General features: G+C 58.0%; 101 protein-coding genes, 1 tRNA gene, 2 rRNA genes and 1 riboswitch (2 of these 105 cut by a window edge). Of the genes, 21 read left to right on the top strand and 83 right to left on the bottom strand.

Annotation, left to right across the window (positions count from 1 at the left end; genetic code table 11):
* On the top strand, positions 1–2,421 hold the 3' portion of the coding sequence (locus QU667_RS02130; protein ID WP_304987701.1) for a cell division FtsA domain-containing protein. The gene continues 78 nt to the left of window position 1, outside the view; 2,421 of the gene's 2,499 nt are visible here — the last part of the coding sequence; its start codon lies off the left edge, out of view; it ends in the stop codon at positions 2,419–2,421.
* A gap of 80 nt (positions 2,422–2,501) precedes the next feature.
* Here QU667_RS02130 and QU667_RS02125 read toward each other — a convergent pair whose 3' ends face one another.
* From QU667_RS02125 to QU667_RS02050, 16 genes are all read right to left on the bottom strand, one after another.
* The gene (locus QU667_RS02125) at positions 2,502–3,374 is read right to left on the bottom strand and encodes a lysophospholipid acyltransferase family protein (protein ID WP_304987700.1); all 873 of its coding nucleotides are present in this window, start codon (positions 3,372–3,374) and stop codon (positions 2,502–2,504) included.
* Between the two features lies 1 nt (position 3,375).
* A complete protein-coding gene (lpxD, locus tag QU667_RS02120; protein WP_304987699.1) occupies positions 3,376–4,401 on the bottom strand; it encodes a UDP-3-O-(3-hydroxymyristoyl)glucosamine N-acyltransferase in 1,026 nt (341 codons plus the stop codon).
* 13 nt (positions 4,402–4,414) lie between these two features.
* Positions 4,415–4,849, bottom strand: a complete 435-nt coding sequence (locus QU667_RS02115) for an OmpH/Skp family outer membrane protein (RefSeq protein ID WP_304987698.1) — start codon at positions 4,847–4,849, stop codon at positions 4,415–4,417.
* Between the two features lie 41 nt (positions 4,850–4,890).
* On the bottom strand, positions 4,891–5,946 hold the full coding sequence (locus QU667_RS02110) for a hypothetical protein (RefSeq protein ID WP_304987697.1): 1,056 nt from the start codon (positions 5,944–5,946) through the stop codon (positions 4,891–4,893).
* Between the two features lie 79 nt (positions 5,947–6,025).
* Positions 6,026–6,490 carry an OmpH/Skp family outer membrane protein gene (locus tag QU667_RS02105; protein WP_304987696.1) on the bottom strand — a complete coding sequence of 155 codons (465 nt, stop codon included), beginning with the start codon at positions 6,488–6,490 and terminating at the stop codon, positions 6,026–6,028.
* Positions 6,491–6,575: 85 nt separating this feature from the next.
* On the bottom strand, positions 6,576–6,977 hold the full coding sequence (locus tag QU667_RS02100; RefSeq protein WP_304987695.1) for a hypothetical protein: 402 nt from the start codon (positions 6,975–6,977) through the stop codon (positions 6,576–6,578).
* 88 nt (positions 6,978–7,065) lie between these two features.
* On the bottom strand, positions 7,066–8,523 hold the full coding sequence (locus QU667_RS02095) for an ArnT family glycosyltransferase (RefSeq protein ID WP_304987694.1): 1,458 nt from the start codon (positions 8,521–8,523) through the stop codon (positions 7,066–7,068).
* Positions 8,520–9,473, bottom strand: coding sequence for a glycosyltransferase family 2 protein (locus QU667_RS02090; protein WP_304987693.1), 954 nt, complete (start codon positions 9,471–9,473; stop codon positions 8,520–8,522). Before QU667_RS02090 ends, QU667_RS02095 begins: the two co-directional genes overlap by 4 nt.
* Before the next feature lie 23 nt (positions 9,474–9,496).
* Entirely contained in the window at positions 9,497–10,801 is a 1,305-nt protein-coding gene (locus tag QU667_RS02085) for an acylphosphatase (protein WP_304988378.1), read from the bottom strand.
* A gap of 5 nt (positions 10,802–10,806) precedes the next feature.
* Positions 10,807–12,708 (bottom strand): BamA/OMP85 family outer membrane protein, encoded by a 1,902-nt coding sequence (locus QU667_RS02080; protein WP_304987692.1) that lies wholly within the window; start codon positions 12,706–12,708, stop codon positions 10,807–10,809.
* A gap of 63 nt (positions 12,709–12,771) precedes the next feature.
* On the bottom strand, positions 12,772–13,308 hold the full coding sequence (locus QU667_RS02075) for a preprotein translocase subunit SecG (protein WP_304987691.1): 537 nt from the start codon (positions 13,306–13,308) through the stop codon (positions 12,772–12,774).
* Between the two features lie 89 nt (positions 13,309–13,397).
* Positions 13,398–14,036 (bottom strand): sigma-70 family RNA polymerase sigma factor, encoded by a 639-nt coding sequence (locus QU667_RS02070; protein ID WP_304987690.1) that lies wholly within the window; start codon positions 14,034–14,036, stop codon positions 13,398–13,400.
* Between the two features lie 44 nt (positions 14,037–14,080).
* A complete protein-coding gene (locus tag QU667_RS02065; RefSeq protein WP_304987689.1) occupies positions 14,081–18,409 on the bottom strand; it encodes a translocation/assembly module TamB domain-containing protein in 4,329 nt (1,442 codons plus the stop codon).
* A 9-nt stretch (positions 18,410–18,418) separates the two neighbouring features.
* Positions 18,419–19,939 (bottom strand): TolC family protein, encoded by a 1,521-nt coding sequence (locus tag QU667_RS02060; protein WP_304988377.1) that lies wholly within the window; start codon positions 19,937–19,939, stop codon positions 18,419–18,421.
* 197 nt (positions 19,940–20,136) lie between these two features.
* Positions 20,137–22,221, bottom strand: coding sequence for a flagellar hook-basal body complex protein (locus QU667_RS02055; RefSeq protein ID WP_304987688.1), 2,085 nt, complete (start codon positions 22,219–22,221; stop codon positions 20,137–20,139).
* Positions 22,222–22,246: 25 nt separating this feature from the next.
* Positions 22,247–22,621: a TIGR02530 family flagellar biosynthesis protein gene (locus tag QU667_RS02050; protein ID WP_304987687.1), complete on the bottom strand. Its 375-nt coding sequence runs from the start codon at positions 22,619–22,621 to the stop codon at positions 22,247–22,249.
* Between the two features lie 167 nt (positions 22,622–22,788).
* Here QU667_RS02050 and QU667_RS02045 point away from each other — a divergent pair, with 167 nt between their 5' ends.
* Positions 22,789–22,983, top strand: a complete 195-nt coding sequence (locus QU667_RS02045; protein WP_304987686.1) for a ribbon-helix-helix protein, CopG family — start codon at positions 22,789–22,791, stop codon at positions 22,981–22,983.
* Between the two features lie 104 nt (positions 22,984–23,087).
* On the top strand, positions 23,088–23,858 hold the full coding sequence (locus QU667_RS02040; RefSeq protein ID WP_304987685.1) for an enoyl-CoA hydratase/isomerase family protein: 771 nt from the start codon (positions 23,088–23,090) through the stop codon (positions 23,856–23,858).
* 81 nt (positions 23,859–23,939) lie between these two features.
* On the opposite strand, the gene QU667_RS02035 is transcribed toward QU667_RS02040, so the two are convergent.
* The 10 genes from QU667_RS02035 to QU667_RS01990 all read right to left on the bottom strand — a co-directional run bounded on the left by QU667_RS02035 (position 23,940) and on the right by QU667_RS01990 (position 31,554).
* A complete protein-coding gene (locus tag QU667_RS02035; protein ID WP_304987684.1) occupies positions 23,940–24,149 on the bottom strand; it encodes a BrnA antitoxin family protein in 210 nt (69 codons plus the stop codon).
* A gap of 10 nt (positions 24,150–24,159) precedes the next feature.
* Positions 24,160–24,444, bottom strand: a complete 285-nt coding sequence (locus QU667_RS02030) for a BrnT family toxin (protein WP_304987683.1) — start codon at positions 24,442–24,444, stop codon at positions 24,160–24,162.
* A 51-nt stretch (positions 24,445–24,495) separates the two neighbouring features.
* The gene (locus QU667_RS02025) at positions 24,496–25,776 is read right to left on the bottom strand and encodes an MlaD family protein (RefSeq protein WP_304987682.1); all 1,281 of its coding nucleotides are present in this window, start codon (positions 25,774–25,776) and stop codon (positions 24,496–24,498) included.
* Positions 25,773–26,519, bottom strand: coding sequence for an ABC transporter ATP-binding protein (locus QU667_RS02020; RefSeq protein ID WP_304987681.1), 747 nt, complete (start codon positions 26,517–26,519; stop codon positions 25,773–25,775). The genes QU667_RS02025 and QU667_RS02020 overlap by 4 nt, the downstream gene beginning before the upstream one ends.
* A 9-nt stretch (positions 26,520–26,528) precedes the next feature.
* Positions 26,529–27,296 (bottom strand): MlaE family ABC transporter permease, encoded by a 768-nt coding sequence (locus QU667_RS02015; protein ID WP_304987680.1) that lies wholly within the window; start codon positions 27,294–27,296, stop codon positions 26,529–26,531.
* Positions 27,297–27,570: 274 nt separating this feature from the next.
* Positions 27,571–28,254: a ribonuclease HI gene (gene rnhA, locus QU667_RS02010; RefSeq protein WP_304987679.1), complete on the bottom strand. Its 684-nt coding sequence runs from the start codon at positions 28,252–28,254 to the stop codon at positions 27,571–27,573.
* 247 nt (positions 28,255–28,501) lie between these two features.
* The gene (locus tag QU667_RS02005; RefSeq protein ID WP_425541858.1) at positions 28,502–29,131 is read right to left on the bottom strand and encodes an acyloxyacyl hydrolase; all 630 of its coding nucleotides are present in this window, start codon (positions 29,129–29,131) and stop codon (positions 28,502–28,504) included.
* A gap of 5 nt (positions 29,132–29,136) precedes the next feature.
* A complete protein-coding gene (locus tag QU667_RS02000) occupies positions 29,137–29,691 on the bottom strand; it encodes a UbiX family flavin prenyltransferase (RefSeq protein ID WP_304987678.1) in 555 nt (184 codons plus the stop codon).
* Positions 29,688–30,959 (bottom strand): serine--tRNA ligase, encoded by a 1,272-nt coding sequence (serS, locus tag QU667_RS01995; RefSeq protein WP_304987677.1) that lies wholly within the window; start codon positions 30,957–30,959, stop codon positions 29,688–29,690. The genes QU667_RS02000 and serS overlap by 4 nt, the downstream gene beginning before the upstream one ends.
* A gap of 217 nt (positions 30,960–31,176) precedes the next feature.
* Complete coding sequence (locus QU667_RS01990; RefSeq protein ID WP_304987676.1) at positions 31,177–31,554, bottom strand: PBECR2 nuclease fold domain-containing protein; 378 nt, start codon at positions 31,552–31,554, stop codon at positions 31,177–31,179.
* A gap of 161 nt (positions 31,555–31,715) precedes the next feature.
* Between QU667_RS01990 and QU667_RS01985 the strand changes: the two genes are divergently transcribed.
* Positions 31,716–32,822 (top strand): A/G-specific adenine glycosylase, encoded by a 1,107-nt coding sequence (locus tag QU667_RS01985; RefSeq protein WP_304987675.1) that lies wholly within the window; start codon positions 31,716–31,718, stop codon positions 32,820–32,822.
* A gap of 62 nt (positions 32,823–32,884) precedes the next feature.
* On the opposite strand, the gene hutW is transcribed toward QU667_RS01985, so the two are convergent.
* The 3 genes from hutW to QU667_RS01970 all read right to left on the bottom strand — a co-directional run bounded on the left by hutW (position 32,885) and on the right by QU667_RS01970 (position 36,209).
* On the bottom strand, positions 32,885–34,543 hold the full coding sequence (gene hutW / locus QU667_RS01980) for a heme anaerobic degradation radical SAM methyltransferase ChuW/HutW (protein WP_304987674.1): 1,659 nt from the start codon (positions 34,541–34,543) through the stop codon (positions 32,885–32,887).
* Positions 34,540–35,040 carry a flavodoxin family protein gene (locus QU667_RS01975; protein WP_304987673.1) on the bottom strand — a complete coding sequence of 167 codons (501 nt, stop codon included), beginning with the start codon at positions 35,038–35,040 and terminating at the stop codon, positions 34,540–34,542. Before QU667_RS01975 ends, hutW begins: the two co-directional genes overlap by 4 nt.
* A 356-nt stretch (positions 35,041–35,396) precedes the next feature.
* On the bottom strand, positions 35,397–36,209 hold the full coding sequence (locus QU667_RS01970) for a DUF134 domain-containing protein (protein WP_304987672.1): 813 nt from the start codon (positions 36,207–36,209) through the stop codon (positions 35,397–35,399).
* Between the two features lie 136 nt (positions 36,210–36,345).
* Here QU667_RS01970 and QU667_RS01965 point away from each other — a divergent pair, with 136 nt between their 5' ends.
* The 4 genes from QU667_RS01965 to QU667_RS01950 all read left to right on the top strand — a co-directional run bounded on the left by QU667_RS01965 (position 36,346) and on the right by QU667_RS01950 (position 39,713).
* Positions 36,346–36,573 carry a hypothetical protein gene (locus QU667_RS01965; RefSeq protein WP_304987671.1) on the top strand — a complete coding sequence of 76 codons (228 nt, stop codon included), beginning with the start codon at positions 36,346–36,348 and terminating at the stop codon, positions 36,571–36,573.
* Between the two features lie 129 nt (positions 36,574–36,702).
* Positions 36,703–37,281, top strand: coding sequence for a hypothetical protein (locus QU667_RS01960; protein ID WP_304987670.1), 579 nt, complete (start codon positions 36,703–36,705; stop codon positions 37,279–37,281).
* Positions 37,282–37,529: 248 nt separating this feature from the next.
* Complete coding sequence (locus tag QU667_RS01955; RefSeq protein WP_304987669.1) at positions 37,530–38,267, top strand: hypothetical protein; 738 nt, start codon at positions 37,530–37,532, stop codon at positions 38,265–38,267.
* A 273-nt stretch (positions 38,268–38,540) separates the two neighbouring features.
* A complete protein-coding gene (locus QU667_RS01950; protein ID WP_304987668.1) occupies positions 38,541–39,713 on the top strand; it encodes a MalY/PatB family protein in 1,173 nt (390 codons plus the stop codon).
* 63 nt (positions 39,714–39,776) lie between these two features.
* On the opposite strand, the gene QU667_RS01945 is transcribed toward QU667_RS01950, so the two are convergent.
* The 20 genes from QU667_RS01945 to QU667_RS01850 form a co-directional block, all read right to left on the bottom strand.
* Positions 39,777–40,787 (bottom strand): endo alpha-1,4 polygalactosaminidase, encoded by a 1,011-nt coding sequence (locus QU667_RS01945; protein ID WP_304987667.1) that lies wholly within the window; start codon positions 40,785–40,787, stop codon positions 39,777–39,779.
* Positions 40,788–40,808: 21 nt separating this feature from the next.
* Positions 40,809–43,181, bottom strand: coding sequence for a coiled-coil domain-containing protein (locus QU667_RS01940; RefSeq protein WP_304987666.1), 2,373 nt, complete (start codon positions 43,179–43,181; stop codon positions 40,809–40,811).
* Positions 43,178–44,650 carry an exopolysaccharide Pel transporter PelG gene (gene pelG, locus QU667_RS01935; RefSeq protein WP_304987665.1) on the bottom strand — a complete coding sequence of 491 codons (1,473 nt, stop codon included), beginning with the start codon at positions 44,648–44,650 and terminating at the stop codon, positions 43,178–43,180. Before pelG ends, QU667_RS01940 begins: the two co-directional genes overlap by 4 nt.
* Positions 44,631–46,073, bottom strand: coding sequence for a GT4 family glycosyltransferase PelF (gene pelF / locus QU667_RS01930; protein ID WP_304987664.1), 1,443 nt, complete (start codon positions 46,071–46,073; stop codon positions 44,631–44,633). Before pelF ends, pelG begins: the two co-directional genes overlap by 20 nt.
* The gene (locus QU667_RS01925) at positions 46,070–47,899 is read right to left on the bottom strand and encodes a DUF2194 domain-containing protein (protein WP_304987663.1); all 1,830 of its coding nucleotides are present in this window, start codon (positions 47,897–47,899) and stop codon (positions 46,070–46,072) included. Before QU667_RS01925 ends, pelF begins: the two co-directional genes overlap by 4 nt.
* Positions 47,892–48,836 carry a tetratricopeptide repeat protein gene (locus QU667_RS01920; protein WP_304987662.1) on the bottom strand — a complete coding sequence of 315 codons (945 nt, stop codon included), beginning with the start codon at positions 48,834–48,836 and terminating at the stop codon, positions 47,892–47,894. Before QU667_RS01920 ends, QU667_RS01925 begins: the two co-directional genes overlap by 8 nt.
* Positions 48,833–50,965: an NAD-dependent epimerase/dehydratase family protein gene (locus tag QU667_RS01915; RefSeq protein ID WP_304987661.1), complete on the bottom strand. Its 2,133-nt coding sequence runs from the start codon at positions 50,963–50,965 to the stop codon at positions 48,833–48,835. The genes QU667_RS01920 and QU667_RS01915 overlap by 4 nt, the downstream gene beginning before the upstream one ends.
* 298 nt (positions 50,966–51,263) lie before the next feature.
* Positions 51,264–52,199, bottom strand: a complete 936-nt coding sequence (gene cysK, locus QU667_RS01910) for a cysteine synthase A (RefSeq protein WP_304987660.1) — start codon at positions 52,197–52,199, stop codon at positions 51,264–51,266.
* A 176-nt stretch (positions 52,200–52,375) separates the two neighbouring features.
* Positions 52,376–52,819, bottom strand: coding sequence for a PTS sugar transporter subunit IIA (locus QU667_RS01905; RefSeq protein WP_304987659.1), 444 nt, complete (start codon positions 52,817–52,819; stop codon positions 52,376–52,378).
* A 235-nt stretch (positions 52,820–53,054) separates the two neighbouring features.
* On the bottom strand, positions 53,055–55,058 hold the full coding sequence (locus tag QU667_RS01900; protein ID WP_304987658.1) for a PASTA domain-containing penicillin-binding protein: 2,004 nt from the start codon (positions 55,056–55,058) through the stop codon (positions 53,055–53,057).
* Between the two features lie 112 nt (positions 55,059–55,170).
* Positions 55,171–55,866 (bottom strand): formate dehydrogenase subunit gamma, encoded by a 696-nt coding sequence (locus QU667_RS01895; protein WP_304988375.1) that lies wholly within the window; start codon positions 55,864–55,866, stop codon positions 55,171–55,173.
* A gap of 5 nt (positions 55,867–55,871) precedes the next feature.
* Positions 55,872–56,696, bottom strand: coding sequence for a 4Fe-4S dicluster domain-containing protein (locus tag QU667_RS01890; protein ID WP_304987657.1), 825 nt, complete (start codon positions 56,694–56,696; stop codon positions 55,872–55,874).
* A 30-nt stretch (positions 56,697–56,726) separates the two neighbouring features.
* Complete coding sequence (locus QU667_RS01885; RefSeq protein WP_304987656.1) at positions 56,727–57,599, bottom strand: formate dehydrogenase accessory protein FdhE; 873 nt, start codon at positions 57,597–57,599, stop codon at positions 56,727–56,729.
* Positions 57,600–57,689: 90 nt separating this feature from the next.
* A complete protein-coding gene (gene fdnG / locus QU667_RS01880) occupies positions 57,690–60,710 on the bottom strand; it encodes a formate dehydrogenase-N subunit alpha (RefSeq protein ID WP_304987655.1) in 3,021 nt (1,006 codons plus the stop codon).
* 103 nt (positions 60,711–60,813) lie between these two features.
* Positions 60,814–61,611 carry a formate dehydrogenase accessory sulfurtransferase FdhD gene (fdhD, locus tag QU667_RS01875; protein WP_304988374.1) on the bottom strand — a complete coding sequence of 266 codons (798 nt, stop codon included), beginning with the start codon at positions 61,609–61,611 and terminating at the stop codon, positions 60,814–60,816.
* A gap of 17 nt (positions 61,612–61,628) precedes the next feature.
* Positions 61,629–62,762, bottom strand: a complete 1,134-nt coding sequence (gene mobB / locus QU667_RS01870; RefSeq protein ID WP_304988373.1) for a molybdopterin-guanine dinucleotide biosynthesis protein B — start codon at positions 62,760–62,762, stop codon at positions 61,629–61,631.
* Positions 62,759–63,682, bottom strand: coding sequence for an MOSC domain-containing protein (locus tag QU667_RS01865; protein WP_304987654.1), 924 nt, complete (start codon positions 63,680–63,682; stop codon positions 62,759–62,761). The genes mobB and QU667_RS01865 overlap by 4 nt, the downstream gene beginning before the upstream one ends.
* A gap of 1 nt (position 63,683) precedes the next feature.
* Entirely contained in the window at positions 63,684–64,679 is a 996-nt protein-coding gene (gene moaA, locus QU667_RS01860; protein ID WP_304987653.1) for a GTP 3',8-cyclase MoaA, read from the bottom strand.
* Positions 64,680–64,692: 13 nt separating this feature from the next.
* Positions 64,693–65,898: a molybdopterin molybdotransferase MoeA gene (locus QU667_RS01855; RefSeq protein WP_304987652.1), complete on the bottom strand. Its 1,206-nt coding sequence runs from the start codon at positions 65,896–65,898 to the stop codon at positions 64,693–64,695.
* A 143-nt stretch (positions 65,899–66,041) separates the two neighbouring features.
* Positions 66,042–67,070, bottom strand: coding sequence for a molybdopterin-binding protein (locus QU667_RS01850; RefSeq protein ID WP_304987651.1), 1,029 nt, complete (start codon positions 67,068–67,070; stop codon positions 66,042–66,044).
* Between the two features lie 339 nt (positions 67,071–67,409).
* Here QU667_RS01850 and moaC point away from each other — a divergent pair, with 339 nt between their 5' ends.
* From moaC to QU667_RS01830, 4 genes are all read left to right on the top strand, one after another.
* Positions 67,410–67,892, top strand: a complete 483-nt coding sequence (gene moaC, locus QU667_RS01845; RefSeq protein WP_304987650.1) for a cyclic pyranopterin monophosphate synthase MoaC — start codon at positions 67,410–67,412, stop codon at positions 67,890–67,892.
* A 6-nt stretch (positions 67,893–67,898) separates the two neighbouring features.
* Positions 67,899–68,031, top strand: a riboswitch (molybdenum cofactor riboswitch).
* Positions 68,025–68,828: a molybdate ABC transporter substrate-binding protein gene (modA, locus tag QU667_RS01840; RefSeq protein WP_304987649.1), complete on the top strand. Its 804-nt coding sequence runs from the start codon at positions 68,025–68,027 to the stop codon at positions 68,826–68,828. It overlaps the preceding riboswitch by 7 nt.
* Positions 68,828–69,496, top strand: coding sequence for a molybdate ABC transporter permease subunit (gene modB / locus QU667_RS01835; RefSeq protein ID WP_304987648.1), 669 nt, complete (start codon positions 68,828–68,830; stop codon positions 69,494–69,496). The genes modA and modB overlap by 1 nt, the downstream gene beginning before the upstream one ends.
* The gene (locus tag QU667_RS01830) at positions 69,496–70,542 is read left to right on the top strand and encodes a sulfate/molybdate ABC transporter ATP-binding protein (protein ID WP_304987647.1); all 1,047 of its coding nucleotides are present in this window, start codon (positions 69,496–69,498) and stop codon (positions 70,540–70,542) included. The genes modB and QU667_RS01830 overlap by 1 nt, the downstream gene beginning before the upstream one ends.
* 61 nt (positions 70,543–70,603) lie before the next feature.
* Here QU667_RS01830 and QU667_RS01825 read toward each other — a convergent pair whose 3' ends face one another.
* From QU667_RS01825 to QU667_RS01760, 14 genes are all read right to left on the bottom strand, one after another.
* Positions 70,604–71,524: an Rpn family recombination-promoting nuclease/putative transposase gene (locus QU667_RS01825; protein WP_304987646.1), complete on the bottom strand. Its 921-nt coding sequence runs from the start codon at positions 71,522–71,524 to the stop codon at positions 70,604–70,606.
* Between the two features lie 53 nt (positions 71,525–71,577).
* A complete protein-coding gene (locus QU667_RS01820) occupies positions 71,578–72,261 on the bottom strand; it encodes an ABC transporter ATP-binding protein (RefSeq protein WP_304987645.1) in 684 nt (227 codons plus the stop codon).
* Positions 72,258–73,463 (bottom strand): ABC transporter permease, encoded by a 1,206-nt coding sequence (locus QU667_RS01815; protein WP_304987644.1) that lies wholly within the window; start codon positions 73,461–73,463, stop codon positions 72,258–72,260. The genes QU667_RS01820 and QU667_RS01815 overlap by 4 nt, the downstream gene beginning before the upstream one ends.
* On the bottom strand, positions 73,460–73,876 hold the full coding sequence (locus QU667_RS01810; RefSeq protein WP_304987643.1) for a DUF4418 family protein: 417 nt from the start codon (positions 73,874–73,876) through the stop codon (positions 73,460–73,462). The genes QU667_RS01815 and QU667_RS01810 overlap by 4 nt, the downstream gene beginning before the upstream one ends.
* A 126-nt stretch (positions 73,877–74,002) precedes the next feature.
* Positions 74,003–74,078: transfer RNA gene (locus QU667_RS01805), tRNA-Gln, on the bottom strand.
* Positions 74,079–74,140: 62 nt separating this feature from the next.
* Entirely contained in the window at positions 74,141–74,572 is a 432-nt protein-coding gene (locus tag QU667_RS01800; protein WP_304987642.1) for a PTS sugar transporter subunit IIA, read from the bottom strand.
* A gap of 13 nt (positions 74,573–74,585) precedes the next feature.
* Positions 74,586–75,392, bottom strand: a complete 807-nt coding sequence (locus tag QU667_RS01795) for a Cof-type HAD-IIB family hydrolase (protein WP_304987641.1) — start codon at positions 75,390–75,392, stop codon at positions 74,586–74,588.
* A 16-nt stretch (positions 75,393–75,408) separates the two neighbouring features.
* Positions 75,409–76,710, bottom strand: a complete 1,302-nt coding sequence (locus QU667_RS01790) for an ABC transporter substrate-binding protein (protein ID WP_304987640.1) — start codon at positions 76,708–76,710, stop codon at positions 75,409–75,411.
* A complete protein-coding gene (locus tag QU667_RS01785) occupies positions 76,707–77,387 on the bottom strand; it encodes a response regulator transcription factor (protein ID WP_304987639.1) in 681 nt (226 codons plus the stop codon). Before QU667_RS01785 ends, QU667_RS01790 begins: the two co-directional genes overlap by 4 nt.
* Positions 77,380–78,702, bottom strand: coding sequence for a sensor histidine kinase (locus QU667_RS01780; RefSeq protein WP_304987638.1), 1,323 nt, complete (start codon positions 78,700–78,702; stop codon positions 77,380–77,382). Before QU667_RS01780 ends, QU667_RS01785 begins: the two co-directional genes overlap by 8 nt.
* Entirely contained in the window at positions 78,703–79,665 is a 963-nt protein-coding gene (locus QU667_RS01775) for a sugar ABC transporter substrate-binding protein (protein WP_304987637.1), read from the bottom strand.
* Positions 79,666–79,756: 91 nt separating this feature from the next.
* Positions 79,757–80,575 (bottom strand): PTS system mannose/fructose/sorbose family transporter subunit IID, encoded by an 819-nt coding sequence (locus tag QU667_RS01770; RefSeq protein ID WP_304987636.1) that lies wholly within the window; start codon positions 80,573–80,575, stop codon positions 79,757–79,759.
* Between the two features lie 12 nt (positions 80,576–80,587).
* Entirely contained in the window at positions 80,588–81,394 is an 807-nt protein-coding gene (locus QU667_RS01765) for a PTS mannose/fructose/sorbose transporter subunit IIC (RefSeq protein ID WP_304987635.1), read from the bottom strand.
* 55 nt (positions 81,395–81,449) lie between these two features.
* On the bottom strand, positions 81,450–81,941 hold the full coding sequence (locus QU667_RS01760) for a PTS sugar transporter subunit IIB (protein WP_304987634.1): 492 nt from the start codon (positions 81,939–81,941) through the stop codon (positions 81,450–81,452).
* Positions 81,942–82,142: 201 nt separating this feature from the next.
* On the opposite strand from QU667_RS01760, the gene QU667_RS01755 reads away from it, so the two are divergent.
* From QU667_RS01755 to QU667_RS01730, 6 genes are all read left to right on the top strand, one after another.
* A complete protein-coding gene (locus QU667_RS01755; RefSeq protein ID WP_304987633.1) occupies positions 82,143–82,910 on the top strand; it encodes a MurR/RpiR family transcriptional regulator in 768 nt (255 codons plus the stop codon).
* 46 nt (positions 82,911–82,956) lie between these two features.
* Entirely contained in the window at positions 82,957–84,423 is a 1,467-nt protein-coding gene (locus QU667_RS01750) for an ATP-binding protein (protein ID WP_304987632.1), read from the top strand.
* Positions 84,424–84,827: 404 nt separating this feature from the next.
* Complete coding sequence (locus tag QU667_RS01745; protein ID WP_304987631.1) at positions 84,828–86,939, top strand: alpha-glucoside-specific PTS transporter subunit IIBC; 2,112 nt, start codon at positions 84,828–84,830, stop codon at positions 86,937–86,939.
* 251 nt (positions 86,940–87,190) lie between these two features.
* Positions 87,191–88,855: a glycoside hydrolase family 13 protein gene (locus QU667_RS01740; RefSeq protein WP_304987630.1), complete on the top strand. Its 1,665-nt coding sequence runs from the start codon at positions 87,191–87,193 to the stop codon at positions 88,853–88,855.
* Entirely contained in the window at positions 88,852–89,625 is a 774-nt protein-coding gene (locus tag QU667_RS01735) for an HAD-IIB family hydrolase (RefSeq protein WP_304987629.1), read from the top strand. The genes QU667_RS01740 and QU667_RS01735 overlap by 4 nt, the downstream gene beginning before the upstream one ends.
* A 225-nt stretch (positions 89,626–89,850) precedes the next feature.
* Positions 89,851–91,140 carry a hexokinase family protein gene (locus QU667_RS01730; protein WP_304987628.1) on the top strand — a complete coding sequence of 430 codons (1,290 nt, stop codon included), beginning with the start codon at positions 89,851–89,853 and terminating at the stop codon, positions 91,138–91,140.
* A 137-nt stretch (positions 91,141–91,277) separates the two neighbouring features.
* On the opposite strand, the gene QU667_RS01725 is transcribed toward QU667_RS01730, so the two are convergent.
* The 8 genes from QU667_RS01725 to QU667_RS01690 all read right to left on the bottom strand — a co-directional run bounded on the left by QU667_RS01725 (position 91,278) and on the right by QU667_RS01690 (position 97,449).
* On the bottom strand, positions 91,278–91,469 hold the full coding sequence (locus tag QU667_RS01725; RefSeq protein ID WP_425541855.1) for a type II toxin-antitoxin system YafQ family toxin: 192 nt from the start codon (positions 91,467–91,469) through the stop codon (positions 91,278–91,280).
* Positions 91,470–91,474: 5 nt separating this feature from the next.
* On the bottom strand, positions 91,475–91,750 hold the full coding sequence (locus tag QU667_RS01720; protein ID WP_304987627.1) for a type II toxin-antitoxin system RelB/DinJ family antitoxin: 276 nt from the start codon (positions 91,748–91,750) through the stop codon (positions 91,475–91,477).
* A 40-nt stretch (positions 91,751–91,790) separates the two neighbouring features.
* The gene (locus tag QU667_RS01715; protein WP_304987626.1) at positions 91,791–92,030 is read right to left on the bottom strand and encodes an AtpZ/AtpI family protein; all 240 of its coding nucleotides are present in this window, start codon (positions 92,028–92,030) and stop codon (positions 91,791–91,793) included.
* A 55-nt stretch (positions 92,031–92,085) separates the two neighbouring features.
* On the bottom strand, positions 92,086–93,240 hold the full coding sequence (gene wecB, locus QU667_RS01710) for a non-hydrolyzing UDP-N-acetylglucosamine 2-epimerase (protein WP_304987625.1): 1,155 nt from the start codon (positions 93,238–93,240) through the stop codon (positions 92,086–92,088).
* A gap of 103 nt (positions 93,241–93,343) precedes the next feature.
* The gene (locus QU667_RS01705) at positions 93,344–94,393 is read right to left on the bottom strand and encodes a glycosyltransferase family 4 protein (RefSeq protein WP_304987624.1); all 1,050 of its coding nucleotides are present in this window, start codon (positions 94,391–94,393) and stop codon (positions 93,344–93,346) included.
* Between the two features lie 347 nt (positions 94,394–94,740).
* Complete coding sequence (locus tag QU667_RS01700) at positions 94,741–95,133, bottom strand: RuvC family protein (protein WP_304987623.1); 393 nt, start codon at positions 95,131–95,133, stop codon at positions 94,741–94,743.
* The gene (locus tag QU667_RS01695) at positions 95,130–96,305 is read right to left on the bottom strand and encodes a DUF3084 domain-containing protein (protein WP_304987622.1); all 1,176 of its coding nucleotides are present in this window, start codon (positions 96,303–96,305) and stop codon (positions 95,130–95,132) included. The genes QU667_RS01700 and QU667_RS01695 overlap by 4 nt, the downstream gene beginning before the upstream one ends.
* Before the next feature lie 43 nt (positions 96,306–96,348).
* The gene (locus QU667_RS01690; protein ID WP_304987621.1) at positions 96,349–97,449 is read right to left on the bottom strand and encodes an LptF/LptG family permease; all 1,101 of its coding nucleotides are present in this window, start codon (positions 97,447–97,449) and stop codon (positions 96,349–96,351) included.
* Between the two features lie 307 nt (positions 97,450–97,756).
* Between QU667_RS01690 and QU667_RS01685 the strand changes: the two genes are divergently transcribed.
* On the top strand, positions 97,757–99,727 hold the full coding sequence (locus QU667_RS01685; RefSeq protein ID WP_304987620.1) for a methyl-accepting chemotaxis protein: 1,971 nt from the start codon (positions 97,757–97,759) through the stop codon (positions 99,725–99,727).
* A gap of 55 nt (positions 99,728–99,782) precedes the next feature.
* Here QU667_RS01685 and scfB read toward each other — a convergent pair whose 3' ends face one another.
* The 9 genes from scfB to QU667_RS01640 form a co-directional block, all read right to left on the bottom strand.
* Positions 99,783–101,153 carry a thioether cross-link-forming SCIFF peptide maturase gene (gene scfB / locus QU667_RS01680; RefSeq protein WP_304987619.1) on the bottom strand — a complete coding sequence of 457 codons (1,371 nt, stop codon included), beginning with the start codon at positions 101,151–101,153 and terminating at the stop codon, positions 99,783–99,785.
* Positions 101,154–101,465: 312 nt separating this feature from the next.
* The gene (scfA, locus tag QU667_RS01675) at positions 101,466–101,603 is read right to left on the bottom strand and encodes a six-cysteine ranthipeptide SCIFF (protein WP_006691237.1); all 138 of its coding nucleotides are present in this window, start codon (positions 101,601–101,603) and stop codon (positions 101,466–101,468) included.
* Positions 101,604–101,652: 49 nt separating this feature from the next.
* A complete protein-coding gene (gene murA / locus QU667_RS01670) occupies positions 101,653–102,948 on the bottom strand; it encodes a UDP-N-acetylglucosamine 1-carboxyvinyltransferase (protein WP_304987618.1) in 1,296 nt (431 codons plus the stop codon).
* A 21-nt stretch (positions 102,949–102,969) separates the two neighbouring features.
* A complete protein-coding gene (locus QU667_RS01665) occupies positions 102,970–104,988 on the bottom strand; it encodes a SpoIVB peptidase S55 domain-containing protein (RefSeq protein ID WP_304987617.1) in 2,019 nt (672 codons plus the stop codon).
* A 133-nt stretch (positions 104,989–105,121) separates the two neighbouring features.
* Positions 105,122–105,364, bottom strand: a complete 243-nt coding sequence (locus QU667_RS01660) for a phospho-N-acetylmuramoyl-pentapeptide-transferase (protein ID WP_304987616.1) — start codon at positions 105,362–105,364, stop codon at positions 105,122–105,124.
* A 33-nt stretch (positions 105,365–105,397) separates the two neighbouring features.
* Entirely contained in the window at positions 105,398–105,802 is a 405-nt protein-coding gene (locus tag QU667_RS01655; RefSeq protein ID WP_304987615.1) for a DUF4870 domain-containing protein, read from the bottom strand.
* 15 nt (positions 105,803–105,817) lie between these two features.
* Positions 105,818–107,806 carry a clostripain-related cysteine peptidase gene (locus tag QU667_RS01650; RefSeq protein WP_304987614.1) on the bottom strand — a complete coding sequence of 663 codons (1,989 nt, stop codon included), beginning with the start codon at positions 107,804–107,806 and terminating at the stop codon, positions 105,818–105,820.
* 34 nt (positions 107,807–107,840) lie between these two features.
* Positions 107,841–108,503: a DUF5105 domain-containing protein gene (locus tag QU667_RS01645; protein ID WP_304987613.1), complete on the bottom strand. Its 663-nt coding sequence runs from the start codon at positions 108,501–108,503 to the stop codon at positions 107,841–107,843.
* Positions 108,504–108,759: 256 nt separating this feature from the next.
* On the bottom strand, positions 108,760–109,491 hold the full coding sequence (locus QU667_RS01640; RefSeq protein WP_304987612.1) for a LytR/AlgR family response regulator transcription factor: 732 nt from the start codon (positions 109,489–109,491) through the stop codon (positions 108,760–108,762).
* 271 nt (positions 109,492–109,762) lie between these two features.
* Here QU667_RS01640 and QU667_RS01635 point away from each other — a divergent pair, with 271 nt between their 5' ends.
* Together QU667_RS01635 and QU667_RS01630 are read left to right on the top strand one after the other, a co-directional pair.
* Positions 109,763–111,124, top strand: coding sequence for a sensor histidine kinase (locus tag QU667_RS01635; RefSeq protein ID WP_304987611.1), 1,362 nt, complete (start codon positions 109,763–109,765; stop codon positions 111,122–111,124).
* Positions 111,125–111,242: 118 nt separating this feature from the next.
* Positions 111,243–111,479, top strand: coding sequence for a hypothetical protein (locus tag QU667_RS01630; RefSeq protein ID WP_304987610.1), 237 nt, complete (start codon positions 111,243–111,245; stop codon positions 111,477–111,479).
* A 72-nt stretch (positions 111,480–111,551) separates the two neighbouring features.
* On the opposite strand, the gene QU667_RS01625 is transcribed toward QU667_RS01630, so the two are convergent.
* The 3 genes from QU667_RS01625 to QU667_RS01615 all read right to left on the bottom strand — a co-directional run.
* Complete coding sequence (locus QU667_RS01625; RefSeq protein ID WP_304987609.1) at positions 111,552–112,898, bottom strand: MFS transporter; 1,347 nt, start codon at positions 112,896–112,898, stop codon at positions 111,552–111,554.
* A 167-nt stretch (positions 112,899–113,065) separates the two neighbouring features.
* A 5S ribosomal RNA gene (gene rrf / locus QU667_RS01620) occupies positions 113,066–113,182 on the bottom strand.
* A gap of 217 nt (positions 113,183–113,399) precedes the next feature.
* Positions 113,400–115,343 (bottom strand): 23S ribosomal RNA (locus QU667_RS01615); it runs 1,125 nt beyond the window's last position.

The following is a 115,343-nucleotide window of genomic DNA, read 5'->3' as shown; positions in this document are numbered from 1 at the left end:
ATACAGGAAGATACGGAGGACACCGTCGCCAAGAAGCGCGGCCGACCGAAGAAGGGGGAAACCGCCGCCGCGCAGGTCACACCGCGCCGCCAGCGGCCTACTGAGTTGGTCTTTGCGCTCGACATCGGCACGCGCAGCGTCATCGGCATCGTCGCCGAGCAGCGGGACGGGCTGCTCCACATCCTCGCCACGGAACGCATGGAGCACAAGACACGCGCGATGCTTGACGGACAGATTCACGATGTGCCGCAGGTCGCTGCGATCATCCGCGAGGTCAAACGCCGCCTCACCGAGCGTACGGGCACACTCAGCAGTGCCGCCGTGGCTGCGGCAGGACGCGCGCTCTACACAATGACGGCGGAGGCAGAGCAGGAGATCACGGGCACGATCTCGCCCGCACAGCAGCGCGATCTCGACTTTGCCGGTGTACAGGCGGCACAGCGGAAGCTCGCGCACTCGCATACGGTCGATGATCCGACGCGCTACTACTGCGTCGGCTACAGCACGATCCGCTACGAGCTCGACGGCAACGAGCTCAAGACCCTCACGGGGCAGCGCGGCAGACACGCAAAGGCGACGGTCATCGCGACCTTCCTCCCCCGTCAGGTCGTCGACTCCATGCAGTCGGCACTGCGGGAGACGCATCTTGAGATGCGCGCGCTCACCCTCGAACCGATTGCGGGCATCAATGTCCTCATCCCGCCGACGATGCGCCATCTGAATCTCGTCCTCGTGGACATCGGCGCGGGCACGTCCGACGTCGCCATCACGCGCGGCGGCTCTGTCATCGCCTACGGCATGGTGCCGATGGCGGGCGATGAGATCACGGAGGCGATCTCGCGCGAGTACCTGCTCGACTTCAACATCGCCGAGGACATCAAGCGCAAGGCGGCGGACGGACAAGATGTCTCGTTCACGGACATCCTCGGCATGAAGCTCGCACTCACCGCCGATCAGGTTCTCACCGCAATCAAGCCGGGGGTCGAGCACCTTGCAACGGCGATTGCAAAGCAGATTTTGGATCTGAACGGCGAGCCGCCGCAGGCGGTTATGCTGGTCGGCGGCGGCGCACTCACGCCCATGATGCCGGAGCTGGTGGCGGGTGCACTTGGCATTCCCGAGGCGCGTGTCGCCGTGCGGCATCCGGACGAGGTGGACGGGGTCGCAGAGCTGCCCGAAGAACTCCACGCCCCCGATGCGGTCACACCGCTCGGCATCCTGAAGATCGCCTCCATCAACACGCTGCACTTCCTCGCCGTCTGGATCAACGACATCGAGTACAGCCTCTTTAACTTCCGCGAGCTCAATGTCTCCGACGCCCTGCTCGCGGCCGGCATCAGCCTCAGGAAATACAACGGTCGCCCCGGCATGGGGCTCATGATTACCGTGAACGGTGAACGGCGCAGCTTCCCCGGCACGATGGGAACACTCGCACAGATCACAATCGACGGTAAGAGTGCGGGGCTTGACTCCCCCATTCACGACGACTGCCGCATCAAGCTCGTTGCGGGCGAGAACGGCACGCAGCCGAAACTCCATCTCAGCGAAGTCATCGGCACAGCGGACAGCTACACCGTCACACTCAACGGAGAGGAAAAGACGGTCGCGGCAAGCATCCTCGTCAACGACAATATTCCAAACGGCGACCCTGTCCTGCGCGACGGCGACATTATCATCTCGCGGCGCGAGCGCACCCTCGGCGAGGTGCTGCGCGCAGAGCATCTGCCGCCCACGGGACGCCGCATCTCCTACACACTCAACGGCGAGGCGCGCCGTTTCTCCACCCAGCCGAAGATCACGCTGAACGACGGTCCTGCGCCGCTCTCCACCATGCTGCACGAGGGCGACGTGATCGAGTACGAGGAGACTGCGATCCCGACGGTCGCATCCGTGCTGAATTTCTCCGCTGCCGCCTCCTATGCGACCATTACATACGAAGGAGCGGAGCACCACATCCCCGCCGCCGGTTTTGCCCTCACGATCAACGGACATGAGGTATCGCCCGATACCATCGTCGAGGACGGTGCTGTCATCGTCTACCAGAAGGGTACCGGCACGGCGAACGTCAGCGAGGCACTGCTTGCCGTCGGCTTCACACCACCGCCCGCAACAAGCCGCGTCACCTTTACGATCCTCGTCAATGGAGTCAAGGCGGACTTTACCAGTCCCATCCGCACGGGAGATACCTTGGAAGTGCAGTTCACACCGCTCGAAAGTGCGTCTCCCGCTGCCGCCGCTCCCGTCGGAGACACCCCCGCAGCAAGCGCCATTCTCTCCGGCATTGCCGCACGCGCAGGACTCATGCAGGATGCGCCAAGCTGCGCGGAACCGATTCCGGAGGAAACAGACGAGCCGCCGACACCAAAGCCACCGCAGACCGGCGGTACAGTTACGATTGACTCCCTCATGCGCTACGATTGATCTCCCCCAACAAAAAAGAGCTTCCACCGCAGCAGAAGCTCTTTTTTTGTTGGATGCGCAAAGAAAAACCCGCGTTTTCCCTACTGTTCCTCCCGCAGGGATTTCCAACGGTCATGCAGCCAGAACCACTCCTCGGGATAGCGACGAACCCACGCCTCGATGCGGTCGCTGACACACTGCGTCACGCGCCGCACATCCGCCGCACGGTCGTCGGTCTTATCGACGGTAAGGGGTGGCTCGACGGTAATTACGTGATGCCCATTTTCCTCCCGATGGATGAACACAGGAAAGATCGGCACCTCGCAGCGGCGCGCAATCGCCGCCGCCCCCGTAAATGTATTCGTCGGCTGCCCGAAAAAGTCAACAATAACGCCATCGCGCAGCGCAGGATCCTGATCGCTGATGAGCCCAATGATCCAGCCCTCGTCAATCATGCGGAACATCTCGCGCACGCCCGAACGATAGGTGACGTGTATCCCGACGAGCGAACGATACTCATTGATGAAGCGATCCATCCCCGCCGAGCTCTGCCGCTTCGCCACGCCCACCAAAGGAAAGCCCGCCGAGGCGAATGCACCGCCCATGAGTTCCCAGTTGCCGCTGTGCGAGGTAGCAAAAACTGCCCCGCTCCCTTCCTCGACAACTGCACGCAGTTCTTCCACTGCGCCCGTGAGCGTGACGTAGTCCTCGATGTACTCCTTCATGACGGGATAGCGCAGCACCTCCATCAGCATCGGACCGAAGCGCAGACTACTCGCACGAGCAATGCGCTCCGCCTCTGCATCCGAAACGCCAAGGCAGCGCATGACCTGCTCCCGTGCGAGTGCCTTGCGCCGTGCAGGGATAAAGATCCACGCGAGCCGTGCGAGCCCCGTGCCGAGCGCCATCGCAGCACCGTGCGGCAGGAGACAGATCAGACGGCTGAGGAACTTCATCGCAGCATAGGAAAACATCTCAGTCCTTCCCACGCAGTCCCTCAAGCTCTTTTTCGAGGGATTTTATTTTTTTCACCATCTCGGGCAGACGGCGGATCGCCGCCTGCACGCGCAGCCACTCCGTATGCGGCTGCACGGGGAAGCCCGCACAGAACACGCCCTCCGGCATATCCCCGATGATGCCGGAACGTGCGGCATAGACCGAGTTCGCACCGATGCTGATATGACCGACCGTACCGACCTGCCCGCCGAATGTGACGTTGTGCCCGACCTTCGTCGAGCCGGAGATGCCCGTCTGTGCAACAATGAGACAATTCGCGCCGATGTTGCAGTTGTGACCGATATGCACGAGGTTGTCGATCTTTGTCCCCTTGCCGATCACCGTCGCACCGAGCGTCGCGCGGTCGATGCCGACGTGTGCGCCGACCTCCACATCATCCTCGATGACGACACCGCCAACCTGCGGTACTTTCGTATGCACACCCGCCTCCGTCGTAAAACCGAAGCCATCCGCCCCGATGACCGCGCCGCTGTGGATGGTGCAGCGCGCACCAATGCGGCAGTGCTCGCGCACCGTCGCGCTCGAATAGAGCACGGTATCCGCACCGATCACGCTGTACTGTCCGACGTAGGTATGGGGATAGATCGTTGCACCCGCACCGATGACCGCATAATCATCAATATAGGCAAAGGGCAGAATGGTCACGCCCTCCCCGATCTTCACGTCCGTTCCAACGTATGCCCGGTCACTCACTCCGACGCTGTGCTCAATCGGCGGAGTAAAGATCGTCAGCAGCTTCGCGAACGCCGCTTTCGGGTCGGCAACGTAGATCACGGGACAGACAAAGCCCTCCGTCCCCGTCGGCAGGAGGAGCGCCCCCGCCGTTGCACCTGCACGCGCCGCCTCGATGTGCGGCGGCACGGCAAAGGCAAGCGCGTCCGCTCCCGCCTCATCCAGTGCCGCAAGTCTCCGAATCACATACGTGCCGTCGCCGCTGACTGTGCCGCCGACGAGGACTGCGATCTCATTGACTGTCTTTTCCATGCGCATATGCCTCCTATTGGAGTTTGCCGATCACTTCGTCCGTGATGTCCACACCGCCCGCAAACACAGTTGGTGTTTGCGCAGTGCCGGCATCCAGCACGATGTCCAGCTCCTTCGCCTTGACAATGTCCTGTACGGCGACGTTCAGTTTCTGCTCATACTGGATCATATACATCTGATTCAGTCCCGCCATCTTGCGCTGCGTCTCCATCTGGAGCTGCTGCGCCTCCTCGGTGGTCATATTCGGATTCGCCTCGAACTTCGCCTGTGCTTCCTTCTGCGCCTCCATGAGCTTTTCATTTGCCTCTGCAACCACCGCCTTGATCTGAGGGGCTTCCTGCTGTACGCGCTCACGATCCATTGTACCGATGTGTACCTGACCGCAGCCGGCAGCACACGTGCTCACGATAAGAAGGCATGCCGCAGCTGCCTTACTGATAACATTCATCTGTATAAAATCCTTTCCATTCGTGCAGACCCCAAACTATATCATTGGTGCGCCGCAGGTGTGATCTGCTGCATCTCGCGCACCATCTGTGCCGTCACATCGCGCACACCGTCACCGAGGATCGGCACATACCGGGACGTGACAAAGAGCTCGCTGCGCTGCAGGAGGCGGCTTCCCTCTGCCTCGGGGGAGGCGAGTACAAGGGAGAGATGATATTGAATCGCCAGTTTTGCCGCACGGCTGCGCACATCGCGCAGGATCTCATCGGCAAGGGCATCCGCCTCCGCGCGCACGGAGGCAAGCCGCACAGCGCGCTGCATTTGAACCGTCCTGCCTTCCTGCGCCGCCAGAGCACGTTCCGTTTCTTTGACGCTGCGCTCCTCCGCCTCGTGCTGCAAACGCAGCGCCTCGCCCTTCTGTGCTTCCAGTGTCTCCTGCATCTGCCGCGTCCACTCCGCCTCGCGCGGGTTGATCTGCGCGGCGACACGCGCCCGAATCTCCTCCTGCCACTGGCGGTAGAGCTCCATCTGACGCGCAGCACGCTCGTGTTTGAGCATATCGCGCTCCGCTTCCCAGTTCGCACGTTCACGCGCCAGTTCTTCCTCACTGACCTTCGGTCCATGCATCGCACGCTGATTGTCAATCTTGAGGTTGATGTTCAAAATGGCGTTCAGATAGTCGTCGTCAATCGCCTTCCTGCGTGCCTCATAGTCCGCCTCCGTCGCCGCGCGAACCGACTCCGTCAGGCTCTTCTGCTCACGTTCCAGCGCCACACGTGCCGAGATTACCGTCTGTGCATTTTTCTGCCAGACCGAGTCCTCGAACGGCTGCGGATCTGTCGCGGGCGGCGTGATCTCCGGCAGTTCCGGCAGATCGCGCAGAAGCAGCGTGAGCGTACGCTCCTCGGCACGCAGTGCCGCAAGACGCGCATAGGATGGGTGCGCCGAAAGAACCTCTGCCATCCGCAGCGTCCCAATCTCAGGTTCGGGCATTGGTGTCCTGCGTTCCGGAACGGCGTAAAACAAGATGAGAAGGAGCAGCAGGATTGCCGCGCCCGCAAGGATTTCCCTGCGTTTCGTCTGCCATAGTTTTTTCACAGCCGTCCCCCGCATTTCCCCGTCTATAAAAATGTACCGAGCAGAGCTCTGCCCGGTACATATGCATATTCCCTGCGGATTACTTGCCCAGCTGCTTCACAACATCCTGCGTGATGTCCTGACCGCCATAGACGACAGATCCCTTTTCGATGACGACGGAAAGCCCCTTCTTCTCGGCAACGCTCTTGACTGCATCCTGGATGCTCTTGTCGATCGGCTCCATCAGCTCTTCATTCTTCTGCTGAAGGCGCTGCATCGTCTGCTGGTAGTAGTCTGCCTTCTCCTGGTCGTTCATGCTCGCCGACTTCGCCTCAAAGTCCGCCTGTGCCTCCTGCGAAGCCTTCTGCATCTCCGCATTCGCCGCTGCAAGCTGCGGATGCTGACTGCCGACCTGACGGTAGTCCACAACGCCCACGGAGGACGTCGCCGCCGAGGCAATGCCCGAACCGCTCTGCGTGAGTGCGAGCGCAACCACCGAGCCGACGAAGACGACGGCGATGAGAATGCTGATAATCTTAACCTGCTTCTGCTGCAATTTGATCATAGATATAATCTCCTTTTCTACCAGACCCGTCGGTACACTGACCGAACGCCATCCATTATAACAAAGAGTACCGCAGAGTTCAATATTATTTTGTTGCGCGATGAGCGACAAGCGGCATCTCCGCGAACTCCATGCCGGTGAGTGTGGGGCGGCTGAGCGGATTGTTCAGCCAATTCTCATGTGCAAAGGTCGCATCCACAATCTTGGAACCGTCCTGAAAGCGGTAGGTGGAGCTGTAGACCCCGTCCACAATGCTCTGATGAACGAGGGTCGCCTTGCCGTACAGGGTCTCCATATCACTGAGGCTCAAGCCCGCTCCGAGACCGTCAAAGTTCTCCTTCGTAATGACATTCTGTGCATCGCGGACGCCCTGCCACGAGCCCGCCGACGGCGCACGATCCGCCGTCTTTGCACCGCAGCCCGCAATAAGCATGGAGGATGCAGCAAATGCCGCCGCCACAAGACCGAGTTTGTTGATTTTCATCATGACAATCCCTCTTTCCGATAGAACTCTCCAAAATACTTTTTTATCATACACTATTCCGGACGTTCATTCAAGAAGAAAAACGAACTCCTCACGGCTGCACCGTCCGCCGATAGAGGCGCAGCTTTGTCCGCCCCTCGACGGGCAGTGCGCCCAGTTCCTCCCAGCCCTGCCCTGCGAAATTTTCCTCGAACGCGTCAAACGCATGGCGCTCCAGAACAAGATAGACCGTGCGGTCGGCGGGCAGCTCGTCGATGGGCAGAAACGGCATGACATTCTTGCTGTTCCAGCTCATCTCCCTCGGCGCACGTGCCGCGATCTCCTCACGCGTTGCGAGTTCATACATCGTATGCCCCGTGTAGTAGGGTACGGTTGCCGTATAGTCGCCGTAACAGACGAGGAGATCGTCCGTCTGCATGGTCCGGGAGAGAATCGCCGCCGCCCCCTTGCCGCTGAAATGACCGTCGCGCCCCGCGTAGTTCGTCGCTGCAAAGACCACGGCGAGATAGAACCCCATCCCAACGATCGCCCCCGCCTTGAGCACGCGCGTATTCTGCGCGAGAAGGCGCGCCGTGAGGATCGCCGTCGGCAGAAAGGCGGGAAAACTGTACGTCGGGTACTTCGTCGCCATCATCTGAAAGAATACGGGCACAACAATCGCCCAGACGAGCAGAAAGAGCGTCCGCGTCTCCACAACAGGACGCACGCGCCATGCGCGGAAGAGCGCAAGCGGCAGGGCAAAGCTCCACGGGAACATCCCGAGAACGTAGATGCCAAGATAGAAATACCAGACATCCCATTGCGCGTGCTCGGACACTGTTGCACGCAGCACGTTGTGAATCCCGAGGAAGGTATTGACAAAGTCCGCGCCATGCACGAGATACATATAGACGTACCACGGCGCACAGACCGCCGCAAAGACGAGCAGCCCCGTCGGGAGACAGACGCGTCCGAGCGCGGAAAGGTCACGCGCTGCGAGGAGAAAGACGAGGATGATAAGCCCCGGCAGGAGGAAACCGATCGGACCTTTCGTGAGGACGGCAAGCCCCGCACAGGCGTAAGCGATATAAAAAAAAGATCTGCGCCGCTCCCGATAACCGATATAGAACGCTGCAAGCGTTCCGCCGAAAAAGACAAAAAGACTCAGATCCGTGAGGATGAGCTTTGCGAGGAAGGAATAGAGGACGCTCGTTCCAAGGATGAGTGCCGACCAGAACGCCGTGCGCTCATCGTAGAGCCGCCGCGCAAAGGCATAGGTCAGACCGAGCCCCGCCGCCGCAAACAGCGCAGGGAAAAATCGCGCGGCAAAATCGGTTACGCCAAACACAGAAAACGCCGCAAGCAGTTCCCAGTAGAAGAAAATCGGCTTGTCGTACCAATAGTTTCCGTAGATCTGCGGCGAGAGAAAATCCCCCGCCGCAAGCATCTCCTTTGCTGTCTGCGTGTAGTTCACCTCAACGGGCGCGGTCACAGGAAGCGCACCGTTGCCCCAGAAGTACAGCGCCACAAGACACAGTAACGCCACCGCGCTTGTAAGCCGCTCGTTCATACGCTTTCCTCCCCCTGTCGCCCGCTCCGACGACGGTTGTCGCTCGCGACCAGATAGAGCGGACGATTCTTTACCTCCTGTAGGATACGTGCGATGTACTCGCCGCAGATCCCGAGCATCATCATCTGCATCCCGCCGAAGAACAGGCTGCAGACGACAATCGTCGACCACCCCGCCACCGTCTCCCCGCGCAGCGTTTCAAAAAGAACGTGGAGAAAGAGCACCACTGCCAGCAGTGCCGAGAGTATCCCCACATAGAATGCCACACGCAGGGGCTGCACCGAGTACGCGAGAATCCCGTCGAGCGCGAACGCAATCATCTTGTGCAGGGAGAACTTCGACTGCCCCGCAAAACGCTCGGGTGCAACGAACTCCACCGTCGTCTTGCGAAACCCCATCGAGCCGACAATCCCGCGGATGAAGCGTGCGTGCTCATGATAGCGGCGGAGCGCAAGCACCGCGCGGCGATCCATCAGGCGAAAATCCGACCCGCCCTCCTGAATATGCACATCCGTCACCGCATTGAGGAGGCGATAGTAGTACTTCGAGGTTAGGCGCTTAAACGCGGAAACCCCCTCCGTCGAGATCCGCACCGTCTGAACGATATCACAGCCCGCCTCCCACTTTTTGAGCAGAACGGGCAGGAGTTCCGGCGGATGCTGCATATCGCCGTCCATCGTGATGACCGCATCCCCCTCCGCATGATCCGTGCCGCAGGTCAGCGCAATCTGATGCCCGGAGTTCCGCGCGAGAAAGATCGACTGAACACGTGGATCACGTGCGCCGAGTTCCAGCAAAATTGTGCGGCTGCGGTCGCATGAACCGTCGTCGATAAAGAGAATCTCATACGCGTAGGGCAGCGCATCCATGACCCGCTCCACACACTCCGTGAAATGGGCGATATTGTCCTCCTCGTTGTAGACCGGTACCACAATCGAAATCCGTTTCACCGTTACAGCCCTCCCCTCATCCATCAGAAATTCCCAATCAGACGCACCCACGCATCGTCTTGGTCAATCAGTCCTGCGATGCTCATGAAGTCATGCAGTTTGTACCGCAGCTCCCATTCCCATGCGCCCTGCTCCGGCCACTGCTCGTAGCGCACACACCAGCGCGGATGGAGTTCATAGCTGCCCGCGAGCGAGAGGCGATCATCACGCAGATCATAGCGCAGCTCCCCCGTCAAATGGGGCAGAAGCGCACGCGCATATCCCAAGCGCCAGTCAAGATGCAGATCCTCCGGCGAGGCATCCGTCTCCGCATAGAGTTCATCCCGTGCACTCACCATCCGCCCTGCGTGCAGACGTACCTGCAGATCACGCCGCACATCGCCGCCTGCCGCAGACGTGCGCCCGATGTCCAGCCACCCCGTAAGGCGCAGCCGATACCGCGTCGTATCCGTACGGCTCATGACCGCCATGCGCTCGCCCGGCGCAATTGTCACCTGTGAGGTAAGACGGAGGCGGCGAACGTCGCTCCGTGCATCCAGCATCTGTGCGAGCTGATGCTCCAATGCGGTACGGTGACGCGCGACGAAGGCGACGGGAACACCGACAAGACGGTTCACCGCCATCTCCATCGCACTGCGCTGCGAGAGCAGCGCCACGTTCGGAATCGTATCCGAACGCATGGAGAGATCGACGGTCCGCACGACGGGCAGACGCGGATAGACCGTCAGACGCACCCGTGCCGCTGCATCGACCTCCAGATCGTAGTCCGCACGGAACTCCGGCAGACGTTCTTCCATATACGCGTTCAGACTGCGCTTCAGCGCACCCGCCGCCCAGTCCGTCGCCGCCACGGGCAGACCCACAAGGGCATCCGAAAAAACGTCCTCTACATCCGCGAGATCGGCACGCACCATCTCCTCGACGGCGGGCGGCATTCCCTCCACTGTCGTATCGACCGTAACAGTTTGAATCGTATCCGCCCACGGTACGAGATGAATCTCCACCTCCGCCTGCGGCGCGGGGCGCACAGTGACCCCCGTCACCGTATAACCGACGAGCAGACGATCAAAGACCGCGCCGATGATCTCCGCCTCCTCCGCCGCAGAGATCTCCGTCACGCGCCGCCCCTCCATACGCTCCGCCGCGATTGCCGCAACCGTGCGCTCCATACGCGCGCGCACCACGGGAGGAATCCGTTGATCGCCCACGACAATAGCCGCAGTCTCCTCCACGCGGGAGGACGCTGCGGCATAGACGGGGGCATACAGCCCCAAAACTGCGAAAAAGAGAAGCGCGAACGCACGGGCGCACACAAAGCGATGCGCCATATACATCAGAACGTGCCGCCGACGCGGAAATGTACGCGACCGCCCTGCGAGCCGCGCCCGTAGTCAAGGCGCAGCGGACCGATCGGCGTGTTGAGCCCAAGTCCGACACCGACGCTCCCGTGCATCTTTTCCGGCATAAAACCATCCGTCCACGCACCGCCGTAGTCCGTAAAGAGAGCCCCCGTCACCTTCGACACGATGGGGAAACGGTACTCAGCGGAGAGGAGTGCCATACGCGTCCCACGGAACTGATCTTCGCGGTAGCCGCGAATGGTATCCTGTCCGCCCATGCGGAACTGACTGAACTCCGAAAGCGACCCGTGACTTGCGCCGTACTGCCCGCGCAGGACGAATACCTGCGCACGTCCCGCCTTCAGATAGTGCGCATCGCCCACGATGCACTTCTGATAGGTAAAGTCTCCGCCAAATCCTGCGAACTCCGCCGAGAGCGAGGCACGCGCGCCCATCGTCGGCTCATAGACATTGTCGCGCGTATCCGTCACATGCTCCAGCGTCACACTGCGCGTCGTGCCGAAATTGTTGTTCAGCCATGCCGTATTGCCGCTGCGGTTGCCCGCATTTCCGTACTCCGTGTGACGGACGTATTTGTCCTTTCGGTTGCGCAGCGTAACGAAATTCGTCGAATACTCGCTCATCGGTCGGCTGAGGGTAAACTCCCCGCCAGAGTACTTGCGCATAAAGGACTCCTTGTGGTTTCCGTTTTCATCGTAGTCGTCGTACTCATAGGTGCGGTTGTAGACGCGGAGCGTTCCCGCCGTTTCCTTCTGATCGAGCCACGGGCGGCGGTACATGAACGTATAGCCACGCGCATCCGAGTCGTCGCCGCTCATCTCATAGCTGAGGCTGATGGTATCGCCCATCCCGCGGAAATTCGTATCGCTGATGCTCACCATGCCGACCATGCCGTCGGAGCTGGAGTAGCCCGCACCGATGCCGAACGCACCCGTACGCTTCTCCTTGACATCGAGCTCCATGACGACCGCATTCGGCTCCACGCCCGGGTTCATCTTCACGTTGACATCCTCGAAGAAGCCGAGGTTGTAGACACGCTGCATACTGCGGCGCGCCATGTTCGCATTGAACGGCTCACCGACCTTCTGCCGCATCTCGCGCAGGATGACGTGTTCCTTCGTCTTTTGATTTCCCTTGACCTTGTAGCCCTCAAGAACGCCCTCGCTGATCTTGATCGTGAGCGTACCGTCCTGTGCAATGTTCAGATCCGTGATCTTTGCGAGGATATAGCCATCCGCGCGATATTTCTCCTGGATCGCCTGCACATTCTCCTGCAGGGTACGCGCGTTGAGGAGCGCCCCCTTTTCAACCGTGACGAGTTCCATCAGGCTCTCTGTGGACTCGACTGTATTCCCCTCGATCTTCACTTCCTTGAGCTGCGGGTTCTCAAGCACGTTGTACGTCAGTACAACCCCCTCCGGCACCGCCTCAAAGGACGGATAGAGATCGTAGAAATACCCCGTCGCGTAGATCGCATCGCGATCCTTCACCAAGCTCTCCTCGGTCACAGGATCCCCGACGTGCATCCGAAGCGCGGCACGCGCCGCCCCTTCCGTCGCCTCCGTTGCGCCGCTGAGTTTGATCTCCACCACGGTCTTGCCCGCATATGCGGCGAGGTACCGCGAAACCGCATCCTCTGCGGGACGCTGTGCCGCCCATGCGGCGGCACGGTCATCCGAGGAGGTTGTCGCTGGTGCGGCGGTCAGTGCCGGCCCCTGCGCGGCAATCGACGACAGGGCAGCATCGGCGGCAGCCTCGCTCTGCACAGGCACAGCCTTCTGCTCGGCGGCAAACCCGTGCGGCAAAGCAACAACGGACACGCCTGCGCCGAGAAGGACGGCGCGAATGAGTTTCTGATATTTCTTGCTGTTCAAATGCGAAACCTCCTACAATAATCAGTGATTCCCTGCATACCGCCCCAAGGGACGGGCATCGGATTACTCCCGTAAAATTTTGCCTCCGACCTGCATCAGACGCTGCATATCCGCATCCGGCACACGTGCCGGCATATGCTGCACCGCTTCCGCAGGGGGCGGCACAGAAGCATCGGCTGCGGGAGGCTGCTCCTGCACGCGTTCCACCGGCTGCTGCACAGGACGCTCGGCAGGAGACGGAGGCTCATACTCGGCGGGCGAAGACTCCTGCCGCGCCGCCTTCTCCGTCACAGGGGCAGGCGCTTCCACGCGCTGCTCTGCGCTCTGCGCCCGAGCGGGGGCGGACATCTCCTCCGCCGGCGGCTGCCACAGTATGTATGCAAGAACTGCCGCCGCAGCAAGCGGCGGCAGCAACCGCAGCCCCCATCGACGCAGACACGCCCGCCGATCCGCCGCCATACGCGCAAGCTCCGCACGCGCGAGCATGACCTTCAGGTCGCCCGCAAGATCATCCTCACCCGCGATGGCATTCTCCGCCCCCGTGAGCCAATCCCGCGCCGCACGAATGGATTTCGCGCGTTCTCTGCGCTCCATATCCATCGCCGCGCCTCCTTTCCCAAGGAAGCACTGACAAATTCAGCACTGCCATTATACTACAGTCCATAGGACAGATTCAAGAAACAAAAATTTTAATTATCACACGACCAATGCTGCATGAAGCGCGAGAGCATTCCACGTATGCGGCGAATGCCGTTCTTTTGCAGCCGATAGATCTGCGCAGGGGTCACGCCGAGCGTGTCCGCCATGGTTCGCGCAGGCGCACCGCCGATTGTCACGCCCTCAAGCACAAGTCTCTCCCGCGTCGGCAGTCGCTCCATCGCCGCGCCGAGCACGCCGACAAGCGCATGGTGTTCCACCACCTCCGCCACGGAGGGGCGCACATCGACCAGCAGTTCCTTTGCCGTCTCCGCCGCCCCCGTCTGTGCCTCAAGGCAGGGCAGATCGGCCTGCCCCTCACGGCGAAGGAAGTTCCGAATACGTCCGCGCACACGATGCACGGCATAGAGGCTGAACGCCACGCCGCGTATCGGCTCATAGTGCTCCACCGCCTCAATGAGACCGATCGTCCCCTCCTGCACCGCATCCATCACGGCGGGCAGGGTACGATACGGCATGACCTCGCGAAAGACGAGCGGCTGATAGGACTCGATGAGCCGCCGCCGCGCCGCCTCATCGCCGCGCTCCTTGTAGGCGCACCACAGCTCCCGCTCCTCCTCCGTCGTGAGTTTCTGCACATCGGAGAGTTTTTTTACATAATCCGAAAACATGGGCACACCTCCTTCTTTGTGCTGCACCATCCTCAAACGATTTCCTAAAACCGGAACCGCGCCTCCACGCTGATCAGCTGTTCCGATCCCTCGCGGTCATATGATATACCGAACTTGTCACTGAAATCGTACTGGATGCCGTACCGATACTTGTTCGATGCCGCGCCAAGCCCCTGCACATAGTGCATGAGCACATGATCGCCGAAATACTTGCCCACCTCGATATTATACTCATCGCCGCTCTTTTTCACCGCTTCCTCGTCCCTCGTCTCGAACAGCGTGCCGCTCCCGCTCGAAAGGCGCAGCACATCCAGATGGAGGAAATTCTTCACCGAATCCTCCACCTCCGAGAGGACGCTCATCTGAAGGCCGATCGAAAGTATATCCGCCGCCGTCAGGCTGCCCTCACCGCTATGATAGGCACTGCGCAGCGTCAGCATACGGATGATCTCCTCCTCCGACATCTCAGGACTGGATCCAAGACGGAAGTCCATATGGTCGAGCGGACCATGCGCCGAGAGGAATACGCGCGTATGCGTGAGGCGCGCCTCAGCGAAAAATGCGATCTCCGGGAGGAACGACTCCGGCTGGTTGAACGTCGCCGTCCCCTCGCGGATCTTGAACACCGTTCGGAGGTAGCTGACCGTATCTCCGCGCCGCACACCAATCATGCCCGTCGTGTGCGGGTGCTGCGTCGTACCGCCGAAGTGAACAAAGCCGGACGGGTGTATGTCATAGAGGTTCGGACTGAAGAAATGCACATGTCGGTCAACCATCAGCCCCACATCGAGGATGATGTGCGGCAATGCGTCGTCCGTCTCCGGAATCGACGGAATCGTGACAAGTGCGCGATCCATGTTGATCGTCCCCGAAACCTGCGGCAGTTTCTCCCCCCAGTATTCCCCCTCCGTGAGATGCAGCGTACCGCTCAGAGGGCCGTCGAAAAACGATGTCTTGACCGCGAGCGCATCCATCACAAACGTAAAATCATACGCCGTCGGCCGCCCGCCCGCAAGCCCCATGCGCCCCGTCAGCTGGTACGTTCCCGTACCCATGTGTCCCGTACACGTACGCACGGAAACGGATTCGCCAAGCGCATCCACCGCAATCTCCATATCCGTCAGGGGGTGCTCGAAAAAGCGCAGCTTCACCGCACCGCCCCGCACATTCAGCGTCCCTGTCAGACGAGGCGCGACACGTGTTCCGGACAGTTTCAACCTGCCCTCCGTACGCCCAAGCGCCCATTCCACCTGCTCCGAGAATACAGGCAGGAGCGAGAGATCCGCATGGTCGAGCGAGAGCGTCAGATCGAACTCCTCCCGAACATCCGACGCTTGATCGTCCTCCGCCGTGAGCGCACGCAGGGGCAGCTTCCCGTGGGCGCTCGCTACATAGGCAATGCCGTCCATATACTTCGTCACCGTCAGCTCATTCAGATGAATGACCTCATTGCGCAGCTGCATCCTGCTCGTCAGCTCATCAAACGATGCGCCGCGTGCACCGCCGTTCTTCGCCGTGAGCTTGACATCTGCCGTGGGGTTCTGCGTCCTGCCGCCGATGTGCGCCGTCAGCGACACCGTCCCCGTCACAGCATCCTCAACCCCCGCAAAGCGTGCAAAGAGCCCAAGCGCAAGATCGGATGCCGTCACATCCATATCGGCGGTGCCGTCAAACGCCGCCGTACCGACAGCGGAAAACGATCCCTGCTCCTGTTTCCCCGAAAGCCGCCGCAGCGTCAACACGCGGTCGGCAAGCGAGGCATCAATCTCCACATTGCTGATCGGATAGGAGGCGAGCGTTCCCTCGGCGATTTCGCCGGACAGGGTGATCGACGGGTTGTCCAGCGACCCGCCCAGCTGCACCTTGCTCGTGATCGCCCCCGTCAGCCTGTTTTCCTTCTGATTGGCGAGCGCAAGCAGCGCCTCCACATCCATCTGCACGATGTCCAGTGTGCCGCGCATGGAACGCGTCTCCGTATCGTAACGCAGATGCGCGGACACAGAGGCATCCGCCCCCTGTCGGAAGCCCGTGCGCTCCATGTCGATCATCCCGTTTTCATAGTGGACGAATCCATGAACCTCACGCAGCTCCACGCCATTCATCGTAATCGCATCGGCATTCAGCTCTCCGCGGAAAATGGGGCGTGAGATCGTCCCGCCGACCTTGCCCTTGAACAAGCCATGCCCCGCGACCTCATAGGGCAGCTTGTGCTCGAAACGCTTCATGTCGAGATCGCGTACCTCTGCGTCGAAATCAAGCAACCCCTGCGTATTGATCGTGCCGTTCAGCACCATATCCACCATCGGCGAATAGATGTGGAACACCTGCACACGGATGATCCCATCCTCCAGGAAGTAGTCGCCGTCCATTCCGGAGAGCACCGCACCCGCATAGCTCCCACGATAGAAATGGACATAGCCGACTGCGTGCGGTTGGTCAAGCGTCCCCGTAAACTTGATGATATTGTCGATATTGCCTGTAATCGGCTGATCGGGGGCGACGAGTGCCGCCACATCCTCCATGCGTGCGCCGATCGTATCAATCTGGAGATCAATGCGCCGCTCGCCCGCAAGGCCGATCGTGCCGTTCACAAGCCAGACCTCACGCCCGCCGCGCTCCATCGAGAAATCATAGATGCCGATGCCGGAGAGCGAACCGTCCGCACGGAACAGCAGACTGTCAAACGGCTGGTACAGGAGATCGCCGTGCGTCGCGGAGAACTTCATATCGACGTGGGGATCACGGATGTCACCATGCACCTCTCCCGAGAAATCCGCAAGCCCCGAGAAGCTGAGACGCTCGTCCAGACCGTTCAGCAGCGCGAGATCCGCATGTGCGCCATAGAAGCGCAGATCCAGCAGCGTCCCGCCCGCCACGCGTCCCTCCACGCCAAGCTCCGTGCCATGCGGGAGCTTCATGCTGAGAAAGTCGATGGTCAGATCGCTTCCATCAAACGCAAACGAAGCATTTGCACGCTCCACAGGAATATTGCGGTACGCGCCATCGAGAACCTCGGCACTGCCATAGATGCGCGGGGCAGCGTCATCCATCCCGCCGCTGATGCCGAGATCGACGTGCAGCGCACCGTCCAAGCCCTCCGGCAGAGATACATCCGCACGGCGCAGCTGCGCGAGCGACACGCCGTCCGCCGCAAGATGCGCCGTATAGGATCTGTGCGCAGTATCGAAAACACCCGTCCCCGAGACACGTCCGCCAAACAGTTCCGCCGTCAGATTTTGGAACGATACGAGCCCGTCCGCATAGGAGACATCCACCGCCGCCGTATGGAAGGACACGCCGTCGACCGCACCGTCCGCCGCCGACAGTTTCCCCTCCGCCATCGGAGCGGCGAGTGTTCCCGTAACGTGCACATCCGCGGTCACTGCTCCTGTATAGGGACTGTCCGCGCGGATCTGATCGACGGCAAAATCCTGTGCGCGTACCATAAGATCGAGATAGGGCGCATCCGCATCGAGGCGGATCGTCCCGTCGACGCGTGCCGTCTGCCCCGCAGCCTCGGCAGTCGCCGCGAGGAAAACGGATCGCTCATTGAACGTGAGCGCGGAGCTTTTCAGCGCCATCGCCACGCCATAGACATCCGCCGTCCCACGCATACCGTCCACGCGCCCGTCGAGCGTCAGCACACCGTCCGTGCGGCGCAGATTCACCCGCAGATGATCAGCATTCAGCGCATGGATCTGCACCTCTGCCGGCAGCGTTTCCGAGGGCAGCTCGTCCAAAAGTGGCAGAAGTCCCGCCTGATCCGCAGCGAATTCGACAACCTGCGTACCGCCGGCATTCTGTCCGCGTGCACGCAGGGCAATCCCTGCAAACACGCCCGCAGCATCATAGGAGAGATCCGCTCCGTCAATCTCCACCGTGCCCGCGATCTGATCCAGCTCATACGTACGTCCATCCGCCGTAATCGCCGCCGAGGCACCCTCCACGCGGACGCGCCCTTCGAACGTCGACGGCTGCGCATCATCCGCACCGATGTCGGCATAGTTCCACGTACCGTCCGCACGGCGGACAATCTGTGCGCGCGCCCCCGTCAGAAAGATCTCATCAACTGCTGTTTCCGGCGCAGAAAGCAACGAAAGCAGACGAAGCGTCACCCGCGCCTCATCGGCGCGGAGAACCGGCTCCGCCTGCTTGTCATAGATCACAATATCGTCAATTGTCAGTTCATGCAGAGAACGGACCTCCACCGCACCGATGTGCACAGCCGTCCCCAGCTTCTCTGCCGCAAGACGCTCTGCCATCCGCCCCGCCTGTTCCATGAAGGACTGGGCGCGTACCATGTGGAGGAGGACTGCTGCGCAGACAAGGACTGCCGCAAGAACCAGAGCCCCGATATACGCCTTCCGTCTCATAGAAACCTCTTACCTGTTCATCTCTGCCTCATACGCAGCATTCGCCTTCTGTACGCGTGCCGCCGCAGCCGTCGCCGGCTCCTTTGGGGTATGCACCGGAACGGGGCGAACGCCTTCCGCCTTTGGTGTTTCAAAGCGTGCACCCTCATGGATCTGTGCCGCCGCACGCGCCCCCTGCACACGCTGCCCGTCCTCCTCTGCCGCGCGGTAGCGCACCGCATCGAGATCGACAGGAACGCCCATCGCATTGTCGAGGGCTGCCTTGCCCATATTGTAATTGTAGAGCGCGGTCGAATAGTTCATCCGTGCCGTCGTCAGATTGTCGGAGGCGCGCATCACCTCAAGATTCGTACCAACCCCCGCATTGTAGCGGACGCGCGCAATGTTATAGTCCTCCTCCGCACGGGAGACCGCCTTCTCCGTCGTTTCGATATTCTGCTCTGCTGCACGCAGGTTCAGATACGCCGTACGCACATCGAGGCGGATCTGCTCATCCGTCGCCGCAAGAGCTTCCTCGGCTTTTCGAAGCGTCGCCTTTGCCGCATCGACCTGCGCCGCCGTCACACCGTTGTCGAAGATATTCCACGATGCACTCAGCCCCGCCGCCCATGTATCGCTCGATTTATGATCGTCCTTGAAGGGGCGTTCGCCCGCGATCGAGCGCGTCGCCGCCGCATTCACCGTCGGTTGATAGCCCGCCTTTGCCGCACGAACCCCCTCCTCTGCACGCCTAAGTGCATAGAGTGCCGCCGCACCGTCCGCGCGGTAGAGCAGCCCATAGTCCGTACAGTCATCGAGGGAGAGATCATAGTTCGTATAACGCAGCTCATCGTTGATGTCGAGCGTCGTATCCGTCGGCACACCGATCACATTGTTCAGCGTCGCCACCGCAACCTCATAGTTGTTCCGCGCCGTCGTCAGGTTCTGCTGTGCGTTCGCCAGTTCCACCTCCGAGGCGAGCACATCCGCACGCGCCACCGTACCCGCACGCAGCTGCGCATTCACATCCGCGAGATGGGTCTGCAGCGTCGCCACCGTATCCTCGCGTACCTTCACCAAATTGCGTGCTTGAAGAATATTAAAATAGTCTGTCGTCGCCGTCAGGCGAATTGATTGCTTCGTCTGCTCCAGTGCAAAGTCCGCCGCATTCAGCCCGTAACGCGCCGCCTTCCGCTGTGCGTTCAGCGCCGCATTATAGACCGGCAGCGAAACCGTACCCGTGTTTCCGTAGTTGTATTTGACCCCGGAGCCCCGATACGCCTCGCCCCCGACGCGGTTCGCCGAGGTCTGCCACGTCAGCGTCGGCCCCATCGTACGGTTCACCTGCGAAAGCGAAGCGTGCGCCGCATCCACATCCGTCAGAGCCTGCTTGATCGTGCGGTTGCTCTCAAGCGCCATCTGCACGCTGCGCGAAAGATCCACCTGCACCGTTTCCGCCGATGCCGTCCCCGCAAAAAGCCCGACCGCAGCCGAGAGAGCCAGTGCGCGTACCAACCGTTTCGCAAAAAGACCCTGTGTATTCAAAACCATTTCCTCCTCGTCCGTAACGGATGCACCCGAACGGCGGGCTGCTCCAAAGCTGTCCGTATCAACTGTATGAACTGTATTGACAGGTTCTATCATTGTATCAGCTGTGACCGTCTTTTTCAAATAAATTTATCCTTAGGTGCAGAAAAGAGCCGCCCCTAAGGACAGCCCTTTCCAAAATCGTATGCGATTCTGCTTCCTTACCGCTTCATGTTGATGAGGGTTTCGAGCATCTCGTCGCCGACGGTGATGGTCTTGGAGTTCGCTTGGAAACCGCGCTGTGTGACGATCATGTCGGAGAACTGGTCGGCAATGTCAACGTTGGACATCTCCAGAGCCGACGGGGTAATCGTGCAGCCGAGATCGGCCGCGGTCTTGACATTTGCCGCGCCGGAGTTGTTCGAGATCTCGAAGAAGTTCCCGCCGGCGCGCGTCAGTCCCGCCGGGTTGTTGAACTGAGCGACGGCGAGCTGCGCCTCTGCCTTGATCTTGCCGTTCGAGTACACGCCTGTAATCGTCCCCGTCTTGTCAATCGAGACACTTTTCAGAACGCCCTCGGCATTGCCGTCCGACTCCGCCTTGATCGTACTGCTGCCGCTGTACTGCGTGAGCGCACCGAGACTGACCGTGACCTTGTGCGGTTTCGGCTCCTCCTCGCCCTCGCGCTTATAGGTCATGGAAACGGTCGCATCACCGCTGACATAGCGCCCTGTCTGGTCAAATTTGAGCTTCGTCTTTGTGAGGGTCGCCGTGACCTCCATCCCGTTCTTTTCCTTGTAGGTATAGGTATCACTGCCGCCGAGGCTCATATCCCACTCATTCGCACCCGTCTTGCGGAAGGTCAGCGGAACGCTGTGCGCGCCGCCGAGGCTGTCGTAGACGGTGAAGGTCGTCACCGAGGGCGGATAGTACATTCCGCCGACCTTGTACTCACCGTTGACCGCGCCCGTAAAAACCTGCCCGTCCTTCATGGTGAGAGTAACTTCTGTTGGTTGTTTTGATTTTCGCGTGACTGATTTAATCGTCCCCTCACTTCCATCAACGCGCCCCTTATAGATATAACGCTGATTCTTCTGCGTAACAGTGAAGGGTGCCCCCGCCGTTGCTTCATTGGCATCCAGCACCGTACCATCGCTATATGTATTGGGCGTATGGATTTTTGCGCCTGCGTCAGCTTCTATTTTTTTCTTCACTAGTGAAAAGTTCACCGTCTGTCCATCTGCATATGTAAAATTCTTAGGGTTTGGAACAGTGATTTTCACGTTCGTAAACGTTTGTCCGCCTATTGTTGCCGTAGCAAGCGTCAATTCTGTTTCTCCCGGGTTTGAGCCTGAGGTTTTTACCCCTCCCGCTGCTATCTTTCCAGAAATTGTAGATATATCACCAATCGCATGCGTTCCAGTTGTATGTGTGACGGAGATGGGATTCCCTGAGCTGTCAACAATTCCGTAAACAGAGGATTTATCCCCCTCATAGGTCACTTTGACATTCGCTCCATTAGTCTCAACAGAGGTAACTGTCGTCGAAAACAACGCTTTTCCCTTCACGGGTATGCCCGTGAGTGTAACCTTATCTGTTGTTTTAAATGGATAATCTGCAACACCATCCTCCAACGGAATCGGTTTCGTCGTGCCTGTCACACCAAGAGACATCTCGCCAACAGAACTCTCCGTATATGTCCCGAGAGCCTTCTGTGTTCCATCGGCAAACTTCGCGACGATGCTCGCAATCTCATAGCCCTTCGTATCGGCGTTGAGATTGTTCAGATAGGTGGCAGAGGTTGTCATCTGCGGCTGCATACTCTTGCCCGCCTTGATGGTGATATTGCCGGGCTGCTCCGTCGTCACCAGCTCGCCGTTCTCGCGTGCCATCCAGCCCTGCACAAAGGAGCCGTTGCCGGACATGACATAGTTGCCGTTCGCATCGAACTCGAATGCACCGCTGCGCGTATAGTAGGTACCACTGTTATTCTTCACCATGAAGAGCCCGTTGCCCGCAAGCGCGACATCGGTATTCTTGCCCGTTCCCTGCACGCTCGCATCCCCAAAGACCGTATCAATGGAGGCGACATTCGCGCCAAGCCCGATCTGTTTCGGATTGATGCCGCCCAGATTTCCCTGCGGCGCAGAGGAGCCGGATGTGGTCTGATAGAGCGTATCGGCAAAGGTCACGCGGCTCGCCTTAAAGCCTGTGGTATTGACATTCGAAATATTGTGTCCGACGACATCCATGCGGGTCTGGTGGCCTTTGAGCCCCGAAATCCCCGAGAACAGCGAACGCATCATAGTTGCATCTCTCCCTTATTCATTCCTATAAAATTGCAGCACTGTCAATATTCGTAAAGATGTTTTCCTTCGCACTCGCCTCGTCGAGCGCGGTGATGACGGTGCGGTTCTTCACGCTGACGACCATCGCAAGCCCGCGGCTCAGATAGACGAGCGCATCGCGCACGCCCTTTTCCGCCATGCGGTCAACCGCTGCGTCAAGACGCGTGATGTCGTCCGCCGTGAGATCGACACCGCGCTGTTCGATGCGCGTTTTTGCGTGGGAGGAAAATTTTGTGCGACTGCCCGCCGCATCAAGTACCTCTTGGAAAACATTCTTGGGTAGAGACGTTCCCTGTCCCCTGCCGACGCGTGCGCTTCCCTGCTCGGCGCCCCCTTGTACAGCAGGATGTATCTCCATTGTTTCACCCTTTACTTTTATAACATATTTTATAACATATTTTTACACACAATATATCGTTCATTTTATATCACAACTTAAATGAAATATTGACAGGTTTTACAGCAATGTATCAATCATATATTTTGTATTGCCCCATCTATAAACTAATGATGAGGTGATATAGTATGAATGCGAAACTCATCATTACAAAAAGAAAACGCGGAGAGGATGGGCATAAGACCCTATCCATCCGCGTGCGGGAAGATATTATCAATCGACTGGATGCTCTTGCCGACGAGACGGGACGCTCACGCAACGAACTCATCGGTCTCCTGCTCGACTTCGCCATCGACAACAGCGAGGTGGTGGCTGAGAAATAAATTGTGCTTGCATGACAATATGAAATGAGATACCATAACAACAAGCATAATTTTTTGAATAGTCGTCAGTTAATTTCAAATAGACTATTTTAAGGAGGTCTCCCATGGACGAACATATTAAACTGCATATCGAGGATGGCATTGCGACGATCACGATCGACCGCCCCGCCTCGAACAATGCGCTGAATGCGCCGATGTTCCGCGATCTGATCGCTGCGGTGGAGCACTGTGACGCAGACGATGCGGTGAAGGTTCTCATCATTACGGGCACGGGCAAGAATTTCTCCGCCGGCGGCGACATCAAGGAGATGGCATCGTTCGACTTCATCAGCTATGATCTCTCCATCCTGACGGGACAGGCATCGCTTTCTCTTCGCAAGTGCTCGAAGCCCGTGATTGCAATGGTGAACGGTGCGGCGGCAGGTGCGGGCTGCGGCATCGCACTCGGTGCGGACTTCCGCATCATGACGGAGAAAAGTTGTCTGCTCACGGCATTCTCAAATGTCGCGCTCCCCGGTGATACAGGCTGTATCTATCATCTGAAACAGATCGTCGGGCTTGCGCGGACGATTGAGCTCATGGCGCTGAGTGCGCCCGTCTACGGTGAGGAGGCGCTGCGTCTGGGGCTTGCGACGCGGCTCGCCCCCGATGGAAAGCTCGCGGAGGAGACGCACGCCTTTGCTGCGAAGCTCCTGCGCCGCCCGCTCGGCGCACTCGCGATGCAAAAGCAGCTCTACTATGAGGTGTTCTACCGCGACTATATGGCGTACAGCCGTCTGGAGGCGGAAAACCTCGCACGAGCGGGCGCGTCTGCCGACCACCGCGAGGCGGTGACGGCATTCCTTGAGGGACGAAAACCCCAGTTTAATCAATAAAAAAGCAGCGATACCGCTGCCTATATATCTATAGAGATACGAAAGCCTCATGAAACAAGATGATGTTTCATGAGGCTGTTTTTACTGCCATGACAGATTCAGTTTTCTGCCGTGCGCCGCACAGTCGGACAGATACAAGTTAATAAGTGTCTGATAAGGAATGCCGACCTCTGCGGACTGCGCCTTGAAGTACGCAACGGTTTCATCATTGATGTTGATTGTGATTTGTTTTTTGAGACGTTTGGAATATGGATTTTTTATCGCATCCGAAAAATCGTATTCTTCTTTCATAGTATCCCTCCTAAAGACGCTCCCAATACTGACTTTCCTCTCTTCGGGTTGCCTTTCGTGCAGATATGATACGCAGCACACCTCCCATACGGCAGCAGTGACAAACAACCAACATACGATTCGCTTTGCTCATTCCAAGCATAACGAACCGCTCTTCATCCAGAGAGTGTGCTTCGTCGTATTTGAGAAGAGCATCATCATCATAGAACACGGTCGCCGCTTCCTCAAAGGAAATGCCATGCTTCTTCTGATTGGAACGGTTCTTTTCTTCATCCCATGCAAAATGTATATCCATAATTATATTATACATATATTCTACTGCTCGTCAATCAAAACTGATCGGGTCTCAAAACTCCTGTCGCACGCCCGTATAGAACGCACGGCGAGTGCTGTCGTTCACATCGTTCCACTCGCCAAAGAGATATGTGCCGTCCTTCACTTGGTACTGCGCACGCAGACGTACGCTGACATCGTTCGGATCGTAGGCATCGGCAGAGAATTTGAATTTCTCACCTGCGTAGGCATCCACGCCGACCCCCGCCGCGCCCGCGACGACGCCTGCGCGTGCGCCGAAGGACGTGCCGCGTGTACCAACCTGCGCATTAAATTTATCACCGCCGCCAATGTCGTCCACGCCGAATGTCGCATACATGCCCTGTTTCTCGCCGACATCGAGGTTCACGTTCGTGCGCCAGTCGTCCGCCTTGCCGCTGTACATCGCGTCCACCTTCGGCGTGACCTTGACGTTCTGCAGCCGCCCCATAAGTCCGCCCGCCTTGTCCGTCATCATGCGTGCGTTGTGAATGAGGGCGCGTGCGTCCTCCTGCGTCTCTCGGTCGCCCGCGACTGCCTCGATGCCCTCGGCGATGCGCAGGATGCGCTCGGAGGAGGCAGTGATGTTTTCAAGTGTCTTTCTGAGATTTTCTGCTGTCTGCGGGTCTGCGCCGACGGTTTCAAGATTCGTCATGATGCGCTCGACGCTTGCCGTGGTCTGCACGAGGCTGCCCGTCATATTGTTCATGTTCGCGAGCATGGCGTGCAGGTCGCTGCGGTTCTCGTTCGCCATCTGCTCCAACGTCGCGGTCAGGCCGTCGAGGTGTGCCGTCATCTGCTCCATATTGACGACAAGCTGCACCATCGAGGTCTGGAAGCCGGGAGCGCCGACAATGTTGTTGATGGATGTGAGCATCGCCTCGACCTGAATAATCATCTTGTTCAGCTCGGTGAACATGGTATCCATGCCCATCTCGTTCTCGCCGTAAAGGTAGTCGCCGCCCGTATAAAAGTCCGAACTTGCCGCCGGGGTGATGATGATGAATTTATCCCCCATAATGCCGGGCTGCCCAATCGTGATGGACGAACCGCGTGGGATCTTCACGCCGTCCCGAATGCGCATGGAGACCGTGACCCCCAGTCCATCGCTCACGATCTCCTCGACCTGTCCGACGGGAACGCCCGAGAGGAGAACCTGTGCCTCGGGGTTCAGCCCGACGGCGCGACCAAATCCCGCGTAGAGCATATAGTCCGAACTCCCGCCAAAGCGCAGCCCGCCGAAGAACATGACAACGGCGATGAGGAGTGCCACGCCCCCGAGTGTAAACGCTCCAACCTTTGCCTCTGCGCTCATGCCCCAACCTCCCTGCGATGGTGCAGCGTACGGAAGAATGCCTGTACGCGCTCATCCTCAATATCCTGAAATCGCTCCGCCGTATCGACGGCGATAAGCTGCCCCTCGTAAATCATGGCAATGCGGTCGGCGATGCGGCTCGCACTCACCATGTCATGTGTAACGACAATCGAGGTCACATCGAGTTTCCGCTGCATATCAATAATCAGTTCGTCGATCTTTGCCGTCATGATGGGGTCGAGCCCCGAGCTTGGTTCATCGTAGAAGATGATCTCGGGATCGGTGGCAATCGCACGCGCAAGCCCCACGCGTTTTTTCATCCCGCCCGAGAGTTCCTGCGGCATCATCGCCGCTGCATCGGGCAGTCCGACAAGCGCAAGTTTTTCCGCCACGATGCGGCGAATCTCATCCTCACCCTTATTGGTATGCTCGCGCAGCCCGAACGCGACGTTCTCCCCGACACTCATAGAGTCAAAGAGCGCAGAGTACTGGAATACCATCCCCATGCGCAGGCGCACGCGGTCGAGTGCGTCCTCGCTCATCGCCGTGATATTGTCGTCGCCGAGGTAGATCTCGCCAGAGGTGGGGCGATCCAGTCCGATCATCAGGCGCAGGAGGGTGGACTTGCCCGAGCCCGAACCGCCGATGATGGCGATGGTCTCCCCTTTTTCGATGGTGAGGCTGATCCCCTTGAGTGCTTCCTTGTCCCCGAAACACTTTCTGACGTTGTTCAGTCGTATCATAGCGTGTCCTCAGAACAAGAAGAATGTCAAGACGGCGTTCAGAATAAAAATAACGATGATGGATGTAACGACGGTCTGCATGGTCGCCTTGCCGACCCCCTCCGCGCCGCTCGGCGCGTTCAGCCCGTAGTGACAGCCAAGGACGGCGATGACATTGCCGAAGAAAATCGCCTTGACGAGGCCGCCCGTCATGTCGTAGATCGCTGCGTACTGCGTGATGGAGTGTGTGAAGGTATAGGGCGATATGCCCGAGTAGTGCACCGCCGTGAGGTAGCCGCCGAGAACGCCGATCACGTCGCCAAATACGGTGAGGACGGGAACGACGATCATGCACGCGAGCATACGCGGCACGATGAGATAGTTCACGGGGCTGACCGCCATAACGCGCAGCGCGTCGATCTGCTCCGTGACCTTCATCGTGGAGACCTCCGCCGTAATCGCTGCGCCCACGCGCCCCGCGCAGACGACACCGACGAGGACGGGGCCGAGCTCGCGCCCGATGCCGATGGCGATGACTGCGCCGATGGTGCTCTGCGCTCCGTAGCGGATGAACTCGTGTGCGATTTGGAGGGTCAACACAATGCCTGTGAAAAGGAGGGTCAGCCCGACAATGAGGAGGGAATCCGCACCGAGATGCGCCATCTGGTAGATGATGCTCCGCACGCGCAGACGCCGCGTGACCTGCCGCGCCGTCTCGGCGTAGAGAAGTGTGATGCGCCCGATGTTCGCAAGATGCGTGAGGACAAAGCGTCCCACCGCCTCGAAGATGCGCTGCATGAATTCCCTCCTTTCGTAGATTTTGTATGCCTCCACCACCACAAGCGGTCTCCCTCCTCCGTCATAGAGGGAGGCTTAGGTTGCGACGTATCGATGCGATGTCCCTAAGCGAACCCTAGTGGAGCAAGTGAGGAAAGTGTGCGGTACGCCCCGGCGGATTTCTTTCGTCCAAGCGAAGCGCGTTTAAGAAGTCCGCCGGTATTTGAGCGTACAAGTACACGATCACTTGCGCAACGAGGCGTTCGCATGGGACATTGCACGAGACAAACAAAAATCACCTATTGAATCTCTCCGCCTCGCTCCGCGCGAGCTCGTCACAGCGTTCGTTGCGCGGGTTGCCCGCGTGCCCCTTGACCCAGTGGAACTGCACGCGCCGTGCAGCAAATGCTGCGTCGAGCTGTATCCAGAGATCCTGATTGAGCACGGGTTCGCCGTCCGCCTTCTTCCATCCGCGCTTCTTCCATGCGGGCAGCCAGAACTTTGTGAATGCGTTCTTCAGATACTGACTGTCCGTATAGAGGGCGACGCGTGCCCCCTCCGGCACAGCGTTCATCGCCTCAAGTGCCGCCGTCAGTTCCATGCGGTTGTTCGTCGTTTCAGGATCGCCGCCGCTGTGCTCTCTGACCTCGCCCGTTGCGACTGTCTCAATAACGGCAGCCCAGCCGCCTGCGCCGCCGGGATTGCGGAGACACGAGCCGTCCGTGTGGATGATATAGTCCGCGTCAACGGGAGCATCGACGGTCGGCGCGGACGATTTTTTCGCTGCTGTGCCACACTTTGCAGTGTTCACCACAGCCGAGTTCCCCGCACCGCCAAGCCAGTCACGCGCCTCCGCCTCGGTCATAAAACCCTTATACACCGCGCCCTGAAAGCCCTGCACCTGCGCGGAGCACTCCGCCCAGACGGTAAAGATGCCCGTTTTGCGCCCGCGCTTCACGGCATAAAATTTCTTTGCCAAAAATAAGCCCCTTTAGTCTTTACGAGGAATGTTCCAGAGTCACGTTCCTTACGCGCTCCACGCGAACGCTTAGTTACGCAAGTGATCGCGTGCTCGTTCGCCTAAATACCGGCGCACTTCTTAAACGCGCTTCGCTTGAACGAAAGAAGTACGCCGGGGGCGAGTCGCACGCTTTACTCACTTGCTCCACTAGGGTTCGCTTAGGAGCAACGTAAGGAACAAAATCCCTTCGCCCGTAACTTCACCTTTAGTACGCGTACCGATAGCCGATCGAGAGTCCGATGCCGTTGTAGCCGGGATTCTTCGTCCGCTGTCCATTCGACACATGATGCCCCAGATAGGCAACACTCAGAGCGTTGTGCTCATTAAACTTGTACGTCATACGCGGCCCGATGCGCCACATAAATCCGTAGTTACGCGTGTATGCGGGGTGCACGTCGTTGTAGACGAGAACCGCCCCCGTCGCGTCAAACGACGCCTCCCATTTCGAGCCGAGCGGCTTCGTCCAGCGCACCATGTACGCAGGCCCCGCACCAACGGCGGACGAGTTGAGACGCACATCGGGCGTGTCCTTCTCCGCCCACGAACCGACGGCACGCGAAACGGTCAGCCCCCAGTGGAGCGACATCCCGTGCATCTCCTTGTACTGGCGGAAAACGTGCAGATTGTAAAGGTCGATATAACGACGCTCGCCGCGATGCTCCAAATAGTCCATCTGGATCTCGGCTTTCTTGTCCTGCGCCGAGGAATTTCCCATGTGCATCTGCATCTGCATCGTATGCCCGTCCGCCTCTGCGGGCGCAGCAGCCGCCGTCCCCGCCGCGCTCAGCGCGAGCACAGCCGCGAGTGCCGTCATTTTTACTTTGAAAAACGTCATTTCTGTCACCTCCAACGGGGAAAGAGCTCCGCCTCGATGCCGAGACGGTCGAGGATCTTGCCCACCATCATATTGACGAGATCGTCCAGTGTCTCAGGTCTGTGGTAAAAGCCGGGCGCGGCGGGCATCACGACCGCCCCCGCGCGTGCGATCCGCAGCAGATTCTCAAGGTGAATCTCGTGCATGGGGGTCTCGCGCGGCACGAGGAGCAGCCGCCGCCCCTCCTTGAGCGTCACGTCTGCCGCACGCGTGAGGAGATCATCCGTCACACCGTGGGCGATAGCCCCCGCCGTCTTCATCGAGCATGGCAGGACGACCATCGCATCCATGCGGAACGAGCCGCTTGCGATTGCCGCGCCCACGTCCGCATTCGGATAGAGCACATCGACGCGCCGTGAAAGTTCCTCCATCGTCACACCGCACTCGTAGTCCAGCACGCGCTGTCCGCTGTCCGTCACAACGGCGTGCACCTCGATGCCCTGCTCCCTCAGAACATCAATGAGGCGAACGGCGTATACACTGCCGCTTGCCCCCGTGATGCCGACAACAATCTTTTTCATCGAATGACCGTAACGCCGCCCATGTACGGCACGAGTGCCTTCGGCACAACGACAGAGCCGTCCGCCTGCTGACAGTTCTCAAGGATCGCCGCCACCGTACGCCCGACTGCAACGCCCGAACCGTTCAGCGTGTGGAGAAAGGCGGGCTTTGCTCCGCGCGCGGGACGATACTTGATGTTCGCGCGGCGCGCCTGATAGTCCGTGCAGTTCGAACAGGACGAGATCTCGCGGTATTTGTCCTGTGCGGGCATCCAGACCTCGATGTCATACGTCTTCGCCGAGGTAAAGCTCATGTCGCCCGTGCAGAGCTGCACGACGCGGTACGGCAGTTCGAGCGTCTTCAGCACGTCCTCCGCCGCCTCCACCATCGTTTCCAGCTCGTTCCAACTCGTCTCGGGTGTAACGAATTTAATCAGCTCCACCTTGTTGAACTGGTGCTGACGGATCAGACCGCGCGTATCGCGCCCTGCGCTGCCCGCCTCCGCACGGAAGCACGCCGTATAGGAGGTATAGTACTCCGGCAGCTGCTCCGCATCCAGGATCTCGTCGCGGTGGTAGTTCGTCGTCGGTACTTCCGCCGTCGGCACGAGGTAGTAGTCGAGCCCGTCGAGCTTGAACATATCCTCCGCGAACTTCGGCAGCTGCCCCGTCCCGACCATGCTTGCCTCGTTCACGATGTAGGGCGCAAGCATCTCCGTGTAGCCGTGCTTCTGTGCATGGAGATCCATCATGAAGTTGATACACGCGCGTTCGAGGCGTGCGCCAAGCCCCTTGTAGAACGTGAAGCGTGCCCCTGTGACCTTCGCCGCACGCTCCGCATCGAGCACGCCGAGTTTCTCCCCGATGTCCCAATGCGCCTGCGGTTCGAAATCAAATGTACGAGGCGTACCCCAACGGCGCACCTCGGGATTCTCTGTATCGTCCTTTCCGACGGGCACGTCTGCCTTCGGCATATTCGGAATCTGGAGCAGCAGCTCGCGCAAACTCTGCTCCACGCCGCGCAGTTCATCGTCGAGTGCCGTGATCTCATCGCCGAGCGCACGCATCTCAGCGACCACATCGTCCGCGTTCTCGCCCGCCTTCTTGCGTACACCGATCTCCTTCGATACGGCGTTGCGGCGTGCCTTCTTCTCCTCCACATCCTGCAAAATCACACGCCGACGCTCATCCAGTGCCGCAAACGGCGTGAGATCGAGCGCGTTGCAGCGGTTCTTCAGCATCTCCTGCACCGCCGACAGATTCTCGCGCACAAATTTCATATCCAACATTATAATCACTCCATTATGCAGATTTTCTGTTATTCTATCACACACAGAAACTAAAAGCAAAAGCCGTCCATGTCGGACGGCTTTCCTGTAACAGCAATTTGGCAGGCGTCCAATTCTCCTGCATCTACTCGGGTTCTCCCTGTCGTGCCATCGGCGTGTGGGCTGGACGAAATCTCCCACCTCAAATCGCTGTTATGCTATCTTTATTCTATACATTTTATTCTCTTTTGTAAAGAACTTTCTTGCTGCGGAGAAGCCGCCGCCACTCACTGTCACGTATGTGCAGGAAAGTGATAACAGCATTTTTGAACCCCTTCGGATCGCTACCGGTCTGCAAGCGCAAGATCAGCTTGCACTTCTTTCCGTTGTGCAATATTTCTTTCAAAACTTCTGCTGTATTACGTCTGTTCTCCAGAATATAATCCGGTGATTGTAAAATCTCTGCAAAGTAAGCCCCGTATTCCTCAAAGGCGCCTCTGTGCCGACTTCGTATGTGCTCAATTCGCTCACTCGTAATAATAACCTCATCCGTAACGATATTGGAGGCAACAACGCTATAAAGTGCAAGATCGATTTTGCAGATGTTATAAATCACAGCAGAGCCTCCATCCACATACGATAGGAAGCACTGATAAATTCAGCGATTCCTATCAATTTATCATAGTACAAAGGGCGCACTTTGTAAAGAAAAGACCGTTCCTTCATTCCCGTTTCACGTAAGGCTAGTAAAATCTCGGAGAAAAGGAGAGCTTTTTCATGAAAATTTTACCGTGGGAGGGAAGTTCTGTTTTCCCTGCCCTGTGCGCGGCTCTGCTCACATGGCGCACGTCCGCCCCCGACACGCGCGACCTGCCGTGGCGCGACGAACCGACGCCGTATCACGTCTGGATCTCGGAGATCATGCTCCAACAGACGCGTGCCGCCGTTGTACGCGGCTACTATCTGCGCTTCCTCGATGCGCTGCCGAGCGTCCGCGCGCTTGCCGCCGTGGATGACGATGCGCTCATGAAACTCTGGCAGGGGCTCGGATACTACAGCCGCGCCCGCAACCTCAAACGTGCGGCAGAGGTCATCGTTCGCGAACATGAAGGACAGCTGCCAAAGGACTTTGACGCACTGCTCGCCCTCCCCGGCATCGGACGCTATACCGCAAGTGCGATTTCCTCCTTTGCCTACGGAGAGCCGCGCCCCGCCGTCGATGGCAACTTCCTGCGCGTCGCCGCACGCATCACGGCGAATGCGATCGACATTGCAAAGGACACATCGAAGCGTGCGCTTGAGTCGGCGCTTGCCACTTCCTATCCGAGCGGACGCGAGGCGGGATTGCTCAACGAGGCGTTTATGGATCTCGGTGCGACCATCTGTCTGCCGAACGGTGCGCCGCTCTGCCACACCTGCCCCGTCGCGCAGCTCTGTCTCGCACATGATCGCGGCACGGAGCAGAACTATCCCGTAAAAACTGCACTCAAAGCACGTCGCAAGGAGAAACGAACCGTTCTCCTTCTCTCCTGCGGCGAAAAAATCGCCATACGAAAAAGACCTGCGCGGGGACTCCTCGCAGGTCTTTGGGAATATCCGAACATCGACAAAAAGCTAAACAAACGTGCCGTACGCGAACATCTCGAAGAAAAGGGATTTCACATTCTCGACATCGCGCCGCTCCCGTCCGCACGTCATATCTTCTCGCACATCGAATGGGATCTGACGGGTTGGGCGGTCACAGTCGCCGACACGAACGAGCCGCCGCTGATGGCAGCGGAGGACAATGATGCTGCCCCCTCCGCCCTTCTCTGGGTGCGCCGCGCAGAGCTTGCCGATACCTACAGTATCCCCACGGCGTTTGGGTACTTTACGCCGCGATAGCACACACGAATACAGCCCGCTTGGACATCAGCACATCCAAGCGGGCTGTATTTCTATTTATATTACACAGCTTTTCCAAGTTCACGCGACTGCGTGCGCATCACGGTATTGAGGTCGGGCGCAGCATTTTCCGCCGCCGAGGCGCGTTCCTTCTCCCGCTCTTTCTCAATCAGATTCCGCAGCATTTGCATATGCGGATGGTTCTCCATCTCCGGTGTCGGCTTGCCGCGCAGTGCCGCCGCCATCTGTTCCGGCATTCCGTCGGGGAACATCGCCTCAAGCATGGAGCGCACGGATTTCGGAATCATGTCCTGCAGCGCGACGTTCTCCTTGCGGAGCCTCACCTCGTCCTCCTGCGTGAGTGCGTACGCTTCGAGGAAGCCCTGGATGAGGTTGTCGTGCCAGAACTCGCCCGCACGCGTCAAAAGGAAACCCGTACGCGTGCGCGTGATGAGCCCGTTCTCCGCCCATGCGGCAAGGAGCGGCTCAAGTTCCGTGAGGAGATCAACGCCGTATTTCTTCTCGAAGAACGGTGCGTAGAGGCAGCCATGCTCGATCTGGTCGCCGATCTCGCTGTGCATACGGTGCTCGTCCGCCTGCTCGCCCATGAACTGAAACGGCTTGGCGCCCTCCTCCACCATCTTCTCATACGGTGCAAGCGCACCGTGGTTGCGCCACATCATCTGACCGATGAAACCGCCCGCCCCCGAGCCGAACGCGAGAACGTCGTTGCCGCGCTTGGCGAGCGTATTATATAGGCTGCGCTCGCGGTGATCCGTCGTCCAATGCGTCGTATCAATGCGGCGAGCCATCGGATTCTCCGCGACGATCTCAATACCTCGTTTGAAATACTCTGCTTGCTCCTCCGTCGTCGGAAGCATGGGCAGATCGCCCGAGTCGATACGCCGCGCCAGTTCGCTCGCGGGGAACACATTGAGCTGATAGAGGTCGCCGCCCGCAATCCCGATCTCGAACTGCGTGCGCACATCGTTCTCCCAGATCTCCATCGACTGATAGGGCAGACCGTAGATGAGGTCTGCGATGACGACAGCCCCCTGCTTTTCGACCATGCGGCGCAGCGTTGCGATCACTGTTTCGCGGTCGTCAATGCGCCCGATTGCCTGACGGACGCGCGTATCAAAGGACTGCACGCCGAGGGAGAAACGGTTGATGCCCGCATTCATCGCCGCCTCGACCTTGCTCTCTGAGAGATCGTGGATACGCCCCTCAAGCGTGATCTCGCAGTCGCTCGTGAGCGGCAGACGCTCGCGTACCGTACGTACGAGCCGTGAAAGATCTGCATCACTGAGCGCCGTCGGTGTACCGCCGCCGAAGAATACCGCTTGAAACGGCGCCCCCGTCACATAAGGGGTATCTGCCGCCGCCTCGATCTCGTCGATGAGGACATCGACATAGTGATGCGCCGCTTCCTCACGCGTGAAGTTTTGAAAGAATCCGCAGTAGCTGCACTTCTTGTCACAGAACGGGATGTGGATGTAGACCGCACGCTCGTCAGCAGGATCGGGGGTCTGCGCCATCAGCTCCGCCCAGATCTGCGCCTGCTCCGCCTTGTCCATAATCATCCGCTTGCCGCCCGCACCCGGATGCACCACACGCTTTTTCGCAAAGGCACAGCCGAGCGGGTTCTCCGACTTCGTACCGAGCAGCCAGCCGCGCGCTTCCTCCGAGAGTGCCGCGAGTTTCGTTTCAAACGTATTCATGCAAGTGCCTCCTTTGCCGCCGCAATCACCTTTGCAAAATCCTCCGCATCGGGATGACTTGCCGCCGCCTCGTAGCGTGCCGCGTTCTCGGCGGTGAACGCGTGCACATTGTCCTTCGGCATACTCTTGAACATCTCGATGAGCATCGGGTCGATCGCCCCCTGCACTAGGATCGCGCCCAAAATTTCATTGGACGGATCAAAGAGTGCGCGGATGTTCGCGATGCACTTCGCGCAGTGCTCCGAGTTAGGCTCCGCGCCGAGCGTGCCGTAGAGGAAAACGCGCCGTCCGCGCAGACTCTCGATGTACTTCTTCGCCGCCGCATCCGCCGTCCCACGGTCGATCCATGTGCCGATGCAGAGCGTCGCCCCATCGGGCACTGCCGACGTATCCTTGACGCTGTGGCAGGACGCACCGAGCGCCTCCGCCAGATGCTCCGCGACCTTTTTCGTATTCCCCGTACGCGAGGAGTAAATGACAGCAATATCATTCTTCATAACAATAGGCTCCTATATATCAACATGAATATTCTATACGGTTAGTTCATTTGTATAATATACCAACCATCTATAAAAATCAAGAGGTTTTCTTAAAAATCATAAATAATAATTATGAAGCAAATTCATAATTGATTCTTTTTACACCGACTTTATAAAAATACATATTCATTCTCAACTATATTCTCATTTATATCAACGAATCGATAAATACACGTCCATATTTTCTTCAGCTTGATGTGAACTTTTATTTTTATATCACAACTATATATAATTCATTATTTTATATCTATGATAGTTTATATTTATCTTTTCCCATCAAAAAACACCGCCGAAGCGGTGTTCTTCTTACAGAATCAGTGTGCGTGATGTCCGCAGTGTCCACCATGCGCATGGTGTCCGCCATGTCCCTCATGTCCCTCATGTCCACAGCCGTGACCATGCTCCTCATGACCGCAGCCATGCCCGTGCGCATGATCCTTGCCGTGCTGATGTTGATGGCGATGCGTACACTTGCCCTCATCCGCGCTGCGCTCAAGTGTCCCTGCGAGATGCTGTGTGACACATTCATCCGCATTCCCCTTCACGCCGGATACGAGTTCAATGCCCGCCTCCGCGAGAGCCGTCTGTGCGCCCGCGCCGATGCCGCCGCAGATCACAACATCCGCTTTCGCACTGTGGAGGAAGCTCGCGAGTGCGCCATGCCCCTCGCCGACCGTGTCCACAACCTCCGAGGACTGTACCGTGCCGTTCTCGACATCATAGAACTTAAACTGTTTTGCCCTGCCGAAGTGCTGCTCAATCGTCTCATTTTCATAGGGTACTGCGATTCTCATCATATACTCTCCTTTGTCCTGAATCTCCGGCGCAATCGGGTTCTCGATCCGATACGCGCCGCCTGCAATGCGGATACGCTTCCCGCAGATGATTGCCTCCGCGAGCTTGTAGCGTGCCGCCTCATAGATACTCGTCACCGTCGCGCGGGACACACCCATCGCGGCGGCACATTCCTCCTGCGTCTGCCGCCCGTAGTCGATCTGTCGGATCGTCTCAAGCTCATCCAGTTGGAGGACAACGGACTCCGCCGTCTCCTCCTCCGCATCCTCCGGCGCAAAACTCCAAAAATCGGGATAAACGCCGATGCGCCGGCATCTCTTTGGTCGCGGCATAACTCCTCCATTTCTGTCATATGACAGTTATAATCTTATCAAAGTTTTCGGCATATGTCAATTATAATTTGCTTTGCATTGACAAATATGATAGAATGAATGTGAACATGATATTGTATTTTGGGAGGAAATGGTCATGAAAAAGATCATTGCGGGACTGTTCGCAGGACTGATCCTCAGTGCGGGAGCGCAGACGCTTGCGTACACCTGCGAGGACGGCGCGTGCGAGCTGCCGCAGCAGCAGAACACGGCATACTGCTACGGCGATGGTTCAGGTTACTGCGGGGACGGCGACCGTGCCCCGGCTCGCGGCGAACGCGGATATGCGGGACGTGGCGGCTGCGGCTGCGCGCGCGGACGTTAGACAAGCGAAAGAGCGGGTCTGCTTGGAGAAATCTTTCAAGCAGACCCGTTTGTTATTGCAGCAGGACATCTACATTGTATGCTATAATACATGGACAGCGTTTTTTGTACAAACAGGGAAGGGGCATCTATGGAAAGCAATCATCTGACCTGCCCGCACTGCGGCAGTGACAACACGGCATCTGTGCCGCTCGTCTACAAGCGGGGACACGCGACGGGGACAGCAACCCATCGGGAGATCGTCGGCTACGATGTGGAAACGACGACCACCACCTATTCGGACGGATCGACCAAGACGGAGGAAACGGGGCGAACTGCCGTATACGGCAATGTCACGCGCCCGACCTACACCGTGACGGATCTCGCACGTGAGATCGCACCGCCGCAGGAGCCGACGCTGTCGCAGCGCGAACACAATACAATGACCCATGGATGTCTTGCCTTCGGCTGCCTGATGCCGATTGTGGCGTTCATCTTGGAGTTCGTCGCCTACCGCATTTCAGGGCTTGCCGGCATGGGCAATCTGCTCGCATGGCTGGTCGCCGCCCTCATCATCTGGAAACTCTGGAACGACCGCAGAAATACGAACGATGCCAATCGCGCAAGCAAAGAGGAATATGCGCGTGAGATAGAGGCATACCACAAAAAAGTCGCGGCGTGGGAAAAGCGCTTTATCTGTATGCGCTGCGGTCATATCTTTACGCCGTAATGCCATAGAGTCATAACAAGGGGGCGACGATACGCCCTTTTGTTATGTTTCTTTATGCCGACTGCTCGATTACTGATACGGGGGCATCTCTCATAGCACAATGCACGATGGAGAATCAAGAGCACAGTTCATGCAAAAAACACGCCAAGAGATGCAAACTGAATTTATCAGTGCTTCTTTAAGATGAAACCTCCCCCACCGATAATACTATTAGAAGGAATTGCATCCCACGGATTGGAGATGGTGCTATGCGTATCGCACAGGACACAGACAAACTTCTGTTCCCGCACAGAGACGGCTCTGCTGCGTCAGGAAAGGATTCCGCGCAGAAGAAAAGCACGGTGGCGGATGTCCTAAGCCGTGCAGTCGAGGTCTATATCAGTGCAAAGGGAAAATCCCTGAACGAGAGCACGGATATGGAGGAGGATCTGACCCCCGCAGAGCTGGCACTTGCCGCCGACGAGAAGGAACGCGCCGACAAGAAGGCAAAGAAAGCACAAGCAGCTGAAATCGAAAAACGTATCCAAACGGATGCCACACTCACAGACGAGGACAAGGCAAAGCTGCAAAAGGAAGCGGATGAGCTGAAACGTGCCGGAATGACGGACGAGGACAAGCTGAGTGAGCTGCACGGCAAGGTGGATGCGCTCGAAAAGCTCGTGGCAGAGGGGCTTGTGAGCGATGATGAAATCGACGGATCGCGCCGCCTCTATAAAAACCGGATCAGTCAACTGAAATCCGAGATGAAGGACAAGGATCATCATACGATGAAGCTACGCGGTCAGGCATTGCAGGAGCGTGCCGACCGCGATGCAGAACTTACAAAGGCGCAGGAAAAGGAACGCGCAGCACTTGCGGCAGCGCAGCCGGATGATCGGACCGCACGCACCGCACTCAGAGCGTATCAAAAGACCGCCGCTGCAAAGAAACACACAGACCTCAGTGCAATCGTCGTTCCGACCAATAAGAATACAAGCGATACATAGGAAGCACTGCACGCAAACGGCGGCAGCCCACGAGGAAAACCTCACGGACTGCCGCCGTTTTATTTTGCATAGCGCCGCACTGCACAAAAAGAAAAAGCTGCGAAGGCTCCCCCAATGTATGCTATAATATGAAGAAGAGGTGATACCGATTGGCATACATCCCCAAGTGTTTATATGAGATGCGTCAAGAAACGCGAGTGGAATTTATCAGAGCTTCCCTAAGTATTCACGTGGGACTTGCACAGTGCAAACCAACAAAACAAGGAGAACCTTATGTCCATCAATTTTGACGAAATCATCAACCGCCGCAATACCTCCTGTCTGAAATACGACTTCGCCGCCGAGCGCGGCTACCCCGCAGACATTCTGCCGTTGTGGGTCGCGGACATGGACTTTCGTGCGCCCGCCCCTGTGATTGATGCGCTGAACGCACGCGCCGCACACGGCATCTTCGGCTATACGCAGGTAAAGGACGACTATTTCGCCGTCCTTCAGAACTGGTTCCGCACGCGCCACGACTGGAACGTCGAGCGCAGCGACCTCATCATCACGCCCGGTGTTGTCTTTGCCATCGCAAACGCCATCCGCGCATTTACGAAAAAGGGCGAGAGCATCCTCATCCAGCAGCCTGTCTACTATCCGTTCGCGAACATGATCCGGCAGAACGAGCGCGTCCTCATCGACAGTCCCCTCCACCTCATCGAGGGGCGCTACGAGATCGACTTCGAGGACTTCGAGCAAAAGGTCATCACACACAGCGTCAAACTCTTCATCCTGTGCAGCCCGCACAACCCCGTCGGGCGCGTATGGACGCGTGCGGAGCTTGCGCAGCTCGCCGCGATCTGCCTGCGCCACAACATCGTCGTCGTCGCGGACGAGATTCACGAGGAGTTCGTGCGCCCGGGCTTCCGCCATATCCCGTTTGCCTCGCTCTCCGACGAGGCGGCGGCGATCACTGTCACCTGCACCTCGCCGAGCAAGACATTCAACCTTGCGGGGCTTCAGATCTCGAACATCTTCATCCGAAACGAGGAACTGCGCCGCCGCTTCAAGGAGGAACTCAGCCGCACGGGCTACGACGAGCCGAATACACTCGGTCTCACGGGCGCAAAAGCGGCATACGAGCACGGCGCAGCGTGGCACAGAGAACTTCTCGCATATCTGGAGGAAAACATCGCACGCACAAAGACATTCCTCGCGCAGCACCTCCCGAAGGTAACGCTCATCGAACCCGAGGGGACATACCTCCTCTGGCTCGACTTCCATGCCTACGGGCTTTCGGATGGGGAGCTCAACGCCAAGATCATCCGCGACGCGCATCTCTGGCTCGACGACGGTCCCATCTTCGGTGCGGGCGGCAGCGGCTTCCAGCGCATCAATACCGCCTGTCCGTGGGCGACACTGGAAACGGGTTTGAAAAACCTCGCAACGGCATTTGCCGAATAAGTACAAACAAAAGAGCCTGTTGCACGAAGGTAAATTGATCTTCGTGCAACAGGCTCTATTTTATCACTCGTGTTTCTTAAAATACTGCCACGCATCCATGACATCGAGGAAGGCGCCGTCGAAGCCCGCCGCGATGATCTTGTCGAGGTAGGCATCAGGGCTGCCGTAGAGGAGGTCGTGCCACTCCTGCGACCAGTAGCGAGCCTTGTAGCTGCCGGGCCACTCGGGATTCGGCTCCGCGAGCCAGTGCGGGCGATGCTTTTCCCAGTCCTTCTGCCAGTAGGTGCGATAGTCCGATGCCTCGCCGATGCTCATATAGGCGAGGAGGAGACGCTTGCCGCCGTTTGCCTTGTGTCTCAGACGCTGCGTTTCAGAGGGTGAGAGCGGTGTATCGCCATAGTAGAGATCGACGATGAGGAGATCGTAGTTCGTCGCGGCGAGTGCGTCGATATACGCGGCACGCGTCTTATAATGCTGCGGATTCAGCAATACAAGGAAGTTCTTCACCTGCCGCAGCTGCGTGACATCGTTCGCATTCTCGTTCATCGGAGGGCGGTCGGGAACGACATCGAGGAGACGGTCGCCCGCATCGGCGACATAACCCGCCGCAGCCCCCAGCCCCTGCACCTCACGAATTTTATCCCCCTTCACATAGTCGAGGGTAAAGACCTGTTTGCCCGCCATGAGGGGCTTGCGCAGCATGGCGGCAATGTACTCGTCCATCTCCGCATCGCGCCGCTCCGCCTTGTCCCCATGTTCCTCGTAGCCGTCGTAAAAGACCGACTCCATAAAGACACCGTCGAGTGTGCGGACGAGCCGCGCCACATCCTCCTCTGCGTTGTCCTCCGTCACCTCAAGCAATGCCACAGCACCGTTGCCGACGAGCAGGAAGGATGGCACGCGCCCGCGTGCATAGTCCCCGATCTGCTCCGTGAGATCAATCATCGCCGTTTCGGGAACGATCCGCAGCGGGACTGTGACGGAATTCCCGCAGGCGTGCGGCAGCTGATTCAGCCCGAACAGCCCCGCCGCCCCCACGAGGAATGCGGCGACGCTCTTTTTGATGTTCTCCATACGACCTCCCGTCCGATCTGTTTACAAGACCTCCTGATACCAGAGGGTGAATGCCCAGCCGTTATAGCCGAATCCGCCGTCGTCGCTGCGCACAAAACGCTCCAACTGGAAGGTAAAATTCTGACGCTCAGAGAGCTTCCACTCCACGCCGCCAACCAAGGATGTGCGCCGGAAGCCGCCGCCCGTATTGAGCGCGGTGCGCAGCGGATCCGAGGTATTGTTCACGCGTGCATAATGCGCCATCGCCAGCCACGCGAGCTTGTCCGAGACACGGTGCCGCAACCCCAGACCATAGTACTGCCGTGCGATGCTTTGCGAGGCGATGCCGCTCGCTGCCTCAGTGAGTGCGTAGATGCTGTAAAACCGCAACTCGTCATGCTTGGAAAGCGCGTGATTATAGAAGAACCGCAGCTCCCAATCGTCGCCGTCGCGGTAATAGTTCTTTTTCCAGCCAAGATGAAGTTTTTTAGTCGCTTCATCAATATAGTAATAATCCGGAATAATGGCATACTGTGATGTCCGCGTTGTCGAATTATGATAGAGCTGCACCATGTACTGCTGCTTCTCTCCCGCATGAAGGTATTCGAGTTCCTGCGAAAATATATCTCCGGGAGACGTATGGGCATTTGGAATATGATCCAGAACAACATCATTAAGCGTTAGATTATGCTGTTTAAGCAGTTTCCATACATCCTGTAGATTGCCCAATGAAATGTTTTCCAACATCACCCTTTCCGATGGTGTGAGGTTTTTTCCAAGATCATTTGACATTTTTTGCAGAAACACGCGATCCTCTTCTGTAAGCTTCAAATTCGCCACGCGCCCAGTAAGATCACGCACCTTCGATTTCAACTCTTCTTCCGTGAGAGACGAATATTGCTCTTTGCAGTAATTCCACATAGCATCATACATACTCCCCCAAATCGTCGTATGCTGTGCGCAGAAAGCATCATATACATTCTTCAGTGCATCCGACTCCTTCGCATAGTCATAGCCATTGCGAATGTTATAGGCGATACGCGCCGTCAGACGGTCACGCTCCGTGATCTTATGTATGACCTCAATACTCGGCGTCACCTGCCAGCCCGCACCGAAGTCTGTAAAGCGTGCCAGCCCCTCAGGGACAGTGGAACGCTGATAGATTTTATTCTGCCCTGTCGGCATACTGATACCAAAGCCATAGTTGACACTGTTGATCTTCTTCTCATTCCGCAGGGTAACACTCAACTGTGTGTCCGTCCAGCCCGAGACGCTGCCGTTCTCAAAGCCCGTCGAGGACTTGACATAGCCCGTCGAGAGGCCATAGTCGAGCTTCGTCTTTCCCGCATGGGTGCGCGCAAAGTAGGACAGGGGCAGATAGAACTGATGTCCTGCGCGTTCCCCGTGCCACGCATAGTACTCCGCCCCGGTCTGATAGCCCCTGCCCTCGCCGAGATACTTGAGATCGTGCTCGCTGCGTGCGAGCTGTTCTACCGCAGCCGCCTCATCGCGCACTGCCTCGTCCGTCCATTTTTTCGTCGCGGCATCGTAGTTCTCCGCCTCGACGCGGTCGCTCCGTAGCTGCGTGAGATCCGCCTCGCTCGCAGTAATCTCCTGCTGATAGTCCGCGACGCGTTCACGCGCATCACGCTCCGCATCCTCCGCTGCCTCACGCGCCGTAATCAGCGCATCGAATTGAGACTCGACCGCATCGAGCCGTGCCTGTGCCGCATCGACCTGCGCGGAGATCGCCGCAAACGCAGCACTGTTATCCTGTACGCCGGAGACCCCGCCCGCGAGCGCCGCCTCCACCATGATCTGCGCATCAACAATGCGGTTCTGCTCGTACCCGACCTCATCCAGAACACGCGCCACCACCTCGGCGCGCCGCGCAGAGGCGTCACTACCGCCCCCGCTCACACCCGCGAGCGCATTCGCCTGCGCATAGAGCCCCTCCATCTGCGTGCGCTGCGCATAGACGGTCGGTGCATAGTCCGCCTCCGCCTGCTGCGCCGCGATTGCCTCTCGGGTACGTGCCGCACTCTCCTCCTCCGCCACGCCGAGTGCGATTCGGACGGCGGCGAGATGATCCTCGGCAGCGCGGAGATTGCGCCCGACCAGCTCAAGGTTCTGCGCCGCATCCGCCTTTGCCGCACGCGCCTCATCGAGATTGTGCCGCGCATTTGCAAGATCTATCTTCGCCTGTGCGAGCGCGTCCACGGCGGCATGGTAGGAGCGGATCTCCCCCTCCACATTCATCATATAGGAAAGATAGCCCGGCACATCGTGCAGGGTATCGTGACTTGCCGCATACACGCTATGCGCCGCCCCCGCCAGATACACGGCACACGCAGCAGCTGCGGCAGGACGCAGGAACACACTGCGCCGGCGCAGCGTCTTTCGCACCATACTCATGCCTTTTCCATCCTTTCGAGATCGGGAAGATCTTCCCCATAGAGGAAATTCGCGATTGTGTAAAAAATCCCTGCATTTGCCTGATAAAAGACGGGCTGCGCACAGAACACATAGTAGTTGATGCCACGTCCGAAGCGGATGAGCGCCCACACACTGTAGGCGAGCGCGATGGCAGTGGCGAGGAAGAAACCGAATCCGTAGCTCTTCTCGCCGATCCAGAGGCTGAGGATTCCAAACACGATATTCGCCCCCGCAGCGATCACACCGATGCGCCACACGCCGCTCTGGAAGTCGAAGTATTCGAGCATAATCATGAGCACCTGCAGTGCGCCCGAGAAGAACGCGGCAAAGATCATGACGTTGAACATATTCACCGAGTTGTAGTCCAGTCCCGCAAACGAGAGCACATAGTTGCCGAACGCGAGAAAGACGAGGGTAAAGACAAACTGGAACTCGAACGCCTGCCGCAGCTCGAACCACATGACATAGAGCAGATCCTTGCGCGCGTCCTCGATCATGTGGAGGTTGCCGCCGTGTGTGATTGCGCCGAAATAATGCGCATAACGCTCATAAAAATGCGTTTCCACCTTCACGACGAACATCGTTGTGAGCGGCAGGATGGAGAGCAGCGCATAGAACACCACCACGTCATAGCGCGGCGCATAGAGGAAGGTATCGTGGATGAGAACGCCCCACGGTCCCTGCCAGATGATGATGTTCGGCAAAAAGAGTCCGAGCGTGTAGCCGAACGATCCGATAAAGAGCCGTCCGTGCCGCCCGAGGTACGGGAGAAAGGCAAAGATCATGCCGTCCCGCGGCAGACCGAAGCAGCTTGTCACGTAGAGGAAGAAAAAGAGAACCAGCACCCCCATCCCCACATCCATCGCAAAAAGCGCCCCCGCAGCGGGCGGAAGCCACGCCGTATGGAGAAAGAGCGCGGCAAGCCCGAAGCTGATGAGCACCCCGGACAGATAGCCGAGAATCAGATACTTGAACTTTTTGACCGCCGTGAGATATACGCTGCCGACCCAGACCATGAGCAGCAGCGAGAAAAAAAGGTGCGAGAGCACCTTGAGCTCGACGGCAAGCGGTTTTCCCCAGAAAAAGAGGAGGGAGGCGATGGATCCGAGAACGAGCAGGAGCGCACTCATGCCGAACATGGAGGGGGTCACATCGCGATAGTGCTGCACCGTCAGACAGTCCGCAAGATAGCGCGTTAAAACAATCGTAAAGCCGCATGAGAGCAGCTGTGAAAAGACGAAGGAGTAAACCACCGCCCCCAGAAAGACCGCCGACTCATCCAGTCCCGCATCGTAGACCTGAAAGAGCATCTGAATCGCGAGCACCATGCCCGTGAGGAGCGCGAACGGTCCCGTCGTCACGATTGCGGAATAGGAATACGCCTTGATGTGTCCCGCCGCCGTACGTGCGCGGAAGAGGCGTTTCAGCTCAAACCCGACGCCTGCCATGTCCTGCCTCCTTTGCCTCGATCTCGTATGCCCTGCGGTACGCCTCGATAAACTGCTCGTAGGTATAGTACGCCTGCGTCCGCGCAAAGCCGACCTCCGCCATGTCGCGCCGCAGCTCATAGCTGCGTGCCAGACGCAGGATCTCATGCGCCATCGCCTCGTAGTCCATCGGCGCGACCACCGCGCCCGCCGTTCCGAATCGGTCCTTGCTGTCGCCGTAGATCAGCTCGCGACAGCACCCCACATCCGTCGTCACATAGGGACGGTGCGCGGAGAACCCCTCCAGTACGGCGAGCGGCTGCCCCTCGCTGATGCTTGAGAGCACCATGATGTCCATTTTCGGCAGATAGTCCGCGACGGGGATGGAACCTGTGAAGATCACGTCCTCGATCCCGAGCATCTGCACCGTCCGATGACACGTCGCAACATAGTCCGGATCCTCCTCCAGTCCGCCCATGACATAGAGCGTCGCATCCTTCATCTCGCGCTTGACAATGGCAAACGCACGCAGGAGGGTGAGAATGTCCTTGATCGGCACGACACGCACCACCGCGCCGATCGTGATCGGCCCGCCGTGATCGACGAGCGCGGGAATGTGCGAAAACCGTTCCATATGAACCCCGTTCGGGACAATGTTGATCTTCTCCGGCGCACAGCCGAGATCAGCGGCGATCTGTCCGTTGTGCTCGAACAGGGTGTAGAGGTGATCCGCCGTATTGTACGAGAGGCGTGCCAGATAGTAGAAGTATTGAATCCAGACCCCCTTGAAATCCGTCTTTGCCCAGTCGCTCTTGATGATCTCCGCCTCGCGCTCACGCGAGTAGATCCCGTGCTCCGTGATCATATACGGCTTGTCGTAGACCGTTGCCGCCATCGCCCCGATCACACCGCAGTAGCCCGTCGCGACACTGTGGTACACATCCGCCTCGGGCAGTTTTTGCTGGAGCAGGTAGAACAGCGGCAGGAGCATCGAGCGCATCGTCCAGAAAAAATCCGTAAATGGAAGATTGTTATGCTGCTCACGATAGACGCGTACAATGACATCGAAGAAGTCGCTCGACATAAAGACTTCGAGCGGCGACTTCCATCGTCCGCAGCAAAAAATCTCCGCCAGATATTTCAGCGGCACATTCCGCTTTTCACTGACGAACTCATAGAGGGTCTGCGTCTCCTCCCCCGTGAGAATATTCTCGCGCATATCTGAGGCGCGCAGGGAGAGAATCTCATCCAAAAATGCCTCCTCGACCCCGACGCAGTTCTCGGGCAGCTTGTACTTGAACTTGCCGCGATCCTTTGCCTCCGCACCGATCGAGTAGATGATGAACTCATGCTCGGGCAGCCCCGTCATGAGCATCTGAACCCAAGAGGACACGCCGCCCACAACGTATGGGTAGCAGCCCTCCGCCAAGAGACAGATCCTCATTCCTCCGCCTCCTTCCAGTAGATCCGCGCCTCGGGCTCGCTCGTGCGGATGATGTATACCCCCTCATCCGCCACCGCGAACGTGCATCCCTCCGCATGGTCGATCACATGCGCGGTGCGCAGGAGGAAACGCAGCTCGCCCGCCGTGTTCCACGTATAGAGCTCCATGCCGTCATCTGTGTACCGCACGCGGTAGTCCATGTCGAAGAAATCCGAAAAGTACGGGATACTCTCCGAGGACGTTGTCGCCGTCAGCCACGGGTAGCGCCGATTGACATCGTGCATGAAGTTTTTCAGCCCCGTTCCCATGATCCCCCAGCTGCTGTCCTTGCTCTCCTCATAGAAGATCTCATCGGGATGGACAAAGTGGGCAAAGACACCGATGTAGTTCAGCACACCGATCTCCTGCCAGTACATCAGCCCCGATGCGGCGTGTCCCGAACTGATGCGCGGGATCTCATACACCCCGTTCGCCCGGCGCTCAAAGTTCTGGTAGTACGCCTTGTGATCCGCCGGCCCGTCAAAGAGCGAGGCAAACACCTTGACCTCGGGGAATACATTTTCGACCGCCTGCTTCCCCTCGGGGCTCAGAATATCCGACGGCGGCACATAGCAGCGGAACTCGTAGTTCGGATAGACGGACTTGATGTAGCTGCGCAGCTCGCGCAGTGCCTCCTCCATATCCGCCTGACTCTCCCACGGCACATAGTCCAACTCGCCCTGTCCGTAGCCATCGGGGGCGAGGGACTGGTGGTTGTAGCCGTGCAGCCCCAGTTCGCCGCCCGCCTTCAAGAGCTCACGTCCGTAGATGATGAGCCCGTCACGCGCAGCACGCCCGCCGAGCGGATGAAAGGGTCCTTTGACCTGTGCGCCGTACGTCTCGATGATGACCCCCGTATAGCGGATGTCCTCATCCTTTGCCAGCTGCAGCATGAACGGCCACCAGATCTTACGGTAGAACGTCTCCGTATCGACGCCGAGCTCATCGTAGATTTTATAAAAATATCCCTCCGGAATCGGCGCCGGGAAATCGTCGATATAAAAGATCTTTACGCCCACCAGCGGATAGATCGTATCCGCACCGCAGTGTGCAATCATCGCCGTCAGGATGCCGACGTTCGTCCGATCATCGCGCTCCACACCGTTGTAGGCATAGATGCGCCCCGCGCCGAGCGGCTGCTCCCAGAGGAGCGGCGTCCCGTCCAGCGCCTCGATATGGCGCGTCGCGGATGCCGCGAGCGTGAGCAGATTGGCGTGCGTCGTGTAGACCGTCCCCTCGCCGAAATGGAAATCCTTCCCACCGACAAGGAAGTTCGTCAGCAGATGGATGCCGAGGACATCCTTCTCCCGCCCCATCTGCTCCACACCGAACGTATGCAGTACATCGTCCGAGATGGGAAAGTCCTCCTCCTGCTCGAACTTCTGCAAGATGTGCAAGGTTCCCCCACTGCGTACATAATCCAAAAGCTGCGGCAGAGACTTCACCGCCCCGAGCCGCCCCGTCGTGAGGAAAACGCCGCGATAGGAGGCATCCGGCGCAACGCTGTCCGTGAGCGGACGGCTCTCGAACGCCTTGCGCTTCTCCGTGAGGAGCGTCTCCATATTGTGCCGTGAATACATACTCGGCACATCCGCCGGATCGTAGACGATGAGGTATTTTTCGCGCGGGAGATCCGCGCCCGTCCCCGCAGGACGCAAAAGCCGCCCCATATCCAACGCATTGCCCCTCAGCCCCAGATGCAGGAAACCGTCCATGCGGCTGTACTGGAAGAACAGCCCCGCGAGGAACGCGATGAAGAGCAGAATGCAAAGACTGCGCTTATTCACGTACCGCACCTCCATCCCAATAGCGGAGTGCCTGCATTGCCTCATTGCTGAGGCGGGTCGGCAGCTGTTTCATCGCCGCAATCGTCTCCCGTATCTTCGCCAAATCATAGGAGGCCTGATAGAGTTGCAGCATGAGGAGCAGCGGCAGCTCCGCATCCGGATGCCGCTGACGGAATGCCGCACAGGCATCCTCCGCCTCCTGCAGCCGACCGCTGCGGATCAGCGCACGGATCTCCTCCGCCTGATAAGCGGGGTGATCGGGATGACGCTCCGCGAGAATCCGCAGCATCTCCATATAGCGCGTATGCTGCTGCTCCCGTGTCACCGCATCGCCGTACTGACGCAGCAGGAACTCACGCACCTTGTCCACGTATTCATTGAGGAGATCGTCGTCATCCGCCCCACGCTTGATCGCCTCCTCAAGCGCATAGATCTCCTCACTCAGCTGCTCCATATGCGCCGTCATCATCGACACGGCATAGTAGGCGATTTCACGGTCGCTGTCATGCACCGCCTCGCTCAGGATCGCCTGCCGCTCCACAACATCCTGTTTGATTGCATCGGTAAAGAACTTGCGCTTGAGCTTCGGATCGTCCACGAGAAACACATCCCGCAGCGGTACAATATCCCCGCTGTAGGCGTGCTCTCCAAACGACATGCTCAGATCCTCGTCCTCCTCCTCAGGCCCCGTGCGTCCCATCAGTCCGAGCGCCGTACCGATGATTTCGTAGAGAACGAGCATCAAAAGCCCGAAGCCCGGAACGGTGAGGGCAAACGCCCCCTTGGTCACCGCCGAGATCCGCCCACGCCGCCGCATCTCAACGAGCACATAGAGAAGGGTGAGCGCGAGATAGGCGATCAGAAGGATCTGCGGAAGGGCAGAGCGCCCGTGAATCATCCCGAGAAGGTCTGCTGCTGTAAGTCCGTCCCACATCATAGCGCCTGACTCTCCCCCGTCTCCACCCCGACTTTGGCGAGACGTTCGCGCACCATATCGAGCGTCCTGCCCGCCACATCGGGCAGGAGGAGGGACACGCCCTCAGCGGTTGTGCCGATAAAGTCCTCCCCGCGGATGCTGTGCGCGATCTGACGATCCAGATCGCTGTAGCTGCGCCCGTCCATCTTGACTGCGAGAAGCGTAACCGGGTAGTCCGGCTGCATACGGCGGCGCTCGCGGAACTCCTCGATCACCTTTTCGAACTCCTCCCTGTTCAGGATGCGTGTCCCGCCCACGTACTTGCGATCCGCCGTCTCCTTCTCCCACTCATACGCACGTCCGAGCGAGCTTGAAACAAGGCGTGCCGTAATCGACAGGAGGTTCTGCTGATACAGACTCCACTGCTCGAAGTCCAGATGGTAGATCTGGAGCACCGCAATCACGCGCCCCTCATAGACGATGGGCGCGGCGAGATCGGGCAGCCCCTTGATGAGGTCGCGGTTGACAAAAATCTTTTTCTCCTCAAGCATCTGTACGAGGTACGGATTGTCCTCCACGCGCACAGAACGCGGCAGGTCATGCGTTTGCGTGCCGAGACGCACCTTTTGGCGCAGATACCAGCCGCCCTCCCCCACGATGTAGACCACAATATCCTTCACGCTCAAGATGTCCGCCGTCACGGATGCCGTCTGTGTGTAGAGGTTTTCCGTCTCAACGGAATCCAGACGCGAAACGATACGGTAGAGACGGCCGATGCTGTCGTCCGAGTTCACAATCTGACGATAGAGGCGATCCTTGATCGCGAGATTTTCCTTAAAGATATTCTCAAGGAAGGAATAGCGATATTGCAGACGACGCTTGATGCGGCTGTCCGCGAGCTGCTGATAGCTCGCGCGGTCGGCAAAATACCCCGTCAGCACGGCGGCAAAGAAATACGACACGAAATGCAGGAACTCGCGCGGGTTGTAGAGCATCGCCACGAGATCACCGCCCGCTGCAAGCCCGTTGTGAATGAGCAGAGCGAGCGAGAATCCCGCCGCAATCAATGCCTGCCCCTTGCCGTAGAGCAGACCCATGCAGCCGATGTAGAGAAAGGCAAAGTCAAACGCCGTCATGCTGTTCACAGACGAGCCGCTCTGCAAATACGAGATGCCGAACGTCACGAGCGCTCCTGCGATGTTTTCCGCGTATGGAACAATCCGCTGACGCAGCCGCGCAAACCGTGCGCGCCGTGCGAGCGCACGCAGGTCATCTGTATTGGTGCTGCGCGCCGCCTCCATCACCTCGTATGTCTCTTTCAGCCCGGGGGCGAGCGCACGGCGCGCACGCCAGCCCAGCTGCTCCTCGATGAGCGCACTCCGCAGAACCGCACGCCCCTGCGGCTCACGCGGCTCTGATCTCTCATTCATACACGGGAAAAACCCCGCACAGATCTGATACAGCTCCGCGACCGTCGTCCCTGCGGCGGGGGCGATGTGGAGATACGCTCCCGCAAAATCACGTGCAGCAGCCTGATAGATGGCAAAGACGGCATCACGCGCATCCAAAAGACCGTAGGAAACAGCCTCCGGCATGGGATAGCGCGGGATCGGACGGCGCATGAGCGGTGCGCTGAAAAGCCCGCCGATGAACCCATCCTCCTGCGTCTGCCCCGGCGCAAAGAGCTCGGGCAGACGCAGGACGGAGACGGGAAGCCCCTGCGCACGATAGGACAGGCTCAGTGTTTCGAGGCGCACCAAAAGAGCCCCCACCTCTGTCTCGGGGGCGGTCGGATCCGTCTCCACGGGCTGCGTCCCGGGGGCAAAGACCGCATCACCGGAAAGCAGGAAAATACGCTTTACCTTCGCCGTCTGCGCCATCCGCAGAAGCACATCGAGATGCTGCAGCGCATCTGCCGGCTCACGTTCGAACCGATAGATGAGGAGATCGAGGTTCTGCACGGCAAAGACGGACTTTGCCTCCGCGCCGGTCACATCGCAGTCATAGGTATGAATCCCCTGCGGCGAACGTGTCTCCCCTGCCGCCATGCGAAAAACTTCCCACGCCTCCTTGCGGAAGCACGCCGCAAGAAGCTGCTCGAAGTAACGTGGAAGCCCCACGAACATGACTTTTCTCGTCCATGTACTCATACGATCGTCCCATTCCCCATCCGCTCTGTTCGTCACAAAACGCATCCTGTGACCGCTGTCACTATGGCAACAGCAAAGAGAGGGCTGACACCCAAGCCTCTTCAGCCGCCCTCTCACATAGTAGGATGCACTGATACATTCAGCGTTTCCATACTCCTCAATATTCTTTTAGTATATATTTCTTACTCCCATGTCGCAAGGTTTTTGTGAAAAATCCATTGTAAATGTTATCTTTCAAATATTCATTCCATCAAAAAGGCTGTTCGAAGCAGGATCATTGCTTCGAACAGCCGACATATTATTTATCGAGAAACAGTTCCGTCGAGAGATAGCGGTCGCCGCCGTCGGGCAGGAGTGCGACAATCGTCTTGCCCGCGAAGTCCGGACGGCGGGCAAGCTCCACCGCCGCTGCAAGCGCAGCGCCCGAGGAGATGCCGATGAGCGCCCCCTCACGACGGGCAAATTCCCTGCCGTAAGTAAAGGCATCCTCGTTCTTCACTTGAATGACCTCGTCGTAAACCTTGGTATCGAGGGTCGCAGGGATAAATCCCGCCCCGATGCCTTGGATCTTGTGCGGTCCCGGTTTGCCGCCCGCAAGAACGGGCGAGTCCTCCGGCTCGACAGCAACGACGTGTACGGAGGGGTTTTTGCTCTTCAGATAGCGTCCGATGCCGGAAACCGTACCGCCCGTACCGACCCCCGCTACGAAGGCATCCACATCGCCGTCCGTGTCCTCCCAGATCTCAGGCCCTGTCGTATGCTCATGCACGGCAGGATTTGCAGGATTCTCGAACTGCGACAGGATGAACGAGTTCGGGATCTCCTTCTGCAGCTCCTCAGCGCGTGCAATCGCGCCCTTCATCCCCTGCGTGCCGTCCGTCAGCACGATTTCCGCACCGTATGCCTTCAGGAGATTGCGCCGCTCCACGCTCATCGTTTCCGGCATCGTGAGGATCGCGTGATAGCCGCGCGCTGCCGCAACCGCAGCGATACCGATCCCCGTATTGCCGCTCGTCGGCTCGATCAACGTCGCGCCCGGTGCGATCTTGCCGTCACGCTCCGCCTGCTCGATCATCCCCACCGCGATGCGATCCTTCACAGATCCCGCAGGGTTGAAATACTCCAGCTTCACCACGAGATTCGCCGGAAGGTCGTGTGCCTTTGCAAAGGACTTTGCTGCGAGCAGCGGGGTACGCCCGATGAGTTCCGTCACCGACTGATATACATACGCCATAGTTCATACTCCTTTATTTCACAAGTCATTATAGTAAACATATCTAAAAAGTATGTTTATATATTACCTGTTTTGAACGATTCTGTCAAGAGGCAAAATAAAAAATCGGGACTGCTGTAGAAAGACCTTTCAGCCTTTGTACAGCAGCCCCGATTCCGATCAACAGCACCCGTTGCCTAGGAGGCGACTCCACTCGCCATATCCTCTGCATCGAGATCATCCATATGCAGACTCGCAATTCCCTCATGTGCAAGACGCTTTACCTCCGCCAAGAGATCACGCATCGCCATGGATCCGTTCAGCTTGCGCCGGGAGGTAAGAATGTCAATCAGGAGGGGAAGGTTCAACCCCGTAACAATGCCGTAGGTCTCATCCGTGGCGACCAGTCGGCTTGCCTCGTTAAACGGTGTCCCGCCAAACAGATCACAGAGGAAGAGAACGCCGTCCGTACAGTCCAGCTCCTCAATCGCCTCCTCGTACCGCTCCTGGACAAGACAGGGGTCTTCCCACATTTGGAAAGAAACGGCACAGATATTCTTCTGCATGCCACAGATCATCTCGGCGGCGCGCACGAATTCCTGCGGCAGATTTCCGTGCCCACATACGATAACTCCTACCATAATGATCCTCCTATCGCTCACCTTTATGAGTATAGGAATATTATACTGAACAATTACATCTTTTGCAAGTGTTTTCGATTTAATCTGCCAAATACAACACGTTCTTTTAAATATTCAGATTTAAAACAATAATCAACAGAAAATAAAAAGAGGGTTCATTGTCCCTCTTTTTGTTAATTTTCGTCAAATACAGCTGAAATATGGGGAGGCTGTTTGTCCCATCTTTTTGGCGGGATCATGTCGGCGCAAAATAAACTTTTACACGCGTCCCCTGCTCGACAATATCATTCACACTGAGGCTCTGCGATACGGCGGCGCCCGTCCCCTCGCTCTCAAAGAAAAGGCCGCGCTGCTCGGCAAGGCGTGCCGCCTCGCGCATGGAGAGTCCGATGAAGTTCGGCACGAGCGCCTTGCCCTCGGGCGGCGTTGCGACCGCCTCCATGCGTTTCTCCTCGGCATTCGTGCGGGCGGATGCGCCGGATTTCTCCTGTTCTTCCTGTGTAAACGGGTTGCTCGACGGCTCGACGTGCGCATAGCGCAGGAGCTGCGCAAAGATGCGTGAGGCGACCGGTGCAGCGATCTGACCGCCGTAGAAATTGCCGCCGCGCGGGTCGTCGATCATGACGAGTACGGTAAAGAGCGGGTCCTCCACGGGGGCAAAGCCGCAGAACGAGGCGATATAACGACCGTCCAGATAACCGGTGGCATCGAGGCGGATCTTCTGTGCCGTGCCGGTCTTGCCCGCGATGCGGTAGCCCTTGACCCCCGCCTTCGCCCCGCCGCCTGTCGCAACGACCTGTTCCAAGAGACCGATGAGCGTACGGTTGACTGTCTTTTGCAGCGTTTCACGGATCTCCTGCGGACCGCGCTCCTCATAGATCGAGCCGTCGGGATTTTTGATGGCGCGGACAATATAGGGGCGCATGAGCGTACCGCCGTTCGCAATCGCCGACATCGCCGTCACGAGCTGCAAGGGGGTCACGGCGATGCTCTGTCCGATGGCGGTGGTTGCGATGTCCGAGTCGCGCATCTCCTCCGGTTTGAAAAGCAGCCCCTCCTCCTCGCCCGGCAGGTCGATGCCCGTCTTCTCACCGAACCCAAAGACGCGCGTGTAGTGCATCAGCTTCTCCGCGCCAAGGGATAATCCGACCTGTGCAAAGCCCGTGTTGAGCGAGTTCTTGACAATATCCGTAAAGGTGACTGCGCCGTAGCTCTCGTTGCTCCAGTTTTGGATGCGCCGTCCCGAGACCATGACATAGCCCGGATCGTAAAAGACCTGATTCGGCGTGACGATGCCCTCCTGGAGTGCAGCTCCCGCAACGATTGCCTTGAACGTCGAGCCAGGCTCATAGTTGAAGGCGACCGCACGGTTCTTCCAGTTCTCGGCAGGGTAGTCCCAGAAGCGGTTGGGATTGTATGAGGGGCGTGATGCCATGGCAAGGATCTCCCCCGTCTTCGGATCCATGACAATCGCCGTGATGGAGGACGGAATGTTTTCCGCCATGGCGCGGTCGAGTTCCTGCTCCACCATGAACTGTATCGTGCTGTCAATCGTGAGTGTTGCGGACTTGCAGTAGTCGCCGCGATAGGTGCGCCGTCCCAAAAAGATGGAGTCGAGGATCGGCCGCCGCTGTCCGTCAACGGTGATGCGCTCCTCGCGCACCTCGCCTTTGAGCAGGGGATCAAGCGCCTGCTCCACGCCGTCCAGCCCCTCGTCGTCCGTACCGACAAAACCGAGCACGTTGGCAGCGAGGGCATCGTTCGGATAGTAGCGCTTTGCCTCGTTCTGAAAGCCGAGGCAGTCACTGTAGCCCTTCTCACGGATGACGGCGCGCACCGCTTCGTACTCCGTGTGTTCGAGCCGCCGCTTGACCCAGACGAAGCCGCCGCCGACGGCGATGTCGTCGAGAACCTCCTGCTCGGTCAGCCCGATGAGCGGTGCAATGTCTGCGGCGATCTGTGCGGGGTCGTGCTCCTCATAGACGTGGTTCGGGTCGATAAAGAGAGACTTCGTCATGCTGCTGACAGCGAGTTCCTTGCCGTTTCGGTCGAGAATCGCACCACGCAGCGACTGGATGCGGTACTCGTAGCCGCTCTGATCCCGCATCCGCTGCGCGAGGGAATCCCCCTGCACCACTTGCAGATAGGCATAGCGAAAGGTCAGTACAACGAGAACGACAAACATCCAGAGGGCAACATACCCAATCCGCCCCTGCACCGTCGCACGAACATTTTTCATCGTATTGCGCTCCCCCACATCGTATTTCAGATGTCATCATACCATAAATATACATGAAAAAAAAGCCGCCGCAATGCTCTGCATTGCAGCGGCTTCGTCCGTCAAGCACAGATCAGTGATGATCTTCCTTCTCTGCCTGCGCGATCTCCTCGCGTGTGACAACCCCCTGCGCGATGAGTTCGTTGACCCATGCACCATGGTGATGTGCCGCGTAGGATGCCTTGATCGTGCCGTCCTTCATCCCGTGCAGGGAGTCGGGATTGACCCCCGCAGCAAGGTAGATGTGCCCGAGGGCGGCGGCAAAGCAGACCGCAGCCGCGATGCTGTGTACAGGAATCGCAAGCGCGGTGATGGTCGCGGGCAGGATGCTGTCGCCCATCCAGAGGATCACACCCGAGAGGGCAATGACGAGGGCGAGGGCGAGCTGAAGCGCGATGTTCATCTTCTCACCGCCGTTGTAGAAGCCCTGCGGCGGCATATGGGGATCCTTGCCCATCAGCTCGATCGGGAACTTCTGCATGAACTCCATGTCCTTCTTGCCGAAGCGGAACACTTCCTTGATCATCGTCATGTAGCCCTCACGTGCGATGAAGAAGCCGATGATCGGGGTGGCGATGAAGATGACGCCGAACACGCGGTGTGCATACATGAGCGTCTTGTCGCCGAAGATGTCGTACATGAAACGGAACGTATCCGCATACAGCGGCAGAGCCGTGAGGAAGAGCATGAAGAACGCAAATGCGTTCAGCCAGTGACAGAGAGCAAATGTCTTCTGATGACGCGGAACAAATTTCTTGTTGATCAACACTTCGCTCACCCCTTCTCCTGTTCCTTCGCCGCGTTCTTGGCACTCGATTTAACCATCTTGCTGAGCACCATAGCGCCGACGATCCCTGCGGCTGCGCCGCCGATGGCGAGTTTCGTAAAGGTGCGGCCTGCCTTCCAGAGGTCGATGGAGAGCGGCGTAACGGGGTTTGCCGGGAGGCCAAACACCTCGGGTTTGTCGGGCAGGACGTAGATCATGTGCGTACCGCCGACCCCCTCGGGACAGTAGATGTTTGCATTCGGATGTTTCGGCTGAATCATCGCGAGCCGCTCGGCAGCGAGCTGCTTCATCTCCTCGATGGTACCGAACTCCAGTGCGTGCGCCGTGCAGGTCTTGGCGCACGCGGGCTTTAGGATCTCGCCCGTCGTTTCATATCCGTGCGCGATGCGGTCGTAGCAGAGATCGCATTTCGTGGACTTGTGACGGATCTCATCGATCTTGGGGATGTGCCACGGACAGTTGTGCTCGCAGTAATGGCAGCCGACGCATTTGGACTCGTCGATGACGACGGTGCCGTTCTCGTTGCGGCTGATGGCGTTCTCGGGGCAGCCCTTCGCGCAGGCGGGATCGCCGCAGTGGAAGCAGTTCTTCTTGAAGAAATCCCAGTGGAATTTCCCCTTGTCGTCAACGCGCTCCTTCATCTGAATGAGCGTATAAACGCGTGAGCTGAGATCCTTGTGCGACTGGTACTGTCCTTCAAACGGGGTATCCATATCGGGCGGCAGATCGTGCCACTGCTTGCACGCCACCATACATCCGCGACACGCGGTGCAACGCGACATATCATGCAGCATTGCGATTTCCTGTGTCATGACGCTTACTCCTCTCCTTATAGTACCTGTTTATTCCAGTATCGGGTTGCCCTTTTTATGAAGCCCCTTCTCCTCGGCGAGGAGATCAAGATGAACGCTCGCCCAGTCCTGCCGGTAGATCGCATCCTCAGGACTGCCGTCCACGGGGCCGCGGTAGGTCTTGATGTAGCTGTCGCAGACATCGCAGATGTCCAACCGCATGGAACTGTCATGCTCCGGCTCAAGGGTGTGCATCTTCTCCAGATTCGTGTTGCCGCAGTAGACGCAGCCGACGCGTGCGTAGATCCAGCGTGTACCGCATCCGCCGCAGACGAGGTGGCGGATGCGCCCCTCGCGGTGTTTGCGGAGATCCGCGACCACGGGTCTGCGCCCGCAGACGGGGCAGAAGTTCTCGCGGAACGCCGGCCGGTCGGCATCGGGAGCCCATGTCTCAGGCTCTTTGAGCGCAGGCGGCGTAAGATGTGCGATGATGCGCCAGATCGTGCTGCGGATAAAGCCCTCGTTGAGTGCGTGCTGTTCGCACAGCGCCGCAAACGCAGCCTTATTCTGCGTGAGAACTGCTGTGATGAACTCTTCCTTTTCACTCTTGCGCAGCTTCTTCAGTACGGCGAGATATTCGCGTGCCGACTCCTGCATGAGCGGTGGAACCTCCGCCTCGGCGATGCGGGCGAACACCTCCTCCTGCATGAGGTAGACCGCACGCGCCATGCGGCGGTGGTAGGTCTCCTGCTGCAAGATGGGCAGCTTCTCCGTCATCGTCTTTCGGACGGCGCGTTCAGGCAGTTGGATGGGCTCCGGCGTGCCGATCGCCTCATCGACGAAGCGGTAGATCCGCTCGCTTTCCTGCAGGAACGGATACTTCTTGAGGAAGCTCTTCATCGGATCAATTTTCTTGGCTTTCATAAAAGGGGTCTCCCCGTCTTTTCAGACGTTACTCTTGTACGTGTTCTTCTGTGCGGTCATGCTCCATGCGGTACACGCCCGCAGCGGAAGTCAGACCCTTTCGACGTTGGCAAGGCAGGCCTTGAACTCCTGCTCCTGCACGTTCGGATCAAGCGCGTCGATGGTGAGATAGTTCGTCGAGGGACCTTTCGAGAGCCCCTTGAAGCCCCAGTTGTAGGGCATCCAGATCATATGGGTCTCTTTCCCGTTGACCATAAGTGGCTGTGCGCGCTTCGTGACCATCGCCTTGACCTCGATTGCCGAGCGCGTCGTGCTGACGCGGACGCGATCGCCGCCGCGAATGCCAAGCTTTGCAGCAAGCTGCTCCGAGATCTCGACAAACGGCTCCTTGACCAGCTCGTTGAGGTACGGAATGTTGCGCGTAATCGTACCCGAGCACCAATGCTCCGTCAGACTGGAGGAACAGAGGACGTACGGATACTTGTCCGGCGTTCCGATCTTCTGCAGTTCCGGAATACGCGGGTAGATGACGCAGGGGTTGAACTCGGTCTTCTGCCCCTCGTTCATCACATTCTTCGTCGGGCTTTCGACCGGCTCGTAGAACTCGGGCATGGGACCATCCACAGGTACATAGGAATGATCGCGTGTCTCACCGTTCTCCACATCGCTGTGCTCTGCGGCAAACAGACGTGCAAAGCCCTCGGCGTTCATGCGGAACGGCTTCTGCCCGCCGGGCGTATTCGGTCCCTGCGTGCGGTCGGCAACGTCAGGAACATCGTAGCCGTCCCACATGCCCTTCTCCTCATCCCACCAGACGAGCTTTTGCCCCGGACGGACGGGCTTGCCGTTCTCGTCGCAGGAGGCACGGTTGTAGAGCATATGGATGTTGTCGGGCCAGACCCACGCGTAGTTCGGGTAGATGCCCATACCGCCGCGATCCTCCTGGCCGCGTCGCTTTGTCATATTGACACCGTCGCCGAACACGCCCGTGAAGATCCACATCCCCGCCATCGTCGTGCCGTCGTCGCGGATCTCGCGGATGCCGCGCAGGAGATGTCCGTCGGTCAGATCGTAGCCGTTGCACTCCTTCATGATGTTCTCGACGTACGCCTCCCCGTTTGCCTCGGGGTCGCCGTAATTCCATGTGAGCAGCTTGATCGTGTTGTCCTTCGGATCGGTCGAATCCTTGTAGAGCGAGACGATGCGCTTCCAGAGTTTGTCGCAGATCCAGTAGTCGGGGCGCGAGTCGTTCGTCGGATCGGGGCCCTTCATGCGCCACTGAAGCATACGCATGGAGTTCGTCATCGAGCCGCAGCGCTCAAGGTAGGATCCCGCCGGCAGGAAGATGACCTCGGTCTTGATGTCCGCCGGATTGTCACCCGGACGCTCCCAGAACCCTGCTGTTTCGTTGACAAAGACATCCTGCACGATGAGCGTATCGAGGTTCTTGAGCCCCTTGTTGACAATCGTGAGGTTCGCGTTCGTCATCTGCGGGTTCTGTCCGCAGACGTAGACGCACTTGACAATGCCCGCCATCGCCTTTTCAAACATGATATACATGGAGTCGTTGTGCGTGCCGTTGCGGATCGGCAGCGCATTGAACATGTAATCGTTCGAGGCGTTTGCGGCATCGCCGAACCATGCCTTGAGCAGGTTCTTCAGGAACTTTGCACGGAACGTGCCGTTGTGATGCGTCCACTTTGCAAGCGTATCATCCGTATGCGTCGGATAGGAGAGGTACGCAGGATAATACTGGAACATAATGCCGTAGTCCGTCGAGGACTGGACGTTCGGCTGTCCGCGCATCGCGTCGATGCCGCCGCCCGAAACACCGATGTTGCCCATGAGCAGCTGGATGATCGTAAAGCAGCGGATGTTCTCCACGCCAATGGTGTGCTGCGTCATGCCGAGTGCATACATCATGACGGTCGGCGTAATCGTCGAGAAGAGCTCCGCCGCCTTCTTGATGTCCGCCACAGGCATCCCCGTAATCGCCGATGCCTTCTCGAACGTGTAGCGTGAGAAATGCTTCGCAAGGTGATCCATGACCGTGCCCTTTGTCGCCATCGTAGGCGCTTTTACGGGCTTGCCGTTCGCGTCGAGCTTGTAGCCCCACGACTCCTTGTTATAGGTGCGCGTCTTCTCGTCATAGCCTGAGAAGATGCCCGCATCGAAGTCAAAGTCGTCGCGCAGGAGGCAGAAGGCGTTCGTATTCCGGCGCAGATAGTCGGCATCGTATTTCTTGTTCTGAATAATATAATTGATAAGTGCTCCGAGGAATGCGATGTCTGTGCCGGGACGAAGCTGGAAGAAATGATCCGCCACGCGTGAGGTACGGGTATAGCGCACGTCGACATGAACGATGATGGCACCGTTGTCCTTTGCCTCCATGACGTTCTTCATCGCCATCGGATGACACTCCGCCATGTTCGAGCCTTCGATCCAGATCATCTTCGCGTACTTGAGGTTGTACCACGAGCCCGTCATTGCACCGCGCCCGAATGCCGCATTGAGCGCCGGCGGTGTCGTCGCATGGCAGACGCGTGTCTGGTTGTCGATAAATACAACGCCGAGCGCACGCGCCATCTTAATGAGCTGGTAGCACTCCTCGTTGTTGACCTGCGAGCCGCCGACAAAGCCGATGGCATCCGTGCGGTTGCTCATGAACTTGTAGCCGTTCGCCTCGTCCTGACCGATCCAGTTCTCGTCGCGTGCCTTCTTCATAGCACGTGCTGCGCGGTCGATTGCCTCCTCCCAGCTGATCTCCTCCCAGTGGTCACTGCCGGGTGCACGGTACATCGGACATTTCGGGCGGAGTTCCGCATTCGGGATGTGCCCGTAGCCGATTCCCTTCGGACAGAGGCCGCCGCGATTCACGGGGGCATCCGCCGCACCTTCGAGATTGATCAGCTTGCCGTCCTTGACATAGCCGATCGTGCCGCATCCGCAGCCGCAGAAGTGGCAGACGGAGGTAAATTCGCGACCGCCCGTCAGCTTGTACTCTTTTGCCGCCGCATGGGCTTTGCCGACATCGAGACCGAGACTCGCGAGTGCCAGCCCGATGCCGCTTAGCCCGGTGGCTTTCAAAAAGTCACGTCTGCTAAGGTTCATCGTGATTCTCCTTTCATATCGGCGGAAATCCGCCGACAGGCTCTCCTAAACCTTATGAAATAACATTTTATTTATGAAAAACGGGGAAATCCCCTGTTTTCACCTAAAGAATGATGCGCTCCGGATTCGCATATACACAGAACGAACCGGGCGCCATACGCGCACACAGCGCAATACCGAGCTTGCGTGCAACATCGACCGAGAGTGTGGTCGGTACGGACTTCGCCGCGACCGCCCCGATGCCCATGCGCCCGAGCTTCAACATCATCTCCGAGGAGCAGCGCCCGCTGAAAACGATGATTTTATCGGTCATCTCCACGTGGTTCTTGAGCGCCCATCCATAGAGTTTGTCAAAGACGTTATGGCGGCCGACATCCTCACGAAAGACGAGGATTTTCTTGTTCTCCTGATCGTAAATGACCCCACTGTGTACGCCGTTCGTCGCCTCGTGCGTCTTGGAGAGATGCGCGAGCAGTTCGTCCGCTGTTGCAAGAATCTCGCTCGCATGGAAGCGCACATCGCGCGGACGCGCGAAGATCTCCTCCGGGCGCAGCTTCAAAATTTTGCGTGCCGAGAAGTAGCGCGGATTTTTCACGGCTTCCTCCGCCCAACGCTGCGCGTCCTCCGTCGTTTGGACCGAGGCGCGAAGGTGCTCCGCATCCACCGTAAGCCCCGTGATGTCGCCATACGTGCGGATGCGCCCCATCTGGGCGAGCATCCCGACGACAAGATCCTCGAAGTCAACAGGCGAGCAAAACGCCGTGGTGAAGTTCGCTCCGTTGAGGTCGATGTCGAAGTAGACCTCCTCGGAGGTATATTTATGATCGGGGACAAACGCATTCTCCGCCGATACATAGCGGGTTACGGGTACGTCGATAAAGTCGCTGCGCCGAATTTCCATTTCCCGGTTTTCCATTCTTACATCGTCAAAAACATTTCCCCGTCCGCACCGTAGAGCGGCCGCCCCATCAGAAACAGCGCAAGGCGCACGGCGGTATCCATATCGTCGAGATCAAAGGTCAGCAGCTCCGTTTCTACGGCACGTCCTTTGGTAAAGTATGCGACAACACGCTCATCCGGCTCCGGTGTACCCATCCCGCGATCGAGCATGAGCGTCGGCAATGTGCCGCGCGAACGGCTTTCCGTGATATATAGGTTTACGCTATGAGTATCTATTTTCGCGATAAGATTCTGAAAATCCTCCCGAGATTCCGTCTTTTGTTGAATAAAATATCCGGAGGGGGAGCTGACGGCAACCGCCTCCGCCCCCGCCGCCGCAAAGCGCGCCGAATCCTTGCCCGCCGTGTCGAGGTCGTAGCCGTGGCTGTCGCTCTTTATGACCGCCGTTCGCACGCCACGCTGTGCGAGGAGCGGGATGAGTTTTTCAATAAATGTCGTCTTGCCCGTGCCCGAGGCGGGCGCGGCGATGGAGAGGACGGGCGTTGCCCGCAGTTCGTTCGCGAGACGCCCCTGTGCCAGCCGATAGGTGGCGGGCGTATTCACGTTGAAGAAGAATCCTGCATCCACGGCAAGCGGAACTTCACGCACAGCGAGTTTCCTAAGGATCATGCCAAGCTTGCGGTCGCCGCGTGCAATCGCGGCGGCAAATACCGCACCTGCATCCCGTCGGTAGAGTGCGGCAAGCGGCTGCCAATAACCGCTGAGGGTTGGCAGAATGACCTGCGTATCGCCCGCCGCGTGTGGCAGGAGCGTCCGCACGAGCTCAAGATCATAGAAGGGCATATCCGCCGAGAGAACGAGCGACCACTGCGTTTCTGCCGCTGAAAGACCTGCGGCAATCGCCGACGCAGGTCCCTGTGCGGGGATTTCATCTGTGACGAGGCGTGCGCCAAACTCCTCTGCGAGTGCCGCGAGATCGCTGCGCACGCCCTCCGCCGCAAGCACGATGGAGGAAAAGCCCGCCGCACGCCCCTTGCGGAGCGTGCGTGCAAGCAGAGGCTCGCCATCCAGCGGCAGGAACCGCTTGTCCTGCCCCATGCGCGTGCTCTTGCCGCCCGTCGCGACGACGAGGGTCAGATCGGCGGGATTCATCGTGCGCATTCGCCCGCGTCGCCGCGCAGGATCTCAATGCCGTGCTGCAGCTGCGGCAAAATGAAGTTCAGACACTCGCGCACCGCCTTCTCGCTGCCGGGCAGATTGACAATGAGCGAGCGTTTCCGAATGCCCGCTGTCGCCCGCGTGAGCATGGCACGCGGCGTGATCTGCATAGAGAGGGCACGCATCGCCTCGGGGATACCCGGAGTCTCGCGCTCGATCACCTCACGCGTCGCCTCGGGGGTCACATCGCGCACGGAGAATCCCGTACCACCCGTCGTGAGGATCAGCCCCACGCCGCGCTCCGCCCAGAGGGTCATCTCGCGTTTCAGATCCTCTTTCTCGTCGGGGACGATGTTAAAGCCCGCGACGTGGTAGCCCGCCTCCGTCAGGATCTCACGGATCGCCGCACCGCTCTTATCCTCGCGCTCGCCGCGCGCCCCCTTGTCGCTCGCCGTGATGACGGCGGCATCGAGCGGAATCTTCTCCGTTGTGATCTCCATTTTATCCCCGACCGTCACCCAACCGCCGTGGAGCACGCGTGCAAAAACGCCCTCGCGCGGCATGATGCAGTCGCCGACCTGCTGATAGATCTGACAGTGGCTGTGGCACTCCTTGCCGATCTGCGTGATCTCAAGAAAGACATCCCCGACGCGCAGACGCGTCCCGACGGGCAGTTCCTTGAAATGAAAGCCGTCCGCGACGACATTCTCACCGAACGCGCCAAAGTCCACATCTGCACCGCGTGCACGGAAATCGTCGATCTCACCGAGCCCCAAGAGGCTCACCTGTCGATGCCAGTCGCCCGCATGGGCATCGCCGTCAATGCCGAACTCCGTCACGAAAAATACGCGATCCAATGCGTGCTTATGCGTCCCACGCTTCTCGCTGATGCAAAGCGCCCGAATCTCTCCCATGTTAACCCCCTACCTGATACATGGCGCGACGGTCGCGCGTCTCACTGTCCATCTCAAAATAGTGTTCCTCGGGCTTTTTCCAAACCGCATGAGCGATTGCAGCCGCGAGCTGTGCATCCGTCGCCCCGGTGCGCAGGAGTGCGCGCGTATCAAGCCCTGCATTGCTGTAAAGGCAGAGTTTTAGAAATCCCTCTGCCGTCAGCCGTACGCGGTTGCACGTGTCACAGAATTTATGCTCCATTGCGTCAATAAAGCCGAGCGCCCCACGAAATCCGGCGGGCTGTACGTACGTGGCGGGTCCCTTGGGAACGGCGCGTCCGTGCGTCGCCTCACCGACGGGCAGGAGCGCACCGAACGCCGTCTTGAGGCGTGCGCGTACCTCGTCCATCGGCACGCCGCGATAGCCCTCCGTACGGGCGCATCCAATCGGCATGAGCTCGATAAAGCGCATCTTGATTGCATGGTCGCGTGCAAGTGCGGCAAGCGCCGTGATCTCATCGTCGTTCACGCCCGCAATCGGCACGCAGTTCATCTTTACATCAAGGCGATTTTCCTCCGTCAGACGTGCAAGCGTCTCCATCACTGCACCGAACAGTGGACGGCGCGTGATGGAGAAGAACTTGCCGCCGTCGAGCGTGTCGAGGCTGAGGTTCACCGCGTCAAGCCCTGCGTCCAGAAGCTCATCCATCATCGTGCCGAGCAGCACACCGTTCGTCGTGATCGCGACCGTTTCGATGCCGGGCGTCTCCTTCAGTCCGCGCACGAGATGCACAATGTCGCGGCGCACAAGCGGCTCGCCGCCCGTCAGGCGCACCTTGCGAATCCCCATCCCCGCAAGTGCGCGCACGTTCCGCAGGATCTCCTCGTAGGTGAGCACATCTGCGTGCGCCATCTTCTTCACGCCGTGCGCCGGCATACAGTAGCGGCATCGGAGGTTGCAGCAGTCCGTCACCGAGATGCGCAGATATTCAATTTTCCGTTGAAACTGATCCTGCATTGTGAACCTTCTTCTACAACAATACCACTTCGACCTCTGTCCCTGCCGCCAGCGGCTTCGTCCCCGCCGGCACATCCACGAACGCATCGCAGCCCGCCGCCGAAAAGAGCGATCCGGACGCATGCTGATCGGGCAGCGAAACACGCCCATCCGCTTCGATCCGTGCACGCAAGAACCGCCGCCCGACGCACGCCTTTGGAAATGCGTCCACAAGCACCGCACGACGCCGCGGCAGCGCGACCGCCGTTTCACCCGCGAGATGTGCAAGTGCCGCACGCGCCATCAACTCGAACGTTGCATACGCCGCGAACGGATTCCCCGAGAGCGCAACGCCGAGCATCTTCCCGCGCATATAGGCAATCGCGGGCGCCCCCGGCTTCATGCAAACGCGCCAAAAGAGCCTCTGCGCACCGAGCGCAGGCACAACGCCGTGCATGATGTCCTTCTTGCCCACGGACACGCCGCCCGAGGTCAAAAAGAGATCCACACTGTCCGCATAGGAGGCAATCACCTCTGCCGCTCGCTCCACATCATCGGGTACCGAGCCGACGACCGTCACCTCCGCACCGAGTTCCTTCAGCCGCCCCGCAAGGAGGTAAAGATTGCTGTTGTAGATCTTGCCGGGACGCAGCGGCTCGCCCGGTTGGAGCAGCTCATCCCCCGTACTCGCCACCGCGACGCGCACACGCCGATGGACAAGGACATCCCCATAGCCCTCGCTTGCAAGCACCGCCAGATGTGCCGCACGAATGCGCTGCCCCTGACGGATGAGCACGGTGTTCTTCTTAATGTCCTCGCCCGCATAGCAGTAGTTCTCATACGACTTGGACGTGAACGGAACGTGAATCCGCGCCCCGTCCTCCTGCACATCCTCCTGCCGCACCACACAGTCGCAGCCCTTCGGAATCGCACCGCCCGTCATGATGCGGACGCACTCGCCCGCGCCGACAGCGCCATCGAAGAAATCCCCCGCGCACTCCTCGCCGATGACACGCAGTGTCACAGGATTCTCCGCCGAGGCGTTTGCCGTGCTCGCCGCCGCGAACGTATATCCGTCGAGCGGCGAGCGGTCGAACGGCGGGTTGTCAAAGCCCGCACGCACGTCCTCCGCCGCAACGCGCCCCACGGCATCCAACAGGGGAACGCGCTCCGTTTCCGCAACCGGTGTTGTATGTGCGAGCAGTACCTCCACCGCCTGTTCGAGTTCGATGTTCTGCATTGTTCCCCTCCTAATCTTCATTCACGTATCTTTATACAAGAGATTCGCCTCTGTGTCTGTGCGAAATATCACACTCGCAATGAATCAGTGCCTATCAGATGAAACTATCGTGTGAAGTCGGTTCGTCGCCCCTAAGCATCCCCCTACTTCCCAAACGGGCACACAGGATAGTGGCACACCTTGCACTCCATGCAGAGCCCGCCGATGCCGAGGCGCGTGATCTCGCGCCGTGTCCACTCACTGCCCGCCACGACGCGCGGCACGATGATGTCAAAGATTGTCGCGGGCGCGTACATCACACAGCCCGGCAGCCCCATGATCGGCACGCTGCGCCCGTTCTTTTCGTAGTACGCGAGCAGGAACATCGCGCCCGGCAGCACGGGTGCGCCGTATGTCACGATACGCGCCCCCGTCGCGCGGATCGCTGCGGGTGTGCGGTCGTCTGGATCGACGCTCATGCCACCCGTGCAGAGCACCATATCCATGCCGAGATCCAGCAGCTCCTCAATCGCCGCACGCGTATGCTCCGTCCCGTCGTCCGAGAGGCGGTGTTCGTCCACGCGCAGTCCGAACGCACGCAGCTTGCTGTCGATGACAGGTGTAAAGGTGTCCTTGATCCGCCCGTGAAAGACCTCCGAGCCCGTCGTCACAACGCCGACCTTCATCGTTCGATAGGGCAGAATGCGCAGCAGCGACTCCGAGCCCGCCGTCTCGCGCACCTTTTCCATAATACTCTTGTCAATGACGAGCGGGATCACCCGCATCCCCGCGAGCTTCGTCCCCGCCTTCACAGGAAAATGCTGTGCGATCGTCGCGATCATCACATCCGTGATGTCATTCACCGCATCGAGAGCTTCCTCGCGTACCTCGAACACCCCCGCCACCGTCGAGGTCAGCTCGATCTTGCCTTCCTTCGGCTCGCTCGCCGTCATATATTCACTTTGACAGACATCGCGCAGAATTGCCGCAGCGTCGTTCTCGTGCAGCATATTTTCATTGTCTTCCCAGACGTAGATATGCTCCTTGCCGATGCGCAGCAGTACCTCCACATCCTCTGCACGGATCACATCGCCCTTGCGGAAGCGTGCCCCCTTGCGCTCCCCGCGCACAATCTCCGTAATATCGTGGCAGAGTACCATCCCCACTGCGTCCTGAACACGAACTTCCCGCATAGTCCCCCTCCGCTGCATTGACAGCATATTCAAAAACATATCATGTTCAATACATATCCACGATCACATTCAAATGATTTTCACAACAAACAAATCCATTTCTAAAAATCATTCTCATTTATATATTCTTCTTATTGATTATACCACACAAAATAGATTTTCTCTATGGTTTTTCGTAAATGAGAAAGGTTTTTTACCCCCATAGTCCCACTCTTGAACAGAAGATTACAGGAAGATCTGACGGACTTCATTTTATCGGCGATTCCTAGGGGCAACCGATTGATTTTCAATGCAAGTTACGCTATGATGAAAGCATTCGGTAGGGAAGGAGGAAGGTATATGCCGAATACAGGACTGACGCATTTTGACGAGGGCGGCGCTGCGATCATGGTCGATGTCAGTGGAAAGGAGAAGACGCACCGCGAGGCGATCGCAAGCGGGCGCATCTACGTGAGTGACGCGGTCTACGCCGCCATCGAGGGCGGCACGGCAGCGAAGGGCGACGTGCTCGGCGTTGCACGCATCGCGGGCATCATGGCGGCAAAACGCACATCGGACACAATCCCGCTCTGTCACCCGCTGCCGCTCGCCAAGTGTACGCTCGACTTCGCGCTTGAGGAGATCCCACGCCGTGCCGTTCGCGCATCTGCCGCCGTAAAAGTCACGGGCGAGACAGGTGTCGAGATGGAGGCACTGCACGCCGTGAGCGTTGCACTGCTCACGATCTACGATATGTGCAAGGCAATCGACAAGCGCATGGAGATCGGGGACATTCATCTTGAGCGCAAGTCCGGTGGTAAGAGCGGCACATTCGTCCGCTGATGGGGGTCCCTCAACCAACTCCGAGCAAGGATCGTCTAAGGGGAAAGCTACGACACCTTGCCTGACGGATTCCGTCACAGGGTATGCCTAGAAACAGACATACCTACCTATTTTGTAAAGGAGAATACCATCATGAAACTCAGGAATTTACTCACGGCGGGTCTCGCCGCCATGGCACTCTTTACCGCCGGCTGCGTCGGCGGCGGCGACAGCGCGAACAAGATGGAAACGCCGAAGGAAGGTCCTGTCGAGCTGCAGGTCTCGGCGGCGGCAAGCCTCACGGATGCGATGAAGGAACTCGCGACCATGTACGAAAAGGAGCACGGGAACACGAAGCTCGTCTACAACTTCGGCAGCAGCGGAGCACTCCAGCAGGCGATTGAGAACGGCGGCACCGCCGATGTCTTCGTCTCCGCCGCACAGAAGCAGATGAACGCACTCGACGAGAAGAAGCTCCTCGCGGACGGCACGCGCGTCGATCTGCTCATCAACGACGTGGTGCTCATCACGGCGAAGGACAGCAAGCTGAACCTGCCCGACTTCAAGGCAGTGCTTGACCCACAGGTCGCGCACATCGCCCTCGGTGAGCCCAAGGGCGTACCCGTCGGGCAGTACAGCGAGGAGGTCTTTACGAAGCTCGGTATCCTCGACGACGTGAAGGCACGTGCCGTCTACGGCTCGGATGTCCGTCAGGTGCTCGCGTGGGTCGAGACGGGCGATGCGGACTGCGGCGTTGTCTATGCGACCGATGCCGCTATCTCGGACAAGGTGAAGGTCACCGCCGTCGCCCCTGCCGATACGCACAAGCCCATCGTCTACCCCGCCGCTGTTCTCAAAGATGCAAAGAACATGAAGGAAGCAAAGGATTTCCTCGCGTTCCTCCAAACCAATGCGGCGAAAAAGGTCTTTGAGAAGTACGGCTTCAAAGTGAAATAATGACGGACGAAACACTATCCCCGCTCATCATCTCGCTTGAGGTCGCGGGACTTGCGACGGTGATTACATTTTTCCTCGGCATCGCGCTCGCGTACGGCGTGCTGCAGATCCGAAGCCGTTTCGCGGGCACGATTGCCGATGCCGTAATCACCCTGCCGCTCGTCCTGCCGCCGACCGTCGTCGGATTCTTCCTCCTGCTCTTCCTCGGGAAGCGCAGCGCCATTGGGAGCTTTCTCCTGTCGATCGACCTGCCGCTCGTCTTTACGTGGCGCGCGGCGGTCATCGCGGCGGTCATCGTGAGCCTACCGCTCATGTACCGTACGGCACGCGGTGCGTTCGAGGCGATGGATCGAAACATGATCCATGCAGCGCAAACCCTCGGTGTCAGCAACGGACGCATCTTTTGGCAGATCATCCTGCCGAATACGCGCCACGGCATCCTCGCGGGTCTTGTCCTCTCGTTTGCGCGTGCGCTCGGCGAGTTCGGCGCGACCATCATGTTCGCGGGCAACATCCCGGGACACACACAGACCATGTCCACCGCCATCTACGCGGCGGTACAGGCAAACGACTACGACCTCGCCTTTCGCTGGGCAATCGTCATCTCCCTGTTCTCGCTCGTCTTTATCGGGGCGATGAACCTGTACCTCAAACGGGAGGTGCGCTGATGGAGCTGATTGTAAACATCGAAAAGCGGCTGCGTGATTTCACCCTTGCGGCGAATTTCACGCTCACGGATACAACGCTCGCCCTCCTCGGTGCGTCGGGCAGCGGCAAGAGTATGACGCTGCGATGCATCGCGGGGCTCGAACGTCCCGATCGCGGGCAGATCGTCCTCAACGGACGCACGCTCTACGACAGCGAAAAGCGCATCCATCTCCCGCCGCAGGCGCGGAACGTCGGCTATCTCTTTCAGAACTACGCCCTCTTTCCAAACATGACCGTGCGCGAGAACATCATCTTCGCGCTCGACGGCTCACAGGAGGAAAAGGAGCGTATCTTCAAAGAGAACGTTGCACGCTTCTCGCTGGAAGGGCTTGAAAACGCCTATCCTGCGGGGCTGTCGGGCGGTCAGCAGCAGCGCGTCGCCTTTGCACGCATCCTCGCACACGGCGCGGATGTGCTGCTCCTCGACGAGCCGCTCTCCGCGCTCGACACCCATCTGAAATGGCAGATCGAAACGGCACTGCGTGAAATCCTTGCGGCGCAGAACATCGCGGCAATCCTTGTCACACACGACCGTGACGAGGCATTCCGCATCGCGGAGGAGATTGCAACGGTAGATCGTGGACATCTCACGCCGCCCATGGACAAGCACGAACTCTTTCGGCATCCCGGCACATGTGCCGCGACTGCGCTCACGGGCTGCAAAAACATCTCTGCCGCCCACCGCACGGACGAGCACCATGTCGCGGCGACCGACTGGGGCATCACGCTCCGCGTCGCGGATACCGAGACGGACGTGCGCCATATCGCCATCCGCGCACATTATCTGACGCTTGCAGACAGGTGCGGCGAGAACGTCCTCCCCGCACACATCGACGAGATCATCGAGAGCACCTTTACCTACATCATCATGCTGCGGTTCGCAGACGGCGGACTTCCTATCCGCTGGGAAATCGGCAAGGCGATCTGGGAGGCACAGAACGCCGGGGTATGTGATACATTACATTTCAAATTCCCCATCGAGGATCTTATGCTTCTGCGGGACTAGGCAGACAAAAATCCCGAACAGTGATTCGTCACCGTTCGGGATTTCTTATGCGGTCATACCATCAGGAATGCAGCAAGTTCATATATTTCTCTCGCTCCATTGCAGGAATCTGAAGGGCATCCATCGCCTGTGAAGCAGAGAGATTCATATTCTCCATGAGGTTTTTGATGTTTTGCAATGATGCCTGCATAACACCTTGCTGGATCCCCTGCTTGAGGCCTTGCTCGATCCCTTGCTTGAGGCCTTGCTCGATCCCTTGCTTTAATCCTTCTCTTCGCCATGCGCGCATACCGCTGATGTAGTCACGCATCGCCTTTTCGCGCTGCTCATACTGCCAGCGTTCAATCTCATCCTGCATAAAGACGTGTTCCGCCTTCATCGCTTCCTGAATCGCCGCCTCGCTCATCGCCAACTCCTCCGTTTCCGTTTCATTCAGCTTGTTTGAAAAGTATGCAAGCCACCGCTCAAGCCGTTTCATCTCTCGGACAGACTTCACCTCAAAGTTCGGGATCTCAAGGAAATGGATCTCAATGTCATCCGTCAGACGATGCCCGCTTGGAAGGTCATAAAGCCCGTACATCGTATGTGCCTGTTTCTGCGGGAGCAGGGAGAAATTCAGCAGATTGATCGTAATCGCGCGGTTCAGCTCCTCATATTCCTCGCCCCGATGGAGCGACTGATACATCTTCGCCCAATAATAGAGCGTGCGCTTCTCCATATTCCGCAGATTCACGAGCTGAACCTCGACATTGATACGCGTGCCGTCATCCGCAACACAGAGCAAATCAAGCCGTGACAGCTTATCCTCATCGAACTGCGGGTCAAGGTCGCGGTCAACAAAGGTAATATCCCGCAGCTCAGATGCGCCTTCAAGCCCTAGAACAGCATTGAGAAAACTGATGGTGATACGCTTGCGCTCTTCGCGCCCAAAGATAAATTTGAACAGGTAATCATTCAGTGGATTACACTCACATCGCTTCATTGTTCTCCCTCCTTTCTTACATTATACGATGAATCCATGAAAAAATGAAGGACTCACTGCTTCACTTGTTCCAACTTCCCCGCCGTCATTGTATAGCAGGTATCGGCGTAGTTTCGCGCGTCGCTCTCGTGCGTGACGAGGAGGACGGCAGCGCCCGCGTCTGCCGTTTCACGCAGGAGACGGAGGACGCTCTGCGTATTCTCCTCGTCGAGGTCGCCTGTCGGCTCGTCCGCGAGCAAAATCGCGGGCTTCATCACGAGTGCCCGCGCGATGGTCGCGCGGCGCAGCTCCCCGCCCGAGAGTTCCGCCGGCACGACCGACGCGAGTTTGCGGATGTCGAGCCGTTCCATCAGTTCGTCGGCACGTGCGGCAACATTTTCCTGCGTCCCCGTGAGCAGCGCGGGCAGCAGGATATTCTCGCGCACCGAGAGGGCGGCGAGCGACATCAGACGCTGCGGCACGATGCCGATGTGACGGCTGCGCAGACGGGTACGTGTATCCTCATCGAGCGCATAGAGATCCGTTTCATCGAGGAGGACACGCCCTGTCACGGGTTTCATCAACCCGCCGAGGATGTGCAGGAGCGTACTCTTGCCGCTGCCCGAGCGTCCCGTCACCGCCGTCAGCGTCCCCGCCGCGAGCGTGAGATTCGTCTCTGCGACCGCCACAAAGTAGCCGTCCTTTGCACTGTAGCGCAAAAAGTCCTGACTGATTTTCTCCGCACGAAGTTCCATCATCCATCCTCCCGCAGCATCTCACTGATCGGCGTACGCGTCACGCGTCCCACGGTCCACGCTGCCGAGAGCATCCCCGACAGGATTGCCGCCATGAACGTGTTTACGGCAAGCAGCGCAATCGTTCCGACATCCGGCAGGAGATAGGGACGCATCAGACCTTCCTTCATAAGACCTGCAAACGGAAGCAGAACAATCGCACCGACGGCGATCCCCATTGCCCCGCCTGCTGCCGAGGTAACAGCCGCCTCCGTCAGCATCATCCGCAGCAGGAAGGAACGCGTCGCCCCTGCGATGCGCAGGATCAGGAACTCGTACCGCCGTTCCCGCGCGGACAGATGAAATCCGATGCCGAGGACAATCACGGCAATCGCCCAAACAAATACGGTCAAAGTGCCGATGATTTCAAGGATGCCGCCGAGCCCCGCCTCCACATGATGCACCATCCCATGCGCGGGCTTTGCCGAGAGCGCGGGATAACTCTCATTGATTGCCGCCGCCACGCCCTCGGGCGTGAACCCCTCCGCCGTCCGAATCATCACGGCAGAGATGGCATTCTCCGTCGGAATCCCTTGAAAGTAATCGAAATCCAGTGATGCGGCATTTGCCATCATCGCACGCATCGTTTCCATATTCGTATAGACGGCGGTATCCATCCCCGTGCCCGTAGGACTCAGCCGCCCGACGACGCGGCAGGGCGTGTTGTAAAATGTCAGCACGGCATCCGCAGGAACGGAGATGCCGCTGCCAACAAGAATATCACCAAAGTCCATCGGCGCGGCATGAATCTCCTGCATCCACGGGCGGATGGTGAAATCCGTCGCAGGATCGAAGCCGATGAGCTGCACCGCCACCGAGCAGCAACCCGCGTGTGCCGAGGCGAGGAAGAACTGCGGAGCCGCCTGCGCGACCCCTGTCATGCCACGCAACTCAGTAAGATAGCGCTCCTCCATATAGAAATGCGCAGGCACCCCCTGCACAAGCACGCCCTCAAATGCCTGTGCCTCAGCAGCATCCTTCGGCAGCACCACCACATCCGCGCCAAGCCGCTGCTGAAAGCGCATGAGCCCTCCCTGAAGTCCGAGCAGCATCTCGGAACCGCCGAAGATCACGAGTGCAAGGAGCGCTGCGAGCGCAGCCAGCACTGCAACACGCGCCGCATTCCTGCGGCAGGTACGCATGGCAAGTGAATATGCAAATCTCATTCATTCGCCCCCTTTCGATAGACATAGATATCCGCGAACGCAACCATGAGATTCAGCAGAGAGATCGCCGTCACCGCCGGCTGCATCACCGTATGGCAGCGCATTGTCTCCATCATGCAGAGGTCGATGAGATGCCCCGGCAGGAGGAGCGCATACACGGAGAGCGGGAGCACCGCAAGCGCCAGACCGAGCTTGACGTGTGCACGCGGGATCACGAGATGTACGAGGGCGATCACCACCAGCACAGCGGCAGCCCCCGTGAGCGCCTCCCCTGCCCAGTGGCAGGTCATCCATGAGCCGTCGGGACGCGGCTCGCACGGCGTAAAGACATTCTGTATCCCGACGAAAAATACGAGATTCAGCACAACGAGCAAAATATCGGTAATGCCAAATCTGCGTTTTCCATGATTCATAACAACAGCTCCTTTGTATGTAACTCATTTCAAAATATAGTAACAAAATTGGGAATAACTTTCAATAAAAATATCATGCACAAGAAAAAAGAGCTGCAGTACATACCACAGCTCTGAACTTACAAATGGCAGGGGTAGCTGGACTCGAACCAACGCATGCGGGATTCAGAATCCCGTGCCTTACCAACTTGGCGATACCCCTGTGTCGCTCTCAGCAACAAGGGAGATTATAGCGGATATGCAGACGCTTGTCAAGGAAAATTTTTAGAGATCGTCGTCCTCTTCTTCCTCCATCGTCGAGGCATGGAAGAGCTGTGTGCCGTTCCTGCCCGCCTCCGCCGCCTGCTCCATGAGCGCGAGAATGTTGTACTCCCCGCCAATGAGCTGTGCGCTGACCATCTCGATGAGCATCGGCAGATTCACGCCCGTGACGATGCCGTACTTCTCGTTATTCGCCGCGAGTCGGCACGCCGCATTGTACGGGCTGCCGCCGAAGAGGTCGTTGAGGAAGAGCACGCCGTCCGCGCAGTCGAGCGTCTCAATCGCCGCCTCATACTTCTTCACCACGTCGTCGGGGCCTTCGCCCGGCACGAGCGTCACCGCACGCACATTCGTCTGTGCGCCGCAGATCATCTCGCAGGACTTTACAATCTCCTCGGCAAAGATCCCATGCGTTCCAACAATGATACCAAACATCTGTGTACCCCTTTCATTCCACCATATGAATCTTCTTGAGGAAGTGATAGATGCCGTCAGCATCGTTCGCCTCCGTCACACTGCCCGCAATGTCCTTGATTTCATCAGGAGCATTGCCCATCGCAACGCTGTGCCCGACATAGCGCAGCATCGGAATGTCGTTGTAGTTGTCGCCGAAGGCAAGAGCCTCCGAACGGTCAATACCGTAATGAGCGAGCAGGATCTCGATCCCCGTCGCCTTGGACACGGTGCGCTCGATGATTTCGAGCAGATGCGGTGCCGAGCGCACAATGGAGAGTGTCGGCAGCACCTCGGAAAGCTCCTGCTCCATACGTACAATCAGTTCGGGTGTCCCCATGGCAAAGAGCTTGTTCGGCAGAATGTCCGCCGCGATGAGCCGTTGAAAATTCTCCACCACGGAGTGTACGCCCGTGATGCCCTCCTCGCGCTGCACGTCAGCATCATCCCGCGTGCGCACATACCACGTATGCCCTGCATAGTAGCTCATGGATGCCGCAGAATACGACTGTGCGATGAGGTTCAGCACGGTATCCGTATGCGCACGGCTCATGCGCTCGTCGTGGATCTCCATCCCCTCGGGCGTAATGACAAGCGCACCGTTGTAGCAGACTTTTGCAGCGTCTGTGCCGATCTGCGCAATGATCGGTGTGATCGCCTCGGGCATACGCGCCGAGACGAGCGCAAACGGGATGCCCCGCGCCACCACCTGTCGGATCGCCGCCGCCGTGCGCGGCAGGACGCGGTGATCGGATGTGAGCAGAGTGCCGTCGATGTCGGATAAAATGATTTTGTAGTCCATACTTTCTCCCCATAGATCACTGCTGCAAGATCGCGTTGATCTCCTTTTGCAGACGGTTCAGCGCATTGTGAAACGGCGGCGGCTCCTCGATGAGCGCCGCAATGGCACGATCGGCATACAGCATCGCCGCCCCGTACCGCTCAAAACGATACGGCGTTACCGCCGTCTGCATCGCATCGCCCACATCCCCCGCCGTCATCGCGCTCTCTCCCGAGTCCCAGAGAAATATCTCCTGTGCTGCACGCGAGCGGATCACATCACGGCGTGCGGGCAGCGCGTGCGCCTTTTCAAGCACCATCGCCTGAATCTCGGGGTCGCTGCTCAGGATTTTCATAAACGCCCACGCAAGTTCCCGCCGCTCGGTGCGCGCGCTCATCCCCACGAGCAGACTGTCCATCGTCGAGATGTTCCCGCCCGAAAATCCCGCCGGCAGCGGAATGCAGTCCCACTCGAACGAACCGAACTTCTTCACGCGCCACGGATATGGCTTGTAGGTGCGGTACTCGGCAAAGGTGAACGGGCGGAACGCAACGCGCCCCATGTCAAAGTCGCGTGCCGTAACGGTATAGCCCGCATATGTCCCCTCAAGTTCCTTGATAAAGTGCAGCGCCTCCTCCATGCGTGGATCGGCAAAGTACGAGGATTTCCCGTCCTCCCGAAAGAGCCGCACCCCATTCGCGGTCGCCGCCTGCTGCCATGTGTAGTCGTACGAGCCAAACTGATCGGGCGCTCCGTCGCCGTCCGTATCCTTCGTGAGCCGCCGGGAGAGCGCAAGGAAGTCCGCCCATGTCCAGTCAAGCGGCGGTATGGCGATCCCCTCGCGCGCGAGCAGTGTCTTGTTCACGAACATGAGCGTAATCATGTTCTCCATGGGCAGTGCATAGAGATGTCCCGCATACTGTCCGTTTTGAAATGCCGCCTGATCGTAGAGTTCGTCGGAGAACGCGGCATCCCCCTCCATCAGAGAAGAAAGCTCCATCAGCGCCCCCTTCTCGGCATAAAGCGTAAAGTCCTCCGTCGGCAGGAGAAACACATCGGGCGCATCGCCGCGCAGAAACGCGCCCGCAAGCCACTCCGCATAGTCCTCGCGCTGGATGCCGCTCACATAGGTTACGCGGACGCCCGGATGCGCCTCCTCAAACACTGCAATGGCGCGGTCAATGATCGCATACGGCTCTCCCTGCGGAACGCCCCAGTTGCTGCCCGCAAAGATGCCGACGGTGAGAACGGGGCTGCTGCGCCGCACGAGCCACGCGATGAAGAGGAGGGCAATGAGGAGGATGAGGAGGGCAAATTTATTTGGTCTCTTTACGCTCATCCCATTTCATCCCTCCCTCTCATCTGTGAAAGTCCGATCTGCACCGCCCAGAGGGCAAGCTGCGTACGGTCGCGCAGATTCAGCTTCGAAAGGGCTGTGCTGAGACTGTTGCGCACCGTACCCTCCGAGAGGGAAAGCTCCCCCGCGATCTCCTTGTTCGAGAGGCCGCGCCCGACGCGCTGGGCGATGCTGCGCTCCGTGTGCGTCAGTTCGCGCACGCCCTGCAGATCCGCCTCGGCAACGTATGCGCCCTGCGCCATGCGGCTGAACAGTTTCACCACCTTGTTCGTCACATCGGCATTGAGGATGTTGCCGCCCGCGGCGACGATGCGGATGGCATCTGCGAGCTCCTGCACACTGCCGCCCTTGAGGAGATAACCGCTCGCCCCGTATTTGAGCGCGGAGTAGACATAGTCGTCGTCGTCAAAGGTCGTGAGGATGATGATGCCGACATGGGGATAGCGCTGCTTGACCGCCTTCGTCGCAAGTACGCCGTCGAGCTCGGGCATACGGATGTCCATGAGGAGGATGTCGACGGGGGTGTCTGCGAGGAGTTCCAGAGCCTCGCGCCCATTGCCCGCCATCGCTGTGACCGTCATATCCTCGTTCATCTCAAGCACGATCTTGAGACTCTCGCGTATGAGTTCCTGATCGTCGGCAATCATGACGTTAATCATGCGCACCTCCCCCGCTGAGCGGTATCGTGACCTCGACGATGAAGCCGTTCGCGCTGCGGTACTCCACCGTGCCGTGCAGGAGGTAAAGGCGTTCCTGCATATGGCGCAGCCCGAAGCCCGGCCTCACCTCAAGGCAGCCCGTACCATCGTCGGCGATGCGGATACCGAGCGTTCCGCCGCGCTCCCCGATCGTGATGCGGACATGCTTTGCCCCGCCGTGCCGATGGGCATTCGTCAGCGACTCCTGCAGCACGCGGTAGATGACATCCTCCTGATCCTCGCGCAGGTTCGAAGGCCACTGCTGCACATCGAGCACGACCTCCATGCCTGAGGCTTCGGCATAGTCGCGTGTCATGCCCGCAATCGCCTCCTGAAAGGGCAGCTTTTCCATTGCGTCGGGACGCAGCTTCTTCATCGAGCGGCGCACGTCGGTCATGCCCTTCTGTGCCGTGTCGCGGATGCGTGTGAGCTGCTGCCGCGTGAACGCCGGTGCCGTCTCAAGCGTCACCATACACGCGTCCAGTCCCGCCGTGATACCCGTGAGCGCGTGCCCGAGCGTATCGTGGATCTCACGCGCGAGGCGGTTGCGCTCGCGTGTCTCCGCCATATGCCCCACATGGATGGCATAGGCTCTCAGCCGCTGATTTGCCTCCTCAAGCCGCTCGTTCAAAAGACGGATGCGCTCGCGTTCCTCATTTTTCTCCTTGATGAGGAGGACGAGGTAGGAGACGAAGAGGATCGTATTCAGCGAGGCACAGGCACTCCGAAGCGCAAGCAGGATGCTCTGCGCGGAACTGTTGTAGTAGGAAAGATATGCCTCAAAGGGGATGACGCGCGTCTGGTAGAGTGCGAGGTTGACGTTCGCGATGAGATAGAGCACGACCATCGACCCGATCAGGAGATAGGCACGGTGATGCCCCTCGTATCGCTGCATCATGTCCGCAACCACGAGCAGCACCATGCCGTCATAGGCAAAGTTCACACTCCGCATCAGCACCATGCACGCGGCGATCTCGCAGGTGAGCAGCAGATAGAGCCGTACGCGCACCTTGGACGAATGAAGCCGATAGAACCAGCCGAAGAGCGCAAGCAGGAGAAAGGAAATGGCGGTCACGATGCCGCTCTCAAGAGACGAGCGCGGCAAAGTGTCCACCTGTTTCAGAAAGGCGTACGCCCCCATCGACATATGGATCTTGTACTGGGTTAAGGAGAGAAAAGCTGTCAGCAGCAGAACGATGAGGGCGTTGTAGGCGTAGAGCAGCCAATGCACCTCCTCGAACGCACGCCCGTGCGCCAAAAATCCCGTGCGCAGCACTCAGTCCCACCCCCCGCCGTCATTTTCATCCACGTTCCCGACCGTCAGCAGGCGGGTCGGCAGTGCGATGTCCTCCGCCGCCTCGCCCGCGAGGATGCGGTACGCCTCCTCCGCCGCCATGCGCCCGATGCGGCGAGGCGACTGAACGGCGGTCGCCGTCATCCATCCCGCACGGATGAGGTCGCGGCTCTCGGGTACGCCGTCCACCCCGTAGACCATCGTGTCCGTCGGAGCGCGACCCGCGCTCTGGAGGGCGGCGATTGCGCCGAGGGCGGCAGGGTCGTTCAATGCCATAACGACGTCGATCTCGGGATGCGCGGCGAGCATGTCCGCCATAACGGGCATCGCGATCTCAAGCTGTCCGCTGCACTCCGCCTCCGCAACGACCTGAAACGAAGGGTGCGCCGCAATCGCCGTGCGGAAGCCCTCGATCCGCTGCGCCGCCGAGCGCGCCTCGGAGTGCTTGAGGAGCGCAATGCGTCCGCCGTCCGCGTGGGTGATCAGATGCGCGGCACACTGTGCGCCCGCACGCTCGTTTTCCGATACGACAGTCGCGGCGACATAGCCCTCCTCCGCGATGTTCGTATCAATGGCGATAACGATGACGCGCGCCGCACGCGCCTCCGCGAGAACCGTATCCATGCGCGTACCGCCGACAGGATTGATGAAGAGGACGCGCACGCCGTCCGCGATAAGTCCTCGGATCTCCTCGATCTGACGGTCTGCGTTAAGGGCCGGGTTGCGCGAGATGAGCACGTCGCCGTGGTTCTCGACGACGGTGCGGATCTCCTCGTCGATGATCTCATAGAACGGGTTGTTCATCGTCATGTAGACGGCACCAAACTTCTGCCGTGTTTCATTCCGGCGCACGGAGCAGTCCATGCGCGCGAACTGCGCACAGGCGATGCCCGCAAGGAGGACGAGCAGAAGGAATCCCCATCGCCACGACAAATGTTTCTGCATCGTACGCCCCTCCCTCATCCCATTATATACCAAAAGGGACTGCCGCACGAAACATTTTTTGTTTCGCAGAGCAGTCCCCTCCATAAAATATTTAGGCGAGCAGACCGATCGCGTAGCCGATGATGCCGATTGCGAAGAGCCCAAGGATGATGAGCAGCGGGTTGACCCCCTTACGCAGGAGATACATACACGCAAACGTCATGAGGAGCGGAACAATGCTCGGCATGAGGCTGTCGAGGATGCTCTGCACCGTCGTGACGACGATCTCGCCCTGCGGGTTCACATACTCCGAGAGGACCAGCGGCATATTGACCGTCGTCCACTTCGCGACGAGCGCCCCCATGACGAGGAGTCCGAGCACGGACGATCCTTCCGTGAGGTAGCGCATCTTGTTGCCGCCGATGTTATCGACCAGCTCCGTCCCCTTTTCATAGCCGTATTTAACGCCGTACCAATGCGTGAGGAGGCGCAGCGCGTTGAACGCAAGGAAGAAGATAATGGGGCCGATGATGCTGCCCGTGAGTGCTATGCCCGCGCCGAGCGCGGCAAGCACTGGGCGCAGCGTTCCCCAGAAGATCGGGTCGCCGACGCCGGCGAGCGGTCCGATCAGACCGACCTTTACACCCGAGAGGGTCTGCGGGCTGATGTCCGCACCGTTGGCACGCTTTTCCTCCATCGCGGCAATGATGCCCATGATCGATGCCGCCACGAACGGCTGCGTGTTGAAGAACTCAAGGTGACGCTTGAGCGCCGCCTTCAGTTCGTCGCCCTGATAGAGCTTCTTGAGTGCCGGTATCAGCGCGACGCAGAAGCCCATCGCCTGCATACGCTCGAAGTTGAACGATCCGAGCAGGAAGTTGGAACGAACGAAGATCCAGAAGAGATCCTTCTTGTTTAATGTCTTTTCCATGATCCTGCCTCCCTACATCAGATCCGAATCGTCGACATCGTCCACGGGATTGCCCGAGCCGGCACCCGCACCCGCTGCAGCGACCTGCGACTCGCGCTCAATTCCCTTGATATGGAAGTATGCACAGAGGAGACCGACCGCACCGAATCCGATCAGGTTGAAGTCCGTGAATACGGCGAGCAGGAATCCGAGGAAGAAGTACGGCATGAGCGACTTTGCATTCATCATGTTGATGACCATTGCATAGCCGACGACGACGATGAAGCCGCCCGCGACCTGAAGTCCGCGCGTCACGACCTCGGGGATTGAGCTGAGCATGGCGCTGACCGTGTCCGTACCCGCGATGAGTGCGACGAGCGCAGCGGGAACAGCGACGCGGATCGCCTGCAGGAGGAGACCTGCAACATGGCACATCTCGATGCCGAACATATTGCCATTCTCAGCAAATTTGTCCGCGAGATGCTGGAAGAAAACGGTGATCGTACGCACAAAGATCGTGAGCACCTGCCCTGCTGCCGCCAGAGGAACGGCAAGGGCGATGCCTGCGGCGATGTCCTGATGTCCGACGATGACGAGGATGGTCGCCACCACCGAGGCGAGCGCCGCATCCGGAGCCATCGCCGCGCCGACGTTCATCCAGCCGAGCGCCATGAGCTCAAGCGTGCCGCCGAGGATGATGCCCGTTGTGATGTCGCCGAGTACAAGCCCGACCAACGTACAGGCGATCAGCGGACGATGAAACTGCGCCTCATCGAGCACGCTCGCCATGCCCGTAATCGCCGCAACGACGATGAGCATTACAAACTGTACGGTATCCATAAATCCAACCTCCCATTCCATGAACAACCCGTATCAGATTTTCCCCCAAAGACCGTTATGCGAGCCCCTTTGCCTTGAGCGCCGCCATCACGTCGCCCTTCGGCTCGTTCCACAGCTTGCGGATCTCCACCTCGATCCCCATATCGAGGAGTTCCTTGATCGCCTTGACATCTTCCTCGTTGACCGCGACCGCCTGCGAGATCATCGTATCGCCGTCCTTGAAGCACTTGCCGCCGAGGTTGACGGACTTGAACGGGATGCCGCCCTTCACCGCACGCACCACATCGGTCGGATTCGTGAACAGGAACAGCGTCTTGAACGAATCGTACTTCGGATCCTTGTACGCAGCGACAGCCTTGTCCACGGGAATGACGTATGCCTTGATCCCGGGAGGCGCAACCTGGATGAGCAGCTTCTTGCGCATCTCGTCCTTTGCGACATCATCGTTGACGCACATGATGCGGTTGCAGCCCGTCATCTTCGTCCAGACCGTCGCGACCTGTCCGTGAATCAGGCGGTCGTCAATACGGCAAAATGCGATCTCCATGATAAATCCCCCTTTATGCAGAAAACGAATGATTATTTTCAGTTATATTGTAATCAATGTGATAAATATTGTCATCTGAGGTCTGTCACATCTTTTCAGGTTTTTTTCATGACAAATGTCACGAAGTCATTCTTTTCTGCTCCTTTTCAAAATTTATGATATAATAAAGATGAAATGCCTGTGCAACGGAGGGAGGATGCCATGCAGCTCACAGAACGAATCAACGCCCATCTGCGCGACCTCAGCGACGCGGATCGGTGCATCTGGCGGTACATCGAGGGCAACCGTGCAGCGGCGTGCCGCGCGTCCATCCACGAACTCGCGCGTGCGTGCGCCGTGTCGAGTGCATCCGTCGTGCGATTCGCACAAAAGCTCGGCTTTGACGGCTTCGGTGAGATGAAAGCGGTCATGCGCATGGAGAAGACGGCATATCCCGTGCCCGCAAAAGATATTCGAACCTCGCTCGGCAGCTTCTATGATCAGACATGGCGCGAACTCATGCGGCGCGACTACACGCGTGCGAGCCGCCTCATCCGCGAGGCGCACCGCGTCTTTGCCTATGCCTCCGGCTATGTCCAGACGAATGTCATGCAGGAGATGAAGCGGCTCTTCGTCTACGACAACATCTTCATCTATGAGATCGCAGGGCGCGAGGAGTTCTACTCCGTCTATCAGACGGCGGGCAAGGACGATCTCTTCATCTTCATCTCCCTCTCGGGCGAATCCGAGCGCGTCGTAGAGTTCGCCGACCGCCTCAACCTCAAGGGCGTACCCATCCTCTCCATCACCGAGATGCGGCACAACGCGCTCGCCGCCCGCTCCACAGAGAATCTCTACGTCATGCCCGCAGAGTTTGCCCTGCCCGAAAACGAGGCACGTCTCCAGTTCAAATCCATGCTCGCATACTTTTTACTGCTCGAAATATGGTATGTGCACTATCGGCTCTTTGTGCAGGAAAGTGAAGCATAACGGTGATTTCTCCCTCGACGGCTTTCTTTATGAAAGGAGAGTCCAAATGGCAATAAAAGATACCGATTACATAAACAATTTAATCAGAGAGCTGCTTTCATTGCCAAAAGAAACCGAATGGGTTGAATTTAAGCATAACAATTTCACCCCACAAATGATAGGAGAATACATCTCTGCTCTTGGGAACTCTGCAGCTTTATTAAGCAGACCCAAAGCATATATGCTTTGGGGAATAGATGACGAAACGCATAAAATTCTAGGCACTACATTTAATTACAGGAGTTGTAAAAAAGGGGCAGAAGAGCTTGAATCATGGCTAACGCATATGATTACTCCTCGCGTAAATTTCCGATTTTACGAAACTGAAATAAACGGAATGAAATTAACGTTGCTTGAAATTCCATCGGCAGAAAAACAACCGATTAAATTTCAGCACGAGGAGTATATAAGGATTGGCAGTAATAAGAAAAAGTTAAAGGACTATCCAAATAAGGAAAGGGATTTGTGGCGAGCTTTTGACAGTACACCTTATGAACTTAGAACTACAAAAGAGAAAATCTCATTTGAAGACGTTCTTTTGTTGCTTGACACATCGGGATATTATGAAAAAACTGGGGCTGCACTGCCAACAAATGAAAATAAGATAGCAGATGATTTTATCCATGAGAAATTTATCCAGAAAGATGATGCCGGAAGTTATGCAATTACTAATATGGGGGCATTACTGATTTCTAAAAATCTCAATGATTTTGAAGGACTGTCCCATAAACGCGTAAGAGTGATTTGGTATGAGGATAACAGCAGACTTGATACTATCAGAGAAAAAGTATTTAGTGGCGGTTATGCCGTAGAGTACAATAAAATTGTGGATTATATATTAACAATTATTCCGCAAAAAGAAATCATAGAGGGTTCTATAAGAAAAACCAATTTAGGGTATCCGGAAATAGCCATTCGTGAACTGCTTGCCAATATTATGATCCATCAAGCAATCGACCAAACAGGAACAAATCCGATGGTAGAGTTATTCAAGGATAGAATAGAATTTTCAAATGCAGGTTCTCCGCTGGTTTCAATAGAGCGCATCGTAGATACCGTTCCGATTTCAAGAAACGAAAACCTTGCAGGATTTATGCACAAATGCGGTATTTGCGAAGAGCGCGGAAGCGGATATGATAAGGTCATAAACGCCACAAGCCAAAATTCAATGTTAGCGCCTAAAATTGAAAATCAGAGCGATAAATTCACAAAAGTAACACTGTACTCAAAAGTTCCATTCAATCTGATCAGTAAAGAGGATCGGATCCGAACATGTTATATGCAAACATGTTTTCTTTATGTGAAAGGGGAGGCGATTAGCAATAATGCTGTCAGAAACTTGTTTGATATTAGCGATAAAGACAAATATAAAGCATCCAGGATCATCAAAGATACTTTAGAGGCTAAACTAATTAAACCGGTGGATGAAAATACTGCTCCGAGATACATGAAATACATCCCATTCTGGGCTTGATTTAAGGAAGCACTGATAAATTTAGTGATTCCTTAAGTTGCAGCAAGTCAGGCAAATGGCGAGTGTTCCTCTGTCGCAAGGAAAAAACCCAACAAAATAGCGGTTTTGAATACTTCTTGTCCCGAAATTTAAGTTGCGGTAAGTTGCAGCACAAAAAAGCTGATGGCGAACAGGAGAATGCTTGGAACTGGTCCGCTATGAAACAAATTTCACCTCATGTACCGCGTTACAACCTCCGTACATCCCTCCCGAATGCCGCGAACCTATTGCGTTCGCGGCATTTTTGCGCTATCTTATAGACAACGGATTTCATTTTAGTTTCAGTTTCAGTTTCAGTTTCATTCTTGGGAAGCATGGTGCTTCCCCGCCGTAGAGGTTTGGTTTTGGGATAAGGAGGAACGCACATGGCACTCAGCAAGGATGTCATCATGCAAAACATGCAGCGGTTTGGCGGCGCAATGTATACGCCCGTCATCCTGTTTGCATTCTTCGGTCTGACGGTGGCGGTGTCCATCGTCTGCAAGAACGAGGGACTGCTCGGCAGCATCGCCGCACAGGGTACGCTCTGGTACGATTTCTGGTTCGTCGTCGAACAGGGCGCGTGGACAGTGTTCGCGCAGATGCCCATTCTCTTCGCGATTGCCGTTCCCATCGGCTTTGCGAAAAAGGAACCCGCACGCTGTGCGATGGAGTCCTTCGTCATCTATATGCTGTTCAACTACTTCATCTCCGCGTTCCTCACGCTCCACGGCAGCGCGTTCGGCGTGGACTACAGCCAGCAGGCAGGTCCCGGCACGGGGCTGGCGATGATCGCGAACATCAAGACGCTCGACATGGGTATGCTCGGCGCGATCTTCATCGCCTGCTGCACGGCGTTCCTGCACAACCGCTTCTATGACACGAACATCCCCGACTGGCTCGGCATCTTCAAAGGTCCTGCGTTCGTCGTCGCGGTCGGCTTTGTCGTCATGATCCCGATGGCACTCCTCTTCTGCATCGTCTGGCCGGCGGTACAGCACGCCATCGAGCAGTTCCAATTCTTCCTCAAGACCAGCGGCATCATCGGTGTCTGGGCATACACATTCTCGGAGAAAATGCTCCTGCCGGCGGGTCTGCATCACTTCATCTACCTCCCGTTCATCTTCGGCCCTGCGGTCGTGGACGGCGGCATCCAGGCATACTGGCTCGGACATATCAACGACTTCATGGTCAGCGGACAGTCGCTCCGCGAACTCTTCCCCGAGGGCGGCTTTGCCCTCCACGGCAGCGGCAAGGTCTTCGGTCTGCCGGGCGCGGCACTCGCGATCTATATGTGTGCAAAGCCCGAAAAGCGCAAAAAGACGGCTGCGCTCCTCATCCCCGCGACGATCACGGCGGTGCTCTGCGGCATCACAGAGCCGATCGAGTTCACCTTCCTCTTTGTCGCACCGCTTCTCTATCTCCTGCACGCGCTGCTCTCGGCAACGCTCTCCGCAACGCTCTATGCGATCGGCCTCTCGGGCAACTTCGGCGGCGGTCTGATTGACTGCTTCGTACAGAACTGGATTCCGCTCTTCTCGTATCACTATACGACGTATCTCATGCAGATCGGTGTGGGGCTGTGCTTCACCGCGATTTACTTCTTCGTGTTCCGTTTCGTCATTCAGCTCAAGGACTACAAGACCCCCGGCCGCACGGACGACGGTGTGGAGGACAAGCTCTTTACCAAGGCGGACTACAAGGCAAAACAGGCGGGTGCTGCAGGTGCTGCGGCTGCCGCTCCCGGCATGAAGCTCGACGAGCGCGATGTCAAGGCGCGTGCCTTCCTCGACGGTCTCGGCGGCGCGGCGAACATCAAGGACGTGACGAACTGTGCAACGCGTCTGCGCGTTACGGTCAACGATCCCGAGCAGGTTGCTCCGTCGGCGGTATTCACCGATGCGGGTGCACACGGACTTGTCCGCAACGGTCACGCATTCCAAGTCATTGTCGGTCTCTCCGTCCCGCAGATCCGCGAGCGTTTCGAGGCACTCCTCACCGCTCCCGCCTCGGATGTGACCGAGGTTGCCGTCGGCACGGAGAAGTCCGTCGCCATCAACGCAGTTACAACGGGTCACGTCATCGACATGAGCGAGGTCAAGGACGAGATGTTCTCGCAGAAGATGATGGGCGACGGTGTTGCGGTCGAGCCGACCGAGGGCGTTGTGGTCGCTCCTGCGGATGCCGAGGTTACGATGGTCATGGAGGACAGCCGCCATGCGGTAGGACTTCGTATGGACAACGGCGCGGAACTCCTCATCCACATCGGTGTGGACACGGTAAAACTTGAGGGCAAGGGCTTTGAACTGCTCGTCAAGATGGGCGACAGCGTAAAGGCGGGTGCGCCGCTCGTGAAGTTCGACCGCGATGTGATTCATGCGGCGGGCTATCAGGACACGGTCATCATGGCGGTCACGAACTCCGCCGAGTACCCGCTCATGAAGAAGACGACGGGCATGGATGCCAAGGCGGGCGAAACCCCTGTGCTGACGTTCTGATATTTGTATCTGTGGGTCATGCGTTGCCCGCCGCGAACGCTTAGTTGCGCAAGCGATCATGCGCTTGTATGCTCAAATACCGGCGGACTTCTTAAACGCGCTTCGCTTGAACGAAAGAAATCCGCCGGGGCATACCGCACATTTTACTCGCTTGCTCCACTAGGGTTCGCTTACGGGCAAGGCATTTCCCCACAAACTACCGATACGAAATTCACATAACTGCACAGTAACTTTGCAGGAAAGGAATACCGATGAAAGCAACGAAATGGTGGCAGAACACCGCTGTCTACCAAATCTACCCGAAGAGCTTCAACGATACCACGGGCAGCGGCACGGGCGATCTGCGCGGCATCACCGAAAAGCTCGACTATCTGAAGGAGCTCGGCGCAGGTGCGCTCTGGCTCACCCCCGTTTACCCCTCGCCCATGGTCGATAACGGCTACGACATCAGCGACTACACGGGCATCAATCCCCAGTTCGGCACACTCGCCGACATGGAGGAACTGATCGCCGAGGCAAAGAAGCGCGATATGCGCATCGTCATGGATCTCGTCTACAACCACAGCTCCGATCAGCACCCGTGGTTCATCGAGTCCAAGAGCAGCCGAAATAATCCAAAGAGCGACTGGTACATCTGGCGCGATGCGAAGGAGGGCGGCAGTGCGCCGACGAACTGGCGCGGCATCTTCGGCGGCTCCGCGTGGACGTACTGCGCAGAACGCGATCAGTACTACCTCCACACCTTTGCCGAGGCGCAGCCCGACCTCAACTGGGAGAATCCAGAAGTACGCGCAGCCCTCTTTGCGGCGGCGAACTTCTGGCTCGACAAGGGCGTCGGCGGCTTCCGCATCGACGCGATCACCTACATCAAGAAACCCGCCGTCTTTGCCGACGGCACGCCCGACGCGGCGGACGGCATGGTGAGCATCCACGATATGACGGCGAACACACCCGGCATCCTCGATTTCCTCCACGAATTCCGCCGGGAGGTCTTTGACGGACACGACATCTTCACCGTCGGCGAGGCAAACGGCGTCTCGGTCGCAGAGCTCCCCGACTGGGTCGGCGAGAACGGCGTGTTCTCCATGCTGTTCGAGTTCGCCCACGTCCTCGTTCCGTACGAGGGCGGCGAATGCTGGTCGAAGATGCTCCCGTGGAAGCTCACAAAGCTCAAGAGAGCACTCTCGGCAAGTCAGGCGGGCGTCGCCAAGGAGGGCTGGTACCCGATCTACTTCGAGAACCATGACCGCGCGCGCTCGGTGAACTACTTCTTCCCGAAGGGCGGTGATACGCAGCTTGCGGCAAAGGCACTTGCGACCGTCCTCATGACCCTGCGCGGCACGCCCTTCATCTACGAGGGCGAAGAGCTCGGCATGACCAATGTCAAGTGGGACAGCATCAAGGCTTATGATGATATTTCCTCCCACGGACAGTACGAGCTTGCACTCAAGGAAGGATTCAGCCCCGCAGAGGCACTTTCCTTTGTCCACTTCAACAGCCGCGACAACGCACGCACGCCGATGCAGTGGGACACGTCGGAACACGCGGGCTTTACAACGGGAACGCCGTGGCTGCCCGCGAACGAGAACTATCACACAATCAATGCGGCGGCAGAGGTGCGGGATGCAGATTCCGTCCTCTCCTACTACAAACAGATCATCCGTCTGCGCAAGACGAACCCCGTCCTCCTCAACGGTGTCTATGAGGAACTGCTCGCTGACAATGAGCAGATCTACGCATTCTCACGCACGGAGGGCACGCGCCGCATCGTTACGGCGGTCAACTTCTCTCTGGAGGAGGCGCAGCTGCCCGCAGGATTCCTAAAGGGCGTGCGTCTGATCGGCAGCTATACGGATGCACCGAAAAATGTGCTTCGCCCGCTTGAGGCGGTCGTCTATGAGGAGGAAGTAAAATGAAAGTAGCGGCAAGCGACTACGATGGCACGCTGCTCAGGGGCGGCAAAATCGACGCAGAAACGACGGAGGGCATCGCCCGCTGGCGTGCCGCAGGACACAAGTTCGGTGTCATCTCCGGCCGCGACTACGGGATGCTCGTCCCCCAGCTTGAGGAATACGGGGTCGAGTTCGACTACACCGTCTGCAACAACGGCGGCATCATACGAGGTGCGGATGCAGCCGTCCGATTTCAGGCGGAGATTGATCCTCGCGCGCTCACGGCGATTGCGGCGGAGCCGAGCGCGCAGAAGTCTTTCCACTTTGCCTTCTCGGCGGCAGATGTGACCTACCTCTGCCACCACTCCGAGGGCTCGTGGATCGAGCGCGAGGCAAAGGACTGGGACTTCCCCATCGTCTACATCACGGAAGCCGACATCGGAGGACTGACGGGGATTCAGCAGTTCTCGCTCGGCTTCCATGAGCCTGCCCTGTCCGATGAATGTGCGGCGATACTCAACGCCAAACTCGGAGACAAGATCCACGCCTTCCCGAATGCGTGCAGCCTTGACATCACGCCCGCCGGCATCAGCAAGGATCAAGGCATTCACACGCTCCTCTCCGTCATGGGATGGGACGGCGCGGAGGTGTTCGCCATCGGCGACGAAACGAACGACCTGCCGATGCTGAAAGCGTGGAACGGGTACTCGCTCACCACGGCACGCCCCGAGATACAGGCACAGGCGAAGCAGGTATTCCCGAGCGTCGGCGCGATGCTCGATCACTTTTGTTGAACGGCTTGGATCGGAACATGGGATAAGGGCAGCCTCCAAAGCAAACCCTAGTGAAGCAAGCGGAGCAAAGGGCACGTTCTGCCCCCTGCGGATTTCTTTCGTTCAAGCGCAGCGCGTTTAAGAAGTCCGCAGGTATTTCGGCAGATAAGTGCCCGACCGCCTGCGTAACGAGGCGTTTGCGTGGAGGTCGCCCGAAACATAAAAATTTTTTTGGGAGGAGTTACCATGGGATTTGATCGTGAAAAATTTGACGAGATAAAGGCAGCCTTCACCATAGACGACGATGCGCTCCGCAAGATCGCCGACGATTTCCGCGCCGATATGTGTGCGGGGCTCGCGGGCAAAGAGGGCGCAACGCTCCGTATGCTCCGCTCCTATGCAGGACTTCCGAGCGGCAAGGAGCACGGCTCCTTCCTCGCGCTCGACTTCGGCGGCACGAACGTCCGCGCAGTGAGCATCCTCCTCAAGGGCGGCGGCGAATACGAGGTACTGAGCAAGGTCGCAAAGCCGCTCACCCTCCCCGGTGTCTATGACTATGTGAGTGCGGACGCGACGGCGGAGGAGATGTTCGACTTTCTCGCTGAGATCATCGACGAGGCAATCGGCGGCAATCGGGAGACGAAATATCTCCTCGGCCACACCTTCTCCTTCCCGTCGCAGCAGACCGACCTCTACAACGCGAAGCTCATCGTCTGGACGAAGGAATTCGCCACGCAGGGCGTCGAAGGCAAAGTCGTCAACGATCTCCTCAAGGAGGCGCTTGCACGGCGCGGCATGACGAACGTCGTTCCCGTCGCCGTCATCAACGATACGGTCGCGGTACTGCTCGCGGCAGCGTACAAGCACGAGCACACCTACATCGGATCAATCTACGCCACGGGGCAGAACACCTGCTACTACGAGGAATTTGCAGATGGTAGTGAGCCGCCGACCGTCATCAACATGGAGTCGGGTGGCTTTGGACATCTGCCCTTCTCCAAATACGACGATCTTCTGGACAGAGAATCCGAGCAGCCCGGCGCACAGCGTCTGGAGAAGATGGTGTCGGGACGCTACCTCGGGACGCTCTACGGTGCGGCACTGGCGGATCTCCTCGGTGCGGACGGAGTTTACCCCTTTTCAAGCATCGAGCTCTCCGAGATCATCACCGATGCCTACCTCGACCGCCATGCGGCAGGTGCGGTCATCGAGGCAAAGACGGGCATGACCTTCACCGCCGCCGAGCGCACCTTGCTGCAGGAACTCGCGACCGCCGTCATCGTCCGCTCCGCACGCATCGTCGCGGCAACCTACGTCGCCATCATCCAGCACCGCATGGGTGAGAACGAGCTTGAGAACCAGTTCGTCGCCGTCGACGGCTCCGTCTATGAGAAAGTCCCGCTCGTCGCACATCATCTGCGCGGCGCGCTCGACACACTCCTCTTGGATGAGGCGGTCAACGTCAAGATCATCCTCGAAAACGCGGGCTCTGCCCTCGGTGCGGCACTCGCAGCAGCCATGACAGAGAAAAACTGAGCATATACGAAAACACCCCGCAGGGCTCATCCCTGCGGGGCGTTTTTATCATCTCAGTTTCCAAATAGTTCGCTGTGTGTACCTGTTCTCGCCAAGGTCAACACAAGCACATTGTGCTCAATCCGATAGACAAGCAGTCAATCCGGCTGAATATGACACTCACGATAGCCGCGCCATCGACCAAGCAGAGCATGATCTTTGTTTTTGCTCGGCAGTGCTTCTCCGCGTGAGAGTGTACGGATGATTTCATCAATCAATACAAGATCAAGATGGCGTTTCATCGCCAATTTATAATCCTTCTTGAACTGACTTGTCCAGACAATCTCCAAGGCTTTCATGCTTTCAGTGCCCGCAGGGCTTCTTCCACATCGGAATAACGCTTGACAGACGGATCACTCAAGATATGCTCTGCTTCCATCAGCGCAGCAACAGTCTCCTGATTCGGTGTGTCCACGCGAACCTCAAACGGAAAACCGCCAACGCGAAGGGACTGCCGCAAAAATACGTTGATCGCCGTCGTCAGATCAATGCCAAGTTCGCCATACAGAGCCTCACTCTGTTCTTTCACATCACGATCCACACAGACATTTACATCCATGACAGCAGCCATATGGACATCCCCTTTCTGTTTGCGCGGATTTGATTTTTGCTCACACCAGCTTATAGTATTTCAGCTGCCGATAGAGCGAGTAGATCGCGGCGGGGAAGCCGAGGACGATGCCCGCGATGGTACAGACGCGCCCCGTACCGAGGAAGTCGTCGGCGCATTTGCCGAGGAAGATAAAGATGCCAAGAAAGATGACGAAGTAGATACCGACCCCGGAGAGGAGGCCAAAGGCACGCAGTGCCTCCGCCATGCCCGAGGCAGGCGGTGTTTTTTTCTCCGCCATCGTCTCCCCGCCCCTCTCTTCCCTTGAGGAAACACCGATAAATTCAGCGATTCCTTTACGCTCCAAACGGATCCGGTATCGTGTGCGAATGTCCCGCGTGGTAGAGGATCGCCTCGATGATACGGCGTGCCGCCTCTCCGTCGCCATAGGGATTCACCGCCTCTGCCATCGAGCGGTAGCCGATCGGATCCGTCAAAAGGCGCATCGTTTCCTCATAGACGCGCTGCTCATCCGTCCCGATGAGGCGCACCGTCCCCGCCGCGACCGCTTCGGGACGTTCCGTCGTGTCGCGCAGAACGAGGACGGGCTTGCCGAGCGAGGGAGCCTCCTCCTGAATCCCGCCCGAGTCCGTGAGCACAAGATCGACCCGCGCCATGAGGTTCGCGAACGGCTCATATTCGAGCGGAGCGATGAGATGCACGCGTTCGAGCCCTCCCAGCTCCTCCCGTACGATCTCGCGTACCTTTGGATTGCGGTGTACGGGAAAGACGACCTCCACATCGTCCAGTTCCTCAATGATGCTGCGAATCGCGCGATAGACATGGCGCATCGGCTCCCCGAGATTCTCGCGGCGATGCGTTGTAACGAGCAGGACGCGATGGTTCGCAAAGTCCACCCCGTCCAGTTTGTCGGCAAACACATAGTCGGGACGCACGATATGATGCAGCGCATCAATGACGGTGTTGCCCGTGACGAAAATGCGCCGCTCGGGCACGCCCTCGGCGAGAAGGTTCGCCTGCGCCGTCGGTGTCGGTGCGAAGTGCAGGGTCGCGATGCCGCCCGTAAGGCGGCGGTTCATCTCCTCGGGGAACGGCGAGTAGATGTCGTGCGTACGAAGTCCCGCCTCGACGTGTCCGACGGGGATTTGATGGTAGTATGCGGCGAGTGCGCCGGCAAAGGTGGTGGTCGTGTCGCCGTGGACTAAGACGAGGTCGGGACGCTCCTTCTGAAACACCTCGTTGATGCCGAGCATGGCACGCGTCGTGATATCGAAAAGGGTCTGCCCCGCCGCCATGATATTGAGGTCATAGTCCGGTGTGATGTGGAAGAGGTGCAACACCTGATCGAGCATTTCACGGTGCTGTGCCGTGACGAGCGTCCGCGTTTCGATCGTATCCGTGTGACGCATGAGTTCCCTGACGACAGGGGCCATTTTGATTGCCTCGGGACGTGTGCCAAAGATCGACATGACTTTGATTTTGCCGGTCATTCTGCCTGTGCTCCTCTCAGAGTTCATACCCCGTACGTGCTCCACGCGAACACCTCGTTACGCAAGCGATGTGTGCCGATAGGAGCGCTGTACCGTTATTTCTTTATTTCTGCTGCGGCGCATCCATGCGGAGGATGCCCAGTTTCCGAACACCGATGAACACCGCGCCTGCAACGATCAGGATGATGAGGGTTGCCGCCTGTGTGCTGACCGCCGTGAGGGCGAGGGCGCACAGGCCAAAGAGTGCGCTCACCACGTACATGAGCAGTACCGCCTGTTTCTGCGTAAAGCCGCGTGCGAGCAGACGGTGATGGAGATGCCCCTTGTCCGGCTTGAAGATCGGGCGGTGGTTGCGCGCGCGCCGCACGATGGCGAACGTGGTGTCGAGGATCGGCAGCCCGAGCGCGAGGATCGGCACGATCAGCGCAATCGTCGCCGCACTCTTGACCGCGCCGACCACGGAGATGCCCGCGAGGATGAACCCGAGGAACATACTGCCCGTATCGCCCATGAAGATGCGCGCGGGGTTGAAATTGTAGTAGAGGAAGCCGACCGCCGCGCCCGCGAGTGCCGCTGTCACCATCGCCACGAACGGGATCCCCTCCTCCATCGCCACGAGGAAGATCGTAATGGCGGCAATGGAGGACACCCCCGCCGCAAGCCCATCCAGCCCGTCGATCAGGTTGACCGTATTCGTCAGCCCGACGACCCAGAAGATCGTTGCGGGAATGGCGAAATACTCCAGATAGATAAAGTCGCCGAGCGGATCGGTGATGAAGTCAATCCGCACGTCAAAGGCGATAACGAGCACGGACGCGGCGATGATCTGCCCAAGCAGCTTCACCTTCGCCGGCAGGTCGCAATAGTCGTCGATGATGCCGATTGCGACGATGATCGTCCCCCCGACCATGAGCCCGATGAGGCTCATCATGAACTCCGGTGTCAGCTCGATAAAGAGGAGCTGTACCAGAATCGACACCATAAACGCCGCATAGATGCCGATGCCGCCGATGCGCGGGATGGGGCGTTCGTGCACCTTGCGCGCGTCGGGTTTGTCGAGTGCTCCCGTACGCCGCGCAAAGGTGATGACCGCCGGTGTCAGTATAAGCGCCATGCCAAGCGCGATCATAAAGGCTAAGACATTATCGGGCATGAATGATTGCTCTCCTTAAAAGAAGTATCCGAACTACATACTTCTGTTCATCTTACCGCAGGATAGGGACGCTGTCAATCAGACAATAAAAGAGTACGGGATATACACCACAAAAATTACGGGTCTACGTCAAATGTTACGGATATGCGTGCTCCACGCAAACACTTAGTTGCGCAAGCGTTCGTGTGCTTGTACGCTCAAATACCGCCAGACTTCTTAAACGCGCTACGCTTGAACGAAAGAAGTCCGGCGGGGCGTACCGCACACTTTTCCCGCTTGCTCCACTAGGGTTTGCTTAGGAGCATCGCTATCCTCATTCTTCCGTAACATTTATTATAAAACCGAAATTATCGTTTTTCCAAGAACCTCTGCGCCAATATCACTGCGACAAAATCATCCACGGGTACGGGCGGAACGAGCATCCCGCGCGGCACGAGCCGCCGCCACCCGCGCGGCGGATGCGCCTCCCAGTAGGCGACCTTCGCCGCATCTGTCGTGCGGTACTCATCGACAAGCGTCACCGTGCGCCCCAAAGCCTCCACACGAGCCTTTGCCGCCACACTGGTCGTACCGTTGCCCATGATGACAGTCGGCGCATACGATTGGATGAGCGTTCCCACGGCGGCATCCAGTTCCACGGTGGGGACAACACGCTGCACCAGCACCCTGCCGTCCGGCGCGAGCACAGCAACCCCGCATTTGTCGCGCCCGGGGTCAATCGCAAGGACACAGCTGCTCACGTCCCGCTCCCATCTTCACGCTCTATCTTAAATTTCAGCCGCAAAGGTCCCATCGCATCCGTATCGCCGTCCGCATAGGCGGAGATCACGACCGCATCCGTGCGTTCCGCAAGATCCTGCACCAGACTGTAGAACTCCGCGCCCTCGATGACACCGACCGTACCGCGGATCGGATCGGGCAGGATGCCCTTTGCCGATGCCGCCGCATTGACCTCGCGCAGGAACGCCATGACCGTCTGCTCGGAGGCATTCCCAAGCCCCTCGGAATCATAGACGCGGGCAATAATCAGCTCCCCGTTATGATAAATGATACGGTTCGGGTACAGTTCGATGGAGGCGCGCACCTCATCGCCGCGCACAAGATTGCCTGCCGCAACAATGCGCACAATCATATCGACGGGGCTCTGCTCAATCGCACGCACGGCGGCTTCGTACTCGGGGCTGTAGATCCAGATGTCCTGATCCGTGTGGTTCTCGCCGAGACGCGCCGAGATATTGCGCGTCCCGAGTTGGGCGATTCCCGCCATGCCGCGCTCGACCTCATCGTGTGAAAGCCCTGCGGGGATCGTCCCGCTCGCGATGATCTCCCCCGCCTGATAGACAATATTCCCCTCGCGGAGATTCAATATATTTTCGCGCAATTCGTTCGCACGCACGCCGAGTTCCTGAATATCCGTCTGCAGCGTTTCATTCTCACCTGCAAGGCGGCCGTTGAGGGAAACAAGCCCCTCCTTCTCCATCATGAGCGCACGATTACCCGCCGCGAGACGATCGGATTCGGCACGCAGATCCGCCTGTTCTCCGCTCAGACGCGCAATCTCCGCCTCCGACTTTGCCAGCTCGCCGCTCGCCTCCTCCTGCGCACGCTGCGCCTGCTCAAGCTCCCCCGAAGTAAAATCGAGCGCCGTGCGCGTGTCAGCAATCAAGGTATTCAGCCGCTCCATGCCAAAGAGCGCCGTGCGTACATTCTCGGATACCGCCGCCATAATGCCGAACGTCACCGTCGTGATACAGATCCCCGTGACGACCGTCACCAGAACCGCCGTATGACGTGGACGCAGCCCGAAGATCGACAGCTTCTTCTTGCCGATGCGCGTCCCGAGCCGATCGCCGATCAGAGCGATGACGCCGCCGACCACGGCAAGGACAAATATGAGTGTGATGCCGTACATGGTGCGTCACCCCTTTCCTTTTCCCAAATGATTGCTGCCAAAGCTACTGAGAGGCACGGCGCAGGAGAATCCCGCCCGCGATCATACCGACGATGTTCGGCAGCCAGACCGCCGGCAGCGCGGGCAGCACCTCGCCGCGCGCGAACGCGTTGCCCATCGTCATGAGTGCATAGTAGATAAAGATGATGATAACGCTCATCGCAAACCCTGCCGAGGACGAGTTGCGTGTCGGCTGAAGTCCCAAGGGAACGCCGATGAGCGTAAAGATGAGGCTCGCCATCGGAATCGACACGCGCTGATACAGCTCCGTTTCAAGCTTCGTCGTGTTGACATACTGCGTCTGCATGAGTGCGATCTGGTGGCGCAGCTCGCGCATCGTCATCTCCTCCGGCTTCTTTTGCTCGCGGATGATCTGACGCGGATCCTGCTGCACGGGAAGCACCTGCGTCTCAAAGCGCATCCGCCGCTCGATGTGCTCGTTGGCGATCTCGTAGACATCGCCCTTGTGCATGATCCACTCCGAACCCGTCCACTCCGCATACTCCGCATTCTCGACGTGCGTAACCTTGCCGTCCGCGCCGAACACCTGCAGACTGACCCCCGTGAGCCGCTGCTGCTCCGCATCAAAGGTGCGTGCATAGACGAGCCGCTGAATTTTCCCATCGTCAATCTCCTTGATGATGAGATGCTCCTGCGACTTCATCGCCGTATTGCCCTCGATCTCATAGTAAATCACATTGCGGTATGCCGTATTGGCACGCGGAACAACGTGCTCGTTGAAGAGAATCGCGCCGACACTCACGACGAATCCGAGGAGAATCGCGGGCGCGGCAATCCGACCGAAGCCGATGCCGCAGGACTTCATCGCCGTGATTTCACTTGCCGAGGAGAGCCGTCCGAACGTCAGGAGACTCGCGAGCAGCATCGACATCGGGAACGTCCACATGACGACGCCGGGGAGGCTGAACACAAAGATCTTGAGGATCGACGGCAGCGATGCACCATAGTCCGTAATGTACTGCGCAATGCGAAAGAGCGTACCCGAACCGATAAAGACCGCCGAGAAGGCGCAGATCGCAAAGAGGAAGGACAGAAAGACCTCCCGAAAGATATATTTGTCGAGGATACGGATCCTTAGGCGCATAGCACTCTCCCCTGATTATTTCCATCGAACCCATTCGCTCTATTTTATCATTTTCACCCGCTCTTGACAAGAATGCAAAAGGCCAAAGAGGCTCCCCGCTGTGTCACTCATCTCCCGCATTCTATTAGGAAATAATTCCTTTTTATTACATTAGGTTACAGAATAAATTTATTTTATTCGGCTTATAGCATTCTCCCAAAACTCATGCTATAATCAGAAAAAATTAAAACGAAAGGAAGTGCCGACAAAATGTAGATCAAAAAAAAAAAACAAGTCACATCAATTACTGTAAGTGGAGAGAACTGCTATGAAACTTCGTCCAAAACTGATGATCGGGATCGGTGTACCGCTCCTGCTCGCCTTTCTCATCCTGGGGCTCATCATCCGTGCAATCGCCATCAACTCCATCGAGACTTCCACCGAACAGATCATGCGGGAGACGGCTTCCCATTGTGAGACTGCGCTCGACGATTTCATCGGGGAACGTGCGGCAGTACTGGATGCCGTCGCAATCGCATGGAACAACAAGACGCCGCCGCCGGGCGATCTGAATGAGGTCTTTCAAGGGATCACAAAGGCGGACAGCGCCTCGGTTCTGCTCTACGCCGATCCGAAGGGTGTCATGACCACGAAGGACGGTGTCGCGGAGGGATTCGATGCGAGCACACGCCCGTGGTTCAAGGGAGCGGTTGCAACGGGCAAGGTCTTTATGACCGATCCCTACTGGTCGACGGTCGGCGGCACCGGCATCACTGTCACCCTCGGAAAACCGATGATGCAGGGCGGTTCGCTTGCCGCCGTTCTCGGCATGGACGTTTCACTCGCCGAGGTGATGAACCTCTTCGACAAGATCCAGGTCGGCAAGACCGGCTCGGTGTTCGTCCTCGGACCGCACGGCAAGTTCGTCTATCATCATAACCACGAGTTCAAAGGGCCGTCCATCACGGAGCTGGACGGCGGCAAGTACACGGATCTCGCCGCACGCCTGATGTCGAACAAGGAGGAAGTGTTCACAGCCGAGTTTGACGGACAGGAGATGTACTTCGCATCCCGTCCGGTCGGCACGACGGGATGGACGGTCGTCGTCAGCGTTCCCTGCGCCGAGGCATTTGCCACCGTGACGGATATATCCATCATCATTGCCCTCGTCAGCCTGATCGCCTTCCTCATCATGGGCGGCATTGTCGTCCTCTTTATCCGCGACATCACGACCCCGATGTTGGTGCTCGACGACACCATTGCAAAGATTGCGGGCGGCGATCTCTCGCACCGTCTCGCGGAAAGCGATCGTTCGGACGAAATCGGTTCGCTCCAAAACAACTGCACGAAGATGGTGCGTTCCCTGCGCGACATGGTCGCAGGGAGTGCGCACGCCGCCGAACAGGTATCAACGGCATCCGGCGAACTCTCGTCCAATACGACGAATGTTGCAGCCAGCTCCCAGACCGCAGCGACAGCCGTCATCAACATCGCCGAGCAGACCGCCGAGCAGAGCCGCATCGTCGAGGACGCCACAACAAAGGCACAGCAGACCACAGGACAGATGGAGATCGTCGCACAGTCCGTCGCCGATGTGACCGCCGTCGCCGAGTCCACGCACACCGAGACGCAGGAAGGTCATGAGATGCTGAACGAGCTCGTGCGCGGGGTCGAGCGCATCGCCGCCGGCGCAATGCACGTCAGCGATGCCGTCCGTCAGCTCTATGACGGCTCAAAGAAAATTGCCGACATCAACGAGGTCATCACGAACATCGCAGGACAGACCAAACTGCTCGCACTCAACGCCGCGATCGAGGCGGCGCGTGCAGGGGAGCAGGGACGCGGCTTTGCCATTGTCGCCGAGGAGGTCAGAAAACTCGCGGAGGAGTCCGAATCCGCCGCCCAGCAGATCAGCGGCATCATCAGCAACAACTCCGCGCAGATCCAGACCGCGTTTGACCTCACGAAGGAACAGCAGGCAGAAGTCAAAGAGAACGTCGAACAGGTCAAACAGGCAGGCGGCAAGTTCGACACCATCGCCGCCCTCATCCAGACCCTCACAGCCGAGATCGAAAAGATCGCCGTTGCAAGTCAGGAGACGCGCTCAGGCGCAGAAAGCGTGATGGCAGCCGTCGGGAAGCTCCACGAGATCTCCCACATCATCCACCAGGAAGCGACCGATGTCTCCGCTCTCGCCGAGGAACAATCGGCATCGAACACCGAGATTGCCGCAGCGACCGGAGCACTCTCCACGCTTGCCGAAGATCTCAAAAAAGACGTTCAACGCTTCAAACTTTGAAGCCCGATCAGCAAACAAAAAGAAGTCACTGTAACAGTGACTTCTTTTTGTTTGCTTATTTCGTCCCTTCTTCCGTCTCCAGTGCGAGTGCCGCCTGCACGAGAATCGCGCACTCAAGCCGCTTCTTCTGGATCTCGCAACCGACTTCGTAGGGATGGCGGATGTCTCCGTGAAAGAGATCGGCATTCGCATGACAGCCGCCACTACAGTAAAACCGTGCCCAGCAGTCACGGCAGAGCGGCTTATTGAGCACATGAGAATTGCGGAAATAGGTCGGCAGCTCCATATTTTCCACGCCCGTAAAGACAGACCCAAGGCGGTATCTCTCGCGCCCGACGAACTGATGACACGGATAGAGGTCGCCGTTCTCCGCGACGGCGTAATACTCATGTCCTGCGCCGCAGCCCGCGAGCCGTTTCGCAACGCACGGACCGTGGTTCAGATCCATATTGAAGTGGAAGAAGAAGAACCCCTTTCCCGCACGCACGCGACCGAGGTACGTCTCCGTCAGATGATCGTACTCGGCGAAGATGCGCGGCAGATCCTCCTCCGTAAAGCCGAGCGGACTGTCCTTCAGCACGACCGGCTCCATGGAGAGGATGTCGAACCCCGCCTCGTTCATCGCGAGCACATCCTCGGTAAAGTCCAGATTCTCACGCGTGTACGTCCCGCGCAGATAGTAGTCATTTCCGCCGCGTGCATCCACGAGCTTCTTGAAATTCTTCATCACCACATCGTACGAGCCGTTGCCGCGCACATCGGGACGCATCGCATCGTGTACCTCGCGCCGGCCGTCCGAGGAGAGCACAACGGAGATGTTGTTGTCGTTCAGCCACGCGATGTTCTTGTCCGAGAGAAGCATCCCATTCGTCGTCAGCGTCAGCTTGAACTCCTTGCCCGTCTCCTGTTCGCGCTTGCGGACATACGCTGTGACTTCCTTTACCGTACCGAGATTCATCAGCGGCTCGCCGCCGAAGAAGTCGATCTCGCAGTGCTTGCGCGGGCCGCACCCGTTCACGATAAAGTCCACCGCCGCACGCCCGACCTCGGGGCTCATGACGGCACGATGTCCGCCGTAGCTGCCGCCGTCGCCGAAACAATACTTGCAGCGCAGATTGCAGTCCTGCGCCACCATCAGGCACAGCGATTTCACGAGCCCGTGCGACTTGAACGTCGGCGGCACGTCGATGTCGGGCGCAAAGAGCGCGCCCGCCGCCATCAGCTCATGCAGCTCCCCGCACGCCTCGCGCAGCTCCGCCTCGGGATAGCGCCCCGCAAGACGCGCAACGACCGCCTCGTCGTTCGTGCCGTCGAAGTCGTCCATCATATCGTAAATCATCGCGTCAATCACGTGAACCGCGCCGCTGTTCACATCAACGAGAATGTGCATACCGTTCTGCTTGAACTTATGCGTGAGGGTTTTCATCGCTTCTCCTTTACACCATAAAATACAGCTTCTATGATAAATGTTACAGAGGAATGCGGACGGCGATGCTCCGTAGCAAACCCTAGTGGAGCAAGCGGAAGAGAAGGCACGTTCTGCCCCCTGCGGATTTTGACCGTCCAAGCGAAGCGCGTTTGAAATCCGCAGGTATTTCGGCAGATAAGTGCCTGACCGCTTGCGTAACGAGGGTTCTGCGAGGAGCTCGTGCGTCCGCAAGTAACATTTGACGTAGACCCAAAATACACAGAAAAAGCCCCTCTCGCAAACGAGAAGGGCTGTGCCGATTCCCCCGTCTTACTTCGCGCAGGGCTGGTTGCCCACCGTGCAGGAAGTCTTGCAGGCAGACTGGCAGGATGCCTGACATTCGCCGCAGCCGCCCGTGTAGAGCGTGGACTGCATCGTCGGCTTGTTGACCGTCTTGATGTGCTTCATAACGCATTCCTCCTCCGTCGATTCTTTCATTCTATCGCATAAATTCCATTTATGCAAGCGATTTTTCGCACGCATCCCATACGCCCTCCGTGCGGCGAATATCCGCACCGAGTGCGACCAGCTTTGCTACGAGATCATCATAACCGCGGTCGATGTGGTGGATGTAACCGACACGTGTTTCACCGTCCGCCACGAGCCCCGCGAGCACCATCGCCGCGCCCGCGCGCAGATCGGTCGCCCGCACGGCTGCACCTTTGAGCGTGCGGCCGCCCTCGACCGTCGCCGCACGCCCGTCCACACGGATCTGTGCGCCCATGCGCACGAGTTCATCCACGTGCATAAAGCGGTTCTCGAACACCGTCTCCGTCACCACACTCGTCCCCTCCGCAAGGGTCAGCAGAGCCATGAACTGCGCCTGCATATCCGTCGGAAAGCCGGGATAGGGCATCGTCTTGAGGTCGATTGCCTTCAACCTGCCATGTGCACGCACGCGAACCCCCGCAATGTCCTCCTCGATTTCGGCGCCCGCCTCCTTGAGCTTCGCCACGACAGGCTTCAGATGCTCGCTGATCGCGTTCTCGATAAAGACATCGCCGCCCGTCATCGCCGCCGCGACCATGTACGTCCCCGCCTCGATGCGGTCGGGGATGATCGTGTAGTCCGCCGCCATGAGTCCCGGCACACCGTCGATCTTGATGCGGTTCGTACCCGCGCCGCGAACGTGCGCCCCCATGACGTTCAGATAGTTCGCGAGATCGACGATCTCCGGCTCCAGCGCGGGATTCTCAAGGATTGTCTGCCCCTCGGCGCAGGATGCCGCCATCATCACATTTTCCGTCGCGCCGACGCTCGGAAAATCGAAATAGATGCGTGCTCCCTTCAGCCCGTCCGGCGCAGAGGCATGGATCGCCCCCTGTGTGATGTCGATCTTTGCACCAAGTGCCTCGAATCCCTTGAGATGCAGATCAATCGGACGCGTCCCGATCGCGCAGCCCCCCGGCAGCGAAATCTCGGCATGACCTTCGCGCGTGAGCAAAGGCCCCATGATGAGAAAGGAGGCACGCATCTTGCGTACCAGTTCGTACGGTGCCGCGACCGTCGCAATCCTCGTTGCATCAATCGTCAGCCGATGCTCCCGCGCGACGTAGTCCGCCTTCACCCCGAGCGAGCGCAGCACAGCGCAGATCGTATAGACATCCTCCAGTGCCGGCACATCATCCAGAACGCTCACGCCGCGCCTGCCGAGGAGCGCTGCCGCGATGATCGGCAGCACCGCATTCTTTGCCCCGCCGATCTTCACGCGCCCGCGCAGGGGATTCCCCCCGTGAATCACCAGTTGTTCCATTCGCCGTTCCCCTCCTTGCGGCTATTCCTCTACCTTGAGCGTTGCGTGTATCACATTCTCGATCACATACGGTGCGAAGAATTTTTCCTTCTCTTCCTTCTTGTTCGGATCGGCGAGAAGCGTCACACGCTTCTCCGGCTCGTCCTTCGCTGCGCGTGCCGCCGCCTTTTCCGCAGCCCTCATGCGCTTTTTCATCTCCTTCTCGGAGGTCGGTGCGGGAGCTGCCCCCGGCGCAATGATGATCTCATTGTTCTGCCCCATCTCCGCCATCTCGCGCAGACGGTCGCCCGTCGATTTCACCTTCTCCTCGTCGTCCGGAACCTCAAGCCCCGCCTGTGCGAGCAGCATCAGTGGATTCACAGGCACAAAGCCGCCGCCGCGAATATCGAGATGCAGCGTTCCCGCCGGCTGGGTCTTTGGCACCGTATACGGAATCGACAGCGTCTCCTCCGCCTTGCGGTAGGGACGGATCTTCGTTTGGAACATCACCGTGTCCCCGGGCTTTACCGACGTCTTATCCGGCGCTGCGGAAAGAAGCAGTGCCGTCTGCCGTTCGCCATCCAGTTCCACATCCACATTGACATCAATGACATCGGACTCCTGCTCCGCATTCGTCACGATCAGGTTCATCGCCTGCAGCAGCTCCGTCACCGCGATCTGCCCCACATCCGCCGCACTGTAATACATATTGCGCCGCTCAAAGACACCGCCCTCGTAGGCATTCGTCCGAATCGCAAAGCGCACGCGTGCCGTGCTGCTGCCGAGCGCATCCGACACGCGGCTCATCGCCGCATACGCGACACTCCCCGAGAGAATCGGAAGCAGTTCCTCGTCATAGGCGATATGTGCGCCGAATGTTTCCTCCTTGCCGAGTGCGTTATCCTTCACATGGATCTGCACCGGCACGGAGGTCGGGAACGTCCCGAGCACCCCCGCGACCCCCGTCTCGCGATCCTGATGGATGCGCCCGATCACACTGCCGATGTTCGCGATCTTCACACCGTTGCTCTGCCCTGCGATCGTACCGACCACATCCGCATCCGTCATGAAGTAGTTGACATTCCCCTTGTGCAGGAAGGAATGCCCGAACGCCAGAACCTTCTTCCCGTCGACCGCCGTCACCGTTCCCGTCGCACCGACACTGAAATCGCCGTAGACAAGCGCCACCCCGACCGGCTGCCCGCCCGTGAGCGCCGCATCATAGCGCGTATAGAGTTTCGTCGCTGCACCGGAGCCGCTGAGCGGAAGGAGGGAAGCGCCATGCATCGGAAGCTTGTCCTGCAGATAGCGCAGCCCCGCCCCGTTAAAACCGCGCGTAAAGAAATACGCCTTCTCCTCCGATGCGTCTGCTGACTGCGCCGCCGTATCCTCGGCAGCACTGTTGTCCGTACGTGCAGCAGCATCATCATTGGTCGGTGCGGATTCATCGGCGTTCGCCGCTGTTCCCTCCGCCTTCTCACCGTTCAGTGCCGCAATCATATCACGCCACTCGGCTTCGCGCTCGTCGCGCGACATCTTGGCAAACGCCTTTTCACGTTCACGCAGACGGCGCTTTTCCTCCGCCTTCTTGCGCTCCTCGACCGCCTTCACCAGATCGACCGTATCAATATTCGTCTGATTCTTCGTATCGGGCATCGACCAGAGCGGTGTCATATCCTCAATCGGCGTGATGAAGAACGTATAGGGGCTGAGATCCTTCATCCCCGCAGAGAGCGCACCGACAAGCCGTCCGTCCACATAGACCGGACTGCCGCTCATCCCCTGGAGCACGCCGCCGACCTGCTCGATAAAATCGCCGCCCGTACGCGCCATGATCATCCGCTGATCGCCCTTGCCGCCCTCCATGCCCCCAAGGATCTCAACGGGGAACGCGCGAATCTCCCCCGAGGCATCGAGCACGGTATATGCCGTCCCCTGCATCCCCGCCGTCACCTCGCTGTACGGGAGAATCGGCGGCATCGCATGAACCGACGGGGCGTAAAAATTTACTGCCAACGCAAAAAGAGACGCCGCTGCCAGGCGTTTCAAAGAATATCGCAAAATTTCACCTCAAAAAAATGTGCTACAATAGAGTTTATCCGCTCCATTGTAGCACACACAGAAAAATTACGCCAGTTTTTTCGCTGTCTCCGCTGCAATCGCGTTGACTGCGCCACGCGCGGCGGAACATCTCCTATTCCGCAGACGTTCCTTCTTCCACCATGGCGTTGTGCTCGTTCACCCACTTGTAACCGAGATACGCACCGATGACAGCAACGATGGTGGACAGCTCCGGACTCGCGAGCCCCACGCCCCAGCTGACGAACACGAGGGCAATGACCGCGATCACACCCTTCTTGTTGAAGCCCGTGCTATAAAATAAACCGAGGATGAAAAAACCAAGGATTGCCCCAAGGACAGGACTTTTCTTACTCATAACAATACCTCCAAATGATAAATAAGTTCCATATTATGCCGCCCAGCCGAGCCCCGGAAAATGCCAACGCTCGCCCGAGAGTGCCTTGACCACGGCATAGACAGAGGCGAGACACCACGGAATCCCGACGAGGAAGCACAGCCCGACCGCGATATAGGCATCGTCGAGTGCCGCCCCCAGCATACAGGAAAGAGCGAATAGAATAAATACCGAAAGCTGCGAGAGAAACGCCTGCTTTGCATGATGTGCGACAAATACATTCCTGCCCCGCATGACGATCCAGACAACAAACGGGAGAAGGACAAACCCGATCCCGCCGATGAAAAATGCGCCCTGCACGGCGGCGGCGATCATGCGCGTCGACTGCGGCGGAACGGCATCCGCAGAGTCTCCTGTACCGCCTCCGCGCACATCGCCCTCCACATAAATTTCTGCCATGGACGTACCCCCTCCTCACTCAACCGATGTCACAATATCGCCATTCTCGATTTCGAAGATGGCAAAACTCGAAAGCGCACTTTCGCCCGCAGGTGCAACGAACTCAAAGAGATAGCCGTATGTTCCGTCGCCGACCTCCTCATCCCGCACCACGGGATGACTGCCGAGGCGGAACGTATCGACCTCCACAGGCGTGAAGTCCTCCTCCTCGCCCGAGATACTCATTGCATAGTGAATCGTCGTCACCATATCCCCGGGCTTCAGGCGGATCAGATTGCGGTCGCTCATCCCATGGGCATCAAGCCCCCGGCGGGCGCCCAGAATGTGATACTGCCCATCTTCATAACGGTAGGAGATCTGCAGATTGCACTCCATCCCGTTCAGCTTGATCGGGATGGAGTAAAGATTGTAGTCGTCCCCCTCCTCCACGATCTCAATGTAGACGGGATGCCCGTCCAGCATCGGCCATGTACCGTCAAAATTGTCTTTGAAAACGCCGGTGTCCCAATCTGCATCGACGTTGGTATCACTGCCGAGGTAGAGAATAACCCCCTCCTCCGCACCGATGTAAAGCAGATTGCACCGAACAGACGAAAGCATATCCATCTCCGCCGGACTGAGACGGACAAAAGCATTGCCGCGGCGATCGACATCGACCGCGCGATCCTCCAGCCCGTCGACACGGAAGATCGGCTTCCGCTGCGTCGGCGGCGCACTGATGCGTTCCACGTTGCCGCGTCCCGCGAGGAACTCCTCCGCCTCATCGGGCAGCTGTCCATAGAGCATGGTGTAGAGCAGACATTTCTGCGCCATCAGTGCCGCATCCTGATCCGCATACGCCGCAAAGCCGTCCGCATCGCCATCGTAGGAGTAGTAGGAGGAGATGCCGCCGCCACGGCGACGGTAGTCGCCATGCACCTTGTAGATGCACGCATCCTCCACCGCTCGTACAAGGGCGGCGGCACTTGGAAACTCCCGCGCCGTCTCCTCGGCCAGCCCCGCCAGATCGACCATGTTCGTATAGCCCATCTCGCGCGTATTGCCGCCGTAGTTCTCCGCACGCTGCGCCGCACGGTCAAGTGCCGCAAAGAACGCCGGAGACAGATGCGCCGCACGGGCAAGCACATCGCGACTGTAAGCCTCATATGCGGATGTGAGTGCGGGCAGACGCCCAAGGTCGATCACGGAGAGCGTCGCCTCCTCCTCCGTATCCGCCTCCCTGCAGCCCGCAAGGTACGTATCGCAGATCACCGAGCCAAGCCCTGCACCGCCCATGGCGGGATTGTCGGCGAGCGCCCCGAGCCACGCATCGTAGTTCCACCCGTTGCCCGGCTCCATCTCCTCCGAGGCGACCATGTAGCGGGCAAAACCTTCGAGTGTCGCCGCCGTCTCATAGCTTGCCATCAGACAGGCATCGAAGCCGACGAGCTCATAGGGCGGAACGGCCGGATGTGCACCGTAGACAGCGGAGAATGCCTGCCGCAAGTCGTTGAGGCGCAGCATATTCTCCGTGCGTTCATCGGCGCAGACCCCCGCCGCACTCCCACCGCCATGATCCCAGAACACAAAGACACGGTGATCGACAGGATAGTGCTCCTCACCGTAGCGCAGAAACTGCGCGAGTGTCTGCGGATCGCCCATATCCGCATCCTTCATCCGCTCAAGTTCATGCAGGCCGTCCGCATCGTAGAGATAGAGATTGAGAGATCTCGTAAACGTATCGTTCTGCCACTCCTGCGTGCCGCCCGCAAGGATCAGCACGCGCACATTCGGCGGCAGATCCGCCTCCATCAGTTCCTCCAGATCCGCACTCGCCGCACCGTACTCCGACTCAAGATCCGAGCCGCAGATGTACCACGAAACGAGCCATGTATCATCCCTTTCGTAGGCATCGGGGAACTGCGCACGCGCCTTCGTCACATCCTCATCCATACAGCCCGAGAGAACGAGCACAAGAAGGAACATACCAAGGACAGACCGCAGCACACGCATCGCAGTCAGCATGATTCATGACTCCTTTCCGAAAGCAGAACGACCCTTACTCCCCGTCGAGGAACTTACGGATCACCTGCGGATCCTTCGGCGCCCAGTAGAGAGCCTTGCCGTCGTCGCTCTTGACAAGCTCGCACGTCACATCCAGCGTCTTTTCGCTGTCATACGGCATATCGTCGATCACGCCCTTGAGCGACTCCACTGCGCCCTGCTGGTATACGGGATCCGTACGCACATCCACACCCTGCTGCTGTGCAAGACCGATGTAGACCCCCATCGCAACCAGATCCTCATTCTTGTCCATCTGCTGCTTTGCGCCGCGCGTATCAATCGGCGTCGCCGTCAGCTCAACCACGGGATTCTTGGCATCATCCTTCTTGACCTTTGCCTTGAGCTCCATATTCGCCTTGCGGTCTGCAATGTAGTAGTCCGTGATCTCCATCGCATTGGCCTCCGAAAGCATAAAGCTCTGGAACATTTGATCCGACTCCGTCAAAAGAGCCTGCGAAATCTGCTCCTTCTGCGCATTCGTCATGCCCGTCGCAGAGAGCTTGTCCGTATCGGCATACGCATAGAGCTCGGCGTAGGCAAGCACCGCCTTGTCCGCCGACTCCTTCGGCTTGTCGTCGCCGCAGCCCGCAACGAGGAGCGTCGCCAAAATCGCAATCATGGGAAGAAGCAATCTCTTTGCCCGCATAAATGTTCTCATAATCCTAACTTCTCCTTTACTACAGAGGAATCATCGGGAAAAGACCACGGTCATTTCTGACCGGATGCATCTGCGGTCTTTTCCCCGGAAAGCACTGATAAATTCAGCGATTCCCTCGGACTAATTATTGCAAAAAAAAGAACTTTCTGCAACGATATTGCAGAAAGTGATGTATTCTAACATGAAAGTGATGCATTCTTGTTGAAAACTGTCGGGTTTTTTACGCAAACGCCGCTTTTTAGGACTTTAGCCTTATTTACTTGTTCAGCAAATACTGCATATATGACGTCCGCACACCGCTGCGGCGCCGCTGACTGATGGGGATCTCCGCGCCGTTGGTAAGGACAAATGATTCCTTGTCCATGCGTTCGATCACGTCCATATTCACCAGAACGCGGTGGTAGCACTCCAAAAAGCGCGGATCATGTCCAAGCTGCTCCGTCGCCCAGTCGTAAGTATAGGGGCGCGTGAGACAGAGATCATGCTTTGCAAGCGCAATGTGCAGCCGCCCTCCCGAGAGATCGACATAGTAAATCTTGTTCAAGAGGATTTCAAGCGGCTGCCCATTGTACTGAACCTTGAGCACACGCGCCGCCTTTTCACGGCGTTCCAACACGCGCGCCAGTGCTGCGCGAAAGCCCTCCTCGTCCATGCCCTCAGTTTTCAGAAAATAGCCGTCGGCAAAGACGCGGTAGCCCTCCATCAGATATTCCTCGCTGCTCGTGAGAAAAATAATGCCGACATCACTGCTCTGATTGCGAATGCGCCGCGCCGCCTCCATCCCGCCGATGCCGGGCATACGTATATCGAGGATGAGGAGATCGTAAGTCCGATGCTCAAACACCTCCAGAACAGACTCGGCAGAGTCAAAGACCTCCACCTCCATCTGTGCCGCCTTTTCCGCCCAATACTTCTCCAGAATATGTGTGAGATAGTCACGTACCACCCCACAAACCTCCGGCTCATCATCCACAATCGCAATCCGCATCGCTCGGCCTCTTTTTCTTGACACACCTATAGATTTGACGAATCTTATATCACATCGTATAATACCACAAAATAATGTGAATGGAAACTAAAGGAATCGCTGATAAAATGAAGTCCGTCAGATTGGCGTAGATTTTTTCGTCCGAACAAGAAGGCAAACCGGACGCATAGCCAAAGCTATGTGGAGGATTTGCCGACGAAGTGCGGGCAAAAAAGATGCGCTAAGATGGCGCGGCTGAATTTATCAGTGCTTCCTAAAAGAAAGGGAAGCCATGCTCGAACATAGTTTGACGATTGTCGTTTCAACATTTCTGTTTACCGTGACAATGCTGCCGTCCGTCTATCTGCGCTACCTCCCGTTCCGCCCCGTCCTGAGCGACGAAACGAGAAGCTCCCTGCTGCATGGGTATGCGATCATCTTCTTCTGTGAGAACAGCCTGATCCTGCTGCTCATCTTTTCGGACCTGCTTCCCTACACCATGGATACCTACAAGCGCATCTATTTTTTTGCCGGCTATGCGCCCTACTTCGCCCTCAACCTCGCCCTCATCCGCCCCTATTGGGCGCAGCACGCGTTCATCCTCGGGATCCAGCAGATTCTCGCCACCACAACCGGCACATGCGCCGCCATCATCACGCTCTTCCTTGTCGGCATTGCCCATTTTTTCGATTATGTTTATCTGTTCTTTCTGCTCTACCTCACCCTCTATCTTTTGACCTTTCCTCTCGTTCTGCCCTTCTTCCGTCAAATCTTCCTGCGCTTTTCCTCCGTCAGTACGGAACGTTTCTGGCTCTATATCGCCCCGCTGCCCTTCCTCGTATTTTATCGTGAGACATTCCATTCGGTCGGGGATAAGGTGGTCGCACTCGACTTCTTTATCTCCCGCCTGCTCTTTGCCGCCGCGGGAATCGTCATCGGACTGGTCGCATGGCGCGGACTTGAACACATCCTTCAGCAGGCGGCGATGACCGAGCGCAGCCTTGCTCTCCTGCGACGCATGAACTCCTTCCGCGCCTATACGCGCTCCCTACAGGAAAAACAGGCACGCCTCGCCATCGTCCGCCACGACCTCAGGCACAACGCGAAAATGCTCGCAGATCTCATCGCACGCGGCGAGGATGAAACGGCGATACAGCTCGTCCGCAGTCTCAACCATCAGATCGACGCAACCAGCGTCGAGCACTTTGCAGAAAACCCCATGGTGGATTCCGCCCTCGCCGTCTATGTCCGGCAGGCGCGTGCCAAAAAAATTCCCATCGACGTAAAGATCGACACCCCCCCTGCATTCACAGGAGATCTCGACTTCTCCCTCCTGCTCTGCAACCTCCTCGAAAACGCCATACACGCAGAGGAACGCGAGGCAGAAAATGCACGCGGCATCCGCGTCCGTGCACGCACGGCGGGAGGCAGCATCTTCCTCTCCATCGAGAACCGCTGCTCCATCTCCGTCAGACTGTCCGCAAACGGTCTGCCCCGCCGTGAAAGCTATGCCGCCGAACACGGCTACGGAACACGCTCCATCGAAATCTTCGCAAAGAAATACCATGCCGAATTTTTCACCGAGCAAAAAGACGGATACTTCCGCTTTCTCATACAGATCCCACTCAATCAAGGTTCTGAGAATCACTCCTAAAACACATCACTTTCATGTATAATTTCATCACTTTCTTAAATCCTATTGCAATTTTTTCGGCTTTTTGCAATAATGAACGCGAAGGGCAATCATGGTTGTTGACAAAGGAGAGATCATCATGAAAAATTGGTTTAAGGCATTTGCAGTAATGGGCGCGTGCGCATTCATGCTGGGCACGATGGGTGTCGCCTCGGCAGATGAGTACGAGGGCTATGACGAGGACGGCAACTACATCTATGCCGAGGTGGACGACGACGGCAACGTCACTGTTGCAGCCGTGGACGAGGATGGCAACTACGCTGTCCACACAGAGGATGCGGACGGCAACTACTACGAAGAGTGGGGCGAATACTAAGCCATCAGTTCCAAAAAGGGCAGCGGTACGATAAATTCGTACTGCTGCCCTTTTTGATGCGCGCACCGAGGATCACGACTTTTCGAGCGCGTGCTCCAACTCCTCCAACGTCTGCTGCTTGCTCTCGCGTCCGAGGAGAATCACCGTGCCCGAAATCAGCGCAAAAACCGCCGCGAACATCATAAAGATGCCGCTCATCGGAAACGCATTCGCAAGCATCACGCCCACGAGCATCGGCGCGATCATGCCGCCGATCCGCCCGAAGCCCGCCGCCCAGCCGCTGCCGAGCGCACGCATCGCCGTCGGGTACTGCTCCGGCGTATAGGTGTAGATCACACCCCACGCCCCGAGATTAAAGAAGCTCATCGACGCGCCCCAGACGAGGAGTGCCGTGACATCGCCTGCATTGCCAAAGAAATAGCTGCAAACACCGCTTAGGAGGAGGAACATCCCGAGCGTATAACGCCGCCCGATCACATCCACCAGATACGCCGCCGCATAGTAGCCGGGCAGCTGCGCAAGCGTCATGATCAGCACATACTCGAACGTCTTGACAATCGCAAAACCCTGCGCATACACCATCGACGGCAGCCACATAAAGATCCCATAGTAGCTGAACACAATGCCGAACCACGCAAGCCAGAGCATCGTCGTACGACGGCGCATCCCCTTTGCCCAGAGCGATGCAAAGCCCGGTGTTTCCACGCGCTCCGCCTGCACCCGTCCCGGTGCGAGCTGATCGAGGAACGGACGCTCCGGCAGCTTCAGCTGACGCTCGATGTCGCGGATAATCGCCTTTGCCTCATCCACACGTCCCTTTGAAAGCAGATAGCGGATCGACTCCGGCATATGCAGACGCAGCAGGAACACATAGAGTGCGGGCAGCGCACCAATGAAGAATGCCGCCTGCCACCCAAAGACAGGAATCAGGAGATAGGCGATGCACGCCGCTGCAAGCCAGCCCAGTCCCCAGAAACTCTCAAGGAGAACAATGAACCGTCCGCGCAGCTTCGCCGGCGCATACTCGCTCATCAGCGTCGCCGCAACAGGCAGCTCCCCGCCCAGACCGAAGCCCACGAGGAAGCGGAACACGAGCAGCGACTCATAGTTCCATGCCACCGCGCACAGCCCCGTTGAGATACTGTAGAGCAGAACCGTGATCGTAAACACCTGCTTGCGCCCAATGCGGTCTGCAATCGTCCCGGCAAGCACTGCGCCAAGCGCCATGCCGATCAGCCCAATCGAGCCGATCCACCCCGCCTGTGCAGGCGTAAGCCCCCACTCCCGCGCGAGCACCGGCAGAACGAACGCAATCAGCCCCGTGTCCATCGCATCGAACAGCCAGCCAAGCCCCGTCACAGCGAGCAGCTTGTACTGAAACCTGCCAAGCGGCAGATTCTCCAACCGATCCAAAATCATAAAACAGCCTCCTTCATGGCGTGCAGTCAGTCGTACCGCCGCCCCATCAGAGAAAGAACGAAACATTCCCTATTATAGTCACACTATAATGAAAATGCAAGGAGATAGATCACTGCATTGGAGGAATAAAAAGAAAAAGACCCGTGAAACATCACGAGTCTTTGCTTTTGCGGCAACTACCTACTCTCCCACGTCGTCTCCAACGAAGTACCCTCGGCCTTTGAACGCTTAACTACTGTGTTCGGAATGGGAACAGGTGGAACCGTTCAGGCATCATCACCGCATACTTGAGTGCTTGTCCACTCAAAACTTCACAGAAGAAACTATTTCAAGCAAATTTTACGGCTTATACCTCTTCGCACTTACGTTATTGTAATGTGTTGAGCGCGGTCAACGTCATCCAATCACACGTCGCTCTCGCTCGTGTTCTTGGGACGTTTTCGCGTACGACCTGTTACCCGTTCAGCTTCATCCTACGGATTCGCTTCTCGGACAGGTCAGTAAGTCAAGCCCTCGACCGATTAGTGCTGGTCAGCTGCACACATTGCTGTGCTTCCACACCCAGCCTATCTACCTTGTCTTCTTCAAGGGGTCTTACTTCCTTATAGGAATGAGATACTTCATCTCGGGACGGGCTTCACGCTTAGATGCTTTCAGCGTTTATCCCTTCCGGACGCAGCTACCCGGCCGTGCCCTTGGCAGGACAACCGGTACACCGTTGGTCCGTCCACTCCGGTCCTCTCGTACTAGGAGCAGCCTCCCTCATGTATCTTACGCCCGCGATGGATATGGACCGAACTGTCTCACGACGTTCTGAACCCAGCTCACGTACCACTTTAATGGGCGAACAGCCCAACCCTTGGGACCTGCTTCAGCCCCAGGATGTGATGAGCCGACATCGAGGTGCCAAACCTCCCCGTCGATATGGACTCTTGGGAGAGATTAGCCTGTTATCCCCAGGGTAGCTTTTATCCGTTGAGCGATGGCAATTCCACTCTCTTTCCACCGGATCACTAAGCCCTACTTTCGTACCTGCTCGACCCGTCAGTCTCGCAGTCAAGCTCCCTTCTGCCTTTATGCTCTTCGCGCGATTTCTGTCCGCGCTGAGGGAACCTTTGGACGCCTCCGTTGCTCTTTCGGAGGCGACCGCCCCAGTCAAACTGCCCGCCTGGTACTGTCCCGAATGCTGTTAACATTCCGGTTAGATCCTTAGCATATAAAGGCCGGTATCCCAACGGTGACTCCATCACATCTAGCGATATGACTTCCCAGTCTCCCGGCTATCCTGTACGTTATATGCCAAAGACCAATGCCAAGCTGCAGTAAAGCTCCATGGGGTCTTTCTGTCCAGTCGCGGGTAACCTGCATCTTCACAGGTATTTCAATTTCACCGGGTCCCTCGTTGAGACAGTGCCCAAATCGTTACGCCTTTCGTGCGGGTCGGAACTTACCCGACAAGGAATTTCGCTACCTTAGGACCGTTATAGTTACGGCCGCCGTTTACAGGGGCTTCAGTTCGCTGCTTCACCTTACGGCTAACAACTCTCCTTAACCTTCCTGCACCGGGCAGGCGTCAGCACCTATACTTCAGCTTGCGCTTTCGCAGGCACCTGTGTTTGTGGTAAACAGTCGCTTGGGCCTCTTTTCTGCCGCCGACAACAGCTCCAACAGTAAATGTCTTCACCACCATCGGCCATCCTTTTCCCGAAGTTACGGATGCATTTTGCCGAGTTCCTTAACGAGGGTTTTCCCGCGCACCTTAGGATTCTCTCCCCGCCTACCTGTGTCGGTTTTGGTACGGGCGGACGTCTTCTCGTTAGAAGCTTTTCTTGGCAGTGTAGTGCGGCTGAATTCAGATTGACCGTAGTCTTTCCTATCTATCGGTTCTCGGCTTTATAGTATGGGGATTTGCCTCCATACAAGCCTACCGCCTTCGACGCGCTCAACCATTCGCGCGCTCAGCTTCCTTCCTGCGTCACTCCATCCTCAAACGAAGACGCCCGGTACTGGAATTTTCGCCAGTTGTCCATCGCCTATGCTTTTCGCCTCGGCTTAGGTCCCGACTTACCCCGGGACGACGAGCGTTGCCCGGGATTCCTTAGGCTTTCGGTGGACAGGATTCTCACCTGTCGTTTCGCTACTCATACCGGCATTCTCACTTCTTATCCGTCCAGCAGTCCTTCCGGTCTGCCTTCGTCCAAATAAGAACGCTCCCCTACCCAGTAGTATACACACCGGCACAACGCTCAAAAGGCTTGTTAAAATTGCTCTCTGCGGTGTCAACCTCGTTTGACGTAGCTCTACTACGCCGCTCTCGGTTTCCTTGCAGATACCAATTTTTCCTGCACCTTGGGCGCTCTGTCGATATGTACACTCCTGCCGCGGCTTCGGTTCTGTGCTTTAGCCCCGGATATTTTCGGCGCAGGGCCTCTCGACCAGTGAGCT

The organism is Selenomonas dianae (assembly GCF_030644225.1).
GTDB classification, from domain to species: Bacteria; Bacillota; Negativicutes; order Selenomonadales; family Selenomonadaceae; genus Centipeda; species Centipeda dianae.
This window is presented reverse-complemented; position numbering and strand designations above follow the sequence as displayed.

Excerpts from the sequence above, each read along its gene's own strand:
- QU667_RS01735 (WP_304987629.1), top strand. The coding sequence starts at position 88,852 with ATGAAAGTAGCGGCAAGCGACTACGATGGCACGCTGCTCAGGGGCGGC.
- QU667_RS01685 (WP_304987620.1), top strand. The coding sequence starts at position 97,757 with ATGAAACTTCGTCCAAAACTGATGATCGGGATCGGTGTACCGCTCCTG.
- QU667_RS01855 (WP_304987652.1), bottom strand. The coding sequence starts at position 65,898 with ATGCAGAACATCGAACTCGAACAGGCGGTGGAGGTACTGCTCGCACAT.
- modA (WP_304987649.1), top strand. The coding sequence starts at position 68,025 with ATGAAACTCAGGAATTTACTCACGGCGGGTCTCGCCGCCATGGCACTC.
- serS (WP_304987677.1), bottom strand. The coding sequence starts at position 30,959 with ATGTTGGATATGAAATTTGTGCGCGAGAATCTGTCGGCGGTGCAGGAG.
- QU667_RS02030 (WP_304987683.1), bottom strand. The coding sequence starts at position 24,444 with ATGGATATACATTTTGCATGGGATGAAGAAAAGAACCGTTCCAATCAG.
- QU667_RS02055 (WP_304987688.1), bottom strand. The coding sequence starts at position 22,221 with ATGATGCGTTCGCTGTTCTCGGGGATTTCGGGGCTCAAAGGCCACCAG.
- cysK (WP_304987660.1), bottom strand. The coding sequence starts at position 52,199 with ATGGCGTATGTATATCAGTCGGTGACGGAACTCATCGGGCGTACCCCG.
- QU667_RS01970 (WP_304987672.1), bottom strand. The coding sequence starts at position 36,209 with ATGCCGCGACCAAAGAGATGCCGGCGCATCGGCGTTTATCCCGATTTT.
- QU667_RS01660 (WP_304987616.1), bottom strand. The coding sequence starts at position 105,364 with ATGAGTAAGAAAAGTCCTGTCCTTGGGGCAATCCTTGGTTTTTTCATC.
- pelF (WP_304987664.1), bottom strand. The coding sequence starts at position 46,073 with ATGAGGATCTGTCTCTTGGCGGAGGGCTGCTACCCATACGTTGTGGGC.
- QU667_RS01770 (WP_304987636.1), bottom strand. The coding sequence starts at position 80,575 with ATGGAAAAGACATTAAACAAGAAGGATCTCTTCTGGATCTTCGTTCGT.
- QU667_RS01635 (WP_304987611.1), top strand. The coding sequence starts at position 109,763 with ATGCTCGAACATAGTTTGACGATTGTCGTTTCAACATTTCTGTTTACC.
- QU667_RS02070 (WP_304987690.1), bottom strand. The coding sequence starts at position 14,036 with ATGTTTTCGGATTATGTAAAAAAACTCTCCGATGTGCAGAAACTCACG.
- murA (WP_304987618.1), bottom strand. The coding sequence starts at position 102,948 with ATGGAACAACTGGTGATTCACGGGGGGAATCCCCTGCGCGGGCGCGTG.
- QU667_RS02005 (WP_425541858.1), bottom strand. The coding sequence starts at position 29,131 with ATGACGTTTTTCAAAGTAAAAATGACGGCACTCGCGGCTGTGCTCGCG.
- fdhD (WP_304988374.1), bottom strand. The coding sequence starts at position 61,611 with ATGGAAATTCGGCGCAGCGACTTTATCGACGTACCCGTAACCCGCTAT.
- QU667_RS01755 (WP_304987633.1), top strand. The coding sequence starts at position 82,143 with ATGCAGCTCACAGAACGAATCAACGCCCATCTGCGCGACCTCAGCGAC.
- QU667_RS02060 (WP_304988377.1), bottom strand. The coding sequence starts at position 19,939 with ATGGTTTTGAATACACAGGGTCTTTTTGCGAAACGGTTGGTACGCGCA.
- QU667_RS01695 (WP_304987622.1), bottom strand. The coding sequence starts at position 96,305 with ATGTACGGCATCACACTCATATTTGTCCTTGCCGTGGTCGGCGGCGTC.
- QU667_RS01965 (WP_304987671.1), top strand. The coding sequence starts at position 36,346 with ATGAAAAAGATCATTGCGGGACTGTTCGCAGGACTGATCCTCAGTGCG.
- QU667_RS01795 (WP_304987641.1), bottom strand. The coding sequence starts at position 75,392 with ATGGACTACAAAATCATTTTATCCGACATCGACGGCACTCTGCTCACA.
- QU667_RS02100 (WP_304987695.1), bottom strand. The coding sequence starts at position 6,977 with ATGATGAAAATCAACAAACTCGGTCTTGTGGCGGCGGCATTTGCTGCA.
- QU667_RS02115 (WP_304987698.1), bottom strand. The coding sequence starts at position 4,849 with ATGAATGTTATCAGTAAGGCAGCTGCGGCATGCCTTCTTATCGTGAGC.
- QU667_RS01790 (WP_304987640.1), bottom strand. The coding sequence starts at position 76,710 with ATGAGCGTAAAGAGACCAAATAAATTTGCCCTCCTCATCCTCCTCATT.
- QU667_RS01655 (WP_304987615.1), bottom strand. The coding sequence starts at position 105,802 with ATGGCAGAAATTTATGTGGAGGGCGATGTGCGCGGAGGCGGTACAGGA.
- QU667_RS01775 (WP_304987637.1), bottom strand. The coding sequence starts at position 79,665 with ATGCAGAAACATTTGTCGTGGCGATGGGGATTCCTTCTGCTCGTCCTC.
- QU667_RS01955 (WP_304987669.1), top strand. The coding sequence starts at position 37,530 with ATGCGTATCGCACAGGACACAGACAAACTTCTGTTCCCGCACAGAGAC.
- QU667_RS02045 (WP_304987686.1), top strand. The coding sequence starts at position 22,789 with ATGAATGCGAAACTCATCATTACAAAAAGAAAACGCGGAGAGGATGGG.
- QU667_RS01730 (WP_304987628.1), top strand. The coding sequence starts at position 89,851 with ATGGGATTTGATCGTGAAAAATTTGACGAGATAAAGGCAGCCTTCACC.
- QU667_RS01640 (WP_304987612.1), bottom strand. The coding sequence starts at position 109,491 with ATGCGGATTGCGATTGTGGATGATGAGCCGGAGGTTTGTGGGGTGGTA.
- scfA (WP_006691237.1), bottom strand. The coding sequence starts at position 101,603 with ATGAAGCACATCAAGACGGTCAACAAGCCGACGATGCAGTCCACGCTC.
- QU667_RS01720 (WP_304987627.1), bottom strand. The coding sequence starts at position 91,750 with ATGGCTGCTGTCATGGATGTAAATGTCTGTGTGGATCGTGATGTGAAA.
- QU667_RS01705 (WP_304987624.1), bottom strand. The coding sequence starts at position 94,393 with ATGCCCGATAATGTCTTAGCCTTTATGATCGCGCTTGGCATGGCGCTT.
- QU667_RS01690 (WP_304987621.1), bottom strand. The coding sequence starts at position 97,449 with ATGCGCCTAAGGATCCGTATCCTCGACAAATATATCTTTCGGGAGGTC.
- QU667_RS01915 (WP_304987661.1), bottom strand. The coding sequence starts at position 50,965 with ATGAGTACATGGACGAGAAAAGTCATGTTCGTGGGGCTTCCACGTTAC.
- QU667_RS01830 (WP_304987647.1), top strand. The coding sequence starts at position 69,496 with ATGGAGCTGATTGTAAACATCGAAAAGCGGCTGCGTGATTTCACCCTT.
- QU667_RS02015 (WP_304987680.1), bottom strand. The coding sequence starts at position 27,296 with ATGCAGCGCATCTTCGAGGCGGTGGGACGCTTTGTCCTCACGCATCTT.
- pelG (WP_304987665.1), bottom strand. The coding sequence starts at position 44,650 with ATGGCAGGCGTCGGGTTTGAGCTGAAACGCCTCTTCCGCGCACGTACG.
- QU667_RS02105 (WP_304987696.1), bottom strand. The coding sequence starts at position 6,490 with ATGATCAAATTGCAGCAGAAGCAGGTTAAGATTATCAGCATTCTCATC.
- modB (WP_304987648.1), top strand. The coding sequence starts at position 68,828 with ATGACGGACGAAACACTATCCCCGCTCATCATCTCGCTTGAGGTCGCG.
- QU667_RS01985 (WP_304987675.1), top strand. The coding sequence starts at position 31,716 with ATGAAAATTTTACCGTGGGAGGGAAGTTCTGTTTTCCCTGCCCTGTGC.
- QU667_RS01750 (WP_304987632.1), top strand. The coding sequence starts at position 82,957 with ATGGCAATAAAAGATACCGATTACATAAACAATTTAATCAGAGAGCTG.
- moaA (WP_304987653.1), bottom strand. The coding sequence starts at position 64,679 with ATGCAGGATCAGTTTCAACGGAAAATTGAATATCTGCGCATCTCGGTG.
- scfB (WP_304987619.1), bottom strand. The coding sequence starts at position 101,153 with ATGAAAACCCTCACGCATAAGTTCAAGCAGAACGGTATGCACATTCTC.
- QU667_RS01850 (WP_304987651.1), bottom strand. The coding sequence starts at position 67,070 with ATGCGGGAAGTTCGTGTTCAGGACGCAGTGGGGATGGTACTCTGCCAC.
- QU667_RS01625 (WP_304987609.1), bottom strand. The coding sequence starts at position 112,898 with ATGATTTTGGATCGGTTGGAGAATCTGCCGCTTGGCAGGTTTCAGTAC.
- QU667_RS02085 (WP_304988378.1), bottom strand. The coding sequence starts at position 10,801 with ATGGCGCATCGCTTTGTGTGCGCCCGTGCGTTCGCGCTTCTCTTTTTC.
- QU667_RS02000 (WP_304987678.1), bottom strand. The coding sequence starts at position 29,691 with ATGAAAAAGATTGTTGTCGGCATCACGGGGGCAAGCGGCAGTGTATAC.
- lpxD (WP_304987699.1), bottom strand. The coding sequence starts at position 4,401 with ATGGAAAAGACAGTCAATGAGATCGCAGTCCTCGTCGGCGGCACAGTC.
- QU667_RS01825 (WP_304987646.1), bottom strand. The coding sequence starts at position 71,524 with ATGAAGCGATGTGAGTGTAATCCACTGAATGATTACCTGTTCAAATTT.
- wecB (WP_304987625.1), bottom strand. The coding sequence starts at position 93,240 with ATGACCGGCAAAATCAAAGTCATGTCGATCTTTGGCACACGTCCCGAG.
- QU667_RS01645 (WP_304987613.1), bottom strand. The coding sequence starts at position 108,503 with ATGAGAACATTTATGCGGGCAAAGAGATTGCTTCTTCCCATGATTGCG.
- QU667_RS01920 (WP_304987662.1), bottom strand. The coding sequence starts at position 48,836 with ATGATGTGGGACGGACTTACAGCAGCAGACCTTCTCGGGATGATTCAC.
- QU667_RS01765 (WP_304987635.1), bottom strand. The coding sequence starts at position 81,394 with ATGGATACCGTACAGTTTGTAATGCTCATCGTCGTTGCGGCGATTACG.
- QU667_RS02075 (WP_304987691.1), bottom strand. The coding sequence starts at position 13,308 with ATGGATATGGAGCGCAGAGAACGCGCGAAATCCATTCGTGCGGCGCGG.
- QU667_RS02095 (WP_304987694.1), bottom strand. The coding sequence starts at position 8,523 with ATGAACGAGCGGCTTACAAGCGCGGTGGCGTTACTGTGTCTTGTGGCG.
- fdnG (WP_304987655.1), bottom strand. The coding sequence starts at position 60,710 with ATGAACCTTAGCAGACGTGACTTTTTGAAAGCCACCGGGCTAAGCGGC.
- QU667_RS01890 (WP_304987657.1), bottom strand. The coding sequence starts at position 56,696 with ATGACACAGGAAATCGCAATGCTGCATGATATGTCGCGTTGCACCGCG.
- mobB (WP_304988373.1), bottom strand. The coding sequence starts at position 62,762 with ATGAATCCCGCCGATCTGACCCTCGTCGTCGCGACGGGCGGCAAGAGC.
- QU667_RS01815 (WP_304987644.1), bottom strand. The coding sequence starts at position 73,463 with ATGAGATTTGCATATTCACTTGCCATGCGTACCTGCCGCAGGAATGCG.
- QU667_RS01950 (WP_304987668.1), top strand. The coding sequence starts at position 38,541 with ATGTCCATCAATTTTGACGAAATCATCAACCGCCGCAATACCTCCTGT.
- QU667_RS01740 (WP_304987630.1), top strand. The coding sequence starts at position 87,191 with ATGAAAGCAACGAAATGGTGGCAGAACACCGCTGTCTACCAAATCTAC.
- QU667_RS01715 (WP_304987626.1), bottom strand. The coding sequence starts at position 92,030 with ATGGCGGAGAAAAAAACACCGCCTGCCTCGGGCATGGCGGAGGCACTG.
- QU667_RS01745 (WP_304987631.1), top strand. The coding sequence starts at position 84,828 with ATGGCACTCAGCAAGGATGTCATCATGCAAAACATGCAGCGGTTTGGC.
- QU667_RS01800 (WP_304987642.1), bottom strand. The coding sequence starts at position 74,572 with ATGTTTGGTATCATTGTTGGAACGCATGGGATCTTTGCCGAGGAGATT.
- QU667_RS01905 (WP_304987659.1), bottom strand. The coding sequence starts at position 52,819 with ATGGTAGGAGTTATCGTATGTGGGCACGGAAATCTGCCGCAGGAATTC.
- QU667_RS01940 (WP_304987666.1), bottom strand. The coding sequence starts at position 43,181 with ATGAGTATGGTGCGAAAGACGCTGCGCCGGCGCAGTGTGTTCCTGCGT.
- QU667_RS02125 (WP_304987700.1), bottom strand. The coding sequence starts at position 3,374 with ATGTTTTCCTATGCTGCGATGAAGTTCCTCAGCCGTCTGATCTGTCTC.
- QU667_RS02035 (WP_304987684.1), bottom strand. The coding sequence starts at position 24,149 with ATGAAAGAAGAATACGATTTTTCGGATGCGATAAAAAATCCATATTCC.
- QU667_RS01650 (WP_304987614.1), bottom strand. The coding sequence starts at position 107,806 with ATGCTGACTGCGATGCGTGTGCTGCGGTCTGTCCTTGGTATGTTCCTT.
- QU667_RS02040 (WP_304987685.1), top strand. The coding sequence starts at position 23,088 with ATGGACGAACATATTAAACTGCATATCGAGGATGGCATTGCGACGATC.
- QU667_RS01900 (WP_304987658.1), bottom strand. The coding sequence starts at position 55,058 with ATGAAAAATGTTCGTGCGACGGTGCAGGGGCGGATTGGGTATGTTGCC.
- QU667_RS01810 (WP_304987643.1), bottom strand. The coding sequence starts at position 73,876 with ATGAATCATGGAAAACGCAGATTTGGCATTACCGATATTTTGCTCGTT.
- QU667_RS02025 (WP_304987682.1), bottom strand. The coding sequence starts at position 25,776 with ATGAGCGCAGAGGCAAAGGTTGGAGCGTTTACACTCGGGGGCGTGGCA.
- QU667_RS02065 (WP_304987689.1), bottom strand. The coding sequence starts at position 18,409 with ATGAGACGGAAGGCGTATATCGGGGCTCTGGTTCTTGCGGCAGTCCTT.
- QU667_RS01975 (WP_304987673.1), bottom strand. The coding sequence starts at position 35,040 with ATGAAGAATGATATTGCTGTCATTTACTCCTCGCGTACGGGGAATACG.
- QU667_RS01865 (WP_304987654.1), bottom strand. The coding sequence starts at position 63,682 with ATGGGAGAGATTCGGGCGCTTTGCATCAGCGAGAAGCGTGGGACGCAT.
- QU667_RS01785 (WP_304987639.1), bottom strand. The coding sequence starts at position 77,387 with ATGATTAACGTCATGATTGCCGACGATCAGGAACTCATACGCGAGAGT.
- QU667_RS02050 (WP_304987687.1), bottom strand. The coding sequence starts at position 22,621 with ATGGAGATACATCCTGCTGTACAAGGGGGCGCCGAGCAGGGAAGCGCA.
- QU667_RS01630 (WP_304987610.1), top strand. The coding sequence starts at position 111,243 with ATGAAAAATTGGTTTAAGGCATTTGCAGTAATGGGCGCGTGCGCATTC.
- QU667_RS01945 (WP_304987667.1), bottom strand. The coding sequence starts at position 40,787 with ATGGAGAACATCAAAAAGAGCGTCGCCGCATTCCTCGTGGGGGCGGCG.
- hutW (WP_304987674.1), bottom strand. The coding sequence starts at position 34,543 with ATGAATACGTTTGAAACGAAACTCGCGGCACTCTCGGAGGAAGCGCGC.
- QU667_RS01885 (WP_304987656.1), bottom strand. The coding sequence starts at position 57,599 with ATGAAAGCCAAGAAAATTGATCCGATGAAGAGCTTCCTCAAGAAGTAT.
- QU667_RS02020 (WP_304987681.1), bottom strand. The coding sequence starts at position 26,519 with ATGATACGACTGAACAACGTCAGAAAGTGTTTCGGGGACAAGGAAGCA.
- QU667_RS01760 (WP_304987634.1), bottom strand. The coding sequence starts at position 81,941 with ATGGAGATCGCATTTTGCCGTATTGACGACCGCCTGATTCACGGACAG.
- moaC (WP_304987650.1), top strand. The coding sequence starts at position 67,410 with ATGCCGAATACAGGACTGACGCATTTTGACGAGGGCGGCGCTGCGATC.
- QU667_RS01960 (WP_304987670.1), top strand. The coding sequence starts at position 36,703 with ATGGAAAGCAATCATCTGACCTGCCCGCACTGCGGCAGTGACAACACG.
- QU667_RS01820 (WP_304987645.1), bottom strand. The coding sequence starts at position 72,261 with ATGATGGAACTTCGTGCGGAGAAAATCAGTCAGGACTTTTTGCGCTAC.